Annotated in this window: 102 protein-coding genes and 2 pseudogenes (2 of these 104 running past the window's edge); 47 read left to right on the forward strand and 57 right to left on the reverse strand. The window is 63.8% G+C overall.

From position 1 onward, the window contains the following. Together AC1MHZ_RS07950 and AC1MHZ_RS07955 are read left to right on the forward strand one after the other, a co-directional pair. On the forward strand, nt 1-507 hold the 3' portion of the coding sequence (locus AC1MHZ_RS07950) for an LAPAL motif-containing putative phage structural protein (protein WP_482966213.1). Its footprint begins 381 nt before the window's first position; the window shows 507 of its 888 coding nt (coding positions 382-888); its start codon lies beyond the left edge, outside the window; it ends in the stop codon at nt 505-507. A gap of 241 nt (nt 508-748) precedes the next feature. Beyond that, complete coding sequence (locus AC1MHZ_RS07955; RefSeq protein ID WP_482966214.1) at nt 749-1129, forward strand: hypothetical protein; 381 nt, start codon at nt 749-751, stop codon at nt 1127-1129. Nucleotides 1130-1172: 43 nt separating this feature from the next. Here the strand turns inward: AC1MHZ_RS07955 and AC1MHZ_RS07960 are convergent, their stop codons facing one another. From AC1MHZ_RS07960 to AC1MHZ_RS08090, 27 genes and pseudogenes are all read right to left on the reverse strand, one after another. Continuing rightward, the gene (locus tag AC1MHZ_RS07960; protein WP_482966215.1) at nt 1173-1466 is read right to left on the reverse strand and encodes a HigA family addiction module antitoxin; all 294 of its coding nucleotides are present in this window, start codon (nt 1464-1466) and stop codon (nt 1173-1175) included. A gap of 16 nt (nt 1467-1482) precedes the next feature. Next, nucleotides 1483-1761: a type II toxin-antitoxin system RelE/ParE family toxin gene (locus AC1MHZ_RS07965; protein WP_482966216.1), complete on the reverse strand. Its 279-nt coding sequence runs from the start codon at nt 1759-1761 to the stop codon at nt 1483-1485. Between the two features lie 41 nt (nt 1762-1802). Next, nucleotides 1803-3086, reverse strand: coding sequence for a phage late control D family protein (locus AC1MHZ_RS07970; protein ID WP_482966217.1), 1284 nt, complete (start codon nt 3084-3086; stop codon nt 1803-1805). Further along, nucleotides 3083-3523: a phage tail protein gene (locus AC1MHZ_RS07975; protein ID WP_482966218.1), complete on the reverse strand. Its 441-nt coding sequence runs from the start codon at nt 3521-3523 to the stop codon at nt 3083-3085. The genes AC1MHZ_RS07970 and AC1MHZ_RS07975 overlap by 4 nt, the downstream gene beginning before the upstream one ends. A gap of 6 nt (nt 3524-3529) precedes the next feature. Beyond that, nucleotides 3530-6865: a phage tail tape measure protein gene (locus AC1MHZ_RS07980; RefSeq protein WP_482966219.1), complete on the reverse strand. Its 3336-nt coding sequence runs from the start codon at nt 6863-6865 to the stop codon at nt 3530-3532. Further along, nucleotides 6855-6974, reverse strand: a complete 120-nt coding sequence (locus tag AC1MHZ_RS07985; RefSeq protein ID WP_480461790.1) for a GpE family phage tail protein — start codon at nt 6972-6974, stop codon at nt 6855-6857. The genes AC1MHZ_RS07980 and AC1MHZ_RS07985 overlap by 11 nt, the downstream gene beginning before the upstream one ends. A gap of 8 nt (nt 6975-6982) precedes the next feature. Then, complete coding sequence (locus AC1MHZ_RS07990; RefSeq protein WP_482966220.1) at nt 6983-7333, reverse strand: phage tail assembly protein; 351 nt, start codon at nt 7331-7333, stop codon at nt 6983-6985. A gap of 32 nt (nt 7334-7365) precedes the next feature. Then, a complete protein-coding gene (locus AC1MHZ_RS07995) occupies nt 7366-7881 on the reverse strand; it encodes a phage major tail tube protein (RefSeq protein WP_482966221.1) in 516 nt (171 codons plus the stop codon). A 14-nt stretch (nt 7882-7895) separates the two neighbouring features. Further along, on the reverse strand, nt 7896-9068 hold the full coding sequence (locus AC1MHZ_RS08000) for a phage tail sheath protein (RefSeq protein WP_482966222.1): 1173 nt from the start codon (nt 9066-9068) through the stop codon (nt 7896-7898). Nucleotides 9069-9155: 87 nt separating this feature from the next. After that, complete coding sequence (locus tag AC1MHZ_RS08005; protein ID WP_480461797.1) at nt 9156-9590, reverse strand: phage tail assembly chaperone; 435 nt, start codon at nt 9588-9590, stop codon at nt 9156-9158. A gap of 12 nt (nt 9591-9602) precedes the next feature. Beyond that, entirely contained in the window at nt 9603-11687 is a 2085-nt protein-coding gene (locus AC1MHZ_RS08010; protein ID WP_482966223.1) for a phage tail protein, read from the reverse strand. Continuing rightward, nucleotides 11680-12291 (reverse strand): phage tail protein I, encoded by a 612-nt coding sequence (locus AC1MHZ_RS08015; RefSeq protein WP_482966224.1) that lies wholly within the window; start codon nt 12289-12291, stop codon nt 11680-11682. The genes AC1MHZ_RS08010 and AC1MHZ_RS08015 overlap by 8 nt, the downstream gene beginning before the upstream one ends. Beyond that, nucleotides 12288-13202 carry a baseplate assembly protein gene (locus tag AC1MHZ_RS08020; RefSeq protein ID WP_482966225.1) on the reverse strand — a complete coding sequence of 305 codons (915 nt, stop codon included), beginning with the start codon at nt 13200-13202 and terminating at the stop codon, nt 12288-12290. The genes AC1MHZ_RS08015 and AC1MHZ_RS08020 overlap by 4 nt, the downstream gene beginning before the upstream one ends. Beyond that, on the reverse strand, nt 13199-13543 hold the full coding sequence (locus AC1MHZ_RS08025) for a GPW/gp25 family protein (RefSeq protein WP_482966226.1): 345 nt from the start codon (nt 13541-13543) through the stop codon (nt 13199-13201). Before AC1MHZ_RS08025 ends, AC1MHZ_RS08020 begins: the two co-directional genes overlap by 4 nt. Next, a complete protein-coding gene (locus AC1MHZ_RS08030) occupies nt 13540-14097 on the reverse strand; it encodes a phage baseplate assembly protein V (protein ID WP_482966271.1) in 558 nt (185 codons plus the stop codon). Before AC1MHZ_RS08030 ends, AC1MHZ_RS08025 begins: the two co-directional genes overlap by 4 nt. A 61-nt stretch (nt 14098-14158) precedes the next feature. After that, complete coding sequence (locus AC1MHZ_RS08035; RefSeq protein WP_482966227.1) at nt 14159-14614, reverse strand: phage virion morphogenesis protein; 456 nt, start codon at nt 14612-14614, stop codon at nt 14159-14161. Next, complete coding sequence (locus tag AC1MHZ_RS08040) at nt 14607-15140, reverse strand: phage tail protein (protein ID WP_482966228.1); 534 nt, start codon at nt 15138-15140, stop codon at nt 14607-14609. The genes AC1MHZ_RS08035 and AC1MHZ_RS08040 overlap by 8 nt, the downstream gene beginning before the upstream one ends. Next, nucleotides 15124-15390, reverse strand: coding sequence for an Rz1-like lysis system protein LysC (gene lysC / locus AC1MHZ_RS08045; protein ID WP_480461803.1), 267 nt, complete (start codon nt 15388-15390; stop codon nt 15124-15126). The genes AC1MHZ_RS08040 and lysC overlap by 17 nt, the downstream gene beginning before the upstream one ends. Then, a pseudogene (locus AC1MHZ_RS08050) lies at nt 15311-15679 on the reverse strand (Rz-like lysis system protein LysB); the annotation flags it as partial. The pseudogene AC1MHZ_RS08050 and the gene lysC, both read right to left, overlap by 80 nt. Then, on the reverse strand, nt 15679-16539 hold the full coding sequence (locus AC1MHZ_RS08055) for an N-acetylmuramidase domain-containing protein (RefSeq protein ID WP_482966229.1): 861 nt from the start codon (nt 16537-16539) through the stop codon (nt 15679-15681). The gene AC1MHZ_RS08055 and the pseudogene AC1MHZ_RS08050, both read right to left, overlap by 1 nt. Beyond that, a complete protein-coding gene (locus AC1MHZ_RS08060; RefSeq protein ID WP_480461807.1) occupies nt 16536-16841 on the reverse strand; it encodes a phage holin, lambda family in 306 nt (101 codons plus the stop codon). The genes AC1MHZ_RS08055 and AC1MHZ_RS08060 overlap by 4 nt, the downstream gene beginning before the upstream one ends. Before the next feature lie 42 nt (nt 16842-16883). After that, nucleotides 16884-17096, reverse strand: a complete 213-nt coding sequence (locus tag AC1MHZ_RS08065; RefSeq protein ID WP_253080595.1) for a tail protein X — start codon at nt 17094-17096, stop codon at nt 16884-16886. After that, on the reverse strand, nt 17096-17302 hold the full coding sequence (locus AC1MHZ_RS08070; protein ID WP_482966230.1) for a DUF7415 domain-containing protein: 207 nt from the start codon (nt 17300-17302) through the stop codon (nt 17096-17098). Before AC1MHZ_RS08070 ends, AC1MHZ_RS08065 begins: the two co-directional genes overlap by 1 nt. Next, complete coding sequence (locus AC1MHZ_RS08075; protein WP_482966231.1) at nt 17302-17778, reverse strand: head completion/stabilization protein; 477 nt, start codon at nt 17776-17778, stop codon at nt 17302-17304. The genes AC1MHZ_RS08070 and AC1MHZ_RS08075 overlap by 1 nt, the downstream gene beginning before the upstream one ends. Before the next feature lie 106 nt (nt 17779-17884). Beyond that, nucleotides 17885-18586 carry a phage terminase small subunit gene (gene gpM / locus AC1MHZ_RS08080; protein ID WP_482966232.1) on the reverse strand — a complete coding sequence of 234 codons (702 nt, stop codon included), beginning with the start codon at nt 18584-18586 and terminating at the stop codon, nt 17885-17887. Between the two features lie 4 nt (nt 18587-18590). Continuing rightward, nucleotides 18591-19607 (reverse strand): phage major capsid protein, P2 family, encoded by a 1017-nt coding sequence (locus AC1MHZ_RS08085; RefSeq protein ID WP_482966233.1) that lies wholly within the window; start codon nt 19605-19607, stop codon nt 18591-18593. Between the two features lie 43 nt (nt 19608-19650). Next, on the reverse strand, nt 19651-20505 hold the full coding sequence (locus tag AC1MHZ_RS08090) for a GPO family capsid scaffolding protein (protein ID WP_482966234.1): 855 nt from the start codon (nt 20503-20505) through the stop codon (nt 19651-19653). 151 nt (nt 20506-20656) lie between these two features. Here AC1MHZ_RS08090 and AC1MHZ_RS08095 point away from each other — a divergent pair, with 151 nt between their 5' ends. Further along, the gene (locus tag AC1MHZ_RS08095) at nt 20657-22414 is read left to right on the forward strand and encodes a terminase ATPase subunit family protein (RefSeq protein ID WP_482966235.1); all 1758 of its coding nucleotides are present in this window, start codon (nt 20657-20659) and stop codon (nt 22412-22414) included. After that, nucleotides 22411-23451, forward strand: coding sequence for a phage portal protein (locus AC1MHZ_RS08100; RefSeq protein ID WP_482966236.1), 1041 nt, complete (start codon nt 22411-22413; stop codon nt 23449-23451). Before AC1MHZ_RS08095 ends, AC1MHZ_RS08100 begins: the two co-directional genes overlap by 4 nt. Nucleotides 23452-23484: 33 nt before the next feature. On the opposite strand, the gene AC1MHZ_RS08105 is transcribed toward AC1MHZ_RS08100, so the two are convergent. The 3 genes from AC1MHZ_RS08105 to AC1MHZ_RS08115 all read right to left on the reverse strand — a co-directional run bounded on the left by AC1MHZ_RS08105 (nt 23485) and on the right by AC1MHZ_RS08115 (nt 25530). Beyond that, a complete protein-coding gene (locus AC1MHZ_RS08105; protein ID WP_482966237.1) occupies nt 23485-24393 on the reverse strand; it encodes a DUF6236 family protein in 909 nt (302 codons plus the stop codon). Between the two features lie 95 nt (nt 24394-24488). After that, complete coding sequence (locus tag AC1MHZ_RS08110; protein ID WP_482966238.1) at nt 24489-25154, reverse strand: SOS response-associated peptidase; 666 nt, start codon at nt 25152-25154, stop codon at nt 24489-24491. 58 nt (nt 25155-25212) lie between these two features. Beyond that, nucleotides 25213-25530, reverse strand: coding sequence for a hypothetical protein (locus AC1MHZ_RS08115; protein WP_482966239.1), 318 nt, complete (start codon nt 25528-25530; stop codon nt 25213-25215). Between the two features lie 951 nt (nt 25531-26481). On the opposite strand from AC1MHZ_RS08115, the gene AC1MHZ_RS08120 reads away from it, so the two are divergent. The 7 genes from AC1MHZ_RS08120 to AC1MHZ_RS08150 all read left to right on the forward strand — a co-directional run bounded on the left by AC1MHZ_RS08120 (nt 26482) and on the right by AC1MHZ_RS08150 (nt 35506). Continuing rightward, nucleotides 26482-26781 carry a DUF6388 family protein gene (locus AC1MHZ_RS08120; protein ID WP_084854804.1) on the forward strand — a complete coding sequence of 100 codons (300 nt, stop codon included), beginning with the start codon at nt 26482-26484 and terminating at the stop codon, nt 26779-26781. Nucleotides 26782-27032: 251 nt separating this feature from the next. Next, complete coding sequence (gene tig, locus AC1MHZ_RS08125) at nt 27033-28346, forward strand: trigger factor (protein ID WP_084854803.1); 1314 nt, start codon at nt 27033-27035, stop codon at nt 28344-28346. Nucleotides 28347-28438: 92 nt separating this feature from the next. Further along, a complete protein-coding gene (clpP, locus tag AC1MHZ_RS08130) occupies nt 28439-29080 on the forward strand; it encodes an ATP-dependent Clp endopeptidase proteolytic subunit ClpP (RefSeq protein ID WP_084854802.1) in 642 nt (213 codons plus the stop codon). Nucleotides 29081-29188: 108 nt separating this feature from the next. Further along, complete coding sequence (gene clpX, locus AC1MHZ_RS08135) at nt 29189-30472, forward strand: ATP-dependent Clp protease ATP-binding subunit ClpX (protein ID WP_043213487.1); 1284 nt, start codon at nt 29189-29191, stop codon at nt 30470-30472. Between the two features lie 155 nt (nt 30473-30627). Further along, entirely contained in the window at nt 30628-33024 is a 2397-nt protein-coding gene (lon, locus tag AC1MHZ_RS08140) for an endopeptidase La (protein ID WP_084854801.1), read from the forward strand. Between the two features lie 153 nt (nt 33025-33177). Next, the gene (gene hupB, locus AC1MHZ_RS08145) at nt 33178-33450 is read left to right on the forward strand and encodes a nucleoid-associated protein HU-beta (protein ID WP_011533117.1); all 273 of its coding nucleotides are present in this window, start codon (nt 33178-33180) and stop codon (nt 33448-33450) included. Between the two features lie 184 nt (nt 33451-33634). Further along, nucleotides 33635-35506, forward strand: a complete 1872-nt coding sequence (locus tag AC1MHZ_RS08150; protein WP_368829493.1) for a SurA N-terminal domain-containing protein — start codon at nt 33635-33637, stop codon at nt 35504-35506. Nucleotides 35507-35623: 117 nt separating this feature from the next. Here AC1MHZ_RS08150 and AC1MHZ_RS08155 read toward each other — a convergent pair whose 3' ends face one another. After that, nucleotides 35624-36664 (reverse strand): patatin-like phospholipase family protein, encoded by a 1041-nt coding sequence (locus AC1MHZ_RS08155; protein WP_084854799.1) that lies wholly within the window; start codon nt 36662-36664, stop codon nt 35624-35626. 162 nt (nt 36665-36826) lie between these two features. Here AC1MHZ_RS08155 and AC1MHZ_RS08160 point away from each other — a divergent pair, with 162 nt between their 5' ends. Together AC1MHZ_RS08160 and AC1MHZ_RS08165 are read left to right on the forward strand one after the other, a co-directional pair. Further along, nucleotides 36827-37105, forward strand: a complete 279-nt coding sequence (locus AC1MHZ_RS08160; RefSeq protein ID WP_084854798.1) for a hypothetical protein — start codon at nt 36827-36829, stop codon at nt 37103-37105. Nucleotides 37106-37119: 14 nt separating this feature from the next. Beyond that, on the forward strand, nt 37120-37887 hold the full coding sequence (locus AC1MHZ_RS08165) for a CHAD domain-containing protein (RefSeq protein WP_368829492.1): 768 nt from the start codon (nt 37120-37122) through the stop codon (nt 37885-37887). A gap of 6 nt (nt 37888-37893) precedes the next feature. Here AC1MHZ_RS08165 and AC1MHZ_RS08170 read toward each other — a convergent pair whose 3' ends face one another. From AC1MHZ_RS08170 to AC1MHZ_RS08180, 3 genes are all read right to left on the reverse strand, one after another. Further along, the gene (locus tag AC1MHZ_RS08170) at nt 37894-38262 is read right to left on the reverse strand and encodes an Mpo1-like protein (RefSeq protein WP_368829491.1); all 369 of its coding nucleotides are present in this window, start codon (nt 38260-38262) and stop codon (nt 37894-37896) included. A 76-nt stretch (nt 38263-38338) separates the two neighbouring features. Next, the gene (locus AC1MHZ_RS08175; protein WP_084854795.1) at nt 38339-39817 is read right to left on the reverse strand and encodes a methyl-accepting chemotaxis protein; all 1479 of its coding nucleotides are present in this window, start codon (nt 39815-39817) and stop codon (nt 38339-38341) included. Between the two features lie 105 nt (nt 39818-39922). Then, the gene (locus AC1MHZ_RS08180; protein ID WP_324815194.1) at nt 39923-40720 is read right to left on the reverse strand and encodes a TatD family hydrolase; all 798 of its coding nucleotides are present in this window, start codon (nt 40718-40720) and stop codon (nt 39923-39925) included. 156 nt (nt 40721-40876) lie between these two features. Here AC1MHZ_RS08180 and AC1MHZ_RS08185 point away from each other — a divergent pair, with 156 nt between their 5' ends. From AC1MHZ_RS08185 to greB, 3 genes are all read left to right on the forward strand, one after another. Then, nucleotides 40877-42283 carry an MltF family protein gene (locus AC1MHZ_RS08185; RefSeq protein WP_084854793.1) on the forward strand — a complete coding sequence of 469 codons (1407 nt, stop codon included), beginning with the start codon at nt 40877-40879 and terminating at the stop codon, nt 42281-42283. A gap of 186 nt (nt 42284-42469) precedes the next feature. Beyond that, nucleotides 42470-42778, forward strand: a complete 309-nt coding sequence (locus AC1MHZ_RS08190) for a hypothetical protein (RefSeq protein ID WP_084854792.1) — start codon at nt 42470-42472, stop codon at nt 42776-42778. Nucleotides 42779-42864: 86 nt separating this feature from the next. Next, the gene (gene greB, locus AC1MHZ_RS08195) at nt 42865-43338 is read left to right on the forward strand and encodes a transcription elongation factor GreB (protein ID WP_324819073.1); all 474 of its coding nucleotides are present in this window, start codon (nt 42865-42867) and stop codon (nt 43336-43338) included. A gap of 98 nt (nt 43339-43436) precedes the next feature. On the opposite strand, the gene ppnP is transcribed toward greB, so the two are convergent. Both ppnP and AC1MHZ_RS08205 read right to left on the reverse strand, forming a co-directional pair. Next, nucleotides 43437-43721, reverse strand: coding sequence for a pyrimidine/purine nucleoside phosphorylase (gene ppnP / locus AC1MHZ_RS08200; RefSeq protein WP_196145727.1), 285 nt, complete (start codon nt 43719-43721; stop codon nt 43437-43439). Nucleotides 43722-43794: 73 nt separating this feature from the next. Continuing rightward, nucleotides 43795-44346, reverse strand: coding sequence for a 3'-5' exonuclease (locus tag AC1MHZ_RS08205; RefSeq protein ID WP_084854789.1), 552 nt, complete (start codon nt 44344-44346; stop codon nt 43795-43797). Between the two features lie 165 nt (nt 44347-44511). Here AC1MHZ_RS08205 and AC1MHZ_RS08210 point away from each other — a divergent pair, with 165 nt between their 5' ends. Both AC1MHZ_RS08210 and AC1MHZ_RS08215 read left to right on the forward strand, forming a co-directional pair. Further along, a complete protein-coding gene (locus AC1MHZ_RS08210) occupies nt 44512-45315 on the forward strand; it encodes a substrate-binding periplasmic protein (RefSeq protein ID WP_084854788.1) in 804 nt (267 codons plus the stop codon). A 63-nt stretch (nt 45316-45378) separates the two neighbouring features. Beyond that, nucleotides 45379-46392, forward strand: coding sequence for a GNAT family N-acetyltransferase (locus AC1MHZ_RS08215; protein ID WP_482966240.1), 1014 nt, complete (start codon nt 45379-45381; stop codon nt 46390-46392). 144 nt (nt 46393-46536) lie between these two features. Here AC1MHZ_RS08215 and AC1MHZ_RS08220 read toward each other — a convergent pair whose 3' ends face one another. Beyond that, complete coding sequence (locus AC1MHZ_RS08220; protein ID WP_084854786.1) at nt 46537-47064, reverse strand: RNA polymerase factor sigma-70; 528 nt, start codon at nt 47062-47064, stop codon at nt 46537-46539. Nucleotides 47065-47389: 325 nt separating this feature from the next. Here AC1MHZ_RS08220 and AC1MHZ_RS08225 point away from each other — a divergent pair, with 325 nt between their 5' ends. Next, complete coding sequence (locus AC1MHZ_RS08225; RefSeq protein ID WP_482966241.1) at nt 47390-60334, forward strand: non-ribosomal peptide synthetase; 12945 nt, start codon at nt 47390-47392, stop codon at nt 60332-60334. 135 nt (nt 60335-60469) lie between these two features. On the opposite strand, the gene dsbG is transcribed toward AC1MHZ_RS08225, so the two are convergent. The 6 genes and pseudogenes from dsbG to AC1MHZ_RS08255 all read right to left on the reverse strand — a co-directional run bounded on the left by dsbG (nt 60470) and on the right by AC1MHZ_RS08255 (nt 66103). Continuing rightward, nucleotides 60470-61228 (reverse strand): thiol:disulfide interchange protein DsbG, encoded by a 759-nt coding sequence (gene dsbG / locus AC1MHZ_RS08230; RefSeq protein ID WP_084854784.1) that lies wholly within the window; start codon nt 61226-61228, stop codon nt 60470-60472. Nucleotide 61229: 1 nt separating this feature from the next. Further along, entirely contained in the window at nt 61230-62066 is an 837-nt protein-coding gene (locus tag AC1MHZ_RS08235) for a prolipoprotein diacylglyceryl transferase family protein (RefSeq protein WP_324814237.1), read from the reverse strand. Next, the gene (gene dsbD, locus AC1MHZ_RS08240; RefSeq protein ID WP_324814233.1) at nt 62066-63778 is read right to left on the reverse strand and encodes a protein-disulfide reductase DsbD; all 1713 of its coding nucleotides are present in this window, start codon (nt 63776-63778) and stop codon (nt 62066-62068) included. Before dsbD ends, AC1MHZ_RS08235 begins: the two co-directional genes overlap by 1 nt. Nucleotides 63779-63954: 176 nt before the next feature. Next, a pseudogene (locus tag AC1MHZ_RS08245) lies at nt 63955-64104 on the reverse strand (GAD-like domain-containing protein); the annotation flags it as partial. Between the two features lie 15 nt (nt 64105-64119). Then, complete coding sequence (locus AC1MHZ_RS08250) at nt 64120-64737, reverse strand: GAD-like domain-containing protein (RefSeq protein WP_324814230.1); 618 nt, start codon at nt 64735-64737, stop codon at nt 64120-64122. A gap of 19 nt (nt 64738-64756) precedes the next feature. Further along, nucleotides 64757-66103: a DUF6861 domain-containing protein gene (locus tag AC1MHZ_RS08255; RefSeq protein ID WP_482966242.1), complete on the reverse strand. Its 1347-nt coding sequence runs from the start codon at nt 66101-66103 to the stop codon at nt 64757-64759. Between the two features lie 236 nt (nt 66104-66339). On the opposite strand from AC1MHZ_RS08255, the gene AC1MHZ_RS08260 reads away from it, so the two are divergent. The 3 genes from AC1MHZ_RS08260 (at nt 66340) to AC1MHZ_RS08270 (ending at nt 69939) form a co-directional block, all read left to right on the forward strand. Next, nucleotides 66340-67023: a response regulator gene (locus AC1MHZ_RS08260; protein ID WP_084854777.1), complete on the forward strand. Its 684-nt coding sequence runs from the start codon at nt 66340-66342 to the stop codon at nt 67021-67023. Then, complete coding sequence (locus tag AC1MHZ_RS08265) at nt 67020-68342, forward strand: ATP-binding protein (RefSeq protein ID WP_324814225.1); 1323 nt, start codon at nt 67020-67022, stop codon at nt 68340-68342. Before AC1MHZ_RS08260 ends, AC1MHZ_RS08265 begins: the two co-directional genes overlap by 4 nt. Nucleotides 68343-68538: 196 nt before the next feature. Continuing rightward, entirely contained in the window at nt 68539-69939 is a 1401-nt protein-coding gene (locus AC1MHZ_RS08270; protein WP_482966243.1) for a diaminobutyrate--2-oxoglutarate transaminase, read from the forward strand. Nucleotides 69940-70010: 71 nt separating this feature from the next. On the opposite strand, the gene AC1MHZ_RS08275 is transcribed toward AC1MHZ_RS08270, so the two are convergent. After that, on the reverse strand, nt 70011-70937 hold the full coding sequence (locus tag AC1MHZ_RS08275) for a siderophore-interacting protein (RefSeq protein WP_482966244.1): 927 nt from the start codon (nt 70935-70937) through the stop codon (nt 70011-70013). Nucleotides 70938-71073: 136 nt separating this feature from the next. Between AC1MHZ_RS08275 and pvdP the strand changes: the two genes are divergently transcribed. Further along, nucleotides 71074-72696 (forward strand): pyoverdine maturation tyrosinase PvdP, encoded by a 1623-nt coding sequence (pvdP, locus tag AC1MHZ_RS08280; RefSeq protein WP_482966245.1) that lies wholly within the window; start codon nt 71074-71076, stop codon nt 72694-72696. Nucleotides 72697-72781: 85 nt separating this feature from the next. On the opposite strand, the gene AC1MHZ_RS08285 is transcribed toward pvdP, so the two are convergent. Genes AC1MHZ_RS08285 through AC1MHZ_RS08295 form a run of 3 tightly spaced genes read right to left on the reverse strand, consistent with a single transcriptional unit; the run spans nt 72782 to nt 77329 of the window. After that, nucleotides 72782-74182: an efflux transporter outer membrane subunit gene (locus tag AC1MHZ_RS08285; RefSeq protein WP_482966246.1), complete on the reverse strand. Its 1401-nt coding sequence runs from the start codon at nt 74180-74182 to the stop codon at nt 72782-72784. A 3-nt stretch (nt 74183-74185) separates the two neighbouring features. Beyond that, nucleotides 74186-76150 (reverse strand): MacB family efflux pump subunit, encoded by a 1965-nt coding sequence (locus AC1MHZ_RS08290; RefSeq protein ID WP_482966247.1) that lies wholly within the window; start codon nt 76148-76150, stop codon nt 74186-74188. Further along, the gene (locus AC1MHZ_RS08295; protein ID WP_084854770.1) at nt 76151-77329 is read right to left on the reverse strand and encodes an efflux RND transporter periplasmic adaptor subunit; all 1179 of its coding nucleotides are present in this window, start codon (nt 77327-77329) and stop codon (nt 76151-76153) included. Between the two features lie 206 nt (nt 77330-77535). Here AC1MHZ_RS08295 and AC1MHZ_RS08300 point away from each other — a divergent pair, with 206 nt between their 5' ends. The 3 genes from AC1MHZ_RS08300 to AC1MHZ_RS08310 all read left to right on the forward strand — a co-directional run bounded on the left by AC1MHZ_RS08300 (nt 77536) and on the right by AC1MHZ_RS08310 (nt 80091). Next, nucleotides 77536-78012, forward strand: coding sequence for a sigma-70 family RNA polymerase sigma factor (locus AC1MHZ_RS08300; protein WP_084854853.1), 477 nt, complete (start codon nt 77536-77538; stop codon nt 78010-78012). A 200-nt stretch (nt 78013-78212) separates the two neighbouring features. Continuing rightward, on the forward strand, nt 78213-78698 hold the full coding sequence (locus AC1MHZ_RS08305; protein WP_084854769.1) for a histidine kinase: 486 nt from the start codon (nt 78213-78215) through the stop codon (nt 78696-78698). A gap of 67 nt (nt 78699-78765) precedes the next feature. After that, nucleotides 78766-80091, forward strand: a complete 1326-nt coding sequence (locus tag AC1MHZ_RS08310) for an MFS transporter (protein WP_368829839.1) — start codon at nt 78766-78768, stop codon at nt 80089-80091. 114 nt (nt 80092-80205) lie between these two features. Here the strand turns inward: AC1MHZ_RS08310 and AC1MHZ_RS08315 are convergent, their stop codons facing one another. Then, nucleotides 80206-81870 carry an electron transfer flavoprotein-ubiquinone oxidoreductase gene (locus tag AC1MHZ_RS08315; protein WP_084854767.1) on the reverse strand — a complete coding sequence of 555 codons (1665 nt, stop codon included), beginning with the start codon at nt 81868-81870 and terminating at the stop codon, nt 80206-80208. A 547-nt stretch (nt 81871-82417) separates the two neighbouring features. On the opposite strand from AC1MHZ_RS08315, the gene AC1MHZ_RS08320 reads away from it, so the two are divergent. From AC1MHZ_RS08320 to AC1MHZ_RS08360, 9 genes are all read left to right on the forward strand, one after another. Next, nucleotides 82418-83167: an electron transfer flavoprotein subunit beta/FixA family protein gene (locus AC1MHZ_RS08320; RefSeq protein WP_084854766.1), complete on the forward strand. Its 750-nt coding sequence runs from the start codon at nt 82418-82420 to the stop codon at nt 83165-83167. After that, entirely contained in the window at nt 83168-84097 is a 930-nt protein-coding gene (locus tag AC1MHZ_RS08325) for an electron transfer flavoprotein subunit alpha/FixB family protein (RefSeq protein WP_084854765.1), read from the forward strand. A gap of 77 nt (nt 84098-84174) precedes the next feature. Then, on the forward strand, nt 84175-84996 hold the full coding sequence (locus tag AC1MHZ_RS08330) for a substrate-binding periplasmic protein (protein ID WP_482966248.1): 822 nt from the start codon (nt 84175-84177) through the stop codon (nt 84994-84996). A gap of 9 nt (nt 84997-85005) precedes the next feature. Further along, a complete protein-coding gene (locus AC1MHZ_RS08335) occupies nt 85006-85359 on the forward strand; it encodes a DUF4398 domain-containing protein (protein WP_084854763.1) in 354 nt (117 codons plus the stop codon). Continuing rightward, nucleotides 85356-86165, forward strand: coding sequence for an OmpA family protein (locus tag AC1MHZ_RS08340; protein WP_084854762.1), 810 nt, complete (start codon nt 85356-85358; stop codon nt 86163-86165). The genes AC1MHZ_RS08335 and AC1MHZ_RS08340 overlap by 4 nt, the downstream gene beginning before the upstream one ends. 338 nt (nt 86166-86503) lie before the next feature. After that, on the forward strand, nt 86504-87946 hold the full coding sequence (locus AC1MHZ_RS08345) for an aminotransferase-like domain-containing protein (protein WP_084854761.1): 1443 nt from the start codon (nt 86504-86506) through the stop codon (nt 87944-87946). A gap of 61 nt (nt 87947-88007) precedes the next feature. Beyond that, nucleotides 88008-88505: a hypothetical protein gene (locus AC1MHZ_RS08350; RefSeq protein WP_482966249.1), complete on the forward strand. Its 498-nt coding sequence runs from the start codon at nt 88008-88010 to the stop codon at nt 88503-88505. Between the two features lie 120 nt (nt 88506-88625). Beyond that, nucleotides 88626-88880 carry a YkgJ family cysteine cluster protein gene (locus AC1MHZ_RS08355; protein WP_482966250.1) on the forward strand — a complete coding sequence of 85 codons (255 nt, stop codon included), beginning with the start codon at nt 88626-88628 and terminating at the stop codon, nt 88878-88880. Between the two features lie 33 nt (nt 88881-88913). Next, nucleotides 88914-89519: an START domain-containing protein gene (locus AC1MHZ_RS08360; protein ID WP_084854758.1), complete on the forward strand. Its 606-nt coding sequence runs from the start codon at nt 88914-88916 to the stop codon at nt 89517-89519. 107 nt (nt 89520-89626) lie between these two features. Here the strand turns inward: AC1MHZ_RS08360 and AC1MHZ_RS08365 are convergent, their stop codons facing one another. Together AC1MHZ_RS08365 and AC1MHZ_RS08370 are read right to left on the reverse strand one after the other, a co-directional pair. Beyond that, complete coding sequence (locus AC1MHZ_RS08365) at nt 89627-92134, reverse strand: ABC transporter permease (protein ID WP_482966251.1); 2508 nt, start codon at nt 92132-92134, stop codon at nt 89627-89629. Next, nucleotides 92134-92817 carry an ABC transporter ATP-binding protein gene (locus AC1MHZ_RS08370; RefSeq protein WP_324817483.1) on the reverse strand — a complete coding sequence of 228 codons (684 nt, stop codon included), beginning with the start codon at nt 92815-92817 and terminating at the stop codon, nt 92134-92136. The genes AC1MHZ_RS08365 and AC1MHZ_RS08370 overlap by 1 nt, the downstream gene beginning before the upstream one ends. Nucleotides 92818-92827: 10 nt before the next feature. Here AC1MHZ_RS08370 and AC1MHZ_RS08375 point away from each other — a divergent pair, with 10 nt between their 5' ends. From AC1MHZ_RS08375 to AC1MHZ_RS08385, 3 genes are all read left to right on the forward strand, one after another. Next, nucleotides 92828-93433 (forward strand): arylesterase, encoded by a 606-nt coding sequence (locus AC1MHZ_RS08375; protein WP_084854755.1) that lies wholly within the window; start codon nt 92828-92830, stop codon nt 93431-93433. Nucleotides 93434-93491: 58 nt separating this feature from the next. Beyond that, nucleotides 93492-93773 (forward strand): hypothetical protein, encoded by a 282-nt coding sequence (locus AC1MHZ_RS08380; protein WP_084854754.1) that lies wholly within the window; start codon nt 93492-93494, stop codon nt 93771-93773. A gap of 95 nt (nt 93774-93868) precedes the next feature. Next, a complete protein-coding gene (locus tag AC1MHZ_RS08385; RefSeq protein WP_084854753.1) occupies nt 93869-94843 on the forward strand; it encodes a L,D-transpeptidase family protein in 975 nt (324 codons plus the stop codon). Between the two features lie 158 nt (nt 94844-95001). Here AC1MHZ_RS08385 and oprI read toward each other — a convergent pair whose 3' ends face one another. Then, entirely contained in the window at nt 95002-95253 is a 252-nt protein-coding gene (oprI, locus tag AC1MHZ_RS08390; RefSeq protein WP_003259780.1) for an outer membrane lipoprotei OprI, read from the reverse strand. A gap of 492 nt (nt 95254-95745) precedes the next feature. On the opposite strand from oprI, the gene AC1MHZ_RS08395 reads away from it, so the two are divergent. Next, nucleotides 95746-96027 (forward strand): GNAT family N-acetyltransferase, encoded by a 282-nt coding sequence (locus tag AC1MHZ_RS08395; protein WP_084854752.1) that lies wholly within the window; start codon nt 95746-95748, stop codon nt 96025-96027. 65 nt (nt 96028-96092) lie between these two features. On the opposite strand, the gene AC1MHZ_RS08400 is transcribed toward AC1MHZ_RS08395, so the two are convergent. Then, on the reverse strand, nt 96093-97169 hold the full coding sequence (locus AC1MHZ_RS08400) for a 3-deoxy-7-phosphoheptulonate synthase (RefSeq protein ID WP_084854751.1): 1077 nt from the start codon (nt 97167-97169) through the stop codon (nt 96093-96095). A 318-nt stretch (nt 97170-97487) separates the two neighbouring features. Between AC1MHZ_RS08400 and AC1MHZ_RS08405 the strand changes: the two genes are divergently transcribed. Together AC1MHZ_RS08405 and cysB are read left to right on the forward strand one after the other, a co-directional pair. Then, complete coding sequence (locus AC1MHZ_RS08405; RefSeq protein WP_084854750.1) at nt 97488-97985, forward strand: universal stress protein; 498 nt, start codon at nt 97488-97490, stop codon at nt 97983-97985. 127 nt (nt 97986-98112) lie between these two features. Next, on the forward strand, nt 98113-99087 hold the full coding sequence (cysB, locus tag AC1MHZ_RS08410; protein WP_084854749.1) for an HTH-type transcriptional regulator CysB: 975 nt from the start codon (nt 98113-98115) through the stop codon (nt 99085-99087). 142 nt (nt 99088-99229) lie between these two features. Here cysB and AC1MHZ_RS08415 read toward each other — a convergent pair whose 3' ends face one another. The 5 genes from AC1MHZ_RS08415 to rloA all read right to left on the reverse strand — a co-directional run bounded on the left by AC1MHZ_RS08415 (nt 99230) and on the right by rloA (nt 104742). After that, nucleotides 99230-99964 (reverse strand): phosphoadenylyl-sulfate reductase, encoded by a 735-nt coding sequence (locus AC1MHZ_RS08415; RefSeq protein WP_084854748.1) that lies wholly within the window; start codon nt 99962-99964, stop codon nt 99230-99232. 190 nt (nt 99965-100154) lie between these two features. Continuing rightward, entirely contained in the window at nt 100155-101498 is a 1344-nt protein-coding gene (gene pabB / locus AC1MHZ_RS08420; RefSeq protein WP_084854747.1) for an aminodeoxychorismate synthase component I, read from the reverse strand. A 189-nt stretch (nt 101499-101687) separates the two neighbouring features. Continuing rightward, the gene (locus AC1MHZ_RS08425) at nt 101688-102668 is read right to left on the reverse strand and encodes an alpha-L-glutamate ligase-like protein (protein WP_084855442.1); all 981 of its coding nucleotides are present in this window, start codon (nt 102666-102668) and stop codon (nt 101688-101690) included. Beyond that, entirely contained in the window at nt 102668-104200 is a 1533-nt protein-coding gene (gene rloB / locus AC1MHZ_RS08430; protein ID WP_084855441.1) for an osmotic stress tolerance membrane protein RloB, read from the reverse strand. The genes AC1MHZ_RS08425 and rloB overlap by 1 nt, the downstream gene beginning before the upstream one ends. A gap of 5 nt (nt 104201-104205) precedes the next feature. Next, nucleotides 104206-104742 (reverse strand): retropepsin-like aspartic peptidase RloA, encoded by a 537-nt coding sequence (gene rloA / locus AC1MHZ_RS08435; protein WP_084855440.1) that lies wholly within the window; start codon nt 104740-104742, stop codon nt 104206-104208. Nucleotides 104743-105036: 294 nt separating this feature from the next. Here rloA and AC1MHZ_RS08440 point away from each other — a divergent pair, with 294 nt between their 5' ends. The 6 genes from AC1MHZ_RS08440 to prpD all read left to right on the forward strand — a co-directional run. Continuing rightward, the gene (locus AC1MHZ_RS08440) at nt 105037-105753 is read left to right on the forward strand and encodes a GntR family transcriptional regulator (protein WP_084855439.1); all 717 of its coding nucleotides are present in this window, start codon (nt 105037-105039) and stop codon (nt 105751-105753) included. Continuing rightward, on the forward strand, nt 105750-106640 hold the full coding sequence (prpB, locus tag AC1MHZ_RS08445; protein WP_084855438.1) for a methylisocitrate lyase: 891 nt from the start codon (nt 105750-105752) through the stop codon (nt 106638-106640). Before AC1MHZ_RS08440 ends, prpB begins: the two co-directional genes overlap by 4 nt. Nucleotides 106641-106745: 105 nt before the next feature. Further along, nucleotides 106746-107873 (forward strand): bifunctional 2-methylcitrate synthase/citrate synthase, encoded by a 1128-nt coding sequence (prpC, locus tag AC1MHZ_RS08450; protein ID WP_084855437.1) that lies wholly within the window; start codon nt 106746-106748, stop codon nt 107871-107873. A 163-nt stretch (nt 107874-108036) separates the two neighbouring features. Continuing rightward, nucleotides 108037-110625: a Fe/S-dependent 2-methylisocitrate dehydratase AcnD gene (acnD, locus tag AC1MHZ_RS08455; RefSeq protein ID WP_368829842.1), complete on the forward strand. Its 2589-nt coding sequence runs from the start codon at nt 108037-108039 to the stop codon at nt 110623-110625. 148 nt (nt 110626-110773) lie between these two features. Continuing rightward, the gene (prpF, locus tag AC1MHZ_RS08460; RefSeq protein ID WP_482966252.1) at nt 110774-111964 is read left to right on the forward strand and encodes a 2-methylaconitate cis-trans isomerase PrpF; all 1191 of its coding nucleotides are present in this window, start codon (nt 110774-110776) and stop codon (nt 111962-111964) included. Between the two features lie 69 nt (nt 111965-112033). After that, nucleotides 112034-112637, forward strand: the 5' end (the start) of a protein-coding gene (prpD, locus tag AC1MHZ_RS08465) for a 2-methylcitrate dehydratase (protein ID WP_324818264.1). The gene runs 881 nt beyond the window's last position; only the first 604 of its 1485 coding nucleotides appear in the window; the start codon lies at nt 112034-112036; its stop codon lies beyond the right edge, outside the window.

A 112637-nucleotide genomic window follows, 5' to 3' on the forward strand; every position in this document is an offset into this window, starting at 1 on the left:
GAAGTGGATGGAGAGATTGTTGAGTGCGATAAATTTGTGGCACGCCTTGCCGTCGACAAGAAAGTTCGAGATGCAGTTCATAGCGTCGTGCAAGCACCAATCTCAGGTCGTGAAGGGGCGAAGTTTAAGGTTTTGGATGAACAGGATGAAGCAGTTGTAGTAATCAAGGAAGAGGAAGCGAGTGATTATTCTCCTCTGCCGCGCAAGTCGTTAGAGCAGGAGGAGGTCATTACCGAGAAGAAGACCGCATATTTCGTTCAAGTTAATTTTGAGTCGAATAATGGCTGGCGAGTAAAACTGGCTGATGGCACGGAGCACGCTGTAACGCTTGCTGATGAAGCATTTATGGATAAGGTCAACCAAAATCAACAAAGCTTCTCCAAGGAAGATTTGTTCGAGGTTGTTATTGAAACCAAGGCGATATATAGGCAAACTAGGTCTACGTTTAATTATACGGTGCTCGAAGTAACCAGGCACTTTGCCGATAAAGGTCGGAGACTTGTTTGAGGTGTAGTTATGGGCGTGGATTTTGCGTTTGTGGAAGCGCTTTTCTATGTGTCTCTGATAATACTGGCGCCTGTGCTTTTTAAGTTGGCTCGCGTTGTGACAAGATACCTCCTTAATCGCTATATCTCGGATGCGGAGATAGTGATTACGAGAAAGCGGGATGGGGTTGTTGTAAGTGTGCAGCGGATCAAAACCACTGGGTATGTGGTGGATCAGTTGAATAGTCTGCGAGGTAACGCTAATGGCTGACACTAAAAAAAGTGCGCCTCAGAGTCTGCAGGCTACCATTACAGCGGGTCTTGGTGCGGCTGCTACAGCAAGTTGCATTCAATGGATTGATCCTAAGTATGCGCAGTATTGGGCTGGGCTTGCTAGTTTAATCGTTCCAGTTATTGGGTATTTTGTTGCTAGGCTTGTAGCGTCAATGGATGAGCCTGAGGAACTGACCCGCTACAAGGCACGATTAACCAGGGATTTGAAACATCAGAAGAAAATCCTGAATGACAAGAATGTTCCTGCTGAAGTGAAAAATGGCGTCAAGGAAAAGTACGGCCAAACAATGCTGAAGCTTGCCACAGCAAACCAAGACTACAATGGTAAAGGATTAGTTATAGAAGAGTAACAGTAGTGAGAAGAAAGAAGGCCCCGCAGTGCGGGGCCTTTTGTTATCCGGCAGCGACGGCCGCGAATCGCTCGATAGGTGGTTGCTTGCGGTGCTTTGCCTGCCACAGGTCGTAATCAGCCTGTACGCCCAGCCAGGTGCGAGCGGTACCAATACCGGCCAGCTCCAGCCGGACGGCCAAGTCCGGGCTGATTGGGGCGTGACCGTGCATGATTCGAGACAGTGTTTCACGGGCAAAACCCAGTCGACGTGCCAGTTCGGCAATGCTGATGTCTAACTCGGGAAGTACGTCCTCAAGCAAGGTTTCGCCAGGATGTGGCGGGTTGAACATGGCCATGTGTACGCCCTCCTGTTCAGTGGTAGTCGAGGTAGTCGACGAGTTCTATATCGCTACCGACGAAGCGAAAGATTACTCGCCAGTTGCCGTTAACGGTGAGGGACCAGAACCCGTCAAATTGTCCCCTCAGGGGATGAAGCCGCCAGCCTGGGATATCGAGATCGGCAGGTTCAGCGGCGCGATCCATCACAGCCAGCATGCGCTTGAGGCGCTTTGCATGATCGGCCCTGATACCCCTGGTCGATTCCGTTTTGTAGAAGAGGCTTAGGCCTTTGTGCTGGAAGCTGATGATCATGGGCATAGTGTGATGCAAGACGTCACGTTAATCAAATCTGATCAACGACCGTCTGGCAGATCCTGCAGGCGCCTCCATTCTCGGTCAGCGGCACGGCGAGCGTTCTTCTCGCTCACGTATACATGCCGCAGCCGGCGTGGCCTGGTCTGGTCACCAGCCGTAACGTACTTCTCCTGGCCAGTGGTCGGGTCGCGGTAGAACGCAATGATCCCGGTGTACTGGGTCTTACCCCGGACGCCGTCCTCGAGGAGGCCATCAATGGAATCCTCCGGCAGCTTGCTCTCCAACTCCAGGCTGACTGTATAGCCGGAATCCGCCGTCAAGCTGTGCTGCACATTCCCGCCATACCAGATGATCTCGTCGATTTCGGCCTTCACTCCCTGGAGCGTATACGTCAGCTCGGGAATCAGGTCTGGCCGCCCCCTGGCCAGGGTATAGCTGAGCGTTGCGGCGCCTCGCTGCAGGCGGTTCAGCTCTGCTCTGGCTGCACGCAACGCCGACTGGCGGTCGCTGTAGGTGTGTCGCAGATCCTTCAGGTTTTCACCGCCGCCGGCGATCGCTTCCTGTTTCTTGGTGCTGTTGACGTCGTAGAAGTAGGCTCGTACCCCGTCATAGCTGTCGCGATCGGCCTGGAGGAACCGGTGTTGGTCGCCGTCCCGGCGTGTAAGGGTGATATGGGGGAGTTTCAGGCCGCCAACGGACTTGCCGCCGCCTGCCGGCATGCACACCAGGCACCCAGCTTTGACGGTGGCCACCGCGTCGAAATCCTCGCCGAGACGGGTCAGCAGGTTGGCGTCGGACTCGTTCGCCTGGTCCAGCTGGTTGATCGCCTGGCCGGCCAAGGTATCGGCAATCTTCGCGGTGAGCCCGTTTCCCAGGGCAACATCGCGTAGAACCTTGCCGAGCGTTGTGGTGCTCCAGCTACGCTCGCGCTTGGTCTTGAGGCCCTTGCGCAGATCCGCCGAGCGGGCGCGGATGCTCAGGACGTCCGGCGCACCGCTGTGCTCTGTCTCGTCGACGATGTAGCTGCCCTTGTCTACAAGGCCCGTGTCGCTCCAGCCGAGCCACAAGCGGACCACAGCCCCGCGAGGCGGGATCGCCAGCAGGCCGTCGTGGTCGCTGAGTGTGATGCTCAGTTGATCCGCCTCCAGGCCGCGGTTGTCCGTCAGTTGCAGGCTCATTAGGCGAGGGGCGATCAACATGGCGATATCGTTGCCGTTCACGGTGAGCCGAAACGCCGGCACCGGGTAGGCGGCATCGCGCTGCAAGCCGTCAACGGCATCGCTTAGGTAGCCGGCGACTTTCGAAATAGTCTCGTCGATCACAGCAGCCCCCGCAGGATGTTCAGGCCGCCACTGACACTGGAGCCGAGCAGATCGATGCGTCCGTCATCGATGCGCTTGAGGCTGACGGTGAAATCGATGCGCCGGGCAGCGCCGTCCCGGAAGAAAATCGTTCGGTTGTCGTTGATGCTTCCTATCACCCAGAGCCCGAGCAATCGCCCAGTACCTTCAACCAGGGGCCAAGCCTTGCCTGTATCGGCCATCTGCCGCAGTGCGTCGAGGCTGACAGTCGTGCCGGCCAGTTCGGGCAGCAGCAGCCCTGGAAGCGTAATGGCGTCTTCGCCGCGGCCGAGAAACTGCATTGCGGGCTGAGCGCCTACACGATTGTTGGCCGCGTGGCGCCATTCGGTCTGTCGCTGCATTTCCTGGTAAGCCAGGGTGTGCAGGCTGAAAACGAACATGCCCAGGGCGAGCATCATGGCGGGTTACTCCTGGTCAGAAAGGCGGCTGCGCAACCGGGCGGACTTCTCGCGTTCGCGGCGGTCCAGCTCAGCGCTGACAGCTCGGGCAATGGCTTGTGGGTCCGTGCCTGGGGTTGGATGGATGTTGATTTCGTACTTGTCGTGGCTGTCGATGATGTTGGGTGCTGTACCGGTGATAGGTGGCCGGCTGTCCAGGGTGATGCCTGGCGCCGCAGTTGCCGCGATGACCTGTCCTGCGCTCGCCTGGGGCGCAATAACGTTCAGGTTCGGGGGAGCCACGCTAGCCAGCTGCTTGCTCAGATTGATGACTTCGGCCGCCGGCCGTGCGGCCTGTGCCTGTGGCGCAAGTACTTGGGGCTCGGGTGGGGTGGCCTTGGCCAGGTGCTTGCTCAGGTTGATGACTTCGGCTGCCGGCCGTGCCGCTTGGGTCTGTGGCGCAAGTACCTGGATCCCAGGTGGGGTGGCCTTGGCCAAGTGCTGGCTCAGGCTGATGACCTCGGCCGCTGGCCGTGCCGCTTCGGCCTGTGGCGCAAGTACCTGGTGCTCCGACGGCGTGATCTTGGCCAGCTGTTTGCTCGCTGCGATTTCCGGCGCGTTGGCATAGAGGTTGAACTGCCCGGCTTTGGTCAGATCCTGCCCCATGCGTGCGACAGCATCGAGAGGTGCTTTCGCGCCTGCATTGATGCCGAGCGCCAGACCTTCGGTCGTGAACCCGCCCAGTTCAGCGAAGACACGCGACGGGCTGTGGATGCCGAGTTTCTCCTTGAACCAGCCGATGGTCGATTCGCCCAGGCTGCCGATCGCGCTCTTGATCTGGCCCAGGCCAGCCAGCAGGCCGTTGACCAGACCGTTGACGATCATGTTGCCAAACTCGGTGAAGCGGGTCGGCAGCTCGATGCCCAGGTAGTTCAGCACCGCCGAGAAGGCCTGGTAGATGAGCCCGATCGGGCTGAAGTTGGCCAGCACGGTGAGAATCCCGCCAATCCCTGCACTGAAACCGGCGCGAATTTCGGCCCAGGAGTTGGTGAAGTACTCCTTGACCTGGTCCCAGTTTCGGTAGATGAGGTACGCACCGCCGGCGAGAACCGCTACGACAGCAGCTATCGCTAGAGCGGCTGGGTTCATGGCCAGGCCCCAAAGGGCAATGCTGACAGAGCGAATCGCGGTCACTAGCTTCCCAGCCATAGGCGACATGCCGGCGCTTTTCACGCCAAACAAGGTCATGCCATAGCGCACCATAGCGAAGGGCCCGATAAGGCCTGCCATGGTGATTGCCAGGGCTCCGAACCCGGCTGCGAGGACGGCCACTGCCCCAACGACTTTTACCAGGCCACCGGCCAGCTTGGGGTTTTCCCGAGCCCAGGCCCCAATGCCGTTAGCTACTTCACCGAGATAACGGAGCAGGCCTTTCAGCTCCGGTGCCACAGCGTCACCGAACTCATTGAGAGCGTTCGTAAAGCTACCTTCGGCCGCCTCGATGACGTTGGCCAACGTGTCCAGTTGTACGTTGACGCGTTGTCGTAGGTCGGCCTGGTCCTTGAGCTTTTGCTGTACCTCCCGGTATCCGGCCAGCCCCTTGTCCATCATGGTGTTGACCACCTGCAGGGTTTCGGCATCATCGCCGAAAAGCTCCTGCAGCACGCTTCCGCGCTGAGTGCTGTTGAGGGTTTTCAGCTTTTCAAGCTGTGCGTAGAGCTGCTCTATACCGCCGAATTCGCCCTTGCCGTCGCTGAAATCCAGACTCAGGCCTAGGTCCTTAAGCACATCGTTGGCTTTCCCGAGCTTTTTGGTGTTCAGGCTGGACTGGAACACCTTGCGCAGCGCGTTGCCTGCCGACTCACCAGCCATGCTGGCCTGATCCATCATCACCAAGAGCGGAGCGAACGTGTTGACGGCATCCAAGCCTTCCTTGCGCAGGATGGCCATTGCCGGGCTGACTTTGCTGAAGCCCTGCAGCATGTCGCTATCGTCCATGCCGAGATAGGAGACCCGCTGGATTGTGTCCATCAGGCCCATCATGTCCTTCTCGCCGGTACGGGTAGCGTCCTGCATTTTTGCCGCGAATTCGGCAGATGCCTCAACCGGCATTTTCAGCAGCACACCGAGGTATGCGGCAGCTTTGCCAGTCCCTCCCAGGATCGATTGGGCGCTGATGCCTTGCTTGCGCAGCACGGTCATCATGTTCTGGAAGTCGGCGGTGGTACCGGGCAGGCGATCGCCCAGGCGCGTGGCCAGGTCGGTGATCTTCTGGAAGTCTTCGGCCACCTGGCCATTGCTGCCCATCATCGAGACTTTCAGCTGTGTGGCTGAGTCCTCGTTGGGCGCAAAGGCTTGAATCACAGCCTTCACCGGCTGAGCGGCGGCGTAGCCGGTGGCCAGGCCGGCGGCACCGGTACCGGCCATGCTGGCTCCAAGACGCTGCGCCTTCTCCAGATCGCGACGGGCCTTGGCCAGCCTGGCCTGCTTGGCGGCCAGCTGATCCATGCGCCTGGCCTGGGTGCTGATGGCCTCGTTTGCTGCGCTGATCTGATCGCGCAGCTTTCGCTCATGGTTCGCCAGGTCGCGGGTGCTGATCCCCGCGGCTGAGAGCTTGGCGCGCAGGGCCTGGAGTCCCTGTTCTTGCGAGGCATGCTGGGATTTCAGGGCTCGCGCCTCGCGCAGGGCGGTTTTGAAGTCCTGGTTGAGCCCTTGCAACGGTGCGCGGGCCTCCTGCAGCTGGTTGCCTAGCTCCGATAGGCGGCCGCGGTGCTCACGCGCCTCTGCTGCGCTGGCTCGGTGCTGTTGCTGCAGCTCCTTCTGGCTGGCACTGAGCTTGCGCACAAGCTCCAGCTGGGCCTGCTGTTGGGTGACCATTGCCGCGTACTCATTGCGCAGCTTTGCGCTGGGCTGCGCCGTATTGCCGATCTGCTGGCCGAGGTCACGGATCCGCTTACGGTTTTCTTGCCAGACCTGGTTTGCGGCCCGAGCCTGCTCGCGGGTTTGCCTGAGCTGCGCGGTAAGGGACTTGTGGCGCTCGTCCAGGGCAGACGTCTCGCCTTGCAATTTGTCATAGCTGGCCTGGAGCGGCTGGACCGAACGCTCCTGCTCGCGCAGCGCGCCGGCGAGCGCCTGGACGCGGTTCTTGGTCGCATCCAGGGCCTCGGCGGTATTGCGGGCTTCGGTGAACTGGGTACGCCAGGCGCTCACGTCCTTCTGCTGGGCGTTCAGTTCCTTGAGGGTGTCGCGGGCAGCCTTGAGCGCTTGCGCGGTCTCCTGACTTCCCTGGGTGATCTGACGGAGCGGCGCGGTGGCCTTGTTGATCGCGCTCAGCACCACCTGTAGGCGCAGGTCATTGGCCATTGTTGCTACTCCTTACCCGCGCTCGCTCGCGCCAGTCCATCAGGTCTTTCACGCTGAGCGCGTCCATGTCGCTCGGCGTCCAGTGAAATACCACGGCCACATCGGCCATGGCGTCTTCTACGCAACGAGGGACGCGTCCGTCTTCATCCGCTTCTGCAGCAAAAAACTGGAGACTTTCACGCCCACGGCGACCAGGTCGGCTGGGTCCAAGCGACTGGCCTCGTACTCGTTGAGCTCGCTGATGCGCGGAATCAGCTTGATCAGGCTGGCCACGTCCATCTGCAGCAGCTCCGACAGGTGAATGCCGCGCAGCTCGCCGGCGGATGGCTTGCGCAAGGTGATGACGTCGATCTCGGTCTTGCCGCGCATAATCGGGGTATCCAGCTCGACCTGGTTGTCGTTCAGCTTCTTGGCTTCGACGGTCGCGTCGGCGGTGGTGACTTCGGTGTTGGCTTCGGTAGTGCTCATGGTGGCTCCAGGTGTTCAGTGAGTGGGCGCGCTCAAATGCCCAGGTTCTTGCGTTGTTCGGCGAGCATGTCGACGCCGTCGATAATCTCGATGAAGTTGAGCATGTCGACCTCCACCAGGACTTCGCCGTCGACCGTCAGCTTGTAGTAGCTGCAGGTGGTGGTGACGCTCTTCTCGGTGTCTTCGCCGGCCTGGGCGTCGCCTGGCTCGATGGTTTCGTGACGGCCGCGGACGACGATTTCCACGGCGGTGTGAACGCCGGTGTCGTCCTGTTGGTAGGTGCCGGTGTAGCGCAGCAGTACGGCGTCTGCCTTGATGGCACCGAACTGGCGAATCACCTGGTCGTCGAAGCCGCCGAGCTTCCAGGCCAGCTGGATGCCGTCATCGCTCCAGCCCAGGTCTGCCTTGACCGGGCCGTTCATGCCGCCGCCGCGATAGCCTTCCATCTTGCGGCTGAGCGGGGGCAGGGTGACGACCTTGCAGACGCCGAGATAGCTGCCGCCATCGTTGAACAGGTTGAGGTTCTTGAGCTTGCGTGGCATGGCCATTGGTATGGTCTCCGTCAGCTGTTGATGCGGCTGGCGAAGTCAGCCAGGTAGCGGTCGGTGATGCGCTGGCGCAGCGAGAGGTCCTCGAGCGGCGGCACAGGCGTGTAGTCGTAGTCGATGAAGAGCTTGCCGGCCTTGAGCGTTGTCTCGGTGTTGGCCTGCTCGTCGTACCAGGCGCTACCGCCGATCAAATAACCACCGGCGATCAGCTCGCGGAACTTGGCGTTGATGCCTTCCAACATGTCACGGATGAGGGAAGGGTGCATCGGCTTGTCGATCGCCCACATGTGCGCCTCGGCCATGGTGTCGGCCAGGACCTGGGCGGTACGGGTGTAGTTCTCGAACGCGAACAGCGGGTCCTCAGTGCAGGTGCGCGAGCCCCAGAAGCGGAAGCCGTCGGCGTTGATGAGGGTGGTTACCTCATTGCTGTTGAGGTAGTTCGCATCGGTGGCCGGGTTCTGCAGGTCCCAGAACACGTCGGCGGTGATGCCGGTGACGCCGTTGACCGGGACGTTCGACAGGGTTTTGTGCCAGCCGATCTCCTGGTCGATCTTGGCGCGCAGGCCCAGGGCGCGGGCCACGGCCGGCGTAGGTACGGTGCTGTTGCTGACGGTGCTCCAGTGCTCGAAGTCCGGCCAGATGGCCATGACCTCGCGTGCGCCGAAGTTCTCGCGGTAGGCGACGGCCTCTTCCTTGGTCTTGCACCCGGCTGCAGCGACGTAGGTGAAGGCGCGCAGCTGCTGAGCGATCGAGACCAGGGCGGTGGCCACTGGCAGGGTATCGAGGCCTGGCACACCCAGAATGCGCGGGGTGACCTTGAGCCGGGTCTTGGCGGCGAGCAGCGCCTTCATGCCGGTGTACTTGCCGGTTTCTGTGGTGGTGCCGATCAGGTTGCTGGTGGTTTCTTCGTCGGTCGCACCGGTGGCCACGCGCACGACGACGGTCGCGGGCTGGGTCTGGTCGGCGATCGCCTGCAGGCTCGCGGCCAGGGTACCGGTGGTGCCGGCCTTGCCGATGGCGGCCTGTACGTTGGTCAGCAGGACAGGAGTATCGAGGGGGAAAGCAGTGGCGTCGGCGTCGTCTGCTGTGCAGACCAGGCCGACGACGGCGGTAGAAACGGTTCGGATTGGGCGGGTGCCCTCGCTGATTTCGAGGACCCGGACGCCGTGATGGTATTCGTCGGCCATGGTGTGTGCCTGTGCAGGTGGATGACACTGCACAGGCTGCCGCGCGCGCGGGCCTCGGGCGAGCGGTTGGGCTTGTAGCTCCCGACTTTACATGACTTGTTCAGCAATCCAGGCGGGAGCCACGGGGCGGTGGGAGGCGTCCGGGAAGGTGCTGGTCTGAGGCCAATCGCGCAACGCTTGGCGATATTCCAGGAGCTCAGCGAATCGTTCCGCGATCAACGTGGTTTCCAGCTGCATATCCAACTCGTCCCGATGCCGAGTAACCAGCCACTCAGTACCGCTCACCTCGGCGTCGCGCCATGCACGCTCACGAGCGGCGAGCTCCTCTGATGAGAGCACAACATCCGCCATGTCGATTAGGATCGGTAGACCTTCGGCGTCATGGCTGCGAGCCTTGCCTCGTTGTGGATTGGCGATAACCGCCTGGTAACGCTCTTCGCTGATTTCCTTGGCATCCTCGGGGATCACCTTATGGATTTCAGGAAGGTAACAACAGCCGGTAGTTTGGCTATATAACCGCATATCAACCTCCAATTACTTTCCGATAGCGAACCAGTACAGAGAACCCGCCACAACGGGCCCCGATGTTTCGCGGTGGGCAATGGTTACGCCAACATTCACGGCTGTTATTCCGTTCAGGTCGCACGTCGTGGTGCCTGCATCGGAGATGCATTGAACGTTGTAGCAGGTGGTTGGAAACCCGATATTGAAGGGGACGCTAACCGCGACAAAGTTCGTGGCCTCCCCGTGGCTGAATGCCCCCCATTGGAATACAAAGCTGCCCATCCACTGGGGAAGCACGATGTAACCGTTCGGGGCACTGGAATACGCAAGGCCTGTAAACACTCGTTTCGCGATGGCCTGGAACACCCGCAATGGACTCATCCATTTAGTGTTATCAGCACCGGTTTCAGCCTCGACTTGACTGGCCTGGGCGTCGCGCAGCTTCTTCGGTGTGATGATCGTGGCGTCATCGGTACCGGTAGTGACTTGGACCTGAGTGGCGATCTTTGCCCACCCGAAGGCGGCTTCCGTCGCTTGGCCCACCACCTTGGCGATGGCCTGGAACACCCGCAACGGCGTCATCGTCTTGGTGTTGTCCGTTCCCGCTTCGGCTTCGAGCTGAGTGGCCTGGGCGTCGCGCAGCTTCTTCGGTGTGATAATCGTGGCGTCATCGGTACCGGTAGTGACCTGGGCCTGAGTAGCGATCTTTGCCCACCCGAAGGCGGCTTCCGTCGCTTGGCCCACCACCTTGGCGATGGCCTGGGATACCCGCAATGGCGTCATCGTCTTGGTGTTGTCCGTTCCAGCCTCGGCTTCGAGCTGGGTGGCCTGAGCAGCACGCAACTTCTTCGGCGTGATAATCGTCGCGTCATCGGTACCAGCGGTTACCTGGGCTTGAGTGGCGATCCTCGCCCATCCGAAAGCGGCCTCAGTGGCCTGCGTAACTGCAGCTGCAATGGCCTGGAACACCCTTAATGGCGTCATCGTTTTGGTGTTGTCTACCCCGCCTTCGGCTTCGGCCTGCGTAGCCTGGGCTGCGCGGAGCTTTTTCGGTGTGATGATCGTCGAGTCATCGGCACCGGCGGTGATCTGGGCTTGCGTAGCGATTTTTGCAGGACCGGCCAGCAGCTCCGAAGCTGGGAATCCATCACTGGAGACCCGCCGCCAATTAATACTGGCCGCGCCTTCGGTGTAGATGCCCTCGTACTCGATACCTGTGGCCTCCCAGAGTCGGTAGAAGGTGATGTCGGCCCGAGGACGGAACGCCTCGATGTTGAGCAGAGAATTGCGCGTTGGATCCGCAAACAATTCAGGAACACCGGCTGTAGCCTTCGGGTTGCCCCCGCCAAAACCGATGTAATTACCAGCCTTGGAATGTTTCAGGACGGTGTTGAGATACGGTGCATCGTCGACCAGGTAGCCCAGACTGGCGAATGTGGCTCGTAATTTCTTGGGCGATACGATGGTTGTGTCATCCGATCCGGCATCGACCTGGGCTTGAGTGGCGATCTTCGCCCAGCCAAACGCCGACTCCGTCGCTTGCTTGACTACTTTGGCGATGGCTTGAAATACCCGCAAGGGGGTCATGATCTTGCTGTTTTCCTGCCCGGCCTCTGCCTCTGCCTGAGACGCCCGAACGGTCAGCTGATCGACGTATTGTCGCGTTGCCAGCACAACGCCTGGGTCGATCTTGAGTTGTACGTTGCTGGAGCTGCTGACAACCAGGTTCATGCGCACCACCTGGGTACGGCCGGATCCTTGGTTGAGCAGCGGTTTGTAGGTCGGCGGGCAGTTGGCCACGGCCACCAGGTCGCCGTCAGCGTCATACAGGCCGATCTCACGGATCCAGCGGCCGCCCACCTCGGCCGGGATGACCTGCTCGGCGACGATAATGGAGTTGTCCTTGTCATCGATCTTGAGCTGGTTGAGCGGGGCCCGGCGCCATTCGTTGATCAGGCTGATCTGGCTGGCGTTGGGCGTGGGCTCGGTGTCGTTGGCGTCACCAACGCCCATCTGGGTGATTTTCCACGCGATGCCCAGGGCATCCGCGTTGGCCTGTTTCGCGGCCCCCACGTTCGTGAGGATGGCGTAGAACTGCGAGTTCTGGTCAACCATGTGCAATTTCCAATGTGTCGATTGTGTGTTCACGACCGCCGCGACCGATTGAGCCGGTCACCTCGAGGTCGCGCAGGGCAGGGGAGTAAACGTCTAGCTCGTCGCCGTCGTACAGGCCGCCGGCGATGTAGAAGGCCCCGGTGGTTTCCAGGCTGATGGCCAGGCCTGTCAGGTGTCGGCTCACCGGGCGGGCGTCATCGATGAGCCAGGTCAGTTCCTGGTACGTCTCTTCGCTGATCCCTTCGTCGGACACGCCCACCTTGATCGCGAATGTTCCAGGCACGCCCTTGGGATCTGTCTGCCACCACTCGATGACCTCGATCAGGTAGCCCAGCGGCTCAACGACCCGCCGCAGCGCGCCGATGGTTCCTTTCCGGGAGTGGATGAAGAACGACGACCGAATCGCGCCGCGCTTAGCCGCCTCGGGCCAGCGGCTGTCCCAGCGGTCCACAGAGAAGGCCCAGGCCAGGAAGGGGAGCAGAGCGACCGGGCAGCGGTCCGGGTTGATGAGGTCGCGGATCGGCACGGGCACCCGCTCAATCTGCGCGAGCGCCTCGGCGGCCTGGCGCTCCAGGTCTGTGGCATTACTTGGAAGCAGGTTCATGGCTCGGTGCCCTGGGCCAGGGTGATGCTGGTGCAGTAGGGCGCCTGGCTGAGCGTGGCGTTGATATCGACCCAGCCCTGGAGCTCTACCTTTCGCACGCCTTCAACGTGCAAGGCGGCGTGAATGGCGGACTCAGATACCTGCATGCCCAGCCGGCGGCGCTGGGTCACGAAGGCCTGCAGCTGCTGCTCGGCGGCCGCCAGGATGGGCTCAGCCTCCGGGCCCAGCGTCTTGAGGTACAGGCGGGCATTAACCTGGTACGGCAGGACTTGGGCGCCCTGGACCGTCAGGCGGTCGGCCACTGGCCGGCGATCTTCATCACTGAGGTAGGCGCGGACGATATCGAGCAGTTCCGCGCTGGCCGTGCCGTCGCCCAGGGCAGACTGGATCGTGACCACCACCTCGGCCGGGAACGGGCTTTCCACGGTGGCGTCAGCGACCTGGCCGTTGGCTGCTCGGGCGTGGAAGACATACGAGTTGCGCGGGCCGGCGGTGCTCAGCCCTTCGAATGCCATCTGGGCGCGTTCGCGCAGGGCGTCGTCACTTTCAAGGACCTCGGGAACCGGCGGGATTGCCTGAGGCTGCGCCACCTGGATGACCAGGCGCTTGACGTTGAAGTTGGCTGCGAGCTGGTCCAGGTCGTTGCCGCCGGCGGAGCTGAGCATCACTGCGAGCGAGGCCTCATTGACCCGCTGCCGCCAGATCATTTCGCGGTAGGCGTTCTCCTGCACCAGCTTGGTGATGGGCTCGGATTCGAGCTCCAGCCGGCCAGCGATTTCAGCCTGCTGGTCCGCGGGCCACAGGGACACGGCGTAGGCTTTGCGTTCGGCAAGGATCTGCTCGTAGTCGATCTGTTCAACGACTTGCGGCGCTGGGAGCTGACTCAGGTCGATCGGCAGGAACGTGTTCATGCGGCGCCCCCGAATTGCAGAGGCATGCGCATGCTGAACGGCTCGTTGTTGTCGACCAGGGCCCCGGTGAGCTCAAGCTCAGCCCGACCACTCAGGCCGACGGTAGCTATTTGCACTTGGGATAGCCGGACGCGAGGCTCCCAGCGCATCAGTGCCATGGCGGTCGCCGCGTAAAGGCGCAGACGCGTAGCGTCGTTCTGGGGGTGGTCGATCAGCTCAGGCAGGAGGCTGCCGTACTCGCGGCGCGCAATGCGCGTGCCCAGGCGGGTGGTGAGGATGTCTTCGATCGACTGCTTGATGTGTTCCATCGCAGTGATGGTTGACCCGTTCAGGCGGTTCATTTCACGGGTACTCCGGTATTGCCTGGCCCCGACATGACGCCGCCATGTTTGTGGGTCACCAGGCTGATGCCGGCGGCGACAACGTCGATAGAGACGGTCATCTTGCCGGTCTGGTTGTAGTCGCCGATGTGGGTGATGGGCCCCTCGATGCGGATCCCGCCCTTGCTGATCAGGTTGGTGGTGCCACCGGCAGGAAGCGTGGCGTTCAGGTGGTGAGCCTCGCTGTCGTACTCGATGACGGCGCCGTCGGCATAGGTGCGACGGTGCAGGCCGGGGCGGTCGCCATTGGCCGGAATGAGGTCGCTGAAAAGCCCGGTGATGGCCACGCCGTTGGCAAGCTGGCCACTCGGTGAAAGGAGGATGACCTGCTCGTCGACGGTGGGTGGGTCCCATTCTCGATCGGTACCTGCCCTGGGCGCGAGCCACGGCAACCAGGTGGTCAGCAACTCGCCAGTGCGCACACGCACGCGGGGCGGCTTGTGCTGCACCTCGGCAATGGTGCCGAAGCGAACGGTGTTTTCGATGAGGCGGGCAAGTTCTGCGAGGCTGTTCATGCCGGCGATGGTCGCGCCGCCTACGCGTGCGCGCATCACCGGGGCCTTGTATGGCGGTGTGTTACAGGGTCAGGTGGGCAAGCAAGGTGTCACGGACCTGGTCAAGCTCGGCATCGGTGAGGCCGAGGAGCTCGCGCTGGTCGTACTGTACGGTCGGTGCGTTGCGGGCTGCCCGGTCGCGCAGGCCTTCCTGGTGTACCCGTGCGATTTTGGCGATACGACCAGTGAAACCCACGGTGGCCGCCGAGGCGTCGCCACGGGCTTTCATGAAGGTCGCGGTGCGCAGCTTCTGGAACATCTTCACCTTGGCCCGGATCCGCCCTTGCTTCCCGCGCAGCTGTCGCGGCTTGCGGGGCGCATACGCCGAGCCGTCCGGGTTCTGTTGCGCTGCAATGCGCTGGTTCTGGCTGCGCCTGAGTTGTTGGGCGATCGAGCGGGCCAGCTTGGTACGTTCGGCCGGCTCGATGCGCTGTAGGAGCGGACTTACCCAGTCCTCCAGGGCTTCGAGATCAGCCATGGTCTGGTCGCCTTGGGTGCGGTACCGACAGGGCCATGCCTTCCGGCGCCGGCGGCGGCTGCCAGGACGCAAGCGGCTGGCCATCCGCGAAGATGGTCACCTCGCCATAGTCCTGGTATGGCTCGTACTGCGGTTCGCCGGGGTGGCTGACGTCATAGGTTCCGTCAGCCTGGCGTTTCACCACGACACGTTCGGTCAGCGGCAGGGTAATGCTCAGGTCGACCTTGCTACGGTCGATGAGGTCAGCTTCGAACTTGAGGCTGTTACGGGCTTTGTCCAGGTTCACTAGTAGCTCCGACTGGTTGATCCTGAGCCAGCCAAGTATCGGCAGCATCACACTGTCAGGGTGGCCCGCGAAGTCGGTCAGGATGATTTGCAGCGTGTAGCTGTACTCGAACGACAGGGTCGGGGCCGCGGTGCAGCGCACATTGCCGGCGTCGATAAACATCAGCAGCGCGTCGGGGTTCGGCTTGAGGCCTGGGACAGCCGCGAGCAGGTGGTCGCGAAGGCTATTGGGCTTGTTCATGGTTTACCTGGTGCTGATAGACACGGTCGACTTGGGCGGCACACTCGGCCCAGGCCTGCTCGATACGGTCCTGATCATTGAGCAGATCCCCGTTGGCGCTCGGCGCCGTCGCCGGCAGGACGCACGGCACCACTACCGGACAGCCACTGACGGTAAGCGTCGGCGCCGGTGAGAGCGGGACGCTCCCGCAGCCGGCTAGCAGCGTCAGGCAAAGGCTGGCGAGCCCAGTCCAGAAGTTGGTCATTTTCATGTTTGAGTGCCTCGATTGTGCGCTGACGAGTGGCCAAGCTCTGGCGCAGCTCGCTCTGGATCTTCAAGAGCTGGGCTTGGCCGTCGCGCTCGCGCTCCAGGGTGGATTTCAGTTCGGTGGCGGTGGCCAGGTTGCGGCGGGCATCGGCCTGGGCGGTTGTGAGCTGGCCCTTTAAACCTGTGGTCTTGGCCTTTTCAGTCCCGAGCAGGAGCTGTTGACCCCAACCCCACAGCCCTGCCGAAACCGCAGCGAAAAGTGCGCCAGCCAGCAACCCGTCGCGCAGGTCCATCAGGCCGCCTCCTGTCCACAGCCGCAGCCCTGATACCGCTCAAAGGCGCGCTGCAGCTTCACGTCATACAGGTTCCGCTTGTAGTCCGGGCCGTTGTAAAGCTCGGCCACCTTGGCCCATTTGAGCGATTTGAGAGCCTTGAGCAGGGTAGGGTCGGCCTCGATGTAACGGACAAAAGCCTCGAGCTGGTCCGACTCGCTACGGCTCATGCCCTCAACGAAGGCCTGGACGCTGGGATAGCCCAGGCGCTCCCAGTGGAACCCCATCACCTGGAATGCGCCCCAGCTGCAGGACTCCAAGGCGGCCTGGTCGTCGATCATTCGGGCCTGGGCCAGGCGCTGGTGTTCCGCGGTACCGCCGATATACCCGCCGAACTTGGGGTTCACCAAGGCGGGGAACTGCTTGGCGAGCTCGTCGGCGCGCTGCTTGAGTTGGTCGGCCAACTGTTCCAGGTCGTCCTGGTCATCACCGGGCCGGCGAACCTTCTGCAGACGGGCGTACATGATGTGTCGCTCGTACAGGATCACCGGCTTGCCGTTATCAAGGAAGCCGCGGCCCTTGGACTCGACCTCGTTGAGCGCATACACGGCCGCCAGGGGCACGCCCAGGCGGTCGGCAGCTCGCACCATGTCGGCATTCTTCAGCAGGTGAGCGCAGTCGGCGCCCTGCAGGCTGGCCAGGGTCTTAGGGCCGGCGATACCGTCAGCGACCAGGCCGGCCCGGTGCTGGTAGGCGCGGACAGCGGCCTCGGTGGCATCACCATACACGCCGTCGGCACTGATCTTGGCGCCGTGGTCAATGAGTTTGCGCTGCAAGTCGCGCACCGCCTGGGAGCGGTCGCCATGGCGGAGAGTGGTCACAGCTTTTCCTCCAATGCTTTTTTCGCCTTGGCGCGGACAAATTCGACGCCGAGCAGGCCGATAACCCCGCCGAAGAACGGAGCCGCGCTAAGCGGAATGCCGACCAACGACAGCCCGTGGCTGGCCGAGAGCGCGATTGCACCGCATAACGGTGCTTCGCTCAGCAGCCGCCGAAGCGAGCCGCCGTCATAAATCACGCGTAGGGCAGCCATCAGGATGGCTATAAGCCCGGCGTACAGTCCGGGCCAATTGTTCTCGAGCCAGGTGGCCAGGAAGGCCCAGGTATCAGGACGGTCAGGCATTGGAGTCCTTCCATGGTTTCGGGTGGGTTTGGGCATGGGCGGTCACTCCCACAGGTTCACCATCTGGCGCTCAGGCGCAGAGGTTTGGATTTCGGGCAGGTTGACCAGCACGCCGGCCTGGAGCACGGCGCCACGGTCGGCCAGGCCAGGGTTGGCATCGAGGACGGCCTCGACGACCCCCGCAGTACGGCCGTAGTGCCGCCAGCACAGGGCGTCGACGGTGTCGTTTTGCTGGGTGCGGAGCTGAGTGGCCATCACTCGTCCCCCTTCGGTTCATGACCTGGGCCTACGTCGTCGGGATAAACAAAGGGCCCCGTATCGGACACGACTGCTCCAGGCGACAGGCCTGTTTCTGGATCACGGCATACCGCCAGGCCCAGCGGATGTAGGATTTCTCGGTTGATTCGAACCAGGAGCCCACGGCGGGACAGCTCGTTCCAGTCGATGATCAGGCTGGCCATCACAGCAGTTCCACGGTGGTGCGGGACGTACCCAGGATGTCCCGGACTGCCCAGCGCTGGTCGCGCCGGTAGTCGTCGACAGTGGGCTCAGTCTCGTCAGCCTTCTTGTTGCCGCTGGCTGTGGTGTCGTAGCCGCGGTACCGCTCACAGACCTCTGCACCAGCCGCGCACTCGATGGCGCGCTTGTAGAGGTACACAAGCTGGGATTGGCCCTGGACCTTCTCGCTTGGAACAGTCTCCAGCGAGTCATGGCCCGCTGCCTGTTGAGCTACACGCCATACGGCGAGATCACGGTTGACGCTGATTAAAGCCGCGACGACGGCGGTTTCGAGCCTGGCGGGCGTGACGCTGGAGTCGATGCGCAAGGTCTCGCGCAACTTGTCCAGGTCGATCGAGGGCCAGAAGGGCTCGCTATTGATATGCACGCCGGGTACCGGGGTACTGGGCGGCAGGCCGCCAGGAATGAATCCACTCATGATCGCGGTGCTCTGAATAGATCGGCGGTGGTCGGGGCTTCACAGCCAGGCCAAGGAGAAAGCCTGCTGATCCGCCCCGAGCCGCCGGGTTGCGTGGGACGCTCGGTTAGCCGGCGGGGCCAGCGATTTTCTTGAGGAGGCGCTCGGCGCGCTCCAGTTCTTTCTTGCCGCCGCAGTTGTCATGCAGCTTGATTGCCCGCCGCAGGTGGTCGACACCTTCCTGTACAGCGCCTGGCTGGCCGGGGTTCGCCTCATCGAGGCCAAGGAGGGTGACCCGACCGAGAGCAAGCATCAGCTTGGCGCGGGCCTGGTCCGGCATGTCCTCCTCCTCGGTCAGCTCGGCAGCACGGGCCAGGATCTCGATCGGGAACTCTTCGCTCGACTTGAGGGCCTTGAGTGCTGCCTCGGCAACTTCCTCGGCAACAGTACAACCTGCGGTTCGGTTGAAGCGGTCGGGCAGCTTGAGACCGTGCTGCAACACGTACTCGGCAATATCCAAGCCGCCAACCCAGTCGCCGGCGTCGAAGCGCCAGACCATAACGGTGGTCAACACCTCGTCTTGAGCCCCACGGCCAGCGGTCAGCACGCCAGCGACATACGGCTCGTAGGTTGGGAGCAGGGCAGCCTTGAGTTTTGCTTTGCCGTCCATGGACTGGACATTCGACAAGCGCAGCTTGTCCTGGTGAAGCTGGGCGAGCTGCATTTCGTAGCCGTTCAGGCCATCCATCAGGGCGGCCGGGGCAGTGGCTGCAGCCTCCAAAGCTGCAGTCGCCTTGATGAAATGGCGCTTGGCTGGACTGATGGCCATGGCGTTATGCCCCCAGCTCGATGTTTTCGACCAGGCAGCCGAGACCGTAGTCCTCGACGACATAGGCGTCGTTGCTGGATTCGAAGTTCTCGATGCGGTTCTTGCTCGGGTTTTCCTGGGTGTAGCGTCGGCGGCCGCTGATCTGCCAGTAGATGGCCAGGTTTTCCAGGCTGGTGATCAGGGCCGCGCCGTCCGGCACATAGGGCACTTCCACCGGCTGTTTCCCGCCCATGCGCTTCTGCGACAGGATCATGTCGGTGGCCAGCTTCTCGGACGCCGGCTGTTCCTTGTTCACCAACGGGAAATACTTGTCGTGCACCAGGTTGCTGCCCAGGATGACCACAATGCCAGGGTCTTTACGGTGCCACGGGTCGATCAGGTTCGCGATGGCGTCGAAAACCAGTGCATCGAGGTTGTTGTAGTCGGCATCGGCACCGGTACCGATGACGATCTTGCCGGCGACCTTGCCATCCTTGAGCACGCGGGCAGGGGCATTGTTGCGGTATTGCTGGAGCCAGCCGATGTTGACGTCCTGGAGCAACTGGTTGACGGCTCGGTCAGTGGTCGGCGCGGCGGAAGTACCGTTGAAGCCGATCATGATTCGGTCCAGCGCCTGGCGACGCAGGATGGCGTCGCGCAGCAAGGTCTGGAATTCCTTGTGGCGCGCCCAGGCATCCAGCTGTGCGTAACGGATCGCGGTATCGAAGTCGGTCTTCTCGCACTCGTACCCTTGCTTGTCCAGGCCGGACACGTCGCGAGGAACGCGGACACCATCTCCACTGGTATCGGTACGGCCGGCAATGGTGCTACTCACACCTACGCCGATTTTTTCCCCCTTGAGCTCATCGACACCGTGCATGCCGATTCGGGACAGGAAGTCACTGGATTCTTGCATCCGCGACTCCAGCTTTTGCTGGACCGAGGGCGTGACAGTGAAGGTTTTGGTTGGATCGCTAACGCCGTTGAGCTTGGCGATCTGTTCGAGGTAGGCACCGTATTGGGTGCGGGTATCGTTACGCATGGTGTTCTCCGGTTGTCCTTGGCTGTTTCATGTCCGTTTGGGATCAGCAGTCGGTGACGGCATTGCCGGCACCACCGGAAACCGGCGGGCGATCCTTCTGGGTGTGGTCTTTGGTTTCGGCCAGGCGCTTGACCAGGTCTTCGTGATCCGCGCTGAGCTTGGTGAGCCTGTCCTCCAACTCGGTGAAGGCCTTCTGCCCTTTTTCCAGCTCTTCGGCTTGCTTGGCGCCATGTGTAGCCAACTGCTCGATCAGCTCGCCCAGGGCGGCGAAATTGGCGGCGTCCTTGCCTTCCTTGTCCTTGCTCGCTTTGAGGAGACCACCAACCTTTTCGCGCAACGCCGCGAACATGCTGGGGCTATCGCTGGTTTCCTCGAACTCGAGGACGCCCTCTTCGGCAGCAGTGAAGAGGTTGTCCTTGTTTTGTTTGCGGCTGTTCAGGGTTCCATGCTGAGCACTGAACTGCAGTGCCTCGGTGCCCAGGCTGGCCGGGGTGTCGGTGATGGCCAGGCCAACCAGGTAGGCCTTGCCGGTTTTGGCGAAGTTGGGATCGATCTCCACCGAGGTGTAGATCTTCTGGTTTTGCTTGTTCAGGGCGAGCAGCGCGTCGTTGGGCTGCAACTGAGCAAACAGGGCCAGTTTCTTCTCGCCTTTGATCTCGACCTGTTCCGCCTTACAGGCCAGCACATCGCCATAAGCACCAAATTCGCCGCCCGGCCAGGCCCACTTGATGTGCTCGCAGTTGATGCGAGCGCCATAGGTATTGGGGCTGTAGGTGCTGGCCATGTCCTCGATCCAGCTGCGTTCGATGGTGCGACCATCAGTGGTGGCGCCCTCTACGGCAACGCGGAACCACTTGGAGCGGAATTTTTTGGCGGGGGAGTCGGTGTTGTCGGCCATGCTTGAAATCCTCGATGCGGTGGCGTTGTGCCTTGCGATGGGGGCATGGTCCGCAGCACGCTGCTTGGCGGCAACGCACTGCAGTTGTAGGCCCGGGCCCTACAGGGGACGGAGATAGGGGAACGCGCGCGCGAGCGGCAGCATCGGCGCCATGAACGCCATAGTCGACCTACCCACAGATCATCGCCGCCACGCCAAGCACCTGTATTGGCAGGGCTATCGCGTGTGCGAGATCGCCGAGTTGATCGGCGAGAAAGAGAAAACCCTGCACAGCTGGAAAGCCCGCGACGAGTGGGACCGGGCCACCCCGCTGGAGAGGATCCAGGCGGCGACGGAGGCCCGCTTGGTGCAATTGATCCTCAAGGACCCGAAATCAGGCGCGGACTACAAAGAAATCGACCTGCTGCACCGGCAGCTGGAGCGCCAAGCGCGCATTGAGCGTTACAAGGGGGGCGGTACCGAAACGGACCTAAACCCTGAGCTGGCCAAGCGCAACGAGGGGCCGAAGCGAAAGGCGAAGCGAAACGAGATCGACGAGGACCAGGTCGAGAAACTGCTCGACGCGTTCCTCGAAGGATGCTTCGACTACCAGAAAGACTGGTACCGCGCCGGCACCCAGCGGACACGGGCAATCCTCAAGTCACGTCAGATCGGTGCAACGTTCTACTTCGCCCGTGAGGCGTTGATCGACGCACTGACCACTGGGCGCAACCAGATTTTCCTGTCCGCCAGCAAGGCCCAGGCCCACATCTTCAAGGCCTACATCCAGGCCTTTGCCCGCGACACAATCGGCGTAGAGCTTTCGGGGGACCCGATCATCCTGGCCAACGGCGCCGAGCTGCATTTCCTCGGCACAAACGCCCGGACTGCCCAGGGCTACCACGGCAACTTCTACTTCGACGAGTTCTTCTGGACGTTCAAGTTCAAGGAGTTGAACAAGGTCGCGTCAGGCATGGCGATGCAGAAACAGTACCGCCGGACCTACTTTTCGACGCCCAGCTCCATGGCTCATGAGGCCTACACCTTCTGGACCGGTGAGCGCTTCAACAAGGGCAAGCCGACGGCGCAGCACATCAAACTGGACGTCACCCACAGCGCCCTGCAGATGGGCCGCCTGTGCGAGGACCGGATCTGGCGGCAGATCGTCACGATCATGGACGCCGAGGAGCGGGGCTGCGACCTGTTCGACCTGGACGAACTGCGCTTGGAGTATGACGCCGCGGCGTTCCAGAACCTGCTCATGTGCGAGTTCGTCGACGACGGCGCGAGCATCTTCCCGTTGGCGCTGCTGCAGCCGTGCATGGTCGATAGCTGGACGGAGTGGGACGACTACAAGCCGTTCGCTGCCAGGCCTTTCGCCGATCGGCAGGTCTGGGTGGGTTATGACCCGGCCGAGACTGGGGATACGGCGGGCCTCATCGTTGTCGCGCCGCCGCTGGTACCGGGCGGCAAGTTCCGGGTGCTCGAGCGACACCAGTTCCGCGGGATGGACTTCAACAGCCAGGCCGAGACGATCCGCAAGGTCACACAACGGTACTGGGTGACCTACATCGGCATCGACACCACCGGTATGGGTAGCGCCGTTGCCCAGCTGGTGCGCCAGTTCTTCCCTGGGCTGCGCACCTTCTCCTACAACCCAGAGGTCAAGACTCGCCTGGTGATGAAGGCCTGGGACGTGATCAGCAAGGGCCGGCTGGAGTTCGATGCCGGCTGGACAGACCTCGCCCAGTCGCTGATGGCGATCCGCAAGACCATCACCCCCGGCGGTCGGCAGTTCACCTACACCGCCGGCCGCAACGATACAACCGGCCACGCCGACCTGGCGTGGGCGCTCTTTCATGCATTGCACAACGAGCCGCTGGAAGGCCAGACCGTGGCCAACACCGGCATCATGGAGATCTATCAATGAGCAAATCGCGCAATCGCCGGCAGAAAGGCGGCAACCTGGAGCAGCCGCCCGCAGGCGACGAGCTGCTGGTCAAAGGGGAGGGAGGCCAGAGTGTGGCGTTCACCTTCGGCGACCCGGTACCAGTGCTGGACGGGCGCGAGATCCTGGACTACTTGGAATGCTGGTCAAATGGCCGCTGGTACGAGCCGCCAGTCAACCTCGACGGCCTAGCCCGCTCAACCAACGCAAGCGTTTACCTTCAGTCTGGACTGACCTTCAGGCGCAACATGCTGGTGCGCAGCTTCATCCCACACAAGCTGCTGAGCCGTCAGGCTTTCGAGCAGATCGTCATGGATTGGGGGTGGTGCGGGAACCTGTACCTGGAGAAGCGCGACAACATGCTCGGCCAGGCCCTGGGCCTGCAGCCCTGTTTGGCCAAGTACATGCGCCGCGGAACAGACCTGGCCACCTACTACCAGGTGCGTGGATGGAAGGACGAGCACGAATTCAAGACCGGTACCATCTGCCACCTGCGCGAGGCCAATATTAACCAGGAGGTGTACGGCCTACCCGAGTGGATGGCCGCGCTGCAAAGTGCCTTGCTCAATGAGAGCGCCACGCTGTTCCGTCGCAAGTACTACCAGAACGGCAGCCATGCTGGCTTCATCCTGTACATGACCGACGCTGCCCACAACGAGAAATTCGTCGATGACCTGCGCGATGCGATGAAGAACAGCAAGGGACCAGGCAACTTCCGCAACCTGTTCATGTACGCACCAGGTGGCAAGAAGGACGGCATCCAACTGCTGCCGATCAGCGAGGTGGCGGCCAAGGACGACTTCGGCGCCATCAAGAACATCAGCCGGGACGATCTGCTCGCCGCCCTGCGCATCCCACCGCAGCTGATGGGGATTGTGCCGCAGAACGCTGGCGGGTTCGGCTCGATCAAGGAGGCCACGGAGATCTGGACCCAGAATGAACTGGAGCCAGTTCAGGCCAGGCTCTCCCAGATCAATGAGTGGCTCGGGGAGGAAGTCGTACGCTTCCCACAGCCGTAATGGAATGAGCCGGCACTTGGGCCGGCTTGCAAATCATTGAAGGTCACGTCGTACCATATAAGCGTATTTATACGGAGATCGTGGCCTTGTTATTTTTTGGAGTGCTGGTGCCGGTTCAAGCTTTATTTGGCTCGCAATCGCCGCCCCCGCAGCCGCAATAATTGAACTTGTTTGAGATAGTCCGAAAGATTTCAAACTTGCGGCGTAAGCGCTCCCGGCTGCTTTAAAAGCATTTCCTATGTCGAAGTTCAAAAAGGCTTTCGTGTCTGTTAGTTTTACCGGGAATTGCCATTCACGTGTTACTTTCAAGAGATTGGCGCAGCTATCGTCAATTTCTTTCAGTGTCTTCGCTAACTCAGCTTCCATCGTGTCGGAGGAGCTGATGCTAGAAGATAAAGCGTCGAAATGCTGCCGGAAGTGTAGTAACTCATCCCTTCGTTTAGCCTTAAATTCTAATATTTCAGCCAGTGGGACTTCTGGTCCAGGTACAGGTACAGCATTAAGTAGCTGAATCAGCGTTCCGTCCTGTTTAGCTTCGACCCCAACTCGCTTGACAGAATTAATCCCTTCATGAATTGACCAAGCGCCCTCGTCCTCCTGCTCATAGAGCATCAGCGCAAGCTCCTGGGTCTGGTATACAGCGTAAGCTCCACTTGTCAGGCCACTAAAGCTGACGCGAGGTCTACGAAGCACCCCACAGTCTTCAAGATATTGAGCTTCAGGGGGGGCGCCAAAGCTGATTACATTGTTGTCTGGCAGAGCAAGCCTATCCCAGTAGGTTAGTGCAAAACGAAGGTCTTGAGCGTCTAATCCTCCATGGGTACTGATGGTCTCTCCATTTATTGTTACTGGTGGTGAGAGTATAAGCCCTCGCCCGGTAGCAGCTTTTTTGGGCTTTCCGTAATCGGGATCGTGAGCCTTTCTATATTTTGCTTCGCCCATAATTTTGCTCTTGTGTTTTGGTGTTGGTGGTTAAATCCAATAGGTTTGTGCTTTAGGTTTTGGGTTTTGCTGGTGAGCATATGTACGGAGCAGGGTCAGAAGGCAGGTAGAATTAGCTCCGGCCCTTGGTTTCGGACGTTGCCCACAGCGGTACTGACTCGATACCACTCAAAAAGCTCGGCGGGCTCCCCCAAGTTTAAAGCCATTTGTTCGGCCTGTTCGCTGGCCATATTCAACTGGACCCATTCGCATGCGAGAGTAGGGGATAGCACTACAGGACGACGATCATGCATGTCAATCATGCCTCCGAGGGCGTCAGCCGTGATGATCACGACACCGTCGCTTTCATTATTACGGAACTGTCCAATCGATGCGCAAAGAGCTGGGTGACCGTCGCGTCGTCGTATATGGTAAGGCTGCTTTTTGGGACCGCCTTCGTCGACCCACTCGAACCATCCATCGACAGGAACAATCACCCTGTTTGGCCAGATTGAGCGGAAAAAGGGGCTATGGGCAACCTTTTCTATTCGGGCATTAATCGGGGCGGCACGGTCGGTAGCCCAATGCGGTCGCCACCCCCATTTCACCAGGTCGGCCCGAGGACCAGCCTCGTCACAGCGCAGCACAGCGACTGATGTGGTTGGCGCAACGTTGTAGCGCTGAAGGGGTTGCGTGCCTATGTTGTTGCGCCATACGCCTTCCATATTGAGTGCATCGGCAAACTCATGCAGCCCGCGATACTGGGACAACCGTCCACACATGGTCGAATCCTCTGGCGCAATTCAGCAAGAATAGCTATCGCGTACCGGGTGTGTGCCATCAAAGCATCGGGTAGACGGGCGCAATCTCTCGCCAGATCCGAACGTCAGGCTTACCACCCCAAGTCGAGAACATTCCCGGGTGCGTGTTTATCTCAAAGGTCAGTTGAGCCTTGAGCTCCCTCACTTCCCGCTGCAGACCCATGACCTGCTTGTTCAGCCCTTCGTTGATCATCGTCAGCTTCCGAATATTCCGATTGGCCCTAGCGAGATGCTGCCACACCTGCTCGGTCTCATGGGTCATCACCACTACCTGGTGCTTGAGCAATTCCTCGTGAGTGGGCATGCCCAGGTCGAACTCATCGTCATCAATTAGCATCGCGGGCCCTTCAGGTAATACTGTATGCGCATACAGTATCATTTGGCAGCTGGCCTGGCGAGAGGGTAGTCGGTCGGTGCGACCAGCACCCGGCGCGCGCCCTCGTCCCCACGCCACGCCTGCGGTCTAAACGTGTCGGTTTTTCTGCACCCCTGCACGACCGTTCGTCCGGCGCTTTCCCTGGGCGGTCTGGCAACTGTAGGGGAGGGCGTTTTTCTGCGATTCCCTGCAGTAAGGGCCATTTCTGAGCTATAGCCCCTTCGCTTCCTTCGATTTTTAAGAGAGGGCATCAAAAAAGGGTAATTTCGGTTAGGAGGGGGCTGGAACACCCCTGAAAGCCTTGTGGCGCAAGGGTTTGGGCGATTACCAAAAAAGGTAATTAAAGGTAAGGGGAAAGGTAATTTTTTCGTAAGTGATTGATTTTAAAGGGGTGCGGTTTTCCCTTGTCCAACCCTTCACAGAGGTAATCCGATTACCTTCCAATTACCAAAAAATTACCTTTTCAAAAATCGCTACAGCCCTTGATCTCCGTGGCTTCCAGAGGATTTTCAAAATTCAATTACCAAAATTACCTTTTTTTGATGGGTCAACCTTAAACGGCAATCCTCTATAGGGGGGCACCTCGGCAGGGTGACGTACATACCCGCGCTGGGAACACTCTGGGAACAAAAAGACGCTCACGCGCACGCTCTAACGCCCGGAAATCAAGGCCTCCAGCCAGATCAATAGCTGGTTGATGAGTTCGAGTCTCTTCGTCCGCACCATACATAGTTTCGCCCATTGCGCGAAACGCCCGGAAAAAGCCGCCTAGAGCGGCTTTTTTTGTGCGCGCGTATCGGCCTTCCTCCTCGCGCTGCCAGCTTCCGTGCAATCCACTGGTGGCGCCCTGGCGAAAGCTGATAGATTTCAGTCGGTTGAAACACCGGCCAAGGGGTCGGCAGAGGAATCGTCATGATTGCAAAAGAAGCCCGCCAGGCCCTGGCGTTGCAACGCTTCGCGCAAGCCAACCCGCAGTTGCTCGAGGACATTCGCGAGCTGGATGAACATGAGCAGGCTCAGCAGATCCAGTGGGCGTTCGAAGATGCGGCCGATGAGCAGGGTATCGAACCCTGGGAGCTGGCCTTGCAACTGATCGCGGAAAACCCCGAAGAGCTGCAGGCCATGCGCCTTGAGGTGCACCGTGAGGTTGCCGAGGCGCTGGGCATGAGCTGGGAGGAGTACTGCCAGTTCAACGAGGTCGCTGGCCGATAAGTGCCTGCTTCTATATAGCTGCATTTGTTTAACAAGTTTTTACAGCCAGCGCGAGGTGCATCCACTGTCGCGCGGTACCGAACCGTAAAGCGCCCCACGGCACGCCGCCTGGGCCTTTCAAGGAAATCGACCGGCGTGGTTTCCCGTCGTCCCGGGTGGGGTGACTTCTGGTGCGTGAGTCACTAGAATGCTTGCCCTTGATTCTGGAGTCGGGCAATCGCCGGCTAACGTCTGTGCAACGAGGAATATCCATGCAAGTTTCTGTTGAAAACACTTCCGCTCTCGAGCGTCGCATGACCATCGCCGTTCCGGCCGAGCGCGTCGAGAACGAAGTCAACAAGCGTCTGCAACAGACTGCCCGTCGCGCCAAGGTTCCAGGCTTCCGTCCTGGCAAAGTGCCGATGAGCGTGATCCGTCAGCGTTACGAAGACGCAGCCCGCCAGGAAGCCTTCGGTGACCTGGTCCAGGCTTCCTTCTACGAAGCCGTGGTCGAGCAGAAGCTGAACCCGGCCGGCGCCCCGGCCGTCGAGCCGAAGTCCTTCGAAAAGGGCAAGGACCTGGAGTTCGTCGCGATCTTCGAAGTCTTCCCGGAATTCACCGTTGGCGGCCTGGAGTCGATCAACGTCGAGCGCCTGAGCGCCGAAGTGGCTGACGCCGACCTGGACAACATGCTGGAAGTGCTGCGCAAGCAGAACGTCCGCTTCGAGGCTGTCGAGCGCGCCGCGCAGAACGACGACCAGGTCAACATCGATTTCGTCGGCAAGATCGACGGTGAAGCCTTCGCCGGCGGTTCGGCCAAGGGTACCCAGCTGGTGCTGGGCTCCGGTCGCATGATCCCGGGCTTCGAAGACGGCCTGGTAGGCGCCAAGGCGGGCGAAGAGCGCGTTGTCAACGTGACCTTCCCCGAGGACTACCAGAACCTCGACCTGGCCGGCAAGGCCGCTGAGTTCACCATCACCGTCAACAGCGTCTCGGCCCCGCAGCTGCCTGAGCTGAACGAAGACTTCTTCGCCCAGTTCGGCATCAAGGAGTCGACCCTGGAAGGCTTCCGCGCCGAAGTTCGCAAGAACATGGAGCGCGAGCTGCGCCAGGCCATCAAGGCCAAGGTCAAGAACCAGGTCATGGACGGTCTGCTGGCCGCCAACCCGGTCGACGTGCCGAAAGCCCTGCTGGAAAACGAAGTCAACCGTCTGCGCGTGCAGGCTGTCCAGCAGTTCGGTGGCAACATCAAGCCTGAGCAGCTGCCGGCCGAACTGTTCGAAGAGCAGGCCAAGCGCCGTGTGGTCCTGGGCCTGATCGTCGCCGAAGTGGTCAAGCAGTTCGAGCTCAAGCCGGACGAAGCCAAGGTCCGCGAAATGATCGAGGAAATGGCTTCGGCCTACCAGGAGCCAGAGCAGGTCATCGCCTGGTACTACAAGAACGACCAGCAGCTGAACGAAGTCCGTTCGGTTGTGCTGGAAGAACAAGTTGTAGATACTGTCCTGCAGAAAGCGACTGTGACCGACAAATCGGTCTCGTACGAAGAAGCTGTCAAGCCAGCACAGGCACCTGCCGCCGCTGAGTGATAGGTCTTCTCTCGTAGGAAACCCCCACAAGCCAGCCTTCGAGCTGGCTTGTGCGTATTCAAGCCATGACTATTTGGGAGTGAGTGCAGGACATGTCCCGCAATTCTTATATTCAGCAGAGCTCCGACATCCAGGCCGCGGGCGGTCTGGTCCCGATGGTTATCGAGCAGTCCGCCCGTGGCGAGCGCGCCTACGACATCTACTCCCGCCTGTTGAAGGAGCGAGTGATTTTCCTGGTTGGTCCCGTCGAGGACTACATGGCCAACCTGGTGGTGGCACAACTGCTGTTCCTTGAAGCGGAAAACCCGGACAAGGATATCCATCTGTACATCAACTCGCCGGGTGGTTCGGTGACTGCGGGCATGTCGATCTACGACACCATGCAGTTCATCAAGCCGGACGTCTCGACCATCTGCATCGGCCAGGCCTGCAGCATGGGCGCCTTCCTGCTCGCGGCCGGCGCCGCTGGCAAGCGCCACTGTCTGCCGAACTCGCGCGTGATGATCCACCAGCCATTGGGTGGCTTCCAGGGCCAGGCGACCGATATCGAGATCCATGCCCAGGAAATCCTCAACATCAAGGCGCGCCTGAACGAGCTCTTGGCCTACCACACCGGCCAGGACCTGGAAACCATCAAGCGCGACACCGAACGCGACAACTTCATGAGCGCTGCACGCGCGGCCGAGTACGGCCTGATCGACTCGGTCTACGACAAGCGGCAACTGGCGTCCTGAACCAAGGTGCCAGAGCGGGTGGGCGCCGAAAGCGCCTACCTGCGGACTTGAAAAAGCCCGCAATTGCCTTCATCTTGTGTTTCATGCCTACCGGATTGGATCGATCGAATGACTGACACCCGTAACGGCGAGGACAGCGGCAAATTGCTCTATTGCTCCTTCTGCGGCAAAAGCCAGCACGAAGTGCGCAAATTGATTGCCGGGCCCTCGGTATTTATCTGCGACGAGTGCGTCGACCTGTGCAACGACATCATCCGTGAGGAGGTGCAGGAAGCCCAGGCCGAAAGCAACGCGCACAAATTGCCATCGCCGAAAGAAATCAGCGGCATCCTGGACCAGTACGTCATTGGCCAGGAGCGCGCGAAGAAGGTGCTGTCCGTAGCGGTGTACAACCACTACAAGCGCCTGAACCAGCGTGACAAGAAGGGCGACGAAGTCGAACTCGGCAAGAGCAACATCCTGCTGATCGGGCCTACCGGCTCGGGCAAGACCCTGCTCGCCGAAACCCTCGCACGCCTGTTGAACGTACCGTTCACCATTGCCGACGCCACCACCCTGACCGAAGCCGGTTACGTGGGTGAGGATGTCGAGAACATCATCCAGAAACTGCTGCAAAAGTGCGACTACGACGTGGAAAAGGCCCAGATGGGCATCGTCTACATCGACGAGATCGACAAGATCTCGCGCAAGTCGGACAACCCCTCCATCACCCGTGACGTTTCGGGCGAAGGCGTGCAGCAGGCGCTGTTGAAGCTGATCGAAGGCACCGTGGCCTCCGTGCCGCCGCAGGGCGGGCGCAAGCATCCGCAACAGGAATTCCTGCAGGTCGATACCCGCAATATCCTGTTCATTTGCGGTGGTGCATTCTCGGGCCTGGAAAAGGTCATCCAGAACCGCTCCACCAAGGGTGGCATCGGTTTTGGCGCCGAAGTGCGCAGCAAGCAGGAAGGCAAGAAAGTCGGCGAGTCCCTGCGTGAGGTCGAACCGGACGATTTGGTCAAGTTCGGCCTGATTCCGGAGTTCGTCGGCCGCCTGCCGGTGTTGGCGACCCTCGACGAGCTGGACGAAGCGGCGCTGATGCAGATCCTCACCGAACCGAAGAACGCCTTGACCAAGCAGTATGCCAAGCTGTTCGAGATGGAAGACGTGGATCTGGAGTTCCGCAGCGACGCGCTCAAGGCCGTTGCACGCAAGGCCCTGGAGCGCAAAACCGGCGCCCGTGGCCTGCGCTCGATCCTCGAGGGCGTGCTGCTCGACACCATGTACGAGATCCCTTCGCAGAAGGATGTCAGCAAGGTGGTGATCGACGAGAGCGTCATCGATGGCACGTCGCAGCCGCTGCTGATCTACGAAAACAGCGAGCCGCAAGCCAAGGCTGCACCTGACGCCTGAGTCGGGCAAGCCAAGCGCGCAAGAAAGGGGCCTACGGGCCCCTTTCTGCTTTTCCGATCTGAACGCTTGTATTTTTACAGACCTGCCCCCACATTAGGTCCAAGCATCATTTCCACCGGTTTCCGGCCATTAAGGGCCGCTGTAGAGGCGAAATCATGAAGACCACCCTCGACTTGCCTCTCTTGCCATTGCGCGATGTCGTTGTCTATCCGCACATGGTCATCCCACTGTTCGTGGGGCGCGAGAAGTCCATCGAAGCCCTCGAGGCCGCGATGACGGGCGAAAAGCAGATCCTGCTGCTGGCCCAGAAGAATCCTGCCGATGACGATCCGGGCGAAGATGCCCTGTATCGCGTCGGTACCATTGCCACCGTCCTGCAATTGCTCAAGCTGCCCGATGGCACCGTCAAGGTGCTGGTCGAGGGCGAGCAGCGCGGTGCGGTAGAGCGTTTTACCGAGACCCAAGGGCACGTCCGTGCCGAAGTGTCCCTGATCGATGAAGCTGAAGCGGCCGAGCGCGAGTCGGAAGTCTTCGTGCGCACGCTGCTGTCGCAGTTCGAACAGTACGTCCAGCTGGGCAAGAAGGTTCCGGCCGAAGTCTTGTCCTCGCTCAACAGCATCGAGGAGCCAGGGCGCCTGGTCGATACCATGGCGGCCCACATGGCGCTCAAGATCGAGCAGAAGCAGGAGATCCTCGAGATCGTCGACCTGCCGGCCCGGGTCGAGCATGTCCTGGCGCTGCTGGATGCCGAGATCGACCTGCTGCAGGTCGAGAAGCGTATCCGTGGCCGGGTCAAGAAGCAGATGGAGCGCAGCCAGCGCGAGTACTACCTGAATGAGCAGATGAAGGCCATTCAGAAGGAGCTCGGCGACGGCGACGAAGGCCATAACGAAGTCGAAGAGCTGAAAAAGCGCATCGAAGCCGCAGGCCTGCCCAAGGATGCCCTGGCCAAGGCCCAGGCCGAGCTGAACAAGCTCAAGCAGATGTCGCCGATGTCTGCCGAGGCAACGGTGGTGCGTTCCTACCTGGACTGGCTCGTGCAGGTGCCGTGGAAGGCCCAGAGCAAGGTACGCCTGGACCTGGCCAAGGCCGAGGAAATCCTCGATGCCGACCACTACGGCCTGGAAGAGGTCAAGGAACGTATCCTGGAATACCTCGCCGTACAGAAGCGCGTGAAGAAGATCCGCGGCCCGGTGCTCTGCCTGGTCGGCCCACCCGGTGTGGGCAAGACATCCCTGGCCGAATCCATCGCTGCCGCGACCAACCGCAAGTTCGTGCGCATGGCCCTTGGCGGTGTGCGTGACGAGGCCGAGATCCGTGGTCACCGCCGCACCTACATCGGCTCGATGCCGGGCCGGCTGATCCAGAAGATGACCAAGGTGGGCGTACGCAACCCGCTGTTCCTGCTCGACGAGATCGACAAGATGGGCAGCGACATGCGTGGCGACCCGGCCTCGGCATTGCTTGAGGTACTCGACCCCGAGCAGAACCACAACTTCAACGACCACTACCTGGAGGTCGACTACGACCTTTCGGACGTGATGTTCCTGTGCACCTCGAACTCGATGAACATCCCACCGGCGCTGCTTGACCGTATGGAGGTCATCCGCCTGCCGGGCTACACCGAGGACGAGAAGATCAACATCGCGGTCAAGTACCTCACGCCCAAGCAAGTGAAGGCCAACGGCCTGAAGAAGGGCGAGCTGGAGATCGACGTCACCGCGATCCGCGACATCATTCGCTACTACACCCGCGAGGCGGGGGTACGTGGCCTGGAGCGCCAGATCGCCAAGGTCTGCCGCAAGGTGGTCAAGGAGCACACCGGCGAGAAGCAGCTCAAGGTCAAGGTGACCGGCGAGCAGCTCGAGCACCTGCTCGGCGTGCGCAAGTTCCGCTATGGCCTGGCCGAGCAGCAGGACCAGATCGGCCAGGTCACCGGCCTCGCCTGGACCCAGGTGGGCGGCGAACTGCTGACCATCGAGGCGGTGGTCATCCCCGGCAAGGGCCAACTGATCAAGACCGGCTCCCTGGGCGACGTCATGGTCGAATCGATCACCGCCGCGCAGACCGTGGTTCGCAGCCGTGCCCGCAGCCTGGGTATCGCTGCCGACTTCCACGAGAAGCATGACGTGCACATCCACATGCCCGAGGGCGCCACGCCCAAGGACGGCCCGAGCGCGGGCATCGGCATGTGCACCGCGCTGGTCTCGGCCCTGACCCAGATCCCGGTGCGCGCCGATGTGGCCATGACCGGCGAGATCACCCTGCGTGGCCAGGTGCTGGCCATCGGTGGCCTCAAGGAAAAACTCCTGGCGGCGCATCGGGGCGGGATCAAGACGGTGATCATTCCCGAGGAGAATGTCCGCGACCTGAAGGAGATTCCGGAAAATATCAAACAGGATCTTCAGATCAAACCGGTCAAATGGATTGACGAAGTCCTGCAAATTGCGCTGCAATACGCCCCGGAGCCCTTGCCAGATGTGGCTCCGGAGATTGTCGCGAAAGATGAAAAGCGCGACGGCGATGCTAAGGAAAGAATCAGCACGCACTAGTACGTATTTCGCTGGGGGGCTTTCCTTGACAGTTTTTTCGGGGCCTTGCTATAAAACGGCACGCCAGTGTCAATAGGCCGCCCAGTGCTCGTTTCATAAGCTTTTCATTACATACTTAGAAACAAACTCAATAGAGATATAAGGGGACTTAGAGTGAACAAGTCGGAACTGATTGACGCTATCGCCGCATCCGCTGACATTCCGAAAGCTGTAGCCGGCCGTGCGCTGGACGCAGTCATCGAATCCGTCACCGGCGCCCTGAAGCAAGGTGACGATGTTGTACTGGTTGGCTTCGGTACCTTCTCGGTCAAGGAGCGCGCCGAGCGCACCGGCCGCAACCCACAAACCGGCAAGGCGATCAAGATCGCTGCCGCCAAGGTCCCAGGTTTCAAGGCTGGCAAGGGCCTGAAAGACGCCGTCAACTAAGTCGTCTCTTTCAGCCGGGCTTGGCCATGCCAGGCCCGACCGCGTGACGGCGGGGCCGCAAACGTTCCCGCTGGCACGCTCGCTTTGAAAAGGCGCATCCCACAGGATGCGCCTTTCTTCTATCAGGACTCTACCCACGCTCCACGGTTGTCGACGCAGTGGTACAACCGTTTCTGGGGGACGCATGCTGCAGAATATCAGGGACAATTCACAAGGTTGGATTGCCAAGACCATCATCGGCCTTATCGTTGTGCTGATGGCGCTGACCGGCTTCGAGGCCATTTTCCAGGCCACCAGCCATAGCCAGGATGCTGCCAAGGTGAACGACGAAACCATCAGCCAGAACGAGCTGAGCCAGGCCGTCGACTTGCAGCGCCGTCAGCTGATGCAACAGCTGGGCAAGGATGTCGACCCAGCGCTGCTGGACGATAAAGTGCTGCGCGAAGCCGCGCTCAAGGGGTTGATCGAGCGCAAGCTGCTGTTGCAGGGCGCCAAGGATGCCAAATTCTCCTTCTCCGAGGCCGCATTGGATCAAATGATCCTGCAGATGCCGGAGTTCCAGGTCGACGGCAAGTTCAACGCCGAACGCTTCGACTCGGTCATTCGCCAGCTGGGCTATGGCCGGATGCAGTTCCGCGAAATGCTGACCGAGGAAATGCTCATCAGCCAGCTGCGCGCGGGCCTGGTCGGTAGCAGCTTCGTCACCGACAAGCAGGTCGAGGCCTTCGCCCGCCTGGAGAAGCAGACCCGAGACTTCGCCTCGCTGACCTTCAAGGCCGACCCGGCTGCGGTCAAGGTGAGCGACGAGGAGGTCAAGGCGCACTACGACCAGCACGCCAAGGAGTTCATGACGCCGGACCAGGTGGTCATCGACTATATCGAGCTGAAGAAGTCGGCGTTCTTCGACCAGGTCGAGGTCAACGAAGACGAACTCAAGGACCTCTACGAGAAGGAAGTCGCCAACCTGGCCGAGCAGCGTCATGCCGCGCACATTCTGATCGAGGTCAACGACAAGGTCTCCGACGACCAGGCCAAGGCCCGCATCGAAGAGATCCAGCAGCGCCTGGCCAAGGGCGAAGACTTCGCCGCCCTGGCCAAGGAATTCTCCCAGGACCCGGGGTCGGCCAATAACGGCGGTGACCTTGGTTTCGCAGGCCCCGGTGTCTATGACCCGGCCTTCGAGGAGGCCCTGTACAAGCTGAACCAGGACCAGGTATCGGCACCGGTGCGCACTGAGTTCGGCTACCACCTGATCAAGTTGCTGGGCGTCCAGGCGCCGGAAGTGCCGACTTTCGCCAGCCTAAAGGACAAGCTGACCCGCGAGCTGAAGACCCAGCAGGTCGAACAGCGTTTCGTGGAAGTGACCAAGCAGCTCGAGGATGCCGCCTTCGAAGCCTCCGACCTGGCCCAGCCGGCCCAGGACCTGGGCCTGAAGGTACAGACCTCGGCAGCGTTCGGTCGCGAGGGCGGCGAAGGTATCACCGCCAACCGTTCGGTGGTCCAGGCCGCGTTCAGCGAAGAAGTGCTGGAAGAGGGCGCCAACAGCAACGCCATCGAGCTGGATCCGGAAACAGTGGTCGTGCTGCGGGTCAAGGAGCACCGTAAGCCATCGCAGTTGCCGCTGGAGGCTGTGGCCAGCAACATCCACGACCACCTGGCCAAGGAGAAGGCGATCGCCGAGCTCAAGGCCAAGGCCGACAAGCTGATCGCTGGCCTGCGTGATGGCTCGATCGCCGCTGATGCGGCCCACGAGGGCCAGGCGTGGAAAGTCCAGGAAGCGGTTACCCGCGGCCAGGACGGTATCGACCCGGCCGAGCTGCAGGCGGTGTTCCGCCTGGGCAAGCCTGAGTCCAAGGACAAGCCGGTGTACGGCAGCGTGGTCCTGGGCGATGGCAGCCTGGTGGTGCTGCAGCTCAAGGGTGTCAACGAAGGCGCTGCGGCCACTGACGAGGAGAAGGCGTACATCCGTCGCTATCTCGCCTCCCGTGCCGGCGAGCAGGACTTCGCCGCCTACCGCAAGCAGCTGGAAGCCAACGCGGACGTCACTCGCTACTGAGTGCCCACCCCGCAACGAAACAGGCCGCTCATGCGGCCTGTTTCGTTTTTGAGCTTCGCTCGAACCGGTAGGCGCGGGCAATTCGTGCATCGCAGCACAGGCGGGACACCCAGGTGCCTAACGCCGCTCGCCTTCATAGTTATCCAGCGTATCCCGCGCAATCTCCCGGCCCAGTGCAATCAGCTCCGGCGCCTTGTAGAACTCGAAGAACCGGCATACCCGCTTGGGCACGTTGATCAACACATCCGGCGGATAGCCGGCGATCTTGTATTGGGCCAGGGACGTCTGCATCACCTCGAAGCTCTGGTTGATCAGGTCGAGCAACGAGGCAGGCCCGACGTTGTCGATGATGAACGAGCCCGTGGCCGACTTGGGCGCGCCCCCGCGCTCCGGCGCAGCGGCAGGTTGCTGGCTTTCCGGGTCGGCCGATTCACCCAGCCAGGGGTCGTGGGATGCCAGGCCTTCGGAGGCGATCTCCTGTTCGATGCGTATCAGTTGTTCGGCCGGCTTGCGGCGGAAGGGCATGCGCGATCCCAGCGAGCTGATCAGGGCATCGAAGCGCATCTTGAACGCTGCCGGGCGCTCGATGACCGGCAACTGGTACTGCTTCTGGTTGGTGGCGTTGAGGTTCACTGCGATGATCAGGTCGCAGTGGCTGGAGACCACCGGGACGATCGGCAATGGGTTGAGAATGCCGCCATCGACCAGCATCCGGTTGCCCTGCATCACCGGCGTGAACAGGCTGGGAATCGCCGCCGAGGCGCGCATGGCCTGGTGCAGGCAGCCTTCCTGGAACCAGATTTCCTGCTGGTTGGTAAGGTCCGCCGCCACGGCCGTGTAGGGAATGGATAATTGCTCGATGTTCACCTCGCCGACGATTTTGCGAATCTGGCCGAACACCTTGTCGCCGCGGATTGCGCCGAGACGAAAGCTCACATCCACCAGGCGCAGCACGTCCAGGTAGTCCAGGCTTTCGATCCAGCCGCGGTATTCGTCCAGCTTGCCGGCTGCGTAGATGCCACCGATCACCGCGCCCATCGAGCAACCGGCGATGCAGGCGATGTCGTAGCCTCGTCGCTCGATCTCCTCGATCACGCCGATGTGCGCGTACCCCCGGGCACCGCCCGATCCCAGTACCAATGCCACGCGTTTGCTCATGATCGTCCCCCTCACTGCTGTGCAACCATGGTCCAACAATGCACCCATTGCTGCATATGCTTCAATGTAGACCGCGCTGGGCTACGCTGAGCAGGGCACTTTTCGCTTGCCTGAGCGTCGAACGGCCACTCCATTCGTTAGTTCAATTTCGAGGTATTACCGATGAAAGCATGGATCTGCCTTCCCCTCCTGGCCCTGGCCCTGGCTGGCTGCGCAGGCAAGACGGCTTATCGTGACAGCTGTGCGAACCAGCTCGATGCCGCCTGGAAGGAACTGGACCTTGCCAAGGCCGAAGGCTTCGCCGGCACCGTCAGCTATTCCAAGGCCTTGTCGCTGCTGACCGGCGCCAAGACCCAGCAACAGTTCGAAGCTTTCGAAGGCTGCTCGCGCAAGGCCGAGAAGGCGCGCTTCTACATTCGTGAGTCCCGCGCTGGGCGTTGATTCTGGAGTGACGTATGGCTGCCATGCTCGACCATGTAGTTGCCCAGGTGCTGGCGTGCCAGGTGCGCCTGCTGGCGTGCCGTGAGCGGTTGGCTGCGAATGTCGACAGCGAAGCGCTGCACGATCTGCGTATCAGCCTGAGGCGCCTGCGCAGCCTGCTGCGGCCCTTGCGCGGCCTGCCGGGTGTGGAGCAGCTGGAGGATGCGGCAAAAGCCTTGGGCACCTTGACCACGCCGCTGCGCGATCGCGAGGTGCTGGCGGCGCACCTGATCGGGCAGGGCCATGAACAGGCCGGGCGCCAACGCCTGCAGGGCAGGGCCGAGATTTTCGCCAGCGTGGCCGCCAGCCGCCAGCTCACCCGGGTGCTGGCCATCGTCGACAACTTCCCGTTGTTCCTGCGGGTCAGTGACCGCGAGGGCCTGGTGGACGAATTGGGCAAACGCATCGACAAACGCCTGCGCAAGCAGTGGCACAAGCTGGAAAAGGCCCTGGCCGACCCTGCCCACGACCGACATCGCCTGCGCCTGCTGATCAAGCGGGCGCGCTACGGCGACGACGCCTATCCGCAGCTGAGGCATGCCGGCAAGAAGCTGCAGCGGCTGCTCAAGCAGGCCCAGGGCGACCTGGGCGACTGGCACGACCGCGTCCAGTGGTTGTTGCTGGCGCGCGAGCATGCCGACCTTGCGCCCTTCAAGGCGACTTGGACGCGCGAACTGCACGAGGCCGAGGGCAAGGCCGATATCACGCTGCAGGCCCTGCAGGCGGCCCTGGCGCGTCGCTAGCGCGCATCACCGGTGATGCTTACGGCGTTCGCGCCAGGCACGCCACCAGGCGCCACTGATAACGAAGCGCGGAAAGGTGATGAATTGCTCGGTCAGAAGACGCTGCAGGGCATCCTTGCGGCTGGCGAACGGCTCCGGTTGTTCGGCTTCCAGACGATGCCCCTGGCGCTGCAGGCCTAGGCCCGCGACCAGGGCGATCACGCCGACGGCGACCTGGCTCAGGTCCAGGCCGAACAGGCCCGAGAGCACCAGCAGTGCCCCGAGGATGAACAGCGGCACGGCGATCAGGTGCAGCACCAGGTTGGTCGGGTGCCGGTGGTTGTGGTGGTAGCCACGCCATTGCCAGGCGGGCAGGTTGGGCAGGCGTTTGTTCATGGGCATTTCCTCGTCAGTCATGCCCAAAGCTTAGTGCGCCCCCTTGGCAGGGGCCAATCGAAGCGGGTTATCGGCCCTATAGCTTGAGCTGGCCGATGGCCTTGTTCAGCTGTGCGGCCAGGCTCGCCAGTTCGCTGCTGGTGCTGGCCGAGTCGACCGTCTGCTGAACGGTCTGTTCGGTGACATCGCGGATGCTGACCACCGCCCGGTTCATTTCCTCGGCGACCTGGCTCTGCTGTTGCGCGGCCACTGCGATCTGGGTGTTGCTCTCGCGCATCTGCGCCACGGCACTGGTGATCTCTGCCAGCGCTTCGCCGGCCTCCTGCGCCTGCTTGACGCAGTCATCGGCCTTGTACGAACTCTCCTGCATGAAGTCCACCGCATCCCGGGTGCCGGCCTGCAAGGCCGCGACCATGCCGGTGATTTCATCCGTGGAGTTTTGCACGCGCCTGGCCAGGTTGCGCACTTCGTCCGCCACCACGGCGAAGCCACGGCCCAGGTCGCCGGCGCGGGCGGCCTCGATGGCTGCGTTCAAGGCCAGCAGATTGGTCTGCTCGGCGATGCTGTGGATCACCCCGACCACGCCGTTGATGCGCTGGCTGTCCTCGGCCAGTTGGCGGATCATCTCGGCGGTCTGCTGGACCCCGCCGGACAATCCGGCGATCGAGCCCTGTACCCGGCTGACCACGGCCTGGCCGCTGCCGGCCAGGGTGTCGGCGCTCTGGGAGAGGTCGCGGGTGGCGCCGGCGTGCTGGGCGATATGGTGCACAGTGGCAGACATTTCATTGATTGCCGTGGCTGCCTGGTCGGTTTCGCTCTGCTGACCGATCATGCCGTGGCGCACCTCATCCATGCTTGCGGCCAGGCGCGCGGCGCCGGCGTCCAGCTGTGCCGCCGTGTGCGCCACGGTGCTGACGATGCGGTGGTAGGTGGTTTGCATGGCATTGAAGGCGCCTGCCATCTGGCCGACTTCATCGCCGCAGGACAGCGGTACGCGAGCGGCCAGGTCGCCGGTCTTCTCCACGTGGAGCATCACGTCCTTGAGGGTGTTCAGCTGGCTGAGCAAGAAGCGGATGAGCAGCTGCGAGGCACAGAGCATCGCCAGCATCAGGATCAGCACGCATAGGGCATAGCGACTGACGCGCTCGAAGAATACCTGGCGCAGGCTCGGCGCCTGGGCCAATACGGCGACTTGCTGGTCGCCATGGCGCACGACCTGGGCGCCCAGCAGTGGGGTGTCGCCCAGCAGCCAGGCATGGGGCAGTGGAACCCAGCCCTGGGCGTTGGCCAGGGCCTCGCGTGGTTGTTCGGCGATGACCGGGACCTGACCGACTTGCCAGGTTACCAGGTTGGGCTGCCGGGGCAGGGCCTGCGCCGCAGGCCAGGCGCCGATCAGCTCGGCCTGGGCGGCTGCCGTATCGCGGGCGCCCTCGGCGCGCGCTTGCTGTTCCAGGTGCACCGCGTAGAGCACCAGCAGCAAGGTGGTGATGAAGGCCACCGCGTTGACGGCCCAAAACTTGTATCTAAGGGAAATATTGCTAAGCCAGGCACCCATGGACAGGTCTTCTCTGAGTTGAGCGGAAACAACATTGGCAAGGTGCCATCATTGTGCCTGCTCCCCCCAGGGCATGACTTGATATGCGTCAACAAAGGCCGGGCCTTACGCCAGCCGGAAGAACGCCTGCGCCGTGGCGGTGGTATGGGCTGCCGTCTCTTCCGAACGTTCGCCCCGGTGCAGCGCCACCTCGCGCAATACCTCGGGCAGGAAGGCCGGTTCGTTGCGCCCACTCTTGGGCTTTGGCCGCAGGCTGCGCGGCAGCAGGTAGGGCGCGTCGCTTTCAAGCATCAGGCGGCCTCTGGGGATGTTGGCGACCAGCGGGTGCAGGTGGGTGCCGCGGCGCTCATCGCAGATCCAGCCGGTGATGCCGATGTGCAGGTCCAGGTCCAAGTAGGCGAACAAGGCTTCGCGCTCGCCGGTGAAGCAGTGCACCACGGCGGCGGGCAGGTGGTCGCGGTAGTCCTGGAGGATCGCCAACAGCCGCTCGCTGGCATCGCGCTCGTGAAGGAATACCGGCAACTGCAGGTCGGCGGCCAGGGCCAGTTGTGCATGCAAGGCTTTTTCCTGGAGCGGGCGAGGGGAGAAGTCGCGGTTGAAATCCAGGCCGCATTCGCCAACGGCGCACACGCGCGGCTGCGCCAGGAGCTGGCGCAATCGATCCTCGCTGGCGCTGTCCCAGGTGCTGGCATCGTGGGGGTGGACGCCTGCGGTGGTGAACAGGTGGTGACCTTCCGGGTCCAGCTGCAAGGCCAGTTCCAAGGCCTGTTCGCTGACACCCAGGCTGGTGCCGGTGATGACCATCTGCACCACGCCCGCTTGCACGGCGCGTTCGACGACGGCGGCCTGTTGGTCATGGAAGCTGCTGTTGGTCAGGTTGACGCCGATATCGATCAGTTGCATGGTGCTACCTCGTGCCGCGGGTCGGCCAGCATAGCAAAAATCGGGAATTTCCAATAAATCCCAGAACTTCAAGCGGTTGTCGTGGTCTTTTGGCGTCATTTGTCATGGGTTGGATGCGCCATGACGCCGGCCCACCGCCCATGGACAGGTTCTCGCATGCTGCGATCGCTGCTGATTTTCCTGCTGACCCTCGGCCTGACCCTGGCCGGGCCAGCCAATGCCCGTTTGCCTGGCCCGCAGCAACACGTCCCGGCCAGCCAGGTGCGGGACCTAGCGCAGATCCGTAGCAGCAAGGTGCTCAGGGTCCTGGTGAACCAGAGCCGCAACAGCTCGGGCGAGGTCAAGGGCGAGCCGGTGGGCGTCGAGCATCATCGCCTGCGGAGCCTGGAGCACTACCTCAATGCCCGTGCCCGAGATGGCCAGGAAATCCGCCTCAAGTTGATTCCACGGGCCAAGGAGCAGCTGCTCGCTGCCCTGCAGCGGGGCGAGGGCGACCTGGCGGCGCCGGGCGAACTGCTGGACCCTTCGCTGGTGCGCGGCGTCAGCGGCAGCGCCCCGGTACGCGACCAGGTGCAGCTGATGCTGGTAGGGCGCAAGGGTGAGCGCAGTTTCAGCCGCGTCGAGCAGTTGTCCGGGCGTACCGTTGCCCTGACCAGCGCCAGTGCCGCCGGAGCGGTGATCGAACAGCTCAACCAGCAGCTGGCCTTGCGCAAGCGCCCTGCGATCAAGGTGGAGTGGGTGGACCCGAGCCTGGCCGTCGAGGATGTACTGGAAATGGTCCAGGCCGGCATCTACCACCTGACCGTGGTGGAGCGCCCGATCGCCCAGCGTTGGGCGCGGGTGATGCCGCGCTTGCGCCTGGACAGCCGGGTCCACCTGGGCCAACCCCAGGCGATGCGCTGGTATGTCCGGCGTGATGCCAGCATGCTGCTGGCCACCGTGGATCGCTTCCTTCAGGGCTATCGTGCCCCGGCGAACCAGGACGCGGCCTTCGAGCGCATCTACCGGCGCCAGTACCGGGTACACGACCCGTTGGCACGCAAGAGCCGCAAGCGCCTGGAGTCGGTGCGTGCGGTGTTGCAAAAGCATGGTGCTGCGCAGCAGATCGACTGGCTCAACCTGGCGGCGCTGGCCTTCAAGGAATCGACGCTCAACCCGGCGGCGCGGGGCAGCGGTGGCGCCCATGGGCTGATGCAGATCACCCCGGCGGCGGCCCGCCGCGTGGGGGTGAGCAACACGGCGACGGTCGATGGCAATGTCCAGGCTGGGGCACGCTACCTGGCGCTGATCCGCCGCAAGTTCTTCGCCAGCCCCCAGCTCAACGAGCGCGAGCGCATGGCGTTCGTGCTGGCGGCCTACAACCTCGGGCCCGAGCGGGTCCAGGCCATGCGGGCCGAAGCGCGGCGCCGTGGGCTCAACGGCAACCAGTGGTTCTTCCAGACCGAGCGCATCGCCATGGAGCAGGTCGGCATGGGGCCGGTCAATTTCGTCAACAGTGTCAACAAGTACTTCCTGGCGTTCAACCGCCAGCGGCAATCGTTGGAGCGTGTGGCCAAGCGCTGAAACCTTTACAGGTGGCTTGTAAGTTGCCGCTCGAGCCTCTAGCATACCGTCTGCGCCGATTTAAACAGCTACTTGCGGGGCGCGGGAGAAGCCCCCTCCGGGTCATCCGAAATACCGCTAAAGCGCTGGTTCGGTGACGCCTCCCACCGCTGCCCAGCGGGATTCGCGAGGCGCAGAGATATCTCCATGAGTTGTCCACGTACCAGTGTCTGTTTGAGCCCATTGCCTGCCGACCAGGCGTCCCGTACACCGCGCATCCTGCTCGGTGGTCAGCATCAACCCACGCTTCTACGCAACCTCGATGGCCTTTCACGGCGCAAGGGTCAGGCACGCGCGTTCCTCGTCCAGTTCGCCGAAACCTGCGATGGCCTGGCCGAGTTCGCCAATGACCGTTTCGACCTGGCGGTCATCCAGGCGCCTCTGGCCGACGAGGCCGCCGAAGTGATCGGCCAGCTCACCCGCATCGCCCGCCAGGGCTTGATTACCCGCCGTTGAGGCGCGTGTAGCGTCGCGGATTTTTCGTTAAGCTCGGGGCCACGGCAGGCTTGCGCCTGCCGTGGATGCACTGAGGAGAATACGGCTTGAGCACCAACATCATCACCACCGAAGGTCACGAGGCCCTGAAGAAGGAGCTCGACCACCTGTGGCGGGTCTATCGCCCCGAGATCACGCAAAAGGTCACCTGGGCAGCCTCCTTGGGTGATCGCAGCGAGAATGCCGATTACCAGTACAACAAGAAGCTGCTGCGGGAGATCGACCGCAGGGTACGCTACCTGCGCAAGCGTCTGGAAGACGTCAAGGTCGTTGCCTATTCACCGCAGCAGGAAGGCAAGGTGTTCTTCGGCGCGTGGGTTGAGATCGAGAACGACGATGGCGAGGTATTGAAGTTTCGTATCGTCGGCTACGACGAGATCCATGGCCGCAACGACTACATCTCGATCGACTCGCCCATGGCACGGGCGCTGTTGAAGAAGGAGGAAGGGGATGAGGTGGTGGTGAACACGCCTACCGGTGAAGCTACCTGGTATGTCAATCGTATCCATTATGGCCAGTAGCGGCCCCAGGATCCGGAGAGTTTCACATACCGCAAGGCTGTTGCTCCCCGGTCAGTGCTGGCAGCAAGCGCTCTGACCCGCGCTCGCCGCCGAATCGATCAGTCGCGGTACTCGCACAGGTAGGCGGTATCGACTGCCACTTTCAGTTGAAACTTGCTGTCGGCCGGCACGTTGAACTGGCTGCCTGCCTTGAACACTTCCCAGTTGTCGCTGCCTGGCAGCTTGACGGTCAGCGCACCGGAAACCACGTGCATGATCTCGCGTTTGGCGGTGCCGAACTCGTACTCGCCCGGCGCCATGACGCCCACGGTCGCCGGGCCTTCCTCGCCTGCGAAGCCGATCGACTTGACGGTGCCATCGAAGTATTCATTGACCTTGAACATGGAGCGACTCCTGAAAGAGGGATGAAAAAGGGTTGGCCAGTATGCCCAAGCCCCCACACGCCGTCATCTGAATTCACGTGCCCGTGGCCGGCAGACTCAAGGGCAGCAGCCGGGCGGTGTTGCGGGCATCCTCCAGGGCGCGGTGCTGCTGGCCGGTGAACTGCAGCCCGGCCAGTTGCAGGGCGCTGTTTAGCCCCAGCGGGCGTTGCAGGTGGCGGGCCTTGGCGAAGCGTTGCTTGAGGTTGATATGGGGCAGGGTCTGCAGCAGGCTCGTGACCTGGTGCTGTTGCCATTCCTGGCTCAGTTGCTGGCGGTCATAGTCGCCCCAGCTGACCCAGGCCTGCAGACGTTCACGATGGTGGCCCAGCCAGCGTTCGAATTGCGCCCACACGTCAGGAAAGGCCGCCGCGCCATCGACGCTGGCCTGGCTGATGTGGGTCAGGGCGCGGCAGAAGGGCGTCAGTTGCGGCCGTCGCCGGGGGCGCACGAAACGCTGGAAGTGATCGACCTCGCGACCTTCCCGGGTCACCAGGCTCGCACCGATTTCAATGATTTCCATCTCCGTGACTGGCCAGCCCCCGTCGTCGGTGGTGGCCTCCAGGTCAATCACCAGCCAATGGCCCATACCAGGGCTCCCTTCAAGACGCAGCATTTGCGTGGTCGCTAGAGCGTAGCCAATGTCCGCGCCGAGGGCATCCCCTGGCATTTTGGCATAAGCTGTTGTTGTGCCTTGGCGGGAAAACGCCTAGGTTAGTTGGATCCCGTTCGAACCGTGACGAGTGTCCTTCCCTTGATTCGCGTACCCGGCCTCAAGGCCCTGTCCTGTTTGTTGATCTCTGCTGCGTTATCGCAGGCCTCGCTCGCGCAGGCGGGCCAGGTGGTGGAGGTGAGGGTTGGCGGTGCGCATTTCCCCCCTTATACCGTGCGCCCCGAACAAGGCGCCGAAAGCGGCTTGCTGCCGCAGATGCTCAAGGCGCTCAACCAGTTGCAACAGCAGTACCATTTCGTGCTCGTGCCTACGTCCGTGCCGCGCCGCTTCGGCGATTTCCAGCAGGGGCGTACTGACATCGCCATGTTCGAGAACCCCAAGTGGGGCTGGGAGCGCTTTCCCCATCAAAGCGTGGACCTGGGCCTGGAAGATGCCGAGATCTTCGTCGCCCGCCGCCAGACCGGGCGCGACCAGCAGTACTTCGAGAACCTGCAGGGCAAGCGCCTGGCGCTGTTCAACGGCTATCACTATGCATTCGCCAACTTCAATTCCGACCCGTACTACCTGGGTGAAACCTACGATGCGATCCTGACCTACTCCCACGACAGCAACCTGTTGATGGTCGAGCGCGGGCGGGTCGATATCGCCTTGGTCACGCGCTCCTACTTCATCGATTTCTGCGCCCGCCACCCCGACATCGCCGACCAGTTCCTGGCCTCCGAACGAATCGACCAGCGTTATCGCCACTACGCCATCCTGCGTCCCGAATCGCCCATCGACGCCAAGGCATTTGCCGCGCTGATACGACGCCTGCACGACAACGGCCAGATGCTGCGTATCTTCCAGCCGTATCGCGTCAAGGTGGTGCGCCCGCCCAACGACTAAATTCCCTTGTGCAGGTCACGTCTACCGGATTGAACCCTACCGTCCTTTTCGTGAGCCGTGACCATGCCGTTCGATGCCGCTTCGCTGCCTCTTTCCTTGCCCCGCTGGCGCAGCCTCAGTGCCGATGAAGGGGATACCCGCTTGAGCCTTACACTCGAAGGCCGCCCGCTGATCCAGGTGCGCCTGGCCCCTGGCGCTACCCTGGACGTGCACTTGGAGCGACTGTGCCCGGAGCGCCCCGAACAGGCCTTGTGGGCAGCATGCTATTGGCTGCTGTCGCGCGACCCGGCCTGCCAGCGTCTGGCCTGGCACATGCCCCAAGCGGTACCTCAGGCGCTGGCCAGCGGGCTGCTGGTGCGTGGCGAGCGCCCGGGCCTGTACCTGTGCGAGCGCGGGATGTTCTGGCAATTGCCTCAGCCCTGGCTTGGCGATGCTGCGGCCGATCACTACCCCCAGCAGATGATGACCAGCGACGGCAAGCGCCACCCCAGGCGCCCGCCCAAGCCGCGTGGCGAGGTGTACCGGCGTTTCGATGCGCGCCTGGGCGCCTGGGTGTCATTGCGCACCCTGGAGATCGACCACGACCTGACCCGTTTCAACCGTTGGCAGAACGACCCACGTGTCGCGCAGTTCTGGCAGGAGGCCGGTACCCTTGAGCAGCATCGCGAATACCTGGCGAAACTTGAGGCCGACCCGCACACCCTGACCCTGGTCGGTTGCTTCGATGATGAGCCGTTCGCCTACTTCGAAGCCTACTGGGCCAAGGAAGACCGGATCGCACCGTTCTACCCGGCTGGCGACTACGACCGCGGTATCCACATGCTGGTAGGCGAGCAGGCGCATCGTGGCCCGCACAAGGTGGCCAGCTGGTTGTCGGCGCTGGTGCACTACCTGTTCCTGGACGACCCACGTACCCAGCGGGTAGTCGCCGAGCCACGTGCCGACAACGGCAGGATGATCGGTTACCTGCACGGGCAGTGCTTCCATTGCGAGAAGGAATTCGATTTCCCGCACAAGCGGGCGGCGTTGATGATTCTGGGGCGGGAGCGGTTCTTCGATCGCTGTTCGTTGGCCTGATACGTCAGTCGCTGTGGGAGATCACCCAACCCTTCGGGCTGCGTTGTCGTGCAGAGAACAAGCGGCCAATGCTGCCCCTGTGGGAGCGGCGGTGCGGCGGTCCGACTTGTCCCGCGATAGGGGCGCGCCGCGCCCCCAGGGGGTTCAGCCCTGGCGGCTGTGCTTGCGGCAATGGATCAGCGCATCGCGGATCATGAAGTTCACCAGCGTCGGCGATACGCCCAGCTCCTTGGCGATGTCCTTTTGCGGCACCCCGTGCAGGCGATACATCTCGAAGGCATAGCGGGTGCGCTGGGGCAGCTCGCCCAGGGCCTCGGCGATGTGCTCGAGGGTGGCAAGGTTGATGTGGGTGGCTTCGGGCGAGGCGTTCTGCAGGACGACATTGAGGCCTTCCTCTTCGCTGCCCGAATACTTGAGTTCCATGGCTTGCTTGCGGTAGTGGTCGATCGCCAGGTTGCGCACGATCTGGAACAGGTAGCTGAGCTGGGCCTTGAACGAGGATGTGATCTGCGGTGCGGCGCTGAGCCGGAAGAAGGCGTCCTGCACTACGTCTTCGGCCCGCGAGCGGCAGCCGGTGATGCGTGCGGCGATCTTGACCAGGATGCTGCGGTTGTCGACGAACGCCTGGAGTAGGGGTGAATCGCACTTACTTGTGGATAGTTGTTCCGCCATGGAAATCACCTTGTCTCGAAGGGAGGAGGGAGCACACCGGAGTGGGCGCTTCCTACGACGTGCGACAAGCTATTCTCAGTGATAATGATTGTCAAATGCGAAATAGAATTAATATCCGTGAGAAAATCGCCTAAGCCCCGGAGCGTGAACCGGTTCACTTTCCGCGTTCGCACATCGCGTCCACCGCGGCTTCGGCGCCGCGCGGCTGTCTAATTATTTCCCCTGCCCATCCGTCCCCTGTGTACACCCAGCTGCCGAACGCTGCCCGCCGACCGGCGTGGCACCGCCCCGGCGCGAACCACCCAGACACTGGCAGGAACCCCTCATGACGGACGCCTTCGAACTCCCGCTCTCGCTGGTCCAGGCCCTGGCGCAACGCGCCGCGCAGACCCCGGACCGGATCGCCTTGCGCTTTCTGGCCGACAATCCCGACGAGCAGGCCGTGCTCACCTATCGGGACCTGGACCTGCGCGCCCGCGTCATCGCCGCGGCCTTGCAGGCACGGGCCGGCCTTGGCGACCGGGCGGTGCTGCTGTTCCCCAGTGGCCCGGACTACGTCGCGGCGTTCTTCGGCTGCCTGTATGCCGGCGTCATCGCCGTGCCGGCCTACCCACCGGAGTCTTCGCGCCAGCATCACCAGGAACGCTTGCTGTCGATCATCGACGATGCCGAGCCACGCCTGCTGCTGACGGTGCAGGCGTTGCGCAGCAGCCTGCAGGGCCTGGCCGACGGGGCTGCGCCAGGTCTGCTGGCGGTGGATGAGTTGGACCTGGCCCTGGCTAGCCAATGGCGTGAGCCGGCATTGACCGGCGAAGACATCGCGTTCCTGCAGTACACCTCAGGCTCTACCGCGCAGCCCAAGGGCGTGGAAGTCAGCCATGGCAACCTGGTGGCCAACGAACAACTGATTCGCCACGGCTTCGGGATCGACTTGAACCCAGACGATGTCATCGTCAGCTGGTTACCGCTGTACCACGACATGGGCCTGATCGGTGGGCTTTTGCAACCCATCTTCAGCGGCGTGCCCTGCGTGCTGATGTCGCCGGGCTATTTCCTCGCCCGGCCGTTGCGGTGGTTGCAGGCGATCAGCGAATACGGCGGCACCATCAGCGGTGGCCCGGACTTCGCCTACCGCTTGTGCAGCGAGCGGGTCAGCGAGGCGGCCCTGGCCGGCCTGGACCTGAGCCGCTGGCGCGTGGCGTATTCGGGCTCCGAGCCGATCCGCCAAGACAGCCTGGACACCTTCGCCGACAGGTTCCGCCCCTGCGGTTTCGACCCGGCCAGCTTCTTCGCCAGCTACGGTCTGGCCGAGGCGACCCTGTTCGTCAGTGGCAGCCGGCGTGGCCAGGGGATCGCCGCCCTGGCGCTGGATGCCGAGGCGCTCGCCGCCAACCGCGCCGAGCCGGGGCAGGGTAGTGTGCTGATGAGCTGTGGCTACCCACAGCCCGGGCATGCCGTGCGTATCGTCGACCCGCAACGCCTTCAGGTCTTGGGCGACAACCAGGTTGGGGAGATCTGGGCAGCCGGCCCGAGCATCGCTCTGGGCTACTGGCGCAACCCCGAGGCCAGTGACCGGACGTTCGTCGAGCAGGACGGCCAGCGCTGGCTGCGTACCGGTGACCTGGGCTTCCTGCGTGCAGGCGAGGTGTTCGTCACCGGGCGCCTGAAGGACATGTTGATCGTGCGTGGGCAGAACCTCTACCCGCAGGACCTGGAAAAGACCCTGGAGCGTGAAGTCGAAGGTTTGCGCAAAGGGCGCGTGGCGGTGTTCGCGGTGGACGATCAGGGCGAGCAGGGCATCGGCGTGGCGGTGGAGGTCAGCCGCAAAGTGCAGAAGGCGACCAAGCCCCAGGACCTGATCCGTACCCTGCGCCAGGTGGCTGCCGATGCCTGCCGCCAGGCCCCGGCGGTGGTGTTGTTGCTCAACCCCGGTGCCTTGCCCAAGACCTCCAGCGGCAAGCTGCAACGCTCGGCGTGCCGCCTGCGTATGGCCGACGGCAGGCTGGACTGCTACGCGCGTTTCCCCGGCACCGAGGCGCAGGCCGCACCGGCAGCAAGCGGTGACGACCTGCAGCGGCGCATCGCCGCGATCTGGCGCGAGCGGCTCGATGTCGAATCGGTGGAGCCGGACGACCATTTCCTGCTGCTGGGCGGTAACTCCATCGCCGCCACCCAGGTGACGGCGCGCCTGGCCGATGAGCTGGGCATCGACCTGGGCGTGCGTACCCTGTTCGAGGCGCCGACGCTGGCCGCCTACAGCGATGCGGTGGCTGCCGTGCTGGCCAAGGGCGGCCCTGGCAGGCAAGCGATCACTGCCCTGGACCCTGCCCAGGCCCATCCGCAAACCCTGGCACAGAACCGTCTGTGGCTGGTCTGGCAACTGGAGCCGCAGTCCGCCGCCTACAACATCCCCGCCGGCTTGCACCTGCGCGGCGAGCTGGACGAGGCGGCATTGCAGGCCAGCTTCCAGGCATTGGTGGCGCGACACGAATCGTTGCGCACGCGTTTTTGCGAAGTGGATGGCCAGGGCCTGCAGCAGGTCATGCCTGAGGCCGTCTTCGACCTGCAGCGCATCGATCTGCAGGGGCTCGATCCCGAACAGGTGGCGGCCCGTCGCGAGGTCGAGGCCCGCCAACCCTTCGATCTCACCCAGGGGCCGCTGCTGCGGGTCACCCTGGCGCGACTGGGCGATGACGATCATCAATTGTGGGTGACGCTGCACCACATCGTGGCCGATGGCTGGTCGCTGAATATCCTGCTCGACGAGTTCGCCAGGCTGTATGCCGCCCATTGCCAAGGCCAGCAGGCCGAGCTGGCACCGTTGCCCCTGGGCCATGCCGACTATGGCCAGTGGCAACGCCAATGGCTGGCCGGCGGTGAGGCGGCGCGGCAGTTGGCCTATTGGAAGGCGCGACTGGGCGACGAATCAAAGGTGCTGGACCTGTGCCCCGACCACCCGCGTTCCGCGCAGCGCGAGCCCCGGGCGGCTCGTTTGAGTGTCAAGGTGCCGGCCAGGTTGACGGCAGCCCTGGGCAACCTGGCACAGGAACAGCACGCCAGCCTGTTCATGGTGTTGCTGGCGGCCTGGCAAGGCTTGCTGCACCGCTACACAGGCCAGGGCGATATCCGTGTGGGCGTGCCCAACGCCAACCGCCCGCGCCTGGAAACCCAAGGCATGGTCGGCTTCTTCATCAACACCCAGGTGCTGCGCGCCCAGGTCCATGGCCGCCTGCCATTCGACCAGTTGCTGGCCCAGGTACGCGATGCCACGCTGCAAGCCCAGGCCAACCAGGACCTGCCGTTCGAGCAACTGCTCGAGACATTGCCCGACGCCCGCGAGCAGGGCTTGTTCCAGGTCATGTTCAACCACCAGCAGCGGAACCTCTCGGCCCTGCGCCGCTTGCCGGGCCTGCTCGCCGAAGAGCTGCCCTGGCATAGCCGCGAAGCGAAGTTCGACCTGCAATTGCACAGCGAGCAGGACCACCAGGGGCGGCTGAGCCTGGCCTTCGACTATGCCGCCGACCTGTTCGAGGCAACCACCATCGAGCGCCTGGCCGGGCAGTTGCTGGCCTTGCTGGAGCAGGTCTGCGCCAATCCGCAGCTGGCCTTGGGCCAGATTTCATTGCTCGACGAGGCCGATCGTGCTCAGTTGCTGGCCTGGGGGCAGGCGCCGGCACCGAAGGCGCACCGCCTGCTGGTGGAGCAGCTCAATGACCAGGCACGCCTGACACCGACCCGCACCGCCCTGGCGTGGGACGGCGGCAGCCTCGACTATGCCACGCTGCACCAGCAGGCCAATCGCCTGGCCCATTACCTGCGCGACAAGGGCGTTGGCCCTGATACCTGCGTGGCCATCGCCCTGGAGCGCTCGCCACAGCTGATGGTCGGCCTGCTGGCCATCCTCAAGGCCGGCGGTGCCTACGTACCGCTGGACACCGATTACCCGGCCGAGCGCCTGGCCTACATGCTGGCCGACAGCAAGGCCGGCCTGCTGCTCAGCCACAGCGACCTGCTCCCGCGCCTGCCTCGGGTGGCTGGGGTCGGCACCCTCGCCCTGGACCAGCTGCACCTGGACAGCTGGCCGAGCCACACCCCAGGCCTGCACCTGGACGGCGACAACCTGGCCTATGTGATCTACACCTCCGGTTCCACCGGCCAACCCAAGGGCGTGGGCACTACCCATGCGGCCCTGGCCGAGCGCCTGCAATGGATGCAGGGCACCTACGCCCTGGATGACAGCGACGTCCTGATGCAAAAGGCGCCGATCAGTTTCGACGTGTCGGTGTGGGAGTGCTTCTGGCCGCTGGCCCAGGGGTGCACACTGGTGCTGGCCGGCCCCGGAGAGCATCGCGACCCCCGGCGTATCGCCGAGCTGGTGCAGGCCCATGGCGTGACCACGCTGCATTTCGTACCGCCGTTGTTGCAGGTGTTCATCCAGGAGCCACTGGTGCTTGGCTGCACCAGCCTGCGCCGGGTGTTCTCCGGCGGCGAGGCACTCTCGGCCAACCTGCGCGACCGCGTACTGCAAGTGCTGCCGCAGGTGCAGTTGCACAACCGCTACGGCCCGACCGAGACCGCGATCAATGTCACCCACTGGCATTGCCGAGCGCAGGATGGTTTGCGCTCACCCATCGGTCGCCCATTGGCCAATGTGTTGTGCCAGGTGTTGGACGCTGAGCTGGAGCTGACCGCCCCCGGCGTGCCAGGTGAGCTGTGCCTGGGCGGAGCGGGCCTGGCCCGCGGTTACCTGGGCCGCCCAGGGCTTACCGCCGAGCGCTTCGTGCCCCGGCCGGACGGTAACGGCGAGCGCCTCTACCGCAGTGGCGACCGTGCCCGCTGGCAGGTGCAGCTCGGCGCCCTGGAGTATCTCGGGCGCCTCGATCAGCAAGTGAAGGTGCGAGGCTTCCGGGTCGAGCCCGAGGAAGTCCAGGCCTGCCTGCTGGCCCATCCAGGGGTCGACCAGGCAGTGGTGCTGATCCACCAGGATGATGCCGGCGCACAACTGGTGGGCTACTACAGCGGTGTCGAACAGTCCGAGGCGCTGCTCGCCGCCCTGACGGCGCGCCTGCCGGCCTACATGGTGCCGGCGCAACTGGTGCACCTGGCCTGGATGCCCCTGGGGCCGAGTGGCAAGGTCGATCGCAAGGCGTTGCCGGCACCGGTCTGGCAGCAGCGTGCCCATGTCGAGCCGCAGGGCGCCTTGCAACAACAGGTGGCGGCGATCTGGCGTGAGGTGCTGAAGTTGCCGCGGGTAGGCATGCAGGATGACTTCTTCGCCTTGGGCGGTCACTCGCTGCTGGCCACCCAGATCGTTTCGCGCACGCGCCAGGCGCTGGATATCGAGCTGCCGCTCAAGGCCTTGTTCGAGGCCCGCGAGCTGGGCATGTTCTGCGCGGAGATCGCACGCATCCAGGCGGCCGGCGGGCACAACCGGCAAGGGGCCATCGCCCGGGTCGACCGTCGCCAGGCGGTGCCGCTGTCGTACTCGCAGCAGCGCATGTGGTTCCTCTGGCAGATGGCGCCGGACAGCCCGGCGTATAACGTCGGCGGCATGGCGCGGCTGTGCGGCGTGCTGCATGTGGATGCGTTCGAGCGCGCCTTGCAGGCGTTGATCGTGCGCCATGAAACCCTGCGTACGACCTTCCCCAGTATTGATGGCGTGCCTTGCCAGTGCGTGGCCGAGGACCGCCCGTTGTCAGTGCACTGGCATGATTTCTCGATGCTGGCCGCCGAGGTTCGCCAGCAGCGCCTGCGACAGCTGGCCGACGAGCAGGCGCACCAGCCGTTCGACCTGGAGCGCGGCCCGCTGTTGCGCGCCTGCCTGGTCAAGGCCGACGAGCGCGAGCACTACTTCGTGCTGACCCTGCACCACATCGTCACCGAAGGCTGGGCCATGGACATCTTCGCCCGCGAGCTGGGCGAGTTGTACGAAGCGTTCGTCGACGAGCGCGAATCGCCGCTGGCGCCGTTGCCGGTGCAGTACCTGGACTACAGCGTGTGGCAGCGCCAATGGCTGGAAAGCGGGGAAGGGGAACGCCAGCTGGCCTATTGGAAAGCCCGCCTGGGTGACGACCACCCGGTGCTGGCGCTGCCCTCGGACCGACCGCGCCCCGCCGTGCAGAGCCACCGCGGCGCGCTCTACCGCTTCGACCTGGACCCTGCTTTGGTCGCACGCGTGCACGCCTTCAACAGTGCGCGTGGCCTGACCCTGTTCATGACCATGACGGCGACGCTGGCCGCTGTGCTGCACCGCTACAGCGGCCAGCACGACCTGCGCATCGGCGCGCCGGTGGCCAACCGTATCCGCCCGGAAAGCGAAGGCCTGATCGGTGCCTTCCTCAACACCCAGGTGCTGCGCTGTGAGCTGGACGGGCAGATGACCGCCGCCGAATTGCTCGAGCAGGTGCGACGCACGGTGATCGAAGGCCAGTCGCATCAGGACCTGCCTTTCGAGCAACTGGTCGATGCGCTGCAGCCGCCACGCAGCAGCGCCTACAACCCGCTGTTCCAGGTGATGTGCAACGTGCAGCGCTGGGCCTTCCAGCAACGTCGAACGTTGTCGGGCATGACCGTGGATTACCTGGTCAACGATGCCAACGCCACCAAGTTCGACCTCTACCTGGAGGTCACCGACTTGGATGGGCGCCTCGGCTGCTGCCTGACCTACAGCTGCGACCTGTTCGACGAACCGCGCATCGCCCGCATGGCCGAGCACTGGCAACAGGTATTGGTCGGCCTGCTGGACGACCCGAGCCTGCGCCTGTGCGAGCTGCCGATGCTGGGTCGCGCCGAGCAGCAGGTGCTGGTCAGCCAGCTCCAGGGTGAGCAGGCATTCGAGCCCGGCCAGACCCTCCACGGGTTGTTCGCCGCCCAGACCGTGCGCACCCCGCAGGCCCGGGCGCTGACCTTCGCCGGCGAGCACCTGAGCTATGCCGAGCTGGACCAGCAGGCCAATCGCCTGGCCCGTGCCCTGCGCGAGCGCGGTGTCGGCCCGCAGGTGCGCGTAGGCCTTGCACTGGAGCGTTCGCTGGAAATGGTCGTGGGCCTGCTGGCGATCCTCAAGGCTGGGGGGGCCTATGTGCCGCTGGACCCCGAGTACCCGCTCGACCGCCTGCGCTACATGATCGAGGACAGCCGCATCGGCCTGCTGCTCGGCCAGCGTGCGCTGCTCGACGCCCTGGGCGCGTTGCCGCACGGTGTGACGCAATGGTGCCTGGAGGACGATAGCGCATCGTTGGCCGGCTACAGCGATGCGCCGCTGGACAACCTCAACCTGCCGCAACACCAGGCGTACCTGATCTACACCTCCGGCTCCACCGGCAAACCCAAGGGCGTGGTGGTCAGCCATGGCGAGATCGCCATGCACTGCCAGGCGGTGATCGCGGCGTTCGGCATGCGCAGCGACGACTGCGAGCTGCATTTCTATTCGATCAACTTCGATGCCGCCACCGAGCGCCTGCTGGCGCCATTGCTCTGCGGTGCCCGGGTGGTGCTGCGTGGCCAGGGCCAGTGGGGCGCCGAGGACATCTGCCAGTTGGTGCGCGAGCAGCAGGTGAACATCCTGGGCTTCACGCCCAGCTATGGCAGCCAGTTGGCCCAGCACCTGGCCGGGCAGGGCGAGCGCCTGCCGGTGCGCCTGGTGATCACCGGCGGCGAGGCGTTGACCGGCGAGCATCTGCAGCGCATTCGCCAAGCATTCGCGCCCCAGCAGTTCTTCAACGCCTACGGGCCGACCGAGACCGTGGTCATGCCCCTGGCTTGCCTGGCGCCCGAGCAGTTGCCCGTGGACGCCGGCAGCGTACCCATCGGCCGAGTGATCGGTGCGCGCACGGCGTTCATCCTCGATGAGAACCTGGCCGTGCTGCCCCAGGGTGGCATCGGTGAGCTGTATGTCGGTGGCGTCGGCTTGGCCCAGGGCTATCATGACCGGCCGGGGCTGTCGGCCGAGCGCTTCATCGCCGACCCGTTCAGCCGTGAGGGCGGGCGTTTGTACCGCACGGGCGACCTGGTGCGCCTGCGCACTGATGGCCTGGTGGAGTATATCGGGCGGGCCGACCAACAGGTGAAGATCCGCGGCTTCCGCATCGAGCTGGGCGAGATCGAGAGCCGCCTGCAGGAACATGCCGATGTGGCCGAGGCGGTGGTGCTGGCGCTGGACCTGCCGGGTGGCAAGCAACTGGTGGGGTACCTCGTCTGCCCACAGGCCGACGCCGACCAGGATGCCCAGGCCAGCCTGCGCGAGGCGGTCAAGGCCCATGCCCGGCAGCACCTGCCGGACTACATGGTGCCCACGCACCTGGTGCTGTTGGGCAGCCTGCCGTTGATGGGCAACGGCAAGCTCGACCGCCGCGCCTTGCCCATGCCGGACCTTGCCCTGGCACGTCAGCAGTACCAAGCCCCGGCCAACGCGTTGGAGCAGCAACTGGCGCAGGTCTGGGGCGAGGTGCTCAACCTTGCCCGCGTCGGCGTGCACGACAACTTCTTCGAGCTGGGCGGCGATTCGATCCTGTCGATCCAGGTGGTCAGCCGTGCCCGCCAGCTGGGCCTGCATTTCACCCCTCGGGACCTGTTCCAGCACCAGACCATCCAGGCCCTGGCCGCGGTGGTCAGCCGCAGCGAGCGCGCCAGCCAGGTCGAGCAGGGCCCGCGCCAGGGGCGCAGTGCCTTGACGCCGATCCAGCACTGGTTCTTCGACAGTGACGTCATCCGGCCCCAACATTGGAACCAGGCGGTGTTGCTGGGCATCCGCCAGCCGTTGCAGGCCGAGGCACTGGAGCGCGCCCTGGGGGCCTTGCTGGTACACCACGACAGCCTGCGCCTGCGCTTCACCCAGGCCGATGGCCGGTGGCAGGCCGAGTATGCCCAGCCGGCCACGCATCAGTTGCTGTGGCTCGCCACCGTGGCTGATCTGGACGACTGCCAGGCCCTGTACACCGATGTGCAACGCAGCCTCGACCTGGTCGAGGGGCCGCTGCTGCGTGCCTTGCTGGTCAGCGACGGACAGGGCGCCCAGCGCCTGTTGCTGGTGATCCATCACCTGGTGGTGGATGGCGTGTCCTGGCGCGTGCTGCTCGAAGACCTGCAGGCGCTCTACCGAGGCCAACCCCTGGCCGCCAAGACCCATACCCTGGGCGACTGGGCCGCACGCCTGGCCAGCTATGCCAGCAGCGACTCGCTGCGTGACGAGCTCGATTGGTGGCAAGGCCAGCTGGGCACCGCCCGCCGTGAGTTGCCGTGCGACCACCCGCAGGGCGGCAATCTCTATCGCCATGCACGTACCCTGACCATCAACCTGGACGTGGCGCAGACCCGTCAACTGCTGCAGCAGGCACCTGCGGCGTACCACACCCAGGTCAACGACCTGTTGCTTACCGCCCTGGCACGTACCTTGTGCCGCTGGAGCGGTGACAGCGAGGTGTTGGTGCAACTGGAGGGCCATGGCCGTGACGGGCTGTTCGAGGATATGGACCTGACCCGCAGTGTCGGCTGGTTCACCAATGCCTACCCGCTGTGCCTGAGTCCTCAGGCCGGCGACGACGACCTGGCCCGTGCCGGCTCCATCAAGGCCATCAAGGAGCAGCTGCGCCAGGTGCCGCACAAGGGGCTGGGTCATGGCGTGCTACGCTACCTGGCCGACGATGCCGGGCGAGAGGCCATGGCCGCGTTGCCCCAGGCGCGGGTCACGTTCAACTACCTGGGCCAGTTCGACCAGCAATTCGACGACGCGGCGCTGTTCCAGCCGCTGGATGCGCTAACAGGCCAGGCCCACGATCTGGATGCGCCATTGCCCAACTGGCTCGGCATCGATGGTCAGGTGTATGGCGGTGCGCTGCAATTGCGCTGGACCTTCAGCGCCGAACGCTACGAAGCGGCGACCATCGCCGCGCTGGCCGAGGCCTATCGCCAGGAATTGCTGGCCTTGGTCGGCCACTGCCTGGCCGATGGCAACGGCAGCTTCACGCCGTCGGACTTCCCGCTGGCGCAACTGACCCAGGCCCAGATCGATGCCTTGCCGGTACCGGCGGCCCGGATCGAAGACGTCTACCCGCTGACGCCGATGCAGGAAGGCCTGCTACTGCATACGCTGCTGGAGCCGGGCACCGGCATCTACTACATGCAGGACCGCTATCGCATCGACAGCGCCCTGGACCCCGAGCGCTTCGCCCAGGCCTGGCAGGCCGTGGTGGCGCGCCACGAGGCCCTGCGCGCGTCGTTCAGCTGGAATGCGGGCGAATCGATGCTGCAGATCATCCACAAGCCGGGCCATACGCCGGTCGACTACCAGGACTGGCGCGGCCTGGATGCGCCGGCACAGGAGGCGCGCCTGCAGGCCTTGCACAAGCAGGAGCGCGAGGCCGGCTTCGACCTGCTGCGTGAGGCGCCTTTCCACCTGCGCCTGGTGCGGATCGCCGATGCGCGCTACTGGTTCATGATGAGCAACCACCACATCCTCATCGATGCCTGGTGCCGCTCGTTGCTGATGAACGATTTCTTCGAGATCTACCAGGCCCTGGGCGAAGGCCGCCAGGCCCAGTTGCCGGTGCCGCCGCGCTACCGCGACTACATCGGCTGGCTGCAGCGCCAGGACCCGGACGAGGCGCGCCAGTGGTGGCAGCGCAACCTGGCCGGCTTCGAGCGTGCCACGGCCCTCCCCAGCGACCGGCCGCTGCGCCATGACCACGCCGGTGACGGCATGGTCGTCGGTGACTGCCATACCCGCCTGGACGTCCGCGATGGGGTGCGGCTGCGCGAGCTGGCCCAGGCCCATCAACTGACCGTCAACACCTTCGCCCAGGCGGCCTGGGCCCTGGTGCTGGCCAGCTACAGCGGCGAGCGCGACGTGGTCTTCGGCGTCACCGTGGCCGGGCGCCCGGTGAGCCTGCCACAGATGCAGCGCACGGTCGGGCTGTTCATCAACAGCGTCGCTTTGCGTGTGCGACTGCCCGAACCGGGCCAACGGCAAAGCGTGCGCCAGTGGCTGCAAGGCCTGCTGGCGTGCAACATGGAGCTGCGTGAGCATGAATACCTGCCGCTGGTGGCGATCCAGGACTGCAGCGAGCTGCCCAAGGGCCAGCCACTGTTCGACAGCCTGTTCGTGTTCGAGAACGCACCGGTGGAAACGGCGGTGCTGGACCATGCCCAGCACCTCAATGCCAGCTCCGATTCGGGTCGCACCCACACCAACTTCCCGTTGACCGCGGTGTGCTACCCCGCCGACGATCTGGGCCTGCACCTGTCGTTCGACCAACGCTATTTCGATTTCCCGACCGTCGAGCGCCTGCTGGCCGACTTCAAGCGCCTGCTGCTGGCACTGGTGGACGGGTTCGACGGCGAGATGGCCGAGCTGGCGCTGCTAGGCCAGCAGCAACAGCGCTTCCTGCTGGAGGACTGCAACCGTACCGAGCAGGCCTACCCGTTGGCGCAGAGCTACGTGGCGCTGTTCGAGGCACAGGTCGCGGCGCACCCGCAGCGCACGGTCGCCCGCTGCCTGGATGCCAGCTACGACTATGCCGGGCTGAACCTCGCCGCCAACCGCCTGGGCCATGCCCTGGTGGCCGCCGGCGTGGGCATCGACCAGCCGGTGGCGCTGCTGGCCGAGCGGGGCCTGGCGCTGCTGGGCATGATCATCGGCAGCTTCAAGGCAGGCGCCGGCTACCTGCCGCTGGACCCAGGCCTGCCCTCGGCGCGCCTGCAACGCATCGTCGAGCTCAGCCGCACGCCGGTACTGGTGTGCTCGGCGGCCTGTGCCGAGCAGGCCCGGCAACTGCTGGACGAGGTCGGCGGTGCGGTACGCCCGAAGCTGCTGGTCTGGGAGCAGGTGCAAGCCAGCCAGGTCGCCAGCCACAACCCGGGCATCCACAGTGCGCCGGACAACCTGGCCTACGTGATCTATACCTCCGGCTCCACCGGCCTGCCCAAAGGCGTGATGGTCGAACAGCGCGGCATGCTCAACAACCAGCTGAGCAAGGTGCCGTACCTCACGCTCGATGCGCGGGACGTGATCGCCCAGACCGCCTCCCAGAGCTTCGACATCTCGGTCTGGCAGTTCCTCGCCGCGCCGCTGTTCGGTGCCCGGGTGGAGATCGTGCCCAACAGCATCGCCCAGGATCCGCAAGGGCTGCTGACACACGTGCAGGCCACCGGCATCACGGTGCTGGAGAGCGTGCCGTCGCTGATCCAGGGCATGTTGGCCGACGAACAGCGAGACCTGGGCGACCTGCGCTGGATGCTACCGACCGGCGAAGCCATGCCGCCCGAGCTGGCGGCCCAGTGGCTGCAGCGCTATCCGGGCATCGGCCTGGTCAATGCCTACGGCCCGGCGGAATGCTCGGACGATGTGGCGTTTTTCCAGGTCGATGCGGCGTCCACCCAGGGCAGCTACCTGCCGATCGGCATGCCGACCGACAACAACCGCCTGTACCTGCTCGACGAGGCGCAGAGGCTGGTGCCGGTGGGGGCAGTGGGTGAGCTGTGCGTCGCCGGGACAGGTGTCGGTCGCGGGTATGTGGGCGACCCGGTGCGCACCGCGCTGGCGTTCGTGCCGCATCCCTACGGCGAGCCAGGCGAGCGGCTGTATCGCACCGGTGACCTGGCCAGGCGCCGCGCCGATGGTGTGCTCGAATACGTGGGCCGTATCGACCACCAGGTGAAGATCCGCGGTTATCGGATCGAGCTGGGCGAGATCGAGGCGCGCCTGCATGAGCAGGTTGAGGTCCGCGATGCGGCGGTAGGCGTGCAGGAGGGCATCAACGGCAAACACCTGGTGGGTTATTTGGTGGCGCACCCGCATGTCACGGCCGACGCCGCGCTGCTGGAACAGCTCAAGCGACGCCTGCGCGCGGAGCTTCCAGATTACATGGTGCCGCTGCATTGGGCCTGGCTCGACAGCCTGCCGCACAACGCCAACGGCAAGCTCGACCGCAAGGCCCTGCCAGCCATCGACATCGGCAGCCAGCACAGCCAGGCCTACCTGGCGCCGCGAGACGCGCTGGAGCAAACCCTGGCCGGGATCTGGGCCGACGTGCTCAAGGCCGAACGGGTTGGGGTGCGCGACAACTTCTTCGAGTTGGGCGGGCATTCATTGCTGGCCACCCAGATTGCGTCGCGGGTGCAGAAGCAGTTGCAGTTGAACGTGCCGCTGCGGGCGATGTTCGAGTGCAGTACGGTGGAAGTATTGGCCGACTACGTGCGTGGGCTGGAGGCGCGCGTGCTGGACGATGACAAGGTTGACCGGCTCAGTGACCTGATGGCGGAGCTGGAGGGGTTGTAAGCGCCTTGTCCATCCTTGTAGGAGCGGGCTTGTCCCGCGATTGGGCGGCCCTGCCATTGCGGCTGCATGGCAAGGGCTTTGCCCTTGATCGCGGGACAAGCCCGCTCCCACAAGGGGCAGCGTTGAAGCGGATGGTCAGCGCTTGCCCAGGATCTGCCCCAGCATCTCCGGCCGTGGCGCCCCTTGCTGGCTCTGCAGGCGGCCTTGCTCATCCTGGTAGAAGATCGCCGGCGTTGCCGCCAGGCCCATCTCTTCCATCAGCGCCAGGTTGCCCTCCAACTGCTTGCGCACCGCCTCGGGGATGTTCTCCAGCGGCTTGAGGGTGCTGGCCTTGCCGGCCTTCTCATGTTGCTGCAGCGCCTTGGCCGGGTCCTTGGCGGCCAGCAGCGCCGCCGACTTGCCAGGGCTGTCTTCGCGGATGATGCCGACCATGATGTGGCGCAGCTGCACCTTGCCCGACTCGACCCAAGGCCGCGCCTGCTGCCAGAACATGTTGCAGTACGGGCAGTTGGGGTCGCTGAACAGGTACACCGTGCGGGGCGCGTCGGCCTTGCCATCGGCGATCCAGGCGGTCTTTTCCATCTTTGCCCAGATGGCCTTGCTCATTGGGGCGTATACCAGTTTTTCCAGCGGTTCGGCGCTCAGGTCCTTGCCCTGTTCGTCGAACAGGCTGCCGACCAGCACATGCTTGCCGTCGGGGGTCAGGTACAGGGCGATGCCGTTGTTCTGGTAGGCGGCGGCATAGCCCTTGAGGCCATTGGGCGCATCGAAGCTGCCCTTGATCTCGGCGCCCTTGGCTTGCAGTTGCTGGATCGCCTTGGGCAGTGCCTCGGCGTGCAACGCGGGGGCAGTGAGCAGGCCAAGGGCCAGGGGCAGGAGGGCATTCAATCGCATGTCAGTTTCCTTGTGCGGCGGGGGCAGGCGCGGCGGCCTGCTCGAAAGGTTCCAGGGCGCGGTGCAGGCTGGCGCGAGACAGCTCGCCCAGGTGGCTGCCGATCAGGCGCCCGTCGGCGGTGTAGAACAGGGTGGTGGGCAAGGCCATGGAGCCGACCCGTTCGGCCAGCTGGCCGGTGCCGTCGAACAGCACGTGGGTCAGGCTCAGGCCGGTGGTGGCGAGGAAGGTGCTGACGTTTTCCGGCGTTTCGCCCTGGTTCACGAACAGGAAAGTCACGTGCGGGTAGTCATCCTGCGCTTGTTGCAGCACCGGCATCTCGCGGCGGCAGGGCGGGCACCAGGTGGCCCAGATGTTGATCACCAGCGGCGTACCACGGTAGGCGTGCAAGGCCACGGATTGCCCGGCGGCATTACGCAGGCTCAACGCCGGCAGCTCGGTGCCCTTGCTGTACAGGTGGCTGCCGAGGCTGGCCAGCCCCCAGAACAGGGCACCGCTGAACAATGCCCAGCCCAGCGGGCGGCGCAACCCAGGGTGGCGCCGGTACTGCCACAAGGCACCGGCAACGATGCCGGCCAGGCCGGCCCAGGGCAGGAAGCCGCCGTCGCGGATATCGATGATCTGCAGCGGCTCCTCGCGGAACATCGGCCAGTAGGCCATCACGAAACCGAGGCGGGCGCACACCAGCCCCAACAGGAACAGGTTGAACAACGCCGACTCGGGGTTTTCTCCACCGCGCCGGGCCACCCACCAGCCGACCACGCTGGCCACGCACAGAGCCGCGAGCAACAGCAGGTGGTTGAGGGCCATGGTCAACGGCCCCAGGGTCACGCTCAGCATCAACCTTGGCTCCTGGTCTGGGCCCAGTGTCGTTGGAACGCGTCGGCGTCCACCTCGCCGGTGATGCGCCGGGCACGGCGCTCGTCGCCTTCCGGGCCGATCCAGATCAGGCTGGGCGGGCCTGGCACCTGGTAGCGTTGCAGCAGTTCGCGGCTGGCGGGTGTATCGGCGGTGACGTCCAGGCGTACCAGGTGTACTCCGGCAAGGCCGGCCAGGACATCAGGGCGGGCGAACACCTGTTTTTCCATCACCTTGCACGACACGCACCAGTCGGCATAGTAGTCCAGCATCACCCATTGGCCACGTGCCTTGGCGGCGTCCAGCTCACGTTGCAGCGCCTGGGGCTGGCTGACGGTGACGAAGGCATCCTCGGCCTTGGTCGCTGCGCTTGGCAGGCTGCCCCCGGCGAAGGGGTGCAAGGGTTGCCAGAGGTCATCGCCACCGGCCGCCGCACCGACCAGCAGCAGGCCACCCCAGAGCGCGCCGAGCAGCGGCACCGCACGCAAGGCCGGCAGGGGCTGAAGGGCCGGCCAGGCCGCCCAGGCCAGGGCGATCAGCCAGGCGCCGCTCAGGGCCAGCAGCAACGGGGCTGGCAACAGGCTGCGCAGGGTGTACAGGGCCATGGCCAGGAAGACGAAGCCGAACAGTCCCTTGACCCGATTCATCCAGGCGCCCGGGCGCGGCAGGTAGCGGTTGCCGACGGTGACCAGCAACAGCAACGGCGCGCCCATGCCCAGGCCCAGGCTGAACAGCACCAGCGCACCTTGCAACACGTCGCCGCTCTGGGCGATGTACAGCAGCGCCCCGGCCAACGGTGCCGTCATGCAGGGCCCCATGAGCAGGCCGGACAGCGCCCCGAGCAAGGCCGCGCCATACACATTGCCACCACGGGTGCCCTGGCCGGCCCGGTCGAGGCGGTCGCGCAGGGCGGCGGGCAGTTGCAACTCGAAGGCACCGAACATCGGCAGGGCAAGGATGACGAACAAGCCCGCCAGGCTGCCCAGCAACCAGGGTTGCTGCAGCCAGGCCTGCAAGCTGGCGCCGAGCAGGGCGGCGACCACGCCGAGGGCGGCGTACACCAGGGCCATGCTCAGCACATAGACCCCGGCCAGCAGCCAGCCGCGGCGGGCGCTGGCACCATTGCCCAGCACCAGCCCGGCGAGAATCGGCAGCATCGGCAAGGAGCAGGGCGTGAAGGCCAGCAGCAGGCCCAGCCCGAAGAAGGCTGCCAGGCTCCAGGCCAGGCTGGCCTGCTGCAGGCCGCTGGCCAGGGCCTGGTCGCTGGCCTGGTCGGCTACCGGGGCGGCCTGGCCGCCGAGGTCGATGGCAGTGGTCTGCGGCGGGTAGCACAGGCCAGCGTCGGCGCAGCCCTGCCAGCCCAGGCGCAACTGGCCTTGGGCGCCTGCGGGTATCAGCAGCTCGAGCTGGTGGCGATAGACCGCACTGTCGCCGAAGAACTCGTCGTGGTGGTTCTCGGCGGCAGGCAAGGCGGGATGCTGGCCAGGTGCAAGGCCATCGAACTTCAGGCGCTTCTGGTAGAGGTAGTAGCCGTCCTTGATCTGGAAATGCAGGCGCATCTGGCCATCGGGCAGGCGGTCATGGGAGAGGACGAAGGCCTCGTTGACCGGCAGGAAGTCGGGCTTGGTCTCGAAGGGGTTGGCCTGCAGAGGCCCCGCAAGTAGGAATGTCAGGAAGAGCAGGAGGACGCGCATGTCTTCGCCTTGGCAATGCATGGAATGGCGACATGCTGGCCTGGGACGATTAACCCAAGGTTAACCCTGAGGTGGCGGGGCAGATTGGCCGAGCACAAACAGAGGATAGCCTGCAATCCTGCAGGCGCGGGCTTGCCCCAAGCTAGTACGCTTGCTCGTCGCCGAGTTCATAGGGCTGCGCTACGCGTGATGACATGATAGGTATCAGTCATTTTGAGCGCTGGGCTTTGCATCCAGCTGGCGAGTAAGTTTTCGTACTCTTGAGGGTTGACCATCCAGAAGATCCCCTCTCCGTAGCCGCACCACCTATGCTCTGCCCAGAACTGATCCTTGTTGTATGTTTAGAAGTCGGAGAAGCTGTAGGGCTCGATATTGCAAAGCTGAGATAATAGCACCAGATGTTCGATCGCTTTCAACTTTTCAAGATTCTCGAAACGAATGGGGCCGCCAAACACCAGGGCTGGAACAAAGCCGTACATCTCATCCGGGCCCAGTATGCCGAGACGATGTTTGGCGGGCTCGAACATGTCATCAAAATCATTAGAGTCTAAATCTCTAGAGGCAAAAAAGTTCTGCACCTGTCTGTCCATGTCAGTCGCCGTTATTTCATATTTAATTCCAGTGTAACGCCCAATGTGTGCTGTAACTTTCAGAGAGAATCCCGTTTTTTCGCCAAACAAATACAGGTCCCCAAAGGCTCCGCGGGCGATGAGGTGGAACTTATCGTAAGTTTCTAAGTTTGCACTCTCAAGCACGGATGCAACCACGCTCTCATACGCTTGCGGGTTCACGGTCCAAAATATACCATCACCATACCCGCACCAGCCATGCTCGGCCCAATATTCCAAAAGTTTGTCAGGAAGCGCCCCCCTGTAGCGTTCAATGGTCGATGCAGGTACCTCCTGCCTATGCATAGGCTCACCGAATTCTTCAATAAAAACGGAAAATGCTTCATCCATGCGATGATCTCCAAATAGTTCAGCACTTGTGTAGTTTTACATTTAAAAAACCGGATCCGCTCCCTGTACCTGCCATCTCTTCGGCTGCTCGTATGAGCCCACCTATCCGGCTTTTCCACTGAGGGCCAATACTCGAATTAACCTGTCTATCGCCAAAATCAGAGATAGCGTCCCGTCCACCCGCACGGAGATCAGGGTTATGCAAGGCTGCGAGCGTTGACATCGTCTCCTTGGCTTGCATTTCTGAAAGCTTTCTTGCTTCACGCGGTCCCATCGTTTTCGATAATTCCTCGTAAATCCTACCTCGTAGATGTATGTACAAATCTTCTCGTGCCTGTTTAGCAACCTTGGGATCTCGCTTGACAGGATTGGCCACATTCGCCAAAAACTCCTCAACCGTCAGCCGATTCAGCCCATCCTGCTGTCCCTTCAACTGCCGTTCAAACTCGCCATGCTTGGATGCTGGCAGTTTGTCCGCCTTGAAGCACGCCACCGTATGCAACGGCATGCTACCGGGCTTCCCTGACGAGGGCTCCTTGTCTTTTCCCGCTGGCCGATTCGGCTGAACGGTTTGTGGCTCAGCTATCGCCCCCTTGCGTCGCTCCGGCACCTGCAGGTCCGGTCGTTTCTTCAACCCCTCCTCATGCTTGAGCATCCATTGCCCCAGCTTCGTACCTTTGCGGCTGGCCGCCATTTCCTGAGCCAGCACCTGGGCATTGCCGCGCCCACGGGTGAGGTAGGAAACGATGGCGCCCAACAACAGCACGATGATTTCCACATGGCCCAGGGCAATGAAGTGCGCGGCCTGGGAAATGGCGAAAGGGTCGTCCTGGCTGAACGCGCTCAGCCCTTCCTCGCCGCGTGTACCCTCCCACGCGATGCCGATGCCGCGCAGGTAGTAATCGGCGATACGCGGCAAACCGTCGACGAAGAACTCAGCGAGCGAGGCGATGCCCAGGATGCCCAGGATCCAGCTGCTGACCTGGAAGCCGATGGCGGTGCCCGCGATGCTGCCGGGAATGGCACCGGCCCCGCCGGCGAAAGCGCCCACGCCGGCACCGATGGCTGCGCCAGTCAGCACGCTGCCGGCGACGATCATCGCCATCTGCGTGGCGACCGCTATCAGGTCGTCGAGGATGCTGTTGATGTCCAGGTCGGCGAAGCGCCGACGCAGCAGACCGGCGGCCTTCCATTCGGCCTGATGGAAGGCTGAGCGCACGCTGTCCACCCGACGTAGGTTGAGCGCCAGCGATGGCACGTGCTCGTTGAGGTAGGTGCGGAAATGGGCGCCTCCTTGATAACCCATTTCATTGATTATGCGACGTTCGATCTGCTGCCATGAGGGCACCCAATGCCACAACCCCATTCGCTGTCTCCCTGACAACCAGCTGTTCAGGGCGACATCACATCACGCATCCAGGGTGACTATTTCCGAGCTGTATGTAGGATGTTTCCGCTTTGAATTGGCGGGGAAATGATTCTTTACAGGCTGCGCTGGTCGCAGGCCTGAATGGGCATGGGCCTATCCTGTCGCCCGTTGCATAATCGTCTCTTAATCCACCCAGGGTGCAATGTCCGCCTCAACTACCGGGAGCCTCCCCAATGCACGTATTGCTCTGCGAGGACGACGACCTGATCGCCAGCGGCATCTGCGCCGGCCTCACTGCCCAGGGCCTGACCGTGGACCGGGTGGCCAGCGCCTCGGCTGCCCAGGCCTTGCTGCAGGCCGCGCAGTTCGACGTGATGATCCTCGACCTCGGCCTGCCCGATGAAGACGGCCTGAAGCTGTTGCGCCGCCTGCGCCAGCAGGGCGTGACGCTGCCGGTGCTGGTGCTCACCGCTCGAGATGCGGTCACCGACCGGGTCGATGGGCTGCAGGCCGGGGCCGACGACTACCTGCTCAAGCCCTTCGACCTGCGCGAGCTCGCCGCACGCCTGCACACGCTGCTGCGCCGCGTGGCCGGGCGGGCGGTGAACGTCATCGAGCATGGCCCGCTGCGCTACGACCCGAGCAGTTGCGAGGCCACCCTGGCAGGCCAGGCCGTGGACCTGTCGCGCCGCGAGCAGGCGCTGCTCCAGGCATTGCTGCAGAACCCCGGGCGGGTGCTGTCCAGCGAGCAGCTCAAGGACTGCGTGTACGGCTTCAGCGACGAAGTCGAGAGCAACGCCCTGAACGTTCACATCCACCATTTGCGGCGCAAGCTGGGCAATAGCATCGTCGAGACCGTCCGCGGCCTGGGCTATCGCCTTGGCCCGGCCCAGGCCCCGCAGGGCACCGCACCATGAGCCTGCGTGCGCGCCTGACGCTGATCCTCGGCATCGCCTTCGTCATCATCTGGGCGCTGGCCGCCGCGTGGATGCTGCGCGACCTGCGCCAGCAGATGATGTTTTCCCTCGACCAGCGCCTGGTGGCCTCGGCACGCATGGTTGCCGGGTTGATCGAGCAGTTGCCGCAGCCGCTGGCGAGCAAGGGCCAGGACGCGCATTTTTCCGCCGACCAACTCAGCGTGCCGGACGGCATGGCCTGCCAGGTCAGTTCCCTGCGCGGCGAGATCCTGGCCAGCAATCACAAGCACGACGGTGCCATGGACGACCAGCGCAGCGGCTTCCGTGACCAGACCATCGACGGCGCGCTCTGGCGCACCTTCACCTATAACCATGGGGATGTGCGGATCACCACCGCCGACCGCCATCAGGAACGCGAGGCGCTCAACCGCTCGATCCTGCTGGCTGCCTCGGCGCCGGTGTTGATGGCCTTGCTCGGCAGCCTGGGGTTGTTGTGGATCGGCGTGGGCAAGGGCCTGGAGCCGCTCAACCGGATGCGCGATGCCTTGCGCCGGCGCCGTGCCGACAGCGTCGAGCCGTTGCAGGTGGCTGGCATGCCCAGCGAGTTGCAGCCGCTGCTCGAAACCCAGAACCAGTTGTTCTTGCGCATCGCCCAGACCATTGAGCGCGAGCGCCGCCTCACCGACGATGCCGCCCACGAACTGCGCAGCCCGCTGACCGCGATCAAGACCCACCTGCAGGTGGCCCGCATGACCGACGGCGCGGTGCGCGAGCAGGCGCTGGAACATGCCGAGCAGGGTACCGACCGCATGCACCGCACCCTGGAGCAATTGCTGATGCTGGCGCGGGTCGAAGGCAGCCTGTCGTTCGACGATGGCGTGCAGTGCAGCGCCGAGCAGGTGGCACGCCAGGCGGTGCAGGATGCTGGCGGTGGCGACAACCGGCGCATCGTGGTGCGCCTGCCAGAGGAGGCTACGCGCGTCTACCTGGGCATGCCAGCGCCGCTGGCGGTGGCGGCGTTGCGCAACCTGCTGGACAACGCCTTGCGCCATGGCGGCGACGCAGCCGTGGAGCTGGAAGTGCAGATGGCTGACGGGCAAGTGGGCTTCATGGTCCGCGACCATGGGCCCGGGATCGCCGAGGAAGACATGCAGCACCTGACCGAACGCTTCTGGCGCCACGACCAGAGCGGCGGCTGCGGCCTGGGGTTGGCGATCGTCCAGGCCATCGTCCAGCGTTGTGCCGGCAGCCTGCGTTTCGAAAACCCTGGCGATGGTTTGCGTGTCTGGCTGCAGGTGCCGGCGCGCGAGGGCAACTGAGCCCTGCCCGCAGCCTGTGGAGGATCACACCAACCTCTGTGGGAGCGGGTTCACCCGCGAAGGCACACCCTGCAATCTCAAATCAACTGGTAAATCCTCGCCCCGCTGACGCGTTCTCCAAGCGACAACCACCCGACACACATCCGGTTACAGGGAGCGTGGCGGGGCATATTCGCTTGCTTGCGAGGATTTTCCGATGTCGACCGCTTCCAGCCTTGCCCAGACCCTGCCGCCCAGCGCCCCGCAGGCGTTGTACGAATTCGAGGATTCGCCCCTGTTGCTGCGCCAGCAGCGACAAGAGTCCAACGCCCGCAGCTACCCGCGGCGCATCCCCTTGGCGCTCAAGCGTGCCCGTGGGATTCATGTGGAAGACGTCGAGGGCCGCCAGTTCATCGATTGCCTGGCGGGCGCGGGCACCCTGGCCCTGGGCCACAACCACCCGGTGGTGATCGAGGCAATCCAGCAAGTACTGGCCGATGAGCTGCCCCTGCATACCCTGGACTTGACCACCCCAGTCAAGGACCGCTTCGTCCAGGACCTGTTCGGCCTGCTGCCCGAGGCCTTGCGCCGCGACGCGAAAATCCAGTTCTGCGGGCCGACCGGCACCGATGCGGTGGAGGCTGCGCTGAAACTGGTGCGCACGGCCACCGGGCGCAGCACGGTGCTGGCGTTCCAGGGGGCCTACCACGGCATGTCCCAGGGCGCGTTGAGCCTGATGGGCAGCCTGGGGCCGAAGCAACCCTTGGCGGCCCTGCTGGGCAATGGCGTGCAGTTCATGCCGTACCCCTACGACTACCGCTGCCCCTTCGGCCTGGGCGGCGAGGCGGGCGTCCGGGCGAACCTGCAATACCTGGAGAACCTGTTGTGCGACCCGGAAGCCGGTGTGGCGCTACCGGCGGCGGTGATCGTCGAGGTGGTGCAAGGCGAGGGCGGCGTGATCCCGGCGGACATCCAATGGCTGCGCGGCCTGCGAGCCATCACCGAGCGGGCGGGCGTGGCGCTGATCGTCGATGAGATCCAGAGCGGCTTCGCCCGTACCGGGCGGATGTTCGCCTTCGAGCACGCCGGTATCGTGCCGGACGTGGTGACGCTGTCCAAGGCCATCGGTGGCAGCCTGCCCCTGGCCGTGGTGGTCTACCGTGACTGGCTGGACACCTGGCAGCCAGGTGCCCATGCCGGAACCTTCCGTGGCAACCAGATGGCCATGGCGGCTGGTTCTGCGGTGATGGGCTACCTGGTCGAGCATCGCCTGGCCGAACATGCCGAGGCCATGGGCCAGCGCTTGCGCAATCACCTGCTGGGCCTGCAGCAGGACTATCCGCAACTGGGGGATGTCCGTGGGCGTGGCCTGATGCTGGGGGTGGAACTGGTGGACCCGGCTGGCGAGCGGGACGCGCTGGGGCATCCACCTGCCAGCCGGGCCCTGGCGCCGAAGGTGCAGCGCGAATGCCTGAGGCGTGGGCTGATCCTCGAGCTGGGCGGGCGTCATGGCGCGGTGGTGCGCTTCCTGCCGCCGTTGATCATCAGTGCCGAACAGGTCGACGAAGTGGCCGGGCGGTTTGCCGAGGCGGTGAGGGCGGCGGTGGCTGCGGGGTGAGCGAAGGGGGCCGCCTTGCGGCCCTTTCGCGGGGCAAGCCCGCTCCTACAAGGGGATTGCGCAGCGCTCTTTCAATCGAACGTCCTGCCGGCGCGCCAATATCCCATCAAGGCCAGGCAGTCGCGCCCGAGCCCTCGCTCCTTGACCAGGTGGCGGCGAATGTCCATGACCGCCGCTGACTCGCCGGCGATCCAGGCGTGGAATTCGCTTCCCTCGCCGCGGCCGTGCTCCCAGAGAAGGCTGCGTTCGATATTCACCTCCTCCAGTTTCACCGCACCTGCCGTGCCGCACGGTAGGCTGGCCAATTCGCGTATCGCGTGGCGCATGGCGTGGCCGTGCTCGCAACGCAGCAGGTCGCGAGGCAACCAATGCACCTGTGCTGTGGGGCTGTGGCGCAACGGCAGGCAGTCGGCCTCCAGCGGTACCTCGATGAAGGCCTGCACCGCCAGCGCCGGGCGGGTGTCGGCCAGTTGCTCGAGGATGCCGGCAAGGGCCGGCAAGGCGGTTTCGTCGCCCATCAGGAGCACGTGCCGGGCGCTGTGTGGTGGTTTCCATTCATAACCGCCGGGGTCGCCTTCATAGGTCAGGTTCGGCGCCACCATCTGCAGCCGATCGCCAATGCGCGCCTGGGTTGCCCAGGTCGAGGCCGGGCCATTGATGCCATGCAGGACGAAATCCACATCGACTTCCAGCGCGTCGCGGCGCAGGGCGCGAATGGTGTAGGTGCGCATCGGCGGGGTGTGCTCGGGCGCCAGCCCCTGGCGCGCCTGTTGCCAATGGCCATCCTTGGGCAACCGGGGCGGCTGCCCGGAGGGCGTGGGGAAGAACAACTTGACGCGTTGGTCGGGGGCCAAGGTCGTCATCTGCGCCACATCGTCACCGGTGAAGACGAACCGGCACAGGGACGGGCTCAACGGCTCGATGCCCTTGAGTTCGATATCGAACAGTCGATAGGCCGTGGCCTTCGGTCGCAGCAGGCGGGAGAGGAGGGATGTCATGGTCGGTGCCTCTGGTAGACGGAGTCCTGGAAGGAACGAGCCGTCCTGCCCTGAATTAAGGCAGTAAATTTCCCGCCCCAGGTTACGTCCTAGCTTGGATAGAAACCGCAGCGTGGCAGGAACGGATAGAGGCGCAATGACCATTTCCCGACGAGGATTCATCGCAGGCCTGGCAGTCGCGGGGGCGACCGGTACGGCGGCCTACTATGCGCACAAGGAACTGACCCATGACCCCGATGACGACATCGTCACGCCAGGCGAGGCCAGCGTGGAACTGGCCGACTATGCCGGACAGGTGTTGGCCGACCGTCTGCGGGGCATCTGGGATCTTCGTTTCGAAGGCGCCGAGGCGGGCCTCGACGGTCTGCCGGTGGCCGGTGTCGAACTGTTCCTCGATGTTGCCACCAAGGGCCGTGGCCTGCGTGGCTTCGTCGACACCGGCGAGCGCCTGCGCGGTGAAGGGCCGGCCCATTATCGAGTCCTGGGCGACCTGGTGGGGGCGTCCGCTGCCCAGGTGCGCTGGCGCTTGCTGAACCAGCACGGTGGCCCGAGCTATGAATGCGTGGCCAGCCTCGACGAGGTCTGGGGCAGTTTCGCCAACGCCGGCAACGGCACCTTGAGTGGTCGCCTGCAGCGCTTGGACCGGCCATTGACGCTGCCGATCGCCGACAGCCGCTTCGTGGCGGTCAAGCGCCTGTTTCCCGAAGCGCGGGAGCGCATCGCCTATACGCCACAGATGCAGGCATGGGTGGTCAGCGCCGAGCACCGCCTGTTCCACCAGCTCTGGCATGCGACCCGGGACAAATGGCACCGGCTGTCCGACAAGCAGCGCGGTGCCTTGCGTGGCCTGGGCTGGCAGCCCGGCCCGCGTGACCATGAGCGCGATGCCAGGGGGCCGCACAAGCACCGCAACGGCTCGGGGGTCGATTTCCTGTTCATGCACCGGCACATGCTCGATGCGGCGCGTCGCTTGCAGGATTTGCCATCCTGGTCGCACTTCCCGCTGCCGCAGCCGAGCGTGGAATTCGACCGCGTGGGTTTTGCCCGCTACCACGAGAACCACGACGGCTGCTGCGTGCCACCCAGTTGGCAGGCACCGGGCGATGACGCCTATGGGCAATGGGTCTCGGCGATCAAGGCCAGTGAAACCTTCTGCAGCAATTTCCAAGTCTGGGAGTCGCAGTACCAGGACCCGCAGTACCTGTCGAAGCTGAGCCTGGGTGCGCTCGGTTCCGAGATGGAGATGACCCTGCACGACTGGCTGCACATGTGCTGGGCCTCGGTACCGCGCGACCCAATCAATGGTGCCCCGGTGCCGTTCGCCCGTGACCCCGCCGATTTCGCCACGCGCTGGTTCGGTGCCGAGAACGATTTTCTCGGCGACCCGTTTTCGTCCCACGTCAACCCGGTGTTCTGGGGCTTCCATGGCTGGATCGACGACCGTATCGAAGACTGGTACCGCGCCCATGAACGGTACCACCCCGGCCAGGTACGGCGCCTGGAGGTCAATGGCGTGAAATGGTTCGCGCCAGGGCGCTGGATCGAGGTCGACGACCCCTGGCTGGGGCCGGATACCCATGGTTGCAGCACCCTGCCGGGCACGCGCCCTGGCAAGTCGGTGGAGATGGATGTGGAGACCATGAAGCTGGCGCTGCGCATCACCTTTGGCGAGGACGACAAGCTGGGTGAGCTGGTGCGCCGGGTGCCGCGTCGGCCCTGGTATGCGAGACACCTGTCGTTGAAGAATATCGTTGCTTGATGGCTGGGGGCGCTTTGCGCCCCTTTCGCGGGGCAAGCCCGCTCCTACAGAGTATTGTGTCGGCCTTGTTGAATCGGGCTTGCGCTTATCGAACCTGCCAACCACCCCCCAGGGCTTTGTACAGCGCCATGCTGCCCTGCAGCCGGGCCAGGTGCAGCTCCGCCTGCTGGTCCTGGGCGTCATACAAGGTGCGCTGGGTCTGGAGCACGCTGAGCAGGGTCTCGGCACCTGCGCCGTAGCGTTGCCGGGCCAGCTCGAAGGCGATGCGCGCCTGGTGCACTTCCTCGTCTTGCCATTGGCGCTGGCGGTCCACGCCGGCAATGGCGTTGAGCGCCCGCTCGACGTCCGAAAAGCCGGCCAGGATGCTGCTGCGGTAGTTTTCCAGCAGCTCCTGCCGTTCGGCATGGGCCAGGTCCCGGGAGGCGCGCAGGCGGCCATTGTCGAAAACCGGTGCCAGCAATCCCGCGGTCAAGGTGTAGAAGGGGCTGTCGAGGATATCGGCGAAGGTCCGCGCACCACTGCCCAGGTCGGCACCGAGCGTGAGCCTGGGTAGCATGGCGGCCCGGGCAACCTGCACGTTGGCATTGGCGGCCGCCAGGCGTGCCTCGGCGGCGGCGATATCGGGGCGCCGGCCGAGCAGATCGCTGGGCACGCCGCTGCCGATCCGTGGCCATTGCAAGGCGAGGATCGACTCGGCACTGGTCGGCAGGCGCTGCACCGGGTCGCCAAGCAAGGTGGCGAGGGTTACGCGGCTGTCCTGCCACTGCTGCTCGAGCCGTGGCAACTGCCGCGCCTGGGCCGCCACCAGGCTGCGTTGCTGGGCCAGTTCGAGGCGGGTGGCCGAACCTGAACGTTCGCGCGCTTCGACCAGCCGCAGCACATCACGGGCGTTCTCCAGGTTCAGGCGGGCGATGCGCAGCCGCTCCTGCAAGGCCGCGCCGCGCAGGTAGGTGTCGGCCACCGCGCTGGTGAGCGTCAGCTCGACGGTCTGGCGATCGAAGCGGCTGGCGTCGAGCTCATGCAAGGCGCTGTCGCGTGCCGCTCGCAGCCCACCCCAGAAGTCGATCTCGTAGCTGGCGCTAAGGCGCGTGCCGAAGGAGGTGCTGGTACGCTCGCGGCTGCTGACGTCGAGCGTGTCGTTGCCATCGCCGCGCAGCAGGTGCTGGCGGCTGCCCTCCAGGCGCATCTGCAGTTCCGGCAGCAGCGGCGCACCCGCCGCTACGGCCCGGGCCTGGGCCTGGCGTACGCGTGCGCTGGCGGCGGCGAGGTCGTGGCTGTTGTGACGGGCTCGCTCGATCAGGCGGCCCAGCTCCGGGCTGGCGAAGGCTTGCCACCAGGCTGCATCCGGCAGGGGCAGGGCGGTGTCGAAGGCCGCGGCCTGCCAGCTCGCCGGTGGGGCGATGCCGGCACTGGGCGGCGGTTGGGCGCTGCAGGCCGTCAGGGCCAGACTCAGGGTCAACAGGCTGATGCGGGTTGGCAATGTCATGGATCACACGCTGGTAAGGGCTTTGACCGGGTCGAGGCGGGCAGCCTTGCGGGCCGGCATGAAGCCGAACACCACGCCGGTGATGACGGCGCAGGCGAAGGCGCCGAGGATGGCAGGCAGGGAGAAGGCCACGGCGATCCCGGCGAGCATCAACCCGCCCCCGATGCACAACGCGAGCAGGATGCCGGTCACTCCACCGACCATCGACAGCATCACCGCCTCGCTGAGGAACTGGCGCAGGATGTCTCGCTGGCGTGCGCCGGTGGCCATGCGGATGCCGATCTCGCGGGTGCGCTCGCGCACGGTCATGAGCATGATGTTCATCACGCCGATGCCGCCCACCAGCAGCGAGATGGCGGCGATGGCGCCGAGCATCAGCGACAGGCTGTTCTGCGTGCGTGCCTCGGCCTGGATCAGTGCGGCATCGTTGGTCAGTTCGAAATCCTGCTTGCCCTGGTGGCGCTGGCGCAACAGTCGGTCGATGGCGGCCTCGGTGTCTTTGACCTGCGAGGAGTCCAGGGCGGCGATGGTGACGTATTCAGGCTCGTAGCGGCCGAACAGGCGGATGGCCGCGGCCGAGTAGGGCACCACGATGCGCCCGTCGCTGTCCTGGTCGCCCGAGCTTGCGCCCTTGCCGGCGAGGATGCCGACCACCTGGAACGGCACGTTGCCGATCAGCAAATACTGGCCGAGCGGGTCGCGCTGGCTGTCGAGCATCTTTTCACGCACCTTCTGGCCGATCACGGCCACCGCCGCGCCGCTGGCTTCGTCGGCTTCGCTGAAGAAGCTGCCCTCGACCACCGGCCAGTTGAAGATCTCGGGGAACCAGGTGTTGTTGCCGCCGACGTAGAACTGCTGGCTGTTGTTGCCATGGCGCACCATCAGCTTCTCGCCGATCACCGGCATGATGCGCTTGACCTGCGGCAGTTCGCCGATCGCGGTAACGTCATCGAGGGTGACGACGCCCGCCGGTTCGCCCAGGCTCGCCGGCTTGCCGTTGAGGTAGAGGATGTTCGAGCCGAACGCTGCCATCTGCGCCATGACCTGGCGCTTGCTGCCTTCGCCGACGGCCAGCATCACCACCACCGAGGCGACGCCGATGACGATGCCGAGCAGGGTCAGGGCCGTGCGCAAGCGACTGATCCACATCATCCGCCATGCCGCCTGCAATGCCTCGAACAGTTCGCCCTTCCAGGCGCCACGCTGCGTGGCACCGCAGTCCAGGCGCTGACGCAGCGCCTCGGCCTGCACGCCAGGGCGCGTGTCACCCGGGTTTTGTCCTGAGGCGCAGTCACTGGTCTTGAGGCCGTCGCGGATCTCGATGACCCGGTGCGCCCGTGCCGCCACCTCGCGGTCGTGGGTGATGAGGATGATCACATGGCCCTGGCTGGCCAGCTCGTCGAGCAGCGTCATGACCTCGGCACCGCTGTGGCTGTCCAAGGCACCGGTCGGCTCGTCGGCAAGGATGATATGGCCGCCGTTCATCAGGGCCCGGGCAATCGACACCCGCTGCTGCTGGCCGCCGGACAGCTGGTGCGGGCGGTTGCCGGTACGGCTGGCCAGGCCCAGGCGTTGCAGCAATGCCGCGGCGCGCGCATGACGCTGGCCGGCAGGCGTACCGGCATAGATAGCCGGCATCTCGACGTTCTCCTGGGCCGAGCCGGACGGGATCAGGTGGTACCCCTGGAATACGAAGCCGAAGGCCTCGCGGCGCAGCCAGGCCAGCTCGTCGCCGTCGAGCTCGGCGACGTCCTTGCCGGCGAAACGGTAGCAGCCGCTGGACGGGCGATCGAGGCAGCCGAGGATGTTCATCAAGGTCGACTTGCCTGAACCGGAGGCGCCAACGATGGCGACGAAATCGCCCGGGTAGATGCTCAGGCTGATACCGCGCAGTACCTCGACCTCAGGGGTGTCGATGCCGCCGTAGGTCTTGCGGATGTCGGTCAGTTCGATCAGTGGCGTTGGCATTCAACCTCCGCTGGCCGCTGGCGCGCCGATGACCAGGTGTTCGCCCTCGCGCAGGCCGTCGAGGATCTGCACCCGCAGGCGGTCACTCAGCCCCGTGCGCACCTGGCGCTGTTCGACCTTGCCATCGCTGCCCAATACCTGCGCCAGGCGCAGGCCATCTCCGTCGGTGTCGTCCAGGGCGGCCAGCGGCGCGGTAAGGACCTGCCGGGCCTGGCCTGCGACGAAGAACACCTGGGTGGTCATCTCTGCCATCAGTGCGCCATCGGGGTTGTCGACGTCCAGCAGCACGGTGTACTGGACCACTTTGCTGCCGGTGGTGCCGGCGCCGGCACTGGCCGGGCTGCCGCCGCCTTGGCTGGCTTGGTCCAACGGCTTGGGTGGGATCGGCAGGATCTGCCGGACCGTACTGGTCCAGCGCCGCTTGCCGCCGGCCAGGGTGGTGAAATAGGCGGTCATGCCGGGCTGGACCTTGCCGATGTCGGCTTCCGACACCTGGGCCCAGACAGTCATCGGCGAGAGCTTGGCGATGCGCAGGATCAACGGCGTCTGCTGCTGGGCATTGAGTGTCTGGCCTTCCCGGGCGTCCACCGCCACCACGGTACCGGCCATGGGCGCATAGATGCGCGTGTAGCCCAGCTCGGCCTCGTCGCTGCGCAGGCTGGCCTGGGCCTGGCGGATCTGCGCCTGGTACCTGTCGATGCGGGCCTGGGTCACTTTGAGCTGGGCCTGCGCCGTTTGCAGGTCCTCGGCCCGGGTGGCACCGGCCGCGGCCAGGTCGCGTTGGCGCTTGTACTGCTGGCCGGCCAGCTGGTACTGGGCGCGTTGCTCGGCCAGCTGGGCCTTGAGGTTGTCGATCGAATAGCGCCCGGCGTCGAGCCTGGCCTGCTGGGTGGAAGGGTCGATCTCCACCAGCAACTGGCCCTGGCGCACCGCGTCGCCCACTTCCACGTGCAATTTGCGGATCTGCCCGGAGGCTTGGGCACCCACATCGACATAGCGCCGAGGCTGCAGGGTGCCCAGGGCGGTCACGCTGCTTTCGATGTCGGCGCGGGTGACCGCCACGGTGTTGACCGGCTGTGCGCCGAAGGGCAGGGACTTCCAGGCCAGCAGGCCGCCCAGGCCAAGCAGGCCCAGGCCACCGAACAGGATACGATGGCGGGTGGTGGTCAAACGTCTCATCGGAGCTTCCAGCCAGAAATAATGGCCATGCGCCGTCAATCAGGGAGCGCAAGGAGGTCACCGATAGACGAAGGCCAGATGGCGGGATTTAACCGACCGGCTCGCTGTTGCTGAGAATCATTATAATTTGTAAGATGCCGCGCTGATATCACGCTGTCCCGTGGGCCGGTCTACTAGTGTCGAGCAGGGAAATGCCAGGTACCGTCGTGGAACATTACTATCGTGAGCTGGTGAGTTTCCTTTGCGCGCGCCTGGGCAATCGCCAGGCGGCAGAGGATGTCGCCCATGATGCCTACCTGAGGGTGCTGGAGCGGGCCGATGCCCAGCGCATCGAACACCCGCGCGCTTTTCTCTATCGCACCGCCTTGAACCTGGTGGTCGATCGCCACCGGCGCCATCAGGTGCGCCAGGCCGAGCCGCTGGAAGTGCTCGACACCGATGAGCGCTGGCACGGCCCGGGGTTGTCCCAGCGTATGCAGTTGGACCAGCGCCTGGAATTGATGCAGCGCGCCCTGGGCGAGCTCAGCGGGCCGTGCCGGGACAGCTTCCTGCTGCGCAAGCTCGAAGGCCTGTCGCACCAGCAGATCGCCGAGCGCCTGGGCATTTCCCGCAGCCTGGTGGAAAAGCACATCGTCAACGCCATGAAACACTGCCGCGTGCGCATGCGCCAATGGGAATCCTGAGGGCGCGCCAGCATGCGTATCAGCCCTGTTACACCTTGGGAACGGCCCGAAAATTCCCCCGGCCGGCGACTTGATTTCTCTGCGTTTCACGACAACTATCAAGAAAGACCCCCACCAAGGCACCGCCCTGGCGGTTGCCTGCACTGGCGCAGTAATGGTCAGGGAATGTCCCCCAACACCTTGTTGCCCAGGTCCAGACGATGCCAAACAAGACCCTGCGCATCCTCATCGCCGATGAGCACCCGTGCCAGCGCTTGCAGCTGGAAAAGATGCTCAATGGCTTGGGCTATTACCGCATTGCCCCGGTGGACACCTTCGAGGACCTGCAGCGCCTGGTGCAGAGTGCGCTGCAGCCGTTCCACCTGTTGATCGGCAGCATCGAGCTGGCCAGTCACGCTGGCGTCGACCTGGTGCGCTTCTGTCGTTGCAGCGCGCAGATCCAGCATGCCCTGCTGTACCACTCCCAGCACCCGAAACTGCCCGCGGTGCCCCAGGCGCAGCGCCAGGCGGTCAGCATCAGCCTGCCCCAGGTGCCGGACGACGAAGCCTTGCAATCATTCATGGCGATCATCGATGAGCCGGCCTTGGTGGGGCAGGTGCCCCTGTCGCCAAGGTTGTCCCATGGGACGCTCGGTTCCGGCCGGCGGATGAACTTCGGCCACACGGTATTCAGCCGCTCGACCTGAGTCGCGTGGGGCAGACGGCAGGCATTTGTTATCCTCTTGCCCTTTGCCGATCTGCGGAAACCTTGCCATGACTGCCATCGATACCGCCCGCCCGCCCCGGTTCAGCCGTGGCGACCACAGGACCCTGGGCCTGGCTGCGCTGGGCGGCGCGCTGGAAATCTACGATTTCATCATCTTCGTGTTCTTTGCCCTGACCTTGAGCCAGCTGTTCTTCCCTCCGGAAATGCCCGAGTGGCTGCGGCTGCTGCAGAGCTTCGGGATCTTTGTCACCGGCTACCTGGCCCGCCCCCTGGGCGGTATCCTCATGGCCCACTTCGCCGACCACCTGGGGCGCAAGCGAGTGTTCAGCCTGAGCATCCTGATGATGGCCTTGCCTTGCCTGCTGATCGGGGTGATGCCTACCTATGCCGATATCGGCTATGCCGCGCCGTTGATCCTGCTGGCCTTGCGTATCCTCCAGGGGGCGGCGGTGGGTGGCGAGGTGCCCAGTGCCTGGACCTTCGTCGCCGAGCACGCCCCCCACGGTCGGCGCGGCTATGCCCTGGGCTTCCTGCAGGCCGGGTTGACCTTCGGCTACCTGCTCGGTGCCCTCACCGCGACCTTGCTGGCCCGCGTGTACAGCCCGCAGGAAATACTCGATTACGCCTGGCGCTACCCGTTCCTGCTGGGCGGTGTGTTCGGCGTCATCGGCGTGTGGCTGCGCCGCTGGCTGAGCGAAACCCCGGTATTCCTGGCCCTGCGCGAGCGTCAGGAACAGCCGGTGGCCTTCCCGCTGCGCAGCGTGCTGGGCGAGCATCGCCGGGCATTGGTCCCGGCGGCGCTGCTGACCTGTGTGCTGACCTCTGCGGTGGTGGTGCTGGTGGTCATCACACCGACCGTGATGCAGCAACGCTTCGGCATCGCTGCCGGGCATACCTTCGCCTTGAGCAGCGTGGGTATCGTATTTCTCAATATCGGCTGCGTGCTGGCGGGGATGCTGGTCGATCGCATCGGCGCCTGGCGTGCACTGATGCTCTACAGCCTGTTGCTACCCCTGGGCATCGGAGCGCTGTACGCCAGCCTGGTCGGGCAGGCTGGCTGGATCTGGCTGGCCTATGCGCTGGCCGGTTTGTCTTGTGGCGTGGTAGGGGTGGTGCCGTCGGTGATGGTCGGGTTGTTCCCCGCGCAGATCCGGGTGTCGGGCATCTCGTTCACCTACAACGTGGCCTATGCCCTGTGGGCCAGCACCACCCCGTTGGCATTGATTGCGTTGATGCCGTGGAGCCCCTGGGTGTGTGTCGGCTTCTGTCTGCTGATGGGCCTGGTCGGTGCGCTCACCGCCTGGTATTTCGGGCGCCGTGAACTGCTGGGCTTTGCCGCCGAGCCGGTGCCGATCATGTGTGGTGACAAATGAGTGGCGGGGCCTTGTTAGGCTCTGTACGAAAACCCTGCAGCGATTGCTACAGCCAGTTCGAATGAAAAAGCCCCCGAAACCGGGGGCTTTTTCATTGCTGCGAGGGCAGGGCGCTTACATGTTCGGGTAGTTCGGCCCGCCTGCACCTTCAGGGGTGACCCAGGTGATGTTCTGGGCCGGGTCCTTGATGTCGCAGGTCTTGCAGTGCACGCAGTTCTGCGCGTTGATCTGGAAGCGCTTGCTGCCGTCTTCCTGGGTGACCACCTCGTACACACCCGCCGGGCAGTAGCGCTGGGCTGGCTCGTCGTACAGCGGCAGGTTGCTGGCGATCGGCACGTTCGGGTCGGCCAGCTTCAGGTGGCAGGGTTGTTCCTCTTCATGGTTGGTGCTGGAGAGGAACACCGAGCTGAGCTTGTCGAAGCTGAGCTTGCCGTCCGGTTTCGGGTAGTCGATCTTTTTCGAATCCGCCGCGAGCTTGAGGCAGGCGTAGTCCGGTTTGGTGTCGTGCAGGGTGAATGGCAGCTTGCCGCCGAACCAGTTCTGGTCGACATAGTTGAAGGCCGCGCCGAAGATCGGGCCGAACTTGTGCATGGCCGGGCCGAAGTTGCGGCTGGCGTACAGCTCTTCGTACAGCCAGCTGGCCTTGAAGGCGCTGACATAGCTGTTGAGCGTATCGCCACCTTCGCCACCGGCGAGCAGGGCGTCGGCCACCGCGTCGGCAGCGAGCATGCCGGACTTCATCGCGGTGTGGCTGCCCTTGATCTTGGCGAAGTTCAGGGTGCCCAGGTCGCAGCCGATCAGCGCGCCGCCATTGAAGACCATCTTCGGCAGCGAGTTCAGGCCGCCCTTGCAGATGGCGCGAGCACCGTAGCTGATGCGCTTGCCGCCTTCGAGGTACTGGCTGATCACCGGGTGATGCTTCAGACGCTGGAACTCGTCGAACGGCGACAGGTATGGGTTGGCGTAGGAAAGGTCGACGATCAGGCCGACCACCACCTGGTTGTTTTCCAGGTGATAGAGGAAGGAGCCGCCCGTGTTCTCGGCGCTCATCACATCCAGTGGCCAGCCGGCGGTATGCACCACCAAGCCTTGCTCGTGCTTGGCCGGGTCGATTTCCCAAATTTCCTTCAGGCCGATGCCGTAGTGCTGCACGTCGGCTTCGCTGTCGAGGTTGAAGCGCTTGATCAACTGTTTGCCGATATGGCCACGGCAGCCTTCGGCGAACAGGGTGTACTTGGCGCGCAGTTCCATGCCCGGCGTGTACAGGCCGTCCTTGGGGTTGCCTTCGCGGTCGACACCCAGGTCGCCGGTGACGATGCCGCGGACCACGCCATTCTCATCGAACAGCGCCTCCTGGGCAGCGAAGCCCGGGTAGATCTCCACGCCCAGGTTCTCGGCCTGCTGGGCCAGCCAGCGGCACAGGTTGCCCAAGGAAATGATGTAGTTGCCCTGGTTGTGCATGGTCTTGGGCACGAACAGGTCTGGGACCTTGGTCGAGCTGGCGGCATCCTTGAGCACATAGATGTCGTCGCGCTTGACCTCGGTGTTCAGCGGCGCGCCGAGCTCCTTCCAGTCGGGGAACAGCTCGTTCAGGGCGCGGGGCTCGAAGACCGCGCCGGAGAGGATGTGGGCGCCCACCTCGGAGCCTTTCTCGACCACGCAGACGCTGATCTCGTTACCGGCTTCGGCGGCCTTCTGCTTCAGGCGGCAGGCGGCGGACAGGCCTGCCGGACCTGCGCCGACGATGACCACGTCGAATTCCATGTATTCGCGTTCCACTGGTTCTCTCCTACTCAAGGCTCATCGCTGTTGCTTGTCTTGTCTTTTTGGGTGATGGAGGGTCATGCACGGCTGTGTAAGCTGTAGCTTCGTGGATGACGGACTACACCGCTTTGTCTTGGCCGCGCATTATATCTACACCACTTGGCGGGTCCAATACAAACGTTTGTTTGAATTTGCCGGAGCCCAGTAAAATCACTGGGACGCAGCTGGAGGCTGGCCGATTTGCCGTATTGACCGGATTGGGTGTTACGGTCAAGATACGAGCGGTTTTACGCTCGCCGTAGGCTGACCGCCGGGCGCAGGCGCACCCCTAAAGACCAGGCGTGGAGCAGGGTTTTCGGGCCGAATCCGGTTTTGTAGTGGAGTCTACACGCCACGACAGGAAATGACCCGTGGGTTTTGCCTGTGGAGTCGATACAAGACTGTTCGGTCATAGGAAATATCTTGCAGCCAGGAACGTTTTTAGAGGTGCCCTTGTACCCACGCGCAATCGCCGGGCCCGCCCCAGGCGACATTCTTTTCACCGGAGAGTAACGAGGAATCCATGAAGGTTCTTGTAGCTGTCAAACGAGTGGTCGACTACAACGTCAAGGTTCGCGTCAAGGCGGACAACTCCGGCGTCGACCTTGCAAACGTCAAGATGTCCATGAACCCCTTCTGCGAGATCGCCGTCGAAGAAGCCGTACGCCTGAAAGAGAAGGGCGTGGCCACCGAGATCGTCGCCGTTGCCGTCGGCCCGACCGCAGCCCAAGAGCAGCTGCGTACCGCCCTGGCCCTGGGTGCCGACCGCGCCATCCTGGTCGAAACCGCCGAAGAGCTGAATTCCCTGGCCGTGGCCAAGGCCCTCAAGGCCCTTGTCGATAAAGAGCAGCCGCAGCTGGTCATCCTCGGCAAGCAGGCCATCGACAGCGACAACAACCAGACCGGCCAGATGCTGGCCGCGCTGACCGGCTACGCGCAAGGCACCTTCGCCTCCAAGGTGGAAGTCGCCGGCGACAAGCTGAACGTGACCCGCGAGATCGATGGCGGCCTGCAGACCGTCGCGCTGAACCTGCCGGCGATCGTCACCACCGACCTGCGCCTGAACGAACCGCGCTACGCGTCGCTGCCGAACATCATGAAGGCCAAGAAGAAGCCGCTGGAGACTGTCACTCCAGAGGCGCTGGGCGTCTCCACCGCTTCTACCACCAAGACCCTGAAAGTCGAAGCCCCGGCTGCTCGCAGCGCAGGCATCAAGGTCAAGTCGGTGGCCGAACTGGTCGAGAAACTGAAGAACGAGGCGAAGGTAATCTAAATGACTATCCTGGTTGTCGCTGAACACGAAAACGGAGCCGTTGCCCCGGCCACCCTGAACACTGTTGCCGCTGCCGCCAAGATCGGTGGTGATATCCACGTGCTGGTCGCAGGCCAGAACGTCGGCGGCGTCGCCGAAGCTGCCGCCAAGATCGCCGGCGTTGCCAAGGTGCTGGTCGCGGACAATGCCGCCTACGCCCACGCCCTGCCGGAAAACGTGGCACCGCTGGTTGCCGAGCTGGGCAAGGGCTACAGCCATGTGCTGGCCCCGGCCACCACCAATGGCAAGAACATCCTGCCGCGCGTTGCCGCGCTGCTGGACGTCGACCAGATCTCCGAGATCATCTCGGTCGAATCGGCCGACACCTTCAAGCGTCCGATCTATGCCGGTAACGCCATTGCGACCGTGCAATCCAGCGCTGCGGTCAAGGTCATCACCGTTCGCGCCACCGGCTTCGACGCCGTGGCCGCCGAAGGTGGCTCGGCTGCCGTCGAGGCTGTCGGTGCCGTTCATGACGCGGGCAAGTCCGCCTTCGTCGGCGAAGAGCTGGCCAAGTCCGACCGTCCGGAACTGACCGCTGCCAAGATCGTCGTGTCCGGCGGCCGCGGCATGGGCAACGGTGACAACTTCAAACACCTGTACGCCCTGGCCGACAAGCTCGGCGCTGCCGTCGGTGCCTCGCGCGCCGCGGTCGATGCAGGCTTCGTGCCCAACGACATGCAGGTCGGCCAGACCGGCAAGATCGTTGCGCCGCAGTTGTACATCGCCGTCGGTATCTCCGGTGCGATCCAGCACCTGGCAGGCATGAAGGACTCCAAGGTGATCGTTGCGATCAACAAGGACGAAGAGGCGCCGATCTTCCAGGTTGCCGACTACGGCCTGGTCGCCGACCTGTTCGAAGCGGTTCCGGAGCTGGAAAAGCTGGTCTGATCCGCCTGCTTCACTTATAAAGAAGCCCGGCCCTTGCAAGGGGGCCGGGCTTTTTTTCTGGTTGCAAGGAGTAACGCATGGAGTTTCGCAAAGCGGGCAGGGCGCTGGCCTGCATGGCGGCGTTGTTGTCGCCCATGGCGATGGCGGCAGGCAAGTGCGAACGCCTGGTGGCGACCGGCAGCCCGGATGCGCCGCCCTATTCCTGGCAAGACCCGAAGGATCCCAAGCACCTGATCGGTGCCAACGTCGACCTGCTGCGCCAGGTTGCCAGCGAGCTTGGCGTGTCGGTGGAGGTGCTGCACGCTGGCAAGCGCGACCAGGCCCTGGAGGAAGTGCGCAGCGGGCGCATGGACCTGTTGATCGACACTCCGATGCAAATCGACCAGCTCAGTGCGTTGGACTATATCCACCCGCCGTTGCAGCTCAACGAGTACCTGGTCTGGACCCGGCACGACGGCAACGTGGTGTTCGATGGCCCTGCGGACCTCGCACAATACCGCGGCAGCCTCTCCGAGCGGGCTCGCCTGACCCCGGCGTTCGAGGCGTTCGCCAAGGCCCAGCTCAAGCTGGAGCCTGCGCAGAACCTGACCCAGGCCTTCCAGAAGCTGGTGCTGGGCCAGGTCGACTACGTGCTGGCCGGGCGTTACGCCGGCATGGGGATGGTCCAGGGCCTGGGCATGGGCAACGAACTGATCGCTCGCGGCCTGCCTGTGGATCGCCCAGGCCTGTACCTGGCCGTGTCGCACAACTCGGCCTGCAATGACGCCTGGCTGCGCGGACAACTGGCGAAAAAACTGACAGAATTGCCGATTTCCGGGGCGTCCCAGATTGTGCTGCAGCGTAATGTCGAACGCTGGAAGGCGCAGATGCAGGCGCCGCTGGACGCCCCCAAACAGTAGGAAGACTGCGTGAGAACCCAACCCCTGATCCTTGCCTTGGCCGTGCTCGGCCTGGCCGGCTGTGCCAATGACCCGGCGCCCAACGAACAGATGCGTCTGTCCGAGCAGGCCCTCGAGCAGGCCCGGGCCGTCGGCGCCACCGAGCAGGTGGCGGAACTGAAGCTGGCCGAAGACAAACTGGCCCGGGCCAAAAGTGACATGCTCACCGAGGACTACCGCGACGCCCGCCTGCGCGCCGAACAGGCCGAGCTGGATGCGCGCCTGGCCGAGGCACGGGTGCTGACCCAGAAAAGCGAAGAGCAACTCGATGTGCTGCAGTCGCGGGTCAAGCGCCTGCGCAAGCAACTGGAGGTGCAGCCATGATGCGCACGTCTTCGATGGCCGCACTGGCACTGCTGGCGCTGGTCGGGTTGCAGGGCTGTGCCAGCCAGCGCAGCGAATCTGCGCTGAACGAGGCCAATGCCGCCTTCCAGAAGGTCAAGGACGATTCCGATGTACTGCGCAGCGCGCCGCGGGACGTGATTCGCGCGGGTGAGTCGCTGGCTCGCGCCGAGCGCCTTTCGAGCTACATCGGCACCGGCTCCGATGTGCGTCACTACGCCTACCTGAGCAAGCGCTACAGCGAGATCGCCAGCGAGCATGCCAAGCTGGCGTTGAACCAGGAGCGCCTGGCCAAGCTGGACCTGGAGCGTCAACGCCTGCAGTTGGCCCTGCGCGAGGCCAAGCTGGCCAGCGTGCAGCAGCAAGGCAAATGGGTCGAGGCGCAGATCGCTGCGTTGACCTCCGAGCAGAGCGACCGTGGCCTGGTCATGACCCTGGGGGACGTGCTGTTCGACACCGGTCGTGCAGAGCTCAAGACATCCGCCAGCCGTACCGTGCTCAAGTTGGTCCAGTTCCTCCAGCTCAACCCGCGCCGGGTGGTGCGGGTCGAAGGCTATACCGACAGCACCGGTGCGCCCCAGGACAACCTCAAGCTGTCCCGTGACCGCGCCCAGGCGGTGGCCGATATGCTGGTGGACCTGGGTGTCGACGACAAGCGCATCCAGGTCGAAGGCTACGGGGACCAGTACCCGATCGACGCCAATGCCTCCGAACGTGGTCGGGCGCAGAACCGCCGGGTGGAAATCGTCTTCTCCGACGACAAGGGCAAGCTCGCGCCTGCGCGTTGATGCCGGCTCACTCCCTGTAGGAGCGGGCTTGCCCCACGAACAAGGGCGCAGCCCTTGCCGTGCAACTGCGATGGCAGGGGCGCCCCAATCGCGGGACAAGCCCGCTCCCACAGGGTCAGCGCTATCCGATGGTTCTATGGGTGGCGCAGGTCCGCAGCACTTCGATCCCCGATGCGTTCGTCGGCGGCTGCTTGGTTCGTTGATTCTGTAGCTATTACTCGGCTGTACGGTTGACTATTCTGCAATCTGTCCCAGTACACTTGGCAACTGTTACGGTATTCTGACTCCGCTTTGAGTCGCACAAGAACAACGAACCCGTCAGCGTTTCGAGAGCTACCATGACCAACCTGCTGCTGTACCAGCGCATTGCCCAGCAACTGGCCGATGATATCCGCCGGGGCGTCTACCAGCCCGGCGAACGCGTACCCTCGGTACGCAAGATGAGCGCCCAGCTCAACGTCAGCCATGCCACGGTACTGCAGGCGTATGCCAACCTCGAGGACCAGGGCCTGATCCGCGCGCGGCCGCAGTCAGGCTACTACGTGCACCAGACCCCCGCACTGACCGCGCAGACCCCGGAGATCGCCAGGGTCGAGCGGCCCGGGCTGGTCACCCGGGCGAGCATCATCCAGCAGGTACTGACCGAGGCGCGGCGGGACGGCGTATTCCCGTTCGGCGCGGCGGTGCCGCATGTGGACTACCTGCCGGTGCGCGCGCTGCATCAGCAATTGGCCAAGGTCACGCGCTTCCACAGCCCGCGGGCCTTCAGCTACATGTTCAGCCCCGGCTTCGAGCCGTTGCGTCGACAGATCGCCATCCGCATGCGGGATGCCGGCGTGTTGGTCGACCCGCGCGAAGTGGTGGTGACCCATGGCTGCGTCGATGCCCTGCAGATGTCGTTGCGGGTACTGACCCGCCCCGGTGATCTGATCGCGGCCGAGTCGCCCACGTATTATGGCCTGCTGCAACTGGCCGACCTGCTGGGTCTGAAGGTGATCGAAATTCCCAGCGACCCTTCCACCGGCATCAGCCTGGAAGCCCTGCAGTTGGCGGCCAACCAATGGTCGATCAAAGCGCTGGTGCTGACCCCGCGCCTGAGCAACCCCTTGGGCGGCACCATCCCGGAAGACCGGCAGAAGCAGCTGCTGCGCCTGGCATCGGACTTCGATATCCAGATCGTCGAGGATGACATCTATGGCGAGCTGATGTTCGAACAGGGGCGGACCAAGGCGCTCAAGGCCTTCGATCGGCTGGACCGGGTGATTTATTGCTCGAGCTTCTCAAAGACCCTGTCGCCTGGGGTGCGTGTGGGTTGGATGATCGCCGGCCGCTACCAGGATGAGATCCAGCGTCTGCAGACCTTCACCACCCATTCGGCCTGCAGCGTGACGCAAATGGGCGTCGCCGCCTATCTGGAGAACGGCGGCTACGACCGCCACCTGCGTTACATCCGCCAGGAATATCGCAAGAACCTCAGTGCGTATCAGCTGGCGGTGCAGCAGCACTTCCCGGAAGGCACGCAGATGACCCGGCCGACCGGCGGCTTCATCCTCTGGGTCAGCCTGCCTGGGCGGGTCAATACCCAGGAATTGCACGTGCGTGCGCTGGAGCAAGGCATCAGCATCGCGCCAGGGTTGATCTTCAGCAATACCGAGCAGTTCAACCACTGCGTGCGTCTCAACTGTGGCATTCCCTGGAACAAGGAATCCGAGCGGGCGGTGATGACCTTGGGGCTGTTGGCCCACCAATTGTGCAAGGCGTCGACCGGGTCACTGCTGTAGGCTTGCCAGCTGTCACCGGAACAGGGAGCATAGGCATCTTTCCACCATGCTCCCGATGTCCATGAAAGCGCTGCGCTCTCTTGTCCTTTTGCTGTGCCTGGCGCCCCTGTGGCTGGCCAGTGGCCTGTCCCATGCCGCCCAGTCGACCGCCCAGCCCTCGGCCCATACGCAGGCCGCTTCGCCCAAGCCGGTGCGCAAGCAGGCGGCGCACACGTCCAAGGCGGCGACCAAGGCGCCTGCCCGCGCCAAGTCGAAGTCCTCGGTCAGGACGGCGCGCAAGAAACCTCTTGCCAAGTCGGTGGCCCAGCCCCTGCCCAAGCCGAAACTGGACCTGAGCCTGCCGGCTTCGATGGTGGAGAACCTCGAGCCGGAGGTGGGTGATCCGGTCGCGCGGCGCAAACCGTTGCTGCCTTCGATGTTCCCGAGCAAGCCTGTCAGCGATGACAGCCCGTTCCAGCTCAATGGGCGGCTGATCAACAACGAGATGCAGCTGCAACTTCGCAACGACAGCCGTCATGACGTGGAAGGCGCGGCCATCGATTTCGAGTTTCGTCAGTAGCGCATGCAACTGACTGCCGGGTCACGGCACATTTCATCCGTTTCGCAATTTCAAACGTGTGTTTGAGCGGTTACTATCCAGGGACGTTCGTCCCGTTTTGCTCCTGGGAGTCCTGTTTTCATGAAATGCCGAGAGGGGTGTGGCGCCTGCTGCATTGCACCTTCGATCAGCTCGCCGATGCCGCGTATGCCCAAGGGCAAGCCGGCAGGCGAGCGCTGCCTGCACCTGACCGCGGCCAACCTCTGCGAACTGTTCGGCAAGCCTGAACGCCCGGCGGTCTGCAGTGGTTTCAAGGCCGATGTGGAGGTGTGCGGCAGCGATCGCAACGAGGCGATCAGGATTCTCGGCTGGTTGGAGCAGATGACGGCGGCGTGAAAGGTTGGATCTTCGACAACAAGGAACAAGACGATGAGATCGATCAAGCGTATTGCATTGCTGTGTGGCATGGGCGTCCTGCTGTCGCCGGCGGCCTGGGCCGAGAACTGGCAGGTGGCCAAGGACGAGGACGGCATCAAGGTTTCTCTCAGTGAAGTGCCGGGCTCGAAGTACAAGGCCTACCAGGGCGTTACCGTGGTCAAGGCGCCGCTGGCCAAGGTCAAGGCATTGCAGGAGGACGTGGCCGGCGCCTGCAAGTGGATTCACGAATGCAAGACGCAGAAGCTGCTCAAGCAGGAAGGCGACCAGAGCTGGACCTATACCCAGTTCAATACACCTTGGCCGGTCACGCCGCGCGACTCGATCCTGCACGTGACCACCACCCAGCAAGCCGATGGCAGCCTGACCCGCACGCTCGAGGGACAGCCGAAATACCTGCCTGAAGAAAAGGGTTTCGTGCGGGTGGCCCAGGTCCAGGGCTTCTGGAAGCTCGTGCCCAAGGGCGACAGCACCGAAGTGACGTACCAGGTGCATACCGAGCCTGGCGGCAGCGTGCCCTCGTGGCTGGCCAACAAGTTCGTGGTCGATGCGCCGTTCAATACGCTCAAGGGCTTGCGTACCTTGGCCGAGAAGCCTTGACGGCGCGTTGACGGCCTCCCATCGCCTGTTCTGGCCAATGGCCGGCAAGCCGACTCCCGCAAGTATGGCGGTGGCTCTGAAAACAGCGCAGGGCAGGTGGGAGCTGGCTAGCCCTCGCGCAATACTGTCAGTGGGCTGGCATTGAGTGCCCGGCGGGTCCCGACCACGCCGGCGCCACCTACCAGCAACGCACCCGCCAGCGGCAACAGCAGCAGCCAGGGGTGTGGCGTCCAGGCCAGGTCGAAGGCGTACCGGTACAGCACCCCGGTAATCACCTCGCAGCCCAGCGCCGCCAGCAATCCGCTCACCGCCCCGAGCAGGCCGAATTCGATCCGCCTCGCCTTGACCAGCAACGGCCGTGCGGCCCCCAGTGCCCGCAGCAACGCGCCTTGGCGAATGCGTTCGTCGAGCGTCGCCTGGAGCCCCGCGAACAACACCGCCAACCCGGCCGCGAGCACGAACAACAGTACATACTCCACCGCCAGGGTGACTTGGGCCAGGATGCTGCGCAGCTGCGCCAGCAAGGCATCGACCTGAAGAATCGTCACGGCTGGAAACGCCCGCGACAGGGCGACCACTTCGGCGTCATGCCCCGGTGCCAGATAGAAGCTGGTCAGGTACGTGGTGGGTAGGCCCTGCAGGGTGCCGGGCTGGAAGATCATGTAGAAGTTGGGCTGGAAGCTGTCCCAATGCACCGTGCGCAGGCTGCTGACCCGTGCCTGGCGCTGCTGGCCGCCGATATCGAAATCGAGGACATCACCGAGCTTGAGCTTGAGGCTTTCGGCCAGCTGCGCCTCCACCGAAACCCCAGGCAGCCCGTCGTTGTCCGGTGGTGCGTTCCACCAGGCCCCGGCGCTCAGGGCGTTGCCCTGGGGCAGTTCGGCAGCCCAGGTCAGGCTGAGGTCGCGTTGCACGGCGCGCTCGCCGGCGGACTCCTTGCTCACCAGCTGGCGCACTGGCTGCCCGTTGATCTGGGTCAGGCGACCTGGGATCACCGGGTACAAGGGCGCCGAGCTGGCATTGATCGCTTGCAGGCGCTGGGCGAAGGGTTCGCGTTCGCCAGGCAGGATATTCAGGGCGAAATGGTTGGGCGCATCTTTGGGCAGCTGTGCCTGCCAGGTGTCGAGCAACTCGCCGCGCAGCAGGGCGACCACGGCCATGGCCAGCAGGATCAGGCCGAAGGCCAGGGCCTGGCCTGCCGCAGCCAAGGGATGGCGCAACAACTGGCCCAGGCCCAGGCGCCAGGGCAGTGGGGCACCGGCCAGCAGGCGACGCAGGCTGCGCAGGCCGAGCAACAGCAGGCCGCCAAGCAGCAAGGCGGCAAGCAGACCGCCGCCGAGCAACGCGAAGGTCAGCAGCAGGTCGAGGCTCAAACGCCACATGATCAGGCCCAGGGCGAGCAGGGCGGCGCCGTACACCAGCCAACTGCTCGGCGGCATCGGCAACAGGTCGCGGCGCAGCACCCGCAGCGGTGGCACACGCCCAAGGGCGGCCAAGGGGGGCAGGGCGAAACCGGCCAGGGCCACCAGGCCGGTGCCGACCCCGGCCAAGGCGGGCGCGACGCCGCCGGGCGGTACGTCCCCCGGAACCAGGCCATGCAGCAGTGCGAACAGGCCCAGTTGCGCCAGCCAGCCGAGCAGGGCGCCGACCAGGGCTGCCACCAGGCCCAGCATGGCCAGTTGCAGGCAATACAGGCCCAGGGCCTGGTGGCGTGACAGCCCCAGGCAGCGCAACAGTGCGCTGGCGTCCAGGCGACGGGCGGCGTAGCGGCTGGCCGACAGGGCCACGGCAACGCCCGCCAGCAGCACCGCCACCAGGCTGGCCATGTTCAGGTAGCGCTCGGCCTTGCCCAGGGCACCGCCGATCTGCCGGTTGCCGTCGCGGGTGTCGAGCAGGCGCTGGTTGGCTGCCAGGCCTTTTTCCAGCCCTTGCCGGTACTGCATCAACGCTTGCGGTGTACCGCGCCACAGCTCGCGGTAGCTGACCCGGCTGCCGGGCTGTATCACGCCCGTCGCTTCCAGGTCGGCGATGTTCATCAGCACCCGGGGCGTCAGGCTGTAGAAGTTGCCGGCGCGGTCCGGCTCGTAGGTCAGCACCCGGGTCATGCGCAAGGTCTTGCTGCCGACATCGATGCTGTCGCCAATCGACAGCCCCAGCGCCACCAGCAGGCGCGCCTCTACCCAGGCCTCGCCGGGCGCGGGGCCGCCCCCCGGGGTTTGCGCGCCGTAGGGCGTGGCGGCACTGCGCAGTTGGCCGCGCAAGGGGTAGGCCGCGTCGGCGGCCTTGACGCTTGACAGCTCAATACCGGCGTCCGCGCCGACCACGCTGGTGAACTCCACCACCTGTGCATGTTGCAACCCAGCGGCCTTGCCTGCGGCAATCTGGTCTTCGCGCGCCGGGGAGCTGCCTTGCACGACCAGGTCGGCACCGAGGAACTCGCTGGCACGCAGTTGCATGGCGCCGTTCAGGCGCGCCCCGAAATAGCCGATGGCCGTACTGGCCGCCACGGCGACCAGCAGGGCGAAGAAGAGCACCCGCACTTCGTTGGAACGGGCATCGCGCAGCAACTGGCGCAGGGCCAGGCCGACCAGGCGGGAAAAGGACAGGCGGGTCATCAGGGCTCCAGGGGCGCCACCAGGCGGCCGGCATCCAGGCGGATCAGGCGACGGCAGCGCTGGGCCAGGCGCTCATCGTGGGTGACCAGTACCAGGGTGGTGCCGCGCTCCTTGTTCAGTTCGAACAACAGGTCGCTGATGCGTTCCCCGGTGTGGCTGTCGAGGTTGCCAGTGGGCTCGTCGGCGAACAGCACGGCCGGCTGGGCAGCGAAGGCCCGGGCGATTGCCACGCGCTGCTGCTCGCCGCCGGACAACTGCCGCGGCGTATGGCTCAGGCGCTTGCCCAGGCCAACCCGCTCCAGCAGGCTGCGGGCGTGCTCGCGGGCATCGCGGCGGCCGTCCAGCTCCAGCGGCAGCATGACATTCTCGAGCGCATTGAGGCTGTCGAGCAACTGGAACGACTGGAACACGAAGCCTACATGCTCGGCCCGTACCCTTGCGCGCTGGTCCTCGTCCAGCGCGCCCAGGTCGTGGCCGGCGAGGATGACCTTGCCGGCGCTGGGCCGGTCGAGGCCGGCGAGCAGGCCGAGCAGGGTCGACTTGCCGGAGCCCGAGGCGCCGACGATGGCCAGGCTGTCGCCTTGCTCGAGGGAGAGGGAAAGCGCGTGCAGGATGGTCAGGTCGCCTTCCGCGCTGGGGACCACTTTGCTAAGGTGCTGCGCAACGAGAATGCTGGGGCCCATGGAGAATCCGATGCGAGTGTGGTGGTTGAGTGCCGGTCTGGCCCTGTATTGCCTGGCCCAGACTGCGGCGGCGGGTACACTGCTGGTCGTCGGGGATAGTATCAGCGCCGGTTTTGGCCTGGATACCCGCCTGGGGTGGGTGGCCCTGTTGCAGCAGAAGCTCAAGGAGGAAGGGTTTGACGATCGGGTGGTCAATGCCTCGATCAGTGGCGACACCAGCGCAGGCGGCCAGGCGCGGCTGCCGGCGCTGCTTGCAGCCCACCAGCCGAGCTTGGTGGTGCTGGAGCTGGGCGGCAACGATGGGCTGCGTGGCCAGCCGCCGCAACAATTGCAACAAAATCTTGCCTCGATGATCGACCAGGCCCGCGAGGCCGGTGCCAAGGTGGTGTTGCTGGGCATGCGCCTGCCGCCCAATTATGGCGTGCGCTACACCCAGGCGTTCGCCCAGGTCTACGAGCAGCTGTCGACCCAGAAACAGGTGCCGCTGGTGCCGTTCTTCCTCGAAGGTGTTGGCGGCGTGCCGCAGATGATGCAGGCCGATGGTATCCATCCGGCCCAGGCTGCGCAGCAGCGTTTGCTGGAAAATGCCTGGCCGGCGATAAAACCGCTGTTGTGACGCTTTTATCGGGAGCGGCTTTCGGCTAATGTTGCGCCCCCCGTTTCGAGAGCCCCCGATGCCACGCCCCGCCTGGTCCTTGTATGCCTATCAACTGATCGAGCCCGATGAGCAGCTCGACCTGTTCGCCTGCCAGGAGGTTCGCGTTCACCTGGTGGCTCGCCAGCTCGAGCTGGGCGTGCCGGCCGACCGCACCTTGTGCGGCGGCCTTCTGCCTGCGCAACCGCGTTGGTCCGGGGTGGAGCGCTCGGTCTATCGCGATGGCCGCCTGTGCCCGTTGTGCCGGGCAATCCTCGATGCCCAGCGGCGCGGCATGCGCCCGGTGTGGCCGGAACTCTGAGCGCCTTCCATCATCTGAAGCGCAGACGCCTCCCGCTTGTACCGGCGCAGGTGTACAATCGATTCTCTTGACCTCTCTTTCGAAGGATTTACCGGATGTTGCCGCGCCTTCCCGCCGTCTCCCGTAGCCTCTCCCTGGCCGCCCTGCTGGTAGCGGGGCCCACCGTTGCGCTGGAGTTGCCGTTGCCACCTCCCGGTGAAGACATCGTCGGCCAGGTCCAGGTGATCAAGGCCAAGTACGAGGACACCTTTGCCGACATCGGCACTGCCAATGACCTTGGCTACACCGAGATGATCGCGGCCAACCCGGGCGTCGACCCGTGGCTGCCGGGCGCCGGCACCGAAATCATCCTGCCGACCCGCTACATCCTGCCGCCGGGCCCTCGTGAAGGTATCGTCATCAACCTGGCCGAGTACCGTCTGTACTACTACCCGAAAGGGCAGAACGTGGTGCACACCTTCCCGCTGGGTATCGGGCGCGAAGGTTGGGGGTCGCCGATCGCCAACACCAAGATCACCGCCAAGACCCCGAACCCGACCTGGACACCGCCGGCCTCGATCCGTGCCGAGCATGCCGCCGATGGTGACATCCTGCCGGCCGTGGTGCCTGCCGGGCCGGACAACCCGCTGGGGCCGTTCAAGTTCACCCTGGGCGTGCCGGGCTACCTGATCCATGGCTCGAACAAGAAGTTCGGTATCGGCATGCGTACCAGCCACGGTTGCTTCCGCATGCTCAACAACAATGTGCTGGAACTGTCCAAGATGGTGCCGGTGGGTACGCCGGTGCGTATCATCAACGAGCCCTACAAGTTCGGCATCAGTGGCGGCAAGGTCTATCTCGAGGCCCACACGCCATTGGACGATCATGGCGATCCGTCGGTGGTGGATAAACACACCGCTGTCATCAATGCCTTGCTCAAGCGTGAAGACTTGGCCAACAACCTGCGCATGAACTGGGACATGGTGCGCGATGTGGTGGCGGCCGAAGATGGCATGCCCGTGGAAATCGCTGTACCGGTCAGCGGGCAAGCGGCGCCGATGGTATCGAGCATTCCGCCGGAGCTGCAGTAACGACATTGTGTTTAACGCGGGGCCGGTCTCCGGTTAAACCCTCTCGAGCGAGGCCTGCCTTAGTGCAGGCCTTGTTCGTTTTTGCGCTGTGCTTTTCACCCGGCAATAAAAAAGCCGACCCACTAGTGGGTCGGCTCCATAACAATCCGTGAGGATTATTACTTACGGCTGGCTTTGTCCAGCATGCGCAGAGCGCGCTCGTTGGCTTCGTCAGCGGTCTGCTGAGCCTTCTGAGCGGCAGCCAGAGCGTCATCAGCCTTACGGTAGGCTTCATCGGCACGGGCTTGAGCGCGAGCTGCTGCGTCTTCGGTAGCAGTCAGGCGAGCTTCGGTTTCTTTGGAGACGCTGCTGCAACCGGTAGCCAGAACTGCGGCCAGGGCCAGAGCAGAGAATTTCAGAACGTTGTTCATCGTGTTCCCCTTCAAGGACTTTCTATTAAATAGCCATCTCTCGGAAAAGAGAAACTGGCCGGCGTACATAGTACCCATTACTTGTAGTAAGTAAACTGACTGAGCGCAAGAACTGCAAAAAAAATGTTGCCGGAGGGGAGAAGGTGACAACCTTTGTATGGCCAGTGTGAAAATTTTGCGCAGCCTTCGCAAATGATTGTGTTGCAGAAACTTTTTGTTGAACTAAAGGTGACTTTAACGGTCGACCGGCGTCTTAGGCCTACAACAAACCGGGGCCGTTGCAAAACGGCTCGAGGCACGCCTTGGGCATTTTTACCCGCTGCCACCTTGAGCAATCCGGCCTGTGGCGCCTACTATTTGTAGGTGCCCATGCTGCAGAACGATTCGGATCGCCTGGCGGTCCAAGGGGGCAGGGGTGGCGTAGAGGTTCCTCCGCCGGAAAAACCATCGGTAAAGGTAAGGGTCTGCCGACAAGACCTGCGAGGAGTAGTGATGAGTGAAGCGTTGACCATCCACCATGACCAGGCCGGTCATCAGTTCGAGACCAATGTGGACGGTCACCGGGCTTACCTGACGTACATGGACTTGGGCAAGCAGACGCTGGATATCTATCGCACCTTCGTGCCCAATGCCCTGCGTGGGCGTGGGATCGCCGCTGCCTTGACCGAAAAGGCCCTGGAATACGCCGAACAGATGGGCTACACGGTGATCCCGTCCTGCTCGTACGTGGAGCGCTACATGGAGCGCCAGCAGCGCCATTCGAGCAAGGCCTGAACCAGGTTGGTTCCACGAACATGAAAACGCCGGGCATTGCCCGGCGTTTTCGTTGCAACTAGGTGTCAGCCGCGCTGACGCTGGGGCAGGACGTCCTTGAGCTTGGCGCGCATGCTGCGCAGGGCCTTCTCGGTGGCGCTCCAGTCGATACAGGCATCGGTGATGGATACGCCGTACTGCAGTTCGCCCAGGTCCTTCGGAATCGCCTGGCAACCCCAGTTCAGGTGGCTTTCGACCATCAGGCCGATGATCGACTGGTTGCCTTCGAGGATCTGGTTGGCGACGTTCTCCATCACCAACGGCTGCAAGGCAGGGTCCTTGTTGGAGTTGGCGTGGCTGCAGTCGACCATGATGTTGGGCTTGATCTTGGCCTTGGCCAGGTCCTGTTCGCACAGGGCGACGCTGACCGAATCATAGTTCGGCTTGCCGTTGCCACCGCGCAGCACCACGTGGCCGTAGGCGTTGCCCTTGGTGGTGACAATGGACACGCCACCTTCCTGGTTGATGCCCAGGAAGCGGTGCGGCTTGGAAACCGATTGCAGGGCGTTGATGGCCACGGTCAGGCCGCCATCGGTGCCGTTCTTGAAGCCGACCGCCGAGGACAGGCCCGAGGCCATTTCCCGGTGGGTCTGGGATTCGGTGGTGCGGGCGCCGATGGCCGACCAGCTGATCAAGTCCTGCAGGTACTGCGGGGAGATCGGGTCGAGGGCTTCGGTGGCGGTCGGCAGGCCCATTTCGGCCAGGTCAAGCAGCAGCTTGCGACCGATGTGCAGGCCATCCTGGATCTTGAAGGAGTCATCCAGGTACGGGTCGTTGATCAGGCCCTTCCAGCCGACGGTGGTGCGCGGCTTCTCGAAGTACACGCGCATCACCAGGTACAAGGTGTCGGACACTTCTTCGGCCAGCACCTTCAGGCGCTCGGCATATTCATGGGCGGCCTTGATGTCATGGATGGAGCAGGGGCCAACCACGACGAACAGTCGATGGTCCTTGCCGTCGAGGATATTGCGCACCACTTCGCGGCCGGCAGTCACGGTCTGCAGGGCCTGGGCGCTGAGGGGGAGCTCCTTCTTGAGCTGATCAGGGGTGATCAAGGTCTCGTTGGAGGCAACGTTAAGGTCGTCGATCGGTAAATCAGCCATCGTGTTACTCGTCAGGTCACGGGTGCCGGCCGCCAGCCCCGTGCGGCCCAGCAGCAAGATTGTTCGCAACGGGGAGCCGAACCTTAGCGCGTTACAAGGTGGCTCGACAATGGGCTGACCCCTGTCGTCACGGGGTTTTTACCGTCAAATCGACTTTTCATCGCCAAGTGGTGCCCGACGGGCCTGCGGCGCCCCCTTCGCATCCCCGGCCCGGGCCCGCCAAGCCCGTGGCGCCAGCGCGCCGGATGGCGCGGGCGGCGTTGCATGGCGCTGCTAAGCTGAACCTTGCTCTGCCGTTGCGGCAGTCGAGGAGGTCGAATGATCCATTCCATGCTGTATGCCACCGACCTCGGGGTATACGCGCCTTTTGTCATGCAGCACGCCTTGGCCCTGGCGCGGACCTTCAACGCAGAGCTGTATGTGATTCATGCGGTCGAGCCCATGGGGCAGTTCGCTGAGTCCCTGCTGCAGAGCTACCTCGACGAGCAGACCTTGGACGCCCTGCACAGCGAAGGCGTGAATACGGTCCTGGCCAACATCGAACAGCGGGTGCTGGAGAATTTTCGCGACGAATTGGGCGAGGAGGCGGACCTGGCCTTGATCCGTGCGGTCAGGGTGCGCCAGGGCGACCCGGCCCAGGTGATCATCGAGCAGACCCGGCGGCTGAATGTCGATCTGCTGATCTTCGGCAGCCACAGCCAGGGGGCGGGGGTAGATGTACCGATTGGTCGGACGGCGGCGCGGTTGCTGCAACTGTCGCCTGTGCCCGTCTACATGGTGCCGCTGGCCCAGCATTTAGGGCGTAGGAAAGGGTGAGGACGGGGGTGGGGCGAATCCGTGGCATGTAACAAAATAGTTCTAGATTTATTTCGAGAACCACTAATATAGTTATATCTCGTCGCTGCCAGCTGCCGGTGACCTACCGCTGATCCGAGGGAAACCTATGAAGCTTCAACAACTGCGCTACATCTGGGAAGTGGCGCACCATGACCTCAACGTCTCCGCGACAGCGCAGAGCCTCTATACCTCCCAGCCCGGGATCAGCAAACAGATCCGCCTGCTCGAGGACGAGCTTGGCGTCGAAGTCTTCGCCCGCAGCGGCAAGCACCTGACCCGCGTCACGCCGGCGGGGGAACGCATCATCAACACCGCAGGCGAGATCCTGCGCAAGGTCGAGAGCATCAAGCAGATTGCCCAGGAATTCTCCAACGAGAAGAAGGGCACCCTGTCCATCGCCACCACCCACACCCAGGCGCGCTATGCGTTGCCGCCGGTGATCAGCAACTTCATCAAGCAATACCCGGAAGTGGCCCTGCACATGCACCAGGGCTCGCCGATGCAGATCGCCGAGATGGCCGCCGACGGTACCGTCGACTTCGCCATCGCCACCGAGGCGTTGGAGTTGTTCGGCGACCTGATCATGATGCCTTGCTATAAATGGAACCGTTGCGTGGTCGTGCCCCAGGGCCACCCCCTGACCAAACTGCCGAAGCTGACCCTCGAGGCGGTCGCCGAATACCCGATCGTCACTTACGTGTTCGGTTTCACCGGCCGCTCGAAGCTTGACGAAGCCTTCAACCATCGTGGCCTGACGCCCAAGGTGGTGTTCACCGCAGCCGATGCCGACGTCATCAAGACCTATGTACGCCTGGGCCTGGGTGTGGGCATCGTGGCCAAGATGGCCGTGGACACCAAGCTCGACAGCGACCTGGTGGCTTTGGATGCCAGCGAGCTGTTCGAGGCCAGCATCACCAAGATCGGTTTCCGTCGTGGCACCTTCCTGCGCGGCTTCATGTGCGACTTCATCGAGAAATTCGCTCCGCACCTGACCCGTGAGGTGATGGCCAAGGCGATCCAGTGCCATAACAAGCAGGAGCTTGAAGACCTGTTCGAAGGTGTCGAGCTGCCGGTGCACTGATCCGGAACTTTCGGGGCCGCTACGCGCCCCATCGCGGGACAAGCCCGCTCCCACAGGTATTGCGCAGTTCCTGGGCTTGGCGCAACACCGGTGGGAGCGGGCTTGTCCCGCGATGGGGCGCGTAGCGGCCCCGGTGTTCATTTCATGCCTTGCTGATCAGGTTGCCCGCGTGCAACCCGCATTCCTTCTGGGTGGACTCTTCCCACCACCAACGCCCTTCGCGCTCGTGCTGGTTCGGCAGCACAGGTCGGGTGCAGGGCTCGCAGCCGATGCTGATGAACCCGCGCTCATGCAGGCTGTTGTAGGGCAGCTCGAGCATGCGGATATAACCCCAGACTTCCTCGCTGGTCATCTGCGCCAGCGGGTTGAACTTGTACAGGGTGCGCTCGGGCGTGGAGAATGCCGAGTCCACTTCCAGCACGGCCACCTGGCTGCGGGTGCCTGGGCTCTGGTCGCGGCGCTGGCCGGTGGCCCAGGCGCTCACGGTGGCCAGCTTGCGACGCAGCGGCTCGATCTTGCGGATACCGCAGCACTCGCCGTGGCCGTCCTTGTAGAAGCTGAACAGGCCCTTTTCCTTGACGAAGGGGTCGAGCTTGTCGCGGTCGGGGCTGAGGATCTCGATCGGCAGGTTGTACTGCTCGCGCACCTGGTCGATGAAGCGGTAGGTCTCCGGGTGCAGCCGGCCGGTATCGAGGCTGAACACCTTGACCTGCTTGTTCAGCTTCCAGGCCATGTCGACCAGCACCACGTCCTCGGCGCCGCTGAACGAGATCCACAGGTCGTCACCGAAGTGTTCGAAGGCGAGCTTGAGGATGTCCTGGGGGGACTTGCTGGCATAGGTCGCGGCCAGGGCGGCGACGTCGAAGGGTTGGCTCATCAGGCGGTTTCCATCGGGTGAGTGGCGCTGCGCGCTCGTAATGGGCTGATGGTAACAAAAAATGGCTTTGGCAGTGTCTGTCCGGGCGCTATCGCCGGCAAGCCGGCTCCCACCGGTCTCGCGAGGTTTTCAGAGGCACCGTCGTACCCGTGGGAGCCGGCTTGCCGGCGATTGGACCGGGGGCGTCGAATCACAGGCGCTGCAAGGTTTCCATCAGCACCCGCACCTTGGCGATGGATTCCTCGTACTCGGCTTCCCATTCGGAATCGGCCACCACCGCGCCGCCACCCCAGCAGCTGACCTGCCCATCCTTGACCAGCAGGCTGCGGATGGCGATGGAGCTGTCCATTTCGCCGCGCACGTCCACATACAGCAGCGAACCGCAATACAGCGCGCGGCGCGTGGGCTCCAACTCGTCGATGATTTGCATGGCGCGGATCTTCGGTGCCCCGGTGATCGAGCCGCCGGGGAAGCTGTCGCCGATCAAGTCCAGAGCGTCCTTGCCGGCGGCCAGGCGGCCGGTGATGCTGCTGACCAGATGATGGACATTGGGGTAGCTCTCCAGGCTGAACAGCTCAGGCACCTTCACCGAACCGATTTCGCAGGTGCGCCCCAGGTCGTTGCGCAACAGGTCGACGATCATCAGGTTTTCCGAACGATCCTTGGGGCTTGCCTGCAGTTCGGCGGCGTTGCGCGCGTCTTCCAGCGGGTCGCGGGCCCGGGGGCGGGTGCCCTTGATCGGCCGGGTTTCGACCTGGCCCTGGCTGACCTGGATGAAGCGCTCCGGCGAAAAGCTCAGCAGCGCGCTGCCGTCGGCCAGTTGCTGGTAGCCGGAGAACGGCGTGGGGCAGGCCTTGCGCAAGGCCTGGTAGGCCCGCCACGGGTCGCCCTGGCAGGGGGCGCGAAAGCGCTGGGTCAGGTTGATCTGGTAGCAGTCACCGGCCTGGATGTACTGCTGGACCCTGTCGAACGCGCTGCGGTACTGCGCTGGCAGCAGGTCGCCGCGCATGGGCGCCAGCAAACGGAAGTCGCTGCCTTCCACGGCCTCGGGGGCCTCGAACAGCTGGACCAGGCGCTGGCGCTCGGTGCTGGCAAGGCTTGGGTGGAACACCAGTTGCGTGGTGCCGAGCGCATGATCGCTGATCAGGGCCCAGGCGTACAGGCCCAGCTGGGCGTCGGGCAGGCCGAGGTCGTCGCTGGCCAGGCTCGGCAGTTGTTCCAGGCGCCGACCGAAATCGTAGCTCAGGTAGCCGATCAGGCCGCCCGCGAAGGGCAGCTCGATGCCGCCTGGCAGCTGCGCATGGCCCAGCTGGGCCAGGGCTTCTCGCAGGCGTTGCAGGTAGGCCCGGCCGTCTTCCCTGGGCTGGGCTTGCAGATGTTGCAATGGCCAGGCGCTGAGCAGGTCGAAGCGGCCGCGCTCTGCGCCGGGGCGGGCGCTGTCGAGCAGGATCGCGCCGGGCGCCTGGCGCAGGCGGGCGAAGTAATGGGCGGGATCGGGCTGGTAGGGCAGGGGGTGGAGCGTACAGGTTGGCATCAGAGTGGGCGGCGATGACAAAGCGAGGAGGGGATTGTAGACCTGTGCGGTGGATGCGCCTAGCGCTGGGCATTACATTCAAATAGCGAGATATCCCATCGCCGGCAAGCCGGCTCCCACAGATACGGCGGTGTTTCTGAATGTGGGAGCCGGCTTGCCGGCGACAGGGCCGCGAGGCGGCCCCGGGGGTCACTGCGGATGAACGTGTCCGAACAGCCCTTGGGACACGCGCACGCGCTGCTCGGCGTCTTCCTTCACGCCATCCTTGGCCAGCGCTTCCAGGTGTGCCTCGATGGCATGGGTGCGCTGGGTCAGGCCGCAGTCGTTGGCGATCTGGATGTTCAGGCCGGGGCGGGCGTTGAGCTCGAGGATCAGCGGGCCCTTGTCCTGGTCCAGGACCATGTCCACGCCGATGTAGCCCAGGCCACACAGTTCATAGCAGCTGGCAGCCAGCTTCATGAAGCCGTCCCAGTTCGGCAACTGCACGCCATCCACCGCATTGGTGGTGTCCGGGTGCTTGCTGATGATCTTGTTCAGCCAGGTGCCGCGCAGGGTCACTCCGGTGGCCAGGTCCACACCCACGCCGATGGCGCCCTGGTGCAGGTTGGCCTTGCCGCCGGACTGGCGCGTCGGCAGGCGCAGCATGGCCATCACCGGGTAGCCCATCAGCACGATGATGCGGATGTCCGGCACGCCTTCGTAGCTGATGCTCTTGAAGATCTGGTCCGGGGTCACCCGGTACTCGATGAGCGCGCGGTCGCGGTGCCCGCCCAACGAGTACAGGCCGGTCAGGATGCTCGAGATCTGGTGCTCGATCTCCTCGTGGCTGATGATCTTGCCCGAGACGGTACGGTAACGGTCCTCGAAGCGGTCGGCGATGACCATGATGCCGTCACCGCCAGCCCCCTGGGCCGGCTTGATGACGAAATCGTTACGCCCGCCGATGATCTGCTCGAGCTTGTCGATTTCCTTCTCGGTCTCGATGATGCCGTACATCTCCGGCACATGGATGCCGGCCTTGAGCGCACGCTCCTTGGTGATGATCTTGTCGTCGACGATCGGGTACAGGTGGCGCTTGTTGTACTTCAGGACGTAGTCCGCATTGCGCCGATTGATACCCATGATGCCCCGGGCCTCCAGGGCTTTCCAGGTCTTGATCAGTCCGAACATCAAGCGTCAGCCTTCACGAAAGCCTTGAAGCGAACGAGCTCGGTCAGGCGGTAGCCGCGGTAGCGACCCATCGCCAGCATGAAGCCCACCAGGATCAGCAGTACGGCAGGGAAGGTGAAGACGAAGTACACCAGTTCCGGCACGCTCATCAGCAGGTGTGCGATGGACGCGGCGAACAGCGTGCCGATGGCCACCTTCATGGCATGGCCGCCGCCACGCTCTTCCCAGGTGATCGACAGACGCTCGATGGTCATGGTCAGGATCACCATCGGGAACAGGGCCACCGACAGGCCGCGCTCCAGGCCCAGCTTGTGGCTGAACAGGCTGATGGCAGCGATCAGTACCACCACGAAGGTCAGCACCACCGACAGGCGCGGCAGCATCTGCAGCTTCAGGTGTTCAAGGTATGAGCGCAGCGACAGGCCCAGGGCCGTGATCACCGTGAACAGCACGATACCGAAGCCCAGCTGGGTTTCACGGAAGGCCAGGGCGACCAGTACCGGGGTGAAGGTGCCGAGGGTCTGCAGCCCGATCAGGTTGCGCAGCACCAGGATGACCAATACGCCGATCGGGATCATCACCATGATCATGAAGGTCTGCTGGGTCTGCAGGGGCAGGCCGTACAGCGAATATTCGAGGAAGTCGGCGTCGGTGTTCTCGTCGGTCAGCTTGGCCAGGCGGATGGCATTCATCTCGCTGTTGTTCATGCTGAAGGTGACATTGGCCTTCTTGCCGCCATCGACGGTGATCAGATTGTCATCGCCGGTCCACCACAGCAGGCGGTCGCTGGGCAGGCCCTGTTCGCCAGTGTCCGGGTTGAAGTACAGCCAGTCGTTGCCGTTGAAGCTGCGCAGCCACAGTTCAGGCGTTTGCGGGGTGTCGGCGACCAGGCGGATGGTGTGGACCTTTTCCATCGGCACGTGGGCGATCGACAGCAGCAGGTCGATGACCTGGGCCTTCTTCATGGACGAGGTGTCGCCGGCCAGCAGCAGCTTGACGTTGTCGTCGTTGAGGTTGTTGACCCGCTTGATGGTCTCGCTGACGAAGGTTTCGACGTCTGCCGAGTGCTGGCGGATCGGGGCCATCAGGGCTTCGGCGGCGATCTTCTCGGGGCCTTCCAGGGCCAGGCTGTCGCGGAAGGTCGGCCCTTTGACCGTGGCCTTCTCGCTGCTGTAGCGCTTGGTCAGCACCAGGCGGTAGTAGAGCGTCTGGTTGCCGCTGGCGCGGCGTGCCGACCAGGTCACCTTGCGGTTGCCGTCGGCCCGGTTGACGCTCACCCCGTAGTTGTTGGAGATGAAGCTCTCGTTGAGGCTCACGTAGTCACGGTTCAGCGGTGGCACGAACATCTGCACCTTGACCGGGTCCTTCGGGTTGGCGACGAATTCGACCTTGGCGTCGATGTTCCACAGGTCGTCGGTCGCATCTTCGGTCACCGGGATGCCGAGGATGAAGATCTGGTAGGCCGTGACCAGCACGCCCAGGAGCACCAGTACGGTGATCAGGACTTTCAGGTGAAGGGTAAGAGAGCGCATCGGGTTTACTCTGCGGTGGGAGCTTTGGTGGCGCAGGCGGGTTTGCCGGCCGCGTATTTAAGGCTTGGATCGACCAGGGCGTCAAAATGCTTGAGCGCCTCGGAGCCGATCAACAGCGGGAACTGGAAGGCGCTGCGGTCGGTGAGGTTGACCTCGATGGTGCGCAGTGCCTGGCCCATGCAGATGTCCAGTTCGATGACCGGGCGGGCCGTGTAGGCCTTGCCCTCGTCAGGATTGTAGTCACCGGCGCGCCGCTTGATCTTGCTGACGCGGGCCAGTGGCCGTTCGATCGGGTGCGAATGGGCGGCGTCGATGGCCAGATAAAAACGTACCCAGCTTTCGCCGTTGCGCTTGAAGCGCTTGATGTCGCGTGCGCTCAGCGACGCGGTCTTGGCACCGGTGTCGAGCTTGGCCGCCACTTCCAGGTCGAGGTCGGAAAGGCGGGCGTATTCGTTCAGACCGTAGACGGTCTTTTCCGCCGCCTGGCCAAGGGCCGGCAGCAGGGCGAGGCAGAACAGCAATGAAGCGGGTGTAAGTCTCATAAATCCTGGCGCGGTGCTGTGCGGGTTCGGGGCAAGGCGACTGGCAAGTACTGCGCAAGCATCCTCGTTCATCTGTCAACACCCCAGGGGGTGGCAGACACACTATCCATACTCCCTTGGGAAGCGCGGCATTCTATCACGCCAACGTTTCGACGCCAGCGCGCCGCGATCTGACAGCGAGCGGGCTGTTTAAGTTCGTTCTTAGACAATTGTCGACAATATTGATTTTGTCTTTGACTAAGACCCTGCATTTAGCTAGATTTTGCGCTATCGAAACGTAAGGTGTCGACAATCATGCGGGATGCCACTCAGGCAGTACTGCCCACGTCGGATGATTCCGAAACGCTATCGGAGAACGTCTTCCGGCGTATCCAGGCGGCGATCGTCAAGGGTGAGATCGCCCCGGGCAGCAAGATCTCCGAACCGGAGCTGGCCCGTACCTACGGTATCAGCCGTGGTCCGTTGCGCGAGGCCATTCATCGCCTGGAAGGCCAGCGCCTGCTGGTGCGGGTGCCCCATGTCGGTGCTCGGGTGGTGTCGCTCAACCATGCCGAGCTGATCGAGTTGTACGAAATCCGCGAATCCCTCGAAGGCATGGCCTGCCGCCTGGCCGCCGAGCGCATGAGCCTGGCCGACATCGACGAGCTGCGCCGGGTGCTCGAGACCCACGAGCGCGACGCCGCCTTCCAGGCCGGTGTTGGCTACTACCAGCAGGAAGGCGATTTCGACTTCCACTACCGGATCATCCAGGGCAGCGGCAACCAGACCCTGGTCAAGATGCTCTGCGGCGAGCTGTACCAGCTGGTGCGCATGTACCGCATCCAGTTTTCCGCCACGCCCAACCGCCCGCACCAGGCCTTCGCCGAGCATCACCGCATTCTCGACGCCATCGCCGACCGTGACGGCGAGCTGGCCGAACTCCTGATGCGTCGCCACATCGGCGCGTCCAAACGCAACATCGAGCGCCACTACCAAGGCGTCGACAACAATAGCCCACGAGGTGAGTCATGACTTTGAAGAGCACGCCCGGCCAGCGTTTCCGTGACGCGGTTGCCGCCGAACATCCGTTGCAGGTGGTCGGCACCATCAATGCCAACCACGCCCTGCTGGCCAAACGCGCCGGTTTCAAGGCCATCTACCTCTCCGGTGGCGGTGTCGCGGCCGGCTCCCTGGGCCTGCCAGACCTGGGCATCAGTGGCCTGGATGACGTGCTGACCGACGTGCGCCGCATCACTGACGTGTGCGACCTGCCGCTGCTGGTGGACGTGGACACCGGCTTCGGTGCCTCGGCCTTCAACGTGGCGCGTACCGTGCGCTCGATGTGCAAGTTCGGCGCCGCCGCCATCCACATCGAAGACCAGGTCGGCGCCAAGCGCTGCGGCCACCGCCCGAACAAGGAGATCGTCTCCCAGCAGGAGATGGTCGACCGCATCAAGGCTGCGGTGGATGCCCGTACCGACGACAGCTTCGTGATCATGGCGCGCACCGATGCCCTGGCCGTCGAAGGCCTGAATGCTGCTCTGGACCGCGCTGCCGCATGTATCGAAGCGGGTGCCGACATGATCTTCCCGGAAGCGATCACCGAGCTTTCGATGTACAAGACCTTCGCCGATCGGGTGAAGGCACCGATCCTGGCCAACATCACCGAGTTCGGCGCGACCCCGCTGTACACCACCGAAGAGTTGGCCTCGGTCGACGTCTCGCTGGTGCTGTACCCGCTGTCGGCCTTCCGCGCCATGAACAAGGCTGCCGAGAATGTCTACACCGCGCTGCGCCGCGACGGCACCCAGAAGAACGTGATCGATACCATGCAGACCCGCATGGAGCTCTACGATGCCATCGGCTACCACGCCTTCGAGCAGAGCCTCGATGCGTTGTTCGCCCAGAAGAAAGGTTGAGCCTGTGTTGGCCCTGTCGCCGGCAAGCCAGCGATAGGGCCGGACCATCCACCCCGGGTTTAGCCAGCAAGATTCGATAACAAATTCAAGAAAGGAGAACACACCATGGCCGAAGCAAAAGTACTCAGTGGCGCGGGCCTGCGTGGCCAGGTAGCCGGGCAGACCGCGCTGTCGACCGTGGGCCAGGCCGGTGCCGGCCTGACCTATCGTGGCTACGACGTCCGCGACCTGGCGGCCGGTGCCGAATTCGAGGAAGTGGCCTACCTGCTGTTGTACGGCGAGCTGCCGAGCCAGGCCGAGCTGGACGACTACAAGCGCAAGCTCAAGGGCCTGCGCGACCTGCCCCAGGCGCTCAAGGAAGTGCTCGAGCGCATCCCGCGCGACGCCCACCCGATGGATGTGATGCGCACCGGTTGTTCGGTGCTCGGCACCCTGGAGCCGGAGCTGACCTTCGAGCAGCAGCGTGAGAAGACCGACCGCCTGTTGGCCGTGTTCCCGGCGATCATGTGCTACTGGTACCGCTTCACCCACCACGGTGTGCGCATCGACTGCACCAGCGACGAAGACACCCTAGGTGGCCATTTCCTGCACCTGTTGCACGGCAAGAAGCCGAGCGAGCTGCACGTCAAGGTGATGAACGTCTCGCTGATCCTCTACGCCGAGCACGAATTCAACGCCTCGACCTTCACCGCCCGAGTCTGCGCCTCGACCCTGTCGGACCTGTACTCGTGCATCACCGCCGCCATCGGCTCGCTGCGCGGCCCGCTGCACGGCGGCGCCAACGAGGCGGCCATGGAATTGATCGAGCGCTTCCAGAGCCCGCAGGAGGCCGTGGCCGAGCTGCTGCGCATGCTTGAGCGCAAGGACAAGATCATGGGCTTCGGCCACGCGATCTACAAGGAGTCCGACCCGCGCAACGAGGTGATCAAGGGCTGGTCCAAGCAGTTGGCCGACCAAGTGGGCGACAAGGTCCTGTACCCGGTCTCCGAGGCCATCGACAAGACCATGTGGGAGCAGAAGCGCCTGTTCCCCAACGCCGACTTCTACCATGCCTCGGCGTACCACTTCATGGGCATCCCGACCAAGCTGTTCACCCCGATCTTCGTCTGCTCGCGCCTGACTGGCTGGGCCGCGCATGTCTTCGAGCAGCGTGCCAACAACCGCATCATCCGCCCGAGCGCCGAATATGTCGGCGTCGAGCAGCGCAAGTTCGTGCCGATCGAGCAGCGCTGAGCTGAAACCGCAGGGGCTGCCTTGCAGCCCTTTCGCGGCACAAGGCCGCTCCTACAAGGACGGCGCAATACCTGTAGGAGCGGCCTTGTGCCGCGAAAGGGGCGCGTAGCGTCCCCGTGGCCAGACCTGCATATCGAACACCGTGACCGAGCCTGATAACGATATGAACACTGCATTCCGCAAGCCCCTGCCAGGCACCGGCCTGGACTACTTCGATGCCCGCGCGGCGGTCGAGGCGATCAAGCCCGGCGCGTACGACGGGTTGCCCTATACGTCCCGCGTGCTGGCCGAGAACCTGGTGCGCCGTTGCGACCCGGCCACCCTCGATGCGTCCCTCGGGCAACTGATCGAGCGCAAGCGCGACCTCGACTTCCCCTGGTTCCCGGCGCGCGTGGTGTGCCATGACATCCTCGGCCAGACCGCCCTGGTGGACCTGGCCGGTCTGCGCGATGCCATCGCCGACAAGGGCGGCGACCCGGCCCAGGTCAACCCGGTGGTGCCGGTCCAGTTGATCGTCGACCACTCTCTGGCCGTGGAATGCGGCGGCTTCGACCCACAGGCCTTCGAGAAGAACCGCGCCATCGAGGACCGTCGCAACGAAGACCGCTTCCACTTCATCAACTGGACCAAGAAGGCGTTCAAGAATGTCGATGTGATCCAGCCGGGCAACGGCATCATGCACCAGATCAACCTGGAGAAGATGTCGCCGGTGGTCCACAGCGACCGTGGCGTGGCCTACCCGGACACCTGCGTCGGCACCGACAGCCACACCCCGCACGTCGATGCGCTGGGCGTGATCGCCATCGGCGTCGGCGGGCTGGAGGCCGAGAACGTCATGCTCGGCCGCGCCTCGTGGATGCGTCTGCCGGAAATCGTCGGCGTCGAGCTGACCGGAAAGCTGCAGCCGAACATCACGGCCACCGACCTGGTTTTGGCCCTGACCGAGTTCCTGCGCAAGCAGAAGGTGGTCGGCGCGTACCTCGAGTTCTACGGTGAAGGTGCTCGCGCCTTGACCCTGGGCGACCGCGCCACCATCTCCAACATGGCCCCCGAATACGGCGCCACTGCGGCGATGTTCGCCATCGACCAGCAGACCATCGACTACCTCAAGCTGACCGGCCGCGAAGAGCAGCAGGTCAAGCTGGTGGAAACCTATGCCAAAGCCACGGGCCTGTGGGCCGACAGCCTGGGCCAGGCCGAGTACGAGCGCGTGCTGCGCTTCGACCTCTCCAGTGTGGTGCGCAACATGGCCGGCCCGTCCAACCCGCACGCCCGTGTCGCCACCAGCGACCTGGCTGCCAAGGGCATTGCCGGTGCCTGGGAAGAAGTGCCCGGCCAGATGCCGGACGGCGCGGTGATCATCGCCGCCATCACCAGTTGCACCAACACCAGCAACCCGCGCAACGTGATCGCGGCAGGCCTGCTGGCGCGCAACGCCAACAAGCTGGGCCTGGCGCGCAAGCCTTGGGTGAAATCCTCCCTGGCGCCTGGCTCCAAGGCCGTGCAGCTGTACCTGGAAGAAGCGGGGCTGGAAAAAGAACTGGAGCGACTGGGCTTTGGCATCGTCGCCTTCGCCTGCACCACCTGCAACGGTATGTCCGGCGCGCTCGACCCGAAGATCCAGCAGGAAATCATCGACCGCGACCTGTATGCCACCGCCGTGCTGTCGGGCAACCGCAACTTCGACGGGCGCATCCACCCGTACGCCAAGCAGGCCTTCCTCGCGTCGCCACCACTGGTGGTGGCCTATGCCATTGCCGGCACCATCCGCTTCGACATCGAGAAGGATGTGCTGGGCGTGGTGGATGGCAAGGAAATCCGCCTCAAGGACATCTGGCCGAGCGATGAAGAGATCGACGCGGTGGTGCGTGCGGCGGTCAAGCCCGAGCAGTTCCGCAAGGTCTACATCCCAATGTTCGCCATCGAGGAGGACAAGGGGCCGAAGGTGGCGCCGCTGTACGAATGGCGCCCGATGAGCACCTACATCCGCCGCCCACCCTACTGGGAAGGGGCCCTGGCCGGTGAGCGTACCCTGCGCGGCATGCGCCCGCTGGCGGTACTGCCGGACAATATCACCACCGACCACCTGTCACCTTCGAACGCGATCATGGCCAACAGTGCCGCAGGGGAATACTTGGCGAAGATGGGCCTGCCGGAGGAGGACTTCAACTCCTATGCGACCCACCGTGGCGACCACCTGACCGCCCAGCGCGCGACCTTCGCCAACCCCAAGCTGTTCAACGAGATGGTGCGCAACGAAGACGGCAGCGTGAAGCAGGGTTCGCTGGCGCGCATCGAGCCGGAAGGCAAGGTGACGCGCATGTGGGAAGCGATCGAGACCTACATGCAGCGCAAGCAGCCGCTGATCATCGTTGCGGGTGCCGACTACGGCCAGGGTTCGTCCCGTGACTGGGCGGCCAAGGGCGTGCGCCTGGCGGGTGTCGAAGCGATCGTCGCCGAAGGCTTCGAGCGCATCCACCGCACCAACCTGGTGGGCATGGGGGTGTTGCCGCTGGAGTTCCAGCCAGGCACCAACCGCAAGACCCTGGACCTTGACGGCAGCGAGACCTACGACGTGCTGGGTGCGCGCACGCCGCGGGCGACCCTGACGCTGGTCATCACCCGGCGCAATGGCGAGCGGGTCGAGGTGCCGGTGACCTGCCGCCTGGATACTGCCGAAGAAGTGTCGATCTACGAGGCGGGCGGGGTGCTGCAGCGCTTTGCCCAGGATTTCCTCGAAGGCACTGCCTGAGTGAGCGGGGCCGCTTTGCGGCCCTTTCGCGGCACGAGGCCGCTCCTACAGGAAGTGCGCTCGTCTGTAGGAGCGGCCTTGTGCCGCGAAAGGGCTGCGTAGCAGCCCCAGGTTTTCTGCCGGAACGAGACAATCAGGACACTCAACCATGGCACACGTACCACAAGTAAGAATCCCCGCCACCTACATCCGTGGCGGCACCAGCAAGGGCGTATTCTTCCGCCTGCAGGACCTGCCCGAACGCGCCCAGCAGCCCGGCCCGGCCCGTGACGCCCTGTTGCTGCGGGTAATCGGCAGCCCCGATCCCTACGCCAAGCAGATCGACGGCATGGGCGGCGCCACCTCCAGCACCAGCAAGACCGTGATCCTCTCGCGCAGCACCCGTCCGGAGCATGACGTCGACTACCTGTTCGGCCAGGTCGCCATCGACAAGGCCTTCGTCGACTGGAGCGGAAACTGCGGCAACCTGTCAGCCGCCGTTGGTTCCTTCGCCATCAGCGCCGGCTTGGTGGATGCGGCGCGCATCCCGCACAACGGCATCGCCACGGTGCGTATCTGGCAGGCCAACATCGGCAAGACCATCATCGCCCATGTGCCGATCACCGAAGGCGAAGTGCAGGAGACCGGTGACTTCGAGCTGGACGGTGTGACCTTCCCGGCCGCCGAAGTGCAATTGGAATTCCTCGACCCGGCCGCAGACGAAGACGGCGACGGTGGCGCCATGTTCCCCACCGGCAATCTGGTGGACGACCTTCAGGTGCCGGGCGTCGGGACGTTCAAGGCAACGCTGATCAACGCCGGTATCCCGACCATTTTCGTCAATGCGGCCGACATCGGCTATACCGGTACCGAGTTGCAGGAGGCGATCAATGGCGACCCTGCCGCGCTTGCCCGTTTCGAGACCATTCGCGCCCATGGCGCCGTGCGCATGGGCTTGATCGAACACATCGACCAGGCTGCCGGGCGTCAGCACACGCCCAAGGTGGCCTTTGTCGCGCCGCCGACCGCCTACACTGCTTCCAGCGGCAAGGCGGTCGAAGCCGCCGACATCGACCTGCTGGTGCGGGCGCTGTCGATGGGCAAGCTGCACCACGCGATGATGGGCACCGCGGCGGTGGCCATCGGCACGGCGGCAGCGATCCCCGGCACGCTGGTCAACCTCGCTGCCGGCGGGGGCGAGCGCAGCGCCGTGCGCTTCGGCCACCCGTCCGGCACCTTGCGCGTCGGCGCCGAGGCGCGCAAGGTGGACGGTGAATGGACAGTGACCAAGGCTATCATGAGCCGTAGTGCTCGCGTGTTGATGGAGGGCTGGGTACGCGTGCCTGGCGATAGTTTCTAACACGCATCTGGTGCTCGGCTTTTATTGAGAGGGGCCGCTTTGCGGCCCCCACTCCCAGGGAGCCAGACAATGAGCGCCAACGTAGACCTCAATGACCGCCCGGATTACGACCGGGTGCTACAGACCATCGCCGACTATGTGCTCGACTACCGCGTCGAGTCGGTCGAGGCCCTGGACACCGCGCGCAACTGCCTGATGGACACATTGGGTTGCGGCTTACTGGCGCTGCGCTTCCCTGAATGCACCAAGCACCTCGGCCCGCTGGTCGAAGGTACCGTAGTCCCACACGGTGCGCGGGTACCCGGCACCTCCTTCCGCCTGGATCCGGTCAAGGCGGCCTGGGACATCGGCTGTACCGTGCGTTGGCTGGACTACAACGACACGTGGCTCGCAGCTGAATGGGCGCACCCTTCGGATAACCTCGGCGGAATCCTCGCGGTTGCCGATCACCTTTCCCAGAAGCGCGTGGCCGACGGCGAGCCACCCCTGACCATGCGTACCGTGCTCGAGGCTATGGTCATGGCCCACGAGATTCAGGGTGTGCTGGCGCTGGAGAACGCCTTCAACCGCGTCGGCCTCGACCATGTGGTGCTGGTCAAGGTCGCTTCCACCGCAGTGTGTGCACGGCTCATGGGGGCCAATCGCGAACAGATGCTCTCGGCCTTGTCCCATG

The sequence above is a fragment of the Pseudomonas sp. FA-1 genome (assembly GCF_056856075.1).

Coding starts and splice junctions, on each gene's coding strand:
- clpX (WP_043213487.1), top strand. CDS start 29,189: ATGACTGACACCCGTAACGGCGAGGACAGCGGCAAATTGCTCTATTGC.
- AC1MHZ_RS08440 (WP_084855439.1), top strand. CDS start 105,037: ATGCGGGATGCCACTCAGGCAGTACTGCCCACGTCGGATGATTCCGAA.
- prpB (WP_084855438.1), top strand. CDS start 105,750: ATGACTTTGAAGAGCACGCCCGGCCAGCGTTTCCGTGACGCGGTTGCC.
- AC1MHZ_RS08265 (WP_324814225.1), top strand. CDS start 67,020: ATGAGCCTGCGTGCGCGCCTGACGCTGATCCTCGGCATCGCCTTCGTC.
- oprI (WP_003259780.1), bottom strand. CDS start 95,253: ATGAACAACGTTCTGAAATTCTCTGCTCTGGCCCTGGCCGCAGTTCTG.
- acnD (WP_368829842.1), top strand. CDS start 108,037: ATGAACACTGCATTCCGCAAGCCCCTGCCAGGCACCGGCCTGGACTAC.
- dsbD (WP_324814233.1), bottom strand. CDS start 63,778: ATGCGCGTCCTCCTGCTCTTCCTGACATTCCTACTTGCGGGGCCTCTG.
- AC1MHZ_RS08360 (WP_084854758.1), top strand. CDS start 88,914: ATGAGATCGATCAAGCGTATTGCATTGCTGTGTGGCATGGGCGTCCTG.
- AC1MHZ_RS08380 (WP_084854754.1), top strand. CDS start 93,492: ATGCCACGCCCCGCCTGGTCCTTGTATGCCTATCAACTGATCGAGCCC.
- AC1MHZ_RS08255 (WP_482966242.1), bottom strand. CDS start 66,103: ATGGGGTTGTGGCATTGGGTGCCCTCATGGCAGCAGATCGAACGTCGC.
- AC1MHZ_RS08175 (WP_084854795.1), bottom strand. CDS start 39,817: ATGGGTGCCTGGCTTAGCAATATTTCCCTTAGATACAAGTTTTGGGCC.
- rloA (WP_084855440.1), bottom strand. CDS start 104,742: ATGAGACTTACACCCGCTTCATTGCTGTTCTGCCTCGCCCTGCTGCCG.
- AC1MHZ_RS08155 (WP_084854799.1), bottom strand. CDS start 36,664: ATGAGCAAACGCGTGGCATTGGTACTGGGATCGGGCGGTGCCCGGGGG.
- AC1MHZ_RS08100 (WP_482966236.1), top strand. CDS start 22,411: ATGAGCAAATCGCGCAATCGCCGGCAGAAAGGCGGCAACCTGGAGCAG.
- AC1MHZ_RS08400 (WP_084854751.1), bottom strand. CDS start 97,169: ATGGCTGATTTACCGATCGACGACCTTAACGTTGCCTCCAACGAGACC.
- dsbG (WP_084854784.1), bottom strand. CDS start 61,228: ATGCGATTGAATGCCCTCCTGCCCCTGGCCCTTGGCCTGCTCACTGCC.
- AC1MHZ_RS08185 (WP_084854793.1), top strand. CDS start 40,877: ATGCTGCGATCGCTGCTGATTTTCCTGCTGACCCTCGGCCTGACCCTG.
- AC1MHZ_RS07985 (WP_480461790.1), bottom strand. CDS start 6,974: ATGGCCGATGTGGCCGTGGTATTTCACTGGACGCCGAGCGACATGGAC.
- AC1MHZ_RS08190 (WP_084854792.1), top strand. CDS start 42,470: ATGAGTTGTCCACGTACCAGTGTCTGTTTGAGCCCATTGCCTGCCGAC.
- AC1MHZ_RS08005 (WP_480461797.1), bottom strand. CDS start 9,590: ATGCGGTTATATAGCCAAACTACCGGCTGTTGTTACCTTCCTGAAATC.
- cysB (WP_084854749.1), top strand. CDS start 98,113: ATGAAGCTTCAACAACTGCGCTACATCTGGGAAGTGGCGCACCATGAC.
- AC1MHZ_RS08385 (WP_084854753.1), top strand. CDS start 93,869: ATGTTGCCGCGCCTTCCCGCCGTCTCCCGTAGCCTCTCCCTGGCCGCC.
- AC1MHZ_RS08290 (WP_482966247.1), bottom strand. CDS start 76,150: ATGCCAACGCCACTGATCGAACTGACCGACATCCGCAAGACCTACGGC.
- AC1MHZ_RS08305 (WP_084854769.1), top strand. CDS start 78,213: ATGCCAAACAAGACCCTGCGCATCCTCATCGCCGATGAGCACCCGTGC.
- AC1MHZ_RS08325 (WP_084854765.1), top strand. CDS start 83,168: ATGACTATCCTGGTTGTCGCTGAACACGAAAACGGAGCCGTTGCCCCG.
- AC1MHZ_RS08150 (WP_368829493.1), top strand. CDS start 33,635: ATGCTGCAGAATATCAGGGACAATTCACAAGGTTGGATTGCCAAGACC.
- AC1MHZ_RS08225 (WP_482966241.1), top strand. CDS start 47,390: ATGACGGACGCCTTCGAACTCCCGCTCTCGCTGGTCCAGGCCCTGGCG.
- lon (WP_084854801.1), top strand. CDS start 30,628: ATGAAGACCACCCTCGACTTGCCTCTCTTGCCATTGCGCGATGTCGTT.
- AC1MHZ_RS08085 (WP_482966233.1), bottom strand. CDS start 19,607: ATGCGTAACGATACCCGCACCCAATACGGTGCCTACCTCGAACAGATC.
- AC1MHZ_RS08120 (WP_084854804.1), top strand. CDS start 26,482: ATGATTGCAAAAGAAGCCCGCCAGGCCCTGGCGTTGCAACGCTTCGCG.
- pvdP (WP_482966245.1), top strand. CDS start 71,074: ATGACCATTTCCCGACGAGGATTCATCGCAGGCCTGGCAGTCGCGGGG.
- AC1MHZ_RS08065 (WP_253080595.1), bottom strand. CDS start 17,096: ATGGCCACTCAGCTCCGCACCCAGCAAAACGACACCGTCGACGCCCTG.
- AC1MHZ_RS08060 (WP_480461807.1), bottom strand. CDS start 16,841: ATGCCTGACCGTCCTGATACCTGGGCCTTCCTGGCCACCTGGCTCGAG.
- AC1MHZ_RS08070 (WP_482966230.1), bottom strand. CDS start 17,302: ATGGCCAGCCTGATCATCGACTGGAACGAGCTGTCCCGCCGTGGGCTC.
- AC1MHZ_RS08220 (WP_084854786.1), bottom strand. CDS start 47,064: ATGGCGGAACAACTATCCACAAGTAAGTGCGATTCACCCCTACTCCAG.
- rloB (WP_084855441.1), bottom strand. CDS start 104,200: ATGCGCTCTCTTACCCTTCACCTGAAAGTCCTGATCACCGTACTGGTG.
- AC1MHZ_RS08010 (WP_482966223.1), bottom strand. CDS start 11,687: ATGGTTGACCAGAACTCGCAGTTCTACGCCATCCTCACGAACGTGGGG.
- AC1MHZ_RS08415 (WP_084854748.1), bottom strand. CDS start 99,964: ATGAGCCAACCCTTCGACGTCGCCGCCCTGGCCGCGACCTATGCCAGC.
- AC1MHZ_RS08020 (WP_482966225.1), bottom strand. CDS start 13,202: ATGAACACGTTCCTGCCGATCGACCTGAGTCAGCTCCCAGCGCCGCAA.
- AC1MHZ_RS07995 (WP_482966221.1), bottom strand. CDS start 7,881: ATGGCCATGCCACGCAAGCTCAAGAACCTCAACCTGTTCAACGATGGC.
- AC1MHZ_RS08310 (WP_368829839.1), top strand. CDS start 78,766: ATGACTGCCATCGATACCGCCCGCCCGCCCCGGTTCAGCCGTGGCGAC.
- AC1MHZ_RS08350 (WP_482966249.1), top strand. CDS start 88,008: ATGAAAGCGCTGCGCTCTCTTGTCCTTTTGCTGTGCCTGGCGCCCCTG.
- pabB (WP_084854747.1), bottom strand. CDS start 101,498: ATGCCAACCTGTACGCTCCACCCCCTGCCCTACCAGCCCGATCCCGCC.
- AC1MHZ_RS08090 (WP_482966234.1), bottom strand. CDS start 20,505: ATGGCCGACAACACCGACTCCCCCGCCAAAAAATTCCGCTCCAAGTGG.
- AC1MHZ_RS08340 (WP_084854762.1), top strand. CDS start 85,356: ATGATGCGCACGTCTTCGATGGCCGCACTGGCACTGCTGGCGCTGGTC.
- AC1MHZ_RS08105 (WP_482966237.1), bottom strand. CDS start 24,393: ATGGGCGAAGCAAAATATAGAAAGGCTCACGATCCCGATTACGGAAAG.
- AC1MHZ_RS08030 (WP_482966271.1), bottom strand. CDS start 14,097: ATGAACAGCCTCGCAGAACTTGCCCGCCTCATCGAAAACACCGTTCGC.
- AC1MHZ_RS08260 (WP_084854777.1), top strand. CDS start 66,340: ATGCACGTATTGCTCTGCGAGGACGACGACCTGATCGCCAGCGGCATC.
- AC1MHZ_RS08025 (WP_482966226.1), bottom strand. CDS start 13,543: ATGAACCGCCTGAACGGGTCAACCATCACTGCGATGGAACACATCAAG.
- AC1MHZ_RS08395 (WP_084854752.1), top strand. CDS start 95,746: ATGAGTGAAGCGTTGACCATCCACCATGACCAGGCCGGTCATCAGTTC.
- AC1MHZ_RS08035 (WP_482966227.1), bottom strand. CDS start 14,614: ATGGCTGATCTCGAAGCCCTGGAGGACTGGGTAAGTCCGCTCCTACAG.
- tig (WP_084854803.1), top strand. CDS start 27,033: ATGCAAGTTTCTGTTGAAAACACTTCCGCTCTCGAGCGTCGCATGACC.
- AC1MHZ_RS08275 (WP_482966244.1), bottom strand. CDS start 70,937: ATGACATCCCTCCTCTCCCGCCTGCTGCGACCGAAGGCCACGGCCTAT.
- AC1MHZ_RS08110 (WP_482966238.1), bottom strand. CDS start 25,154: ATGTGTGGACGGTTGTCCCAGTATCGCGGGCTGCATGAGTTTGCCGAT.
- AC1MHZ_RS08180 (WP_324815194.1), bottom strand. CDS start 40,720: ATGCAACTGATCGATATCGGCGTCAACCTGACCAACAGCAGCTTCCAT.
- AC1MHZ_RS08365 (WP_482966251.1), bottom strand. CDS start 92,134: ATGACCCGCCTGTCCTTTTCCCGCCTGGTCGGCCTGGCCCTGCGCCAG.
- AC1MHZ_RS08375 (WP_084854755.1), top strand. CDS start 92,828: ATGCGAGTGTGGTGGTTGAGTGCCGGTCTGGCCCTGTATTGCCTGGCC.
- AC1MHZ_RS07980 (WP_482966219.1), bottom strand. CDS start 6,865: ATGGCCAATGACCTGCGCCTACAGGTGGTGCTGAGCGCGATCAACAAG.
- AC1MHZ_RS07990 (WP_482966220.1), bottom strand. CDS start 7,333: ATGAGCACTACCGAAGCCAACACCGAAGTCACCACCGCCGACGCGACC.
- AC1MHZ_RS08235 (WP_324814237.1), bottom strand. CDS start 62,066: ATGCTGAGCGTGACCCTGGGGCCGTTGACCATGGCCCTCAACCACCTG.
- AC1MHZ_RS08205 (WP_084854789.1), bottom strand. CDS start 44,346: ATGGGCCATTGGCTGGTGATTGACCTGGAGGCCACCACCGACGACGGG.
- AC1MHZ_RS08170 (WP_368829491.1), bottom strand. CDS start 38,262: ATGAACAAACGCCTGCCCAACCTGCCCGCCTGGCAATGGCGTGGCTAC.
- AC1MHZ_RS08370 (WP_324817483.1), bottom strand. CDS start 92,817: ATGGGCCCCAGCATTCTCGTTGCGCAGCACCTTAGCAAAGTGGTCCCC.
- AC1MHZ_RS08250 (WP_324814230.1), bottom strand. CDS start 64,737: ATGGATGAAGCATTTTCCGTTTTTATTGAAGAATTCGGTGAGCCTATG.
- AC1MHZ_RS08160 (WP_084854798.1), top strand. CDS start 36,827: ATGAAAGCATGGATCTGCCTTCCCCTCCTGGCCCTGGCCCTGGCTGGC.
- lysC (WP_480461803.1), bottom strand. CDS start 15,390: ATGAAAATGACCAACTTCTGGACTGGGCTCGCCAGCCTTTGCCTGACG.
- AC1MHZ_RS08345 (WP_084854761.1), top strand. CDS start 86,504: ATGACCAACCTGCTGCTGTACCAGCGCATTGCCCAGCAACTGGCCGAT.
- prpF (WP_482966252.1), top strand. CDS start 110,774: ATGGCACACGTACCACAAGTAAGAATCCCCGCCACCTACATCCGTGGC.
- AC1MHZ_RS07975 (WP_482966218.1), bottom strand. CDS start 3,523: ATGATGCTCGCCCTGGGCATGTTCGTTTTCAGCCTGCACACCCTGGCT.
- AC1MHZ_RS08000 (WP_482966222.1), bottom strand. CDS start 9,068: ATGGCCGACGAATACCATCACGGCGTCCGGGTCCTCGAAATCAGCGAG.
- prpC (WP_084855437.1), top strand. CDS start 106,746: ATGGCCGAAGCAAAAGTACTCAGTGGCGCGGGCCTGCGTGGCCAGGTA.
- AC1MHZ_RS08015 (WP_482966224.1), bottom strand. CDS start 12,291: ATGAACCTGCTTCCAAGTAATGCCACAGACCTGGAGCGCCAGGCCGCC.
- AC1MHZ_RS08355 (WP_482966250.1), top strand. CDS start 88,626: ATGAAATGCCGAGAGGGGTGTGGCGCCTGCTGCATTGCACCTTCGATC.
- AC1MHZ_RS08215 (WP_482966240.1), top strand. CDS start 45,379: ATGCCGTTCGATGCCGCTTCGCTGCCTCTTTCCTTGCCCCGCTGGCGC.
- AC1MHZ_RS08115 (WP_482966239.1), bottom strand. CDS start 25,530: ATGCTAATTGATGACGATGAGTTCGACCTGGGCATGCCCACTCACGAG.
- AC1MHZ_RS08425 (WP_084855442.1), bottom strand. CDS start 102,668: ATGTTCGGACTGATCAAGACCTGGAAAGCCCTGGAGGCCCGGGGCATC.
- AC1MHZ_RS07960 (WP_482966215.1), bottom strand. CDS start 1,466: ATGGCCATGTTCAACCCGCCACATCCTGGCGAAACCTTGCTTGAGGAC.
- AC1MHZ_RS08405 (WP_084854750.1), top strand. CDS start 97,488: ATGATCCATTCCATGCTGTATGCCACCGACCTCGGGGTATACGCGCCT.
- AC1MHZ_RS08075 (WP_482966231.1), bottom strand. CDS start 17,778: ATGAGTGGATTCATTCCTGGCGGCCTGCCGCCCAGTACCCCGGTACCC.
- ppnP (WP_196145727.1), bottom strand. CDS start 43,721: ATGTTCAAGGTCAATGAATACTTCGATGGCACCGTCAAGTCGATCGGC.
- AC1MHZ_RS08040 (WP_482966228.1), bottom strand. CDS start 15,140: ATGAACAAGCCCAATAGCCTTCGCGACCACCTGCTCGCGGCTGTCCCA.
- AC1MHZ_RS08330 (WP_482966248.1), top strand. CDS start 84,175: ATGGAGTTTCGCAAAGCGGGCAGGGCGCTGGCCTGCATGGCGGCGTTG.
- AC1MHZ_RS07955 (WP_482966214.1), top strand. CDS start 749: ATGGCTGACACTAAAAAAAGTGCGCCTCAGAGTCTGCAGGCTACCATT.
- AC1MHZ_RS08295 (WP_084854770.1), bottom strand. CDS start 77,329: ATGAGACGTTTGACCACCACCCGCCATCGTATCCTGTTCGGTGGCCTG.
- AC1MHZ_RS08270 (WP_482966243.1), top strand. CDS start 68,539: ATGTCGACCGCTTCCAGCCTTGCCCAGACCCTGCCGCCCAGCGCCCCG.
- AC1MHZ_RS07965 (WP_482966216.1), bottom strand. CDS start 1,761: ATGATCATCAGCTTCCAGCACAAAGGCCTAAGCCTCTTCTACAAAACG.
- clpP (WP_084854802.1), top strand. CDS start 28,439: ATGTCCCGCAATTCTTATATTCAGCAGAGCTCCGACATCCAGGCCGCG.
- AC1MHZ_RS08320 (WP_084854766.1), top strand. CDS start 82,418: ATGAAGGTTCTTGTAGCTGTCAAACGAGTGGTCGACTACAACGTCAAG.
- AC1MHZ_RS08095 (WP_482966235.1), top strand. CDS start 20,657: ATGAACGCCATAGTCGACCTACCCACAGATCATCGCCGCCACGCCAAG.
- AC1MHZ_RS08165 (WP_368829492.1), top strand. CDS start 37,120: ATGGCTGCCATGCTCGACCATGTAGTTGCCCAGGTGCTGGCGTGCCAG.
- AC1MHZ_RS08285 (WP_482966246.1), bottom strand. CDS start 74,182: ATGACATTGCCAACCCGCATCAGCCTGTTGACCCTGAGTCTGGCCCTG.
- gpM (WP_482966232.1), bottom strand. CDS start 18,586: ATGGCCATCAGTCCAGCCAAGCGCCATTTCATCAAGGCGACTGCAGCT.